The 111,098-nt window shown below is 59.2% G+C and carries 111 protein-coding genes, 2 tRNA genes, 4 pseudogenes and 1 riboswitch (2 of these 118 only partly in view); of the genes and pseudogenes, 87 read left to right on the top strand and 30 right to left on the bottom strand.

Annotated features, from left to right (window positions below; all coding sequences use genetic code 11):
• The 4 genes from nrdD to ACTG2U_RS07315 all read left to right on the top strand — a co-directional run.
• Nucleotides 1-430, top strand: partial view of an anaerobic ribonucleoside-triphosphate reductase gene (nrdD, locus tag ACTG2U_RS07330; protein ID WP_439974292.1) — the 3' end only. 1,688 nt of this gene lie to the left of the window's left edge; 430 of the gene's 2,118 nt are visible here — the last part of the coding sequence; the start codon falls outside the window, past its left edge; its stop codon occupies nt 428-430.
• A gap of 113 nt (nt 431-543) precedes the next feature.
• Nucleotides 544-1,053 carry an anaerobic ribonucleoside-triphosphate reductase-activating protein gene (gene nrdG / locus ACTG2U_RS07325; protein ID WP_425858562.1) on the top strand — a complete coding sequence of 170 codons (510 nt, stop codon included), beginning with the start codon at nt 544-546 and terminating at the stop codon, nt 1,051-1,053.
• A gap of 57 nt (nt 1,054-1,110) precedes the next feature.
• The gene (locus ACTG2U_RS07320) at nt 1,111-1,281 is read left to right on the top strand and encodes a YqaE/Pmp3 family membrane protein (protein WP_005343870.1); all 171 of its coding nucleotides are present in this window, start codon (nt 1,111-1,113) and stop codon (nt 1,279-1,281) included.
• 176 nt (nt 1,282-1,457) lie between these two features.
• Complete coding sequence (locus ACTG2U_RS07315) at nt 1,458-1,850, top strand: TonB family protein (protein WP_005349872.1); 393 nt, start codon at nt 1,458-1,460, stop codon at nt 1,848-1,850.
• 56 nt (nt 1,851-1,906) lie between these two features.
• Here the strand turns inward: ACTG2U_RS07315 and ACTG2U_RS07310 are convergent, their stop codons facing one another.
• The 5 genes from ACTG2U_RS07310 to ACTG2U_RS07290 all read right to left on the bottom strand — a co-directional run bounded on the left by ACTG2U_RS07310 (nt 1,907) and on the right by ACTG2U_RS07290 (nt 6,001).
• The gene (locus ACTG2U_RS07310) at nt 1,907-2,263 is read right to left on the bottom strand and encodes an MliC family protein (protein ID WP_005338437.1); all 357 of its coding nucleotides are present in this window, start codon (nt 2,261-2,263) and stop codon (nt 1,907-1,909) included.
• A 142-nt stretch (nt 2,264-2,405) separates the two neighbouring features.
• Nucleotides 2,406-3,170 (bottom strand): substrate-binding periplasmic protein, encoded by a 765-nt coding sequence (locus tag ACTG2U_RS07305; protein WP_416033847.1) that lies wholly within the window; start codon nt 3,168-3,170, stop codon nt 2,406-2,408.
• A gap of 174 nt (nt 3,171-3,344) precedes the next feature.
• Nucleotides 3,345-4,442, bottom strand: coding sequence for a DUF2955 domain-containing protein (locus ACTG2U_RS07300; protein WP_439974291.1), 1,098 nt, complete (start codon nt 4,440-4,442; stop codon nt 3,345-3,347).
• Complete coding sequence (locus tag ACTG2U_RS07295; RefSeq protein ID WP_439974290.1) at nt 4,432-5,487, bottom strand: HlyD family secretion protein; 1,056 nt, start codon at nt 5,485-5,487, stop codon at nt 4,432-4,434. The genes ACTG2U_RS07300 and ACTG2U_RS07295 overlap by 11 nt, the downstream gene beginning before the upstream one ends.
• A gap of 1 nt (nt 5,488) precedes the next feature.
• A complete protein-coding gene (locus ACTG2U_RS07290) occupies nt 5,489-6,001 on the bottom strand; it encodes a MarR family transcriptional regulator (protein WP_005349886.1) in 513 nt (170 codons plus the stop codon).
• Between the two features lie 298 nt (nt 6,002-6,299).
• Between ACTG2U_RS07290 and ACTG2U_RS07285 the strand changes: the two genes are divergently transcribed.
• The 5 genes from ACTG2U_RS07285 (at nt 6,300) to ACTG2U_RS07265 (ending at nt 12,163) form a co-directional block, all read left to right on the top strand.
• A complete protein-coding gene (locus tag ACTG2U_RS07285; protein WP_085942059.1) occupies nt 6,300-6,470 on the top strand; it encodes a hypothetical protein in 171 nt (56 codons plus the stop codon).
• Nucleotides 6,471-6,987: 517 nt separating this feature from the next.
• On the top strand, nt 6,988-8,304 hold the full coding sequence (locus tag ACTG2U_RS07280; protein WP_429012536.1) for a 2-hydroxycarboxylate transporter family protein: 1,317 nt from the start codon (nt 6,988-6,990) through the stop codon (nt 8,302-8,304).
• Between the two features lie 23 nt (nt 8,305-8,327).
• Nucleotides 8,328-9,878, top strand: a complete 1,551-nt coding sequence (locus tag ACTG2U_RS07275) for an NAD-dependent malic enzyme (RefSeq protein WP_429012538.1) — start codon at nt 8,328-8,330, stop codon at nt 9,876-9,878.
• A 17-nt stretch (nt 9,879-9,895) separates the two neighbouring features.
• Nucleotides 9,896-11,464, top strand: coding sequence for an ATP-binding protein (locus tag ACTG2U_RS07270; protein ID WP_005358863.1), 1,569 nt, complete (start codon nt 9,896-9,898; stop codon nt 11,462-11,464).
• A 3-nt stretch (nt 11,465-11,467) separates the two neighbouring features.
• Nucleotides 11,468-12,163, top strand: coding sequence for a response regulator (locus ACTG2U_RS07265; RefSeq protein ID WP_005338420.1), 696 nt, complete (start codon nt 11,468-11,470; stop codon nt 12,161-12,163).
• 81 nt (nt 12,164-12,244) lie between these two features.
• On the opposite strand, the gene ACTG2U_RS07260 is transcribed toward ACTG2U_RS07265, so the two are convergent.
• Nucleotides 12,245-13,144, bottom strand: coding sequence for a DMT family transporter (locus tag ACTG2U_RS07260; protein WP_439974289.1), 900 nt, complete (start codon nt 13,142-13,144; stop codon nt 12,245-12,247).
• Between the two features lie 233 nt (nt 13,145-13,377).
• Here ACTG2U_RS07260 and ACTG2U_RS07255 point away from each other — a divergent pair, with 233 nt between their 5' ends.
• Nucleotides 13,378-14,163, top strand: a complete 786-nt coding sequence (locus tag ACTG2U_RS07255) for an AraC family transcriptional regulator (RefSeq protein ID WP_439974288.1) — start codon at nt 13,378-13,380, stop codon at nt 14,161-14,163.
• 80 nt (nt 14,164-14,243) lie between these two features.
• Here the strand turns inward: ACTG2U_RS07255 and exaC are convergent, their stop codons facing one another.
• Nucleotides 14,244-15,761 carry an acetaldehyde dehydrogenase ExaC gene (exaC, locus tag ACTG2U_RS07250; RefSeq protein WP_439974287.1) on the bottom strand — a complete coding sequence of 506 codons (1,518 nt, stop codon included), beginning with the start codon at nt 15,759-15,761 and terminating at the stop codon, nt 14,244-14,246.
• 236 nt (nt 15,762-15,997) lie between these two features.
• Here exaC and ACTG2U_RS07245 point away from each other — a divergent pair, with 236 nt between their 5' ends.
• The 11 genes from ACTG2U_RS07245 (at nt 15,998) to ACTG2U_RS07195 (ending at nt 25,990) form a co-directional block, all read left to right on the top strand.
• On the top strand, nt 15,998-17,677 hold the full coding sequence (locus ACTG2U_RS07245; RefSeq protein ID WP_439974286.1) for a sigma-54-dependent Fis family transcriptional regulator: 1,680 nt from the start codon (nt 15,998-16,000) through the stop codon (nt 17,675-17,677).
• A 129-nt stretch (nt 17,678-17,806) separates the two neighbouring features.
• Nucleotides 17,807-18,217 (top strand): VOC family protein, encoded by a 411-nt coding sequence (locus ACTG2U_RS07240; RefSeq protein WP_193859575.1) that lies wholly within the window; start codon nt 17,807-17,809, stop codon nt 18,215-18,217.
• A 101-nt stretch (nt 18,218-18,318) separates the two neighbouring features.
• On the top strand, nt 18,319-19,008 hold the full coding sequence (gene phoB, locus ACTG2U_RS07235) for a phosphate regulon transcriptional regulator PhoB (protein WP_005338414.1): 690 nt from the start codon (nt 18,319-18,321) through the stop codon (nt 19,006-19,008).
• Between the two features lie 8 nt (nt 19,009-19,016).
• Nucleotides 19,017-20,312, top strand: a complete 1,296-nt coding sequence (phoR, locus tag ACTG2U_RS07230; protein ID WP_005338413.1) for a phosphate regulon sensor histidine kinase PhoR — start codon at nt 19,017-19,019, stop codon at nt 20,310-20,312.
• Nucleotides 20,313-20,490: 178 nt separating this feature from the next.
• Nucleotides 20,491-21,465 carry a PstS family phosphate ABC transporter substrate-binding protein gene (locus tag ACTG2U_RS07225; RefSeq protein ID WP_005338411.1) on the top strand — a complete coding sequence of 325 codons (975 nt, stop codon included), beginning with the start codon at nt 20,491-20,493 and terminating at the stop codon, nt 21,463-21,465.
• A gap of 181 nt (nt 21,466-21,646) precedes the next feature.
• Nucleotides 21,647-22,453: a M48 family metallopeptidase gene (locus tag ACTG2U_RS07220; protein ID WP_005338409.1), complete on the top strand. Its 807-nt coding sequence runs from the start codon at nt 21,647-21,649 to the stop codon at nt 22,451-22,453.
• Nucleotides 22,441-22,947, top strand: coding sequence for an N-acetyltransferase family protein (locus tag ACTG2U_RS07215; RefSeq protein ID WP_439974285.1), 507 nt, complete (start codon nt 22,441-22,443; stop codon nt 22,945-22,947). The genes ACTG2U_RS07220 and ACTG2U_RS07215 overlap by 13 nt, the downstream gene beginning before the upstream one ends.
• 108 nt (nt 22,948-23,055) lie before the next feature.
• Nucleotides 23,056-23,958, top strand: a complete 903-nt coding sequence (locus ACTG2U_RS07210) for an ROK family protein (RefSeq protein WP_005343908.1) — start codon at nt 23,056-23,058, stop codon at nt 23,956-23,958.
• 41 nt (nt 23,959-23,999) lie between these two features.
• The gene (locus ACTG2U_RS07205) at nt 24,000-24,725 is read left to right on the top strand and encodes a copper homeostasis protein CutC (protein ID WP_111900373.1); all 726 of its coding nucleotides are present in this window, start codon (nt 24,000-24,002) and stop codon (nt 24,723-24,725) included.
• A 150-nt stretch (nt 24,726-24,875) separates the two neighbouring features.
• Nucleotides 24,876-25,487, top strand: a complete 612-nt coding sequence (locus tag ACTG2U_RS07200; protein ID WP_005338405.1) for an FKBP-type peptidyl-prolyl cis-trans isomerase — start codon at nt 24,876-24,878, stop codon at nt 25,485-25,487.
• 188 nt (nt 25,488-25,675) lie between these two features.
• Entirely contained in the window at nt 25,676-25,990 is a 315-nt protein-coding gene (locus tag ACTG2U_RS07195) for a DUF2845 domain-containing protein (protein ID WP_139741800.1), read from the top strand.
• A gap of 52 nt (nt 25,991-26,042) precedes the next feature.
• Here ACTG2U_RS07195 and ACTG2U_RS07190 read toward each other — a convergent pair whose 3' ends face one another.
• On the bottom strand, nt 26,043-26,261 hold the full coding sequence (locus tag ACTG2U_RS07190) for a DUF1107 family protein (protein ID WP_005338403.1): 219 nt from the start codon (nt 26,259-26,261) through the stop codon (nt 26,043-26,045).
• Between the two features lie 203 nt (nt 26,262-26,464).
• Between ACTG2U_RS07190 and yfcD the strand changes: the two genes are divergently transcribed.
• The gene (gene yfcD / locus ACTG2U_RS07185; protein WP_439974284.1) at nt 26,465-26,947 is read left to right on the top strand and encodes an NUDIX hydrolase YfcD; all 483 of its coding nucleotides are present in this window, start codon (nt 26,465-26,467) and stop codon (nt 26,945-26,947) included.
• 83 nt (nt 26,948-27,030) lie between these two features.
• On the opposite strand, the gene ACTG2U_RS07180 is transcribed toward yfcD, so the two are convergent.
• Nucleotides 27,031-27,957, bottom strand: coding sequence for a phenylacetate--CoA ligase family protein (locus tag ACTG2U_RS07180; protein ID WP_058056707.1), 927 nt, complete (start codon nt 27,955-27,957; stop codon nt 27,031-27,033).
• 155 nt (nt 27,958-28,112) lie between these two features.
• Here ACTG2U_RS07180 and ACTG2U_RS07175 point away from each other — a divergent pair, with 155 nt between their 5' ends.
• Nucleotides 28,113-28,586: a peroxiredoxin gene (locus ACTG2U_RS07175; protein ID WP_199415296.1), complete on the top strand. Its 474-nt coding sequence runs from the start codon at nt 28,113-28,115 to the stop codon at nt 28,584-28,586.
• Between the two features lie 126 nt (nt 28,587-28,712).
• The gene (locus ACTG2U_RS07170) at nt 28,713-29,681 is read left to right on the top strand and encodes a calcium/sodium antiporter (RefSeq protein ID WP_005343920.1); all 969 of its coding nucleotides are present in this window, start codon (nt 28,713-28,715) and stop codon (nt 29,679-29,681) included.
• 84 nt (nt 29,682-29,765) lie between these two features.
• Here the strand turns inward: ACTG2U_RS07170 and ACTG2U_RS07165 are convergent, their stop codons facing one another.
• Complete coding sequence (locus ACTG2U_RS07165; RefSeq protein WP_421291738.1) at nt 29,766-30,932, bottom strand: type III PLP-dependent enzyme; 1,167 nt, start codon at nt 30,930-30,932, stop codon at nt 29,766-29,768.
• 507 nt (nt 30,933-31,439) lie between these two features.
• Nucleotides 31,440-31,555: riboswitch (glycine riboswitch) on the top strand.
• 107 nt (nt 31,556-31,662) lie between these two features.
• Between ACTG2U_RS07165 and ACTG2U_RS07160 the strand changes: the two genes are divergently transcribed.
• Nucleotides 31,663-33,039, top strand: coding sequence for an alanine/glycine:cation symporter family protein (locus tag ACTG2U_RS07160; protein ID WP_421322219.1), 1,377 nt, complete (start codon nt 31,663-31,665; stop codon nt 33,037-33,039).
• Between the two features lie 114 nt (nt 33,040-33,153).
• Here the strand turns inward: ACTG2U_RS07160 and ACTG2U_RS07155 are convergent, their stop codons facing one another.
• Both ACTG2U_RS07155 and ACTG2U_RS07150 read right to left on the bottom strand, forming a co-directional pair.
• On the bottom strand, nt 33,154-33,870 hold the full coding sequence (locus ACTG2U_RS07155) for a lipoyl protein ligase domain-containing protein (protein WP_439974283.1): 717 nt from the start codon (nt 33,868-33,870) through the stop codon (nt 33,154-33,156).
• 99 nt (nt 33,871-33,969) lie between these two features.
• Nucleotides 33,970-35,367, bottom strand: coding sequence for a nucleobase:cation symporter-2 family protein (locus tag ACTG2U_RS07150; RefSeq protein ID WP_219296078.1), 1,398 nt, complete (start codon nt 35,365-35,367; stop codon nt 33,970-33,972).
• A gap of 246 nt (nt 35,368-35,613) precedes the next feature.
• On the opposite strand from ACTG2U_RS07150, the gene ACTG2U_RS07145 reads away from it, so the two are divergent.
• Nucleotides 35,614-36,735: a GGDEF domain-containing protein gene (locus ACTG2U_RS07145; protein WP_005338383.1), complete on the top strand. Its 1,122-nt coding sequence runs from the start codon at nt 35,614-35,616 to the stop codon at nt 36,733-36,735.
• Between the two features lie 33 nt (nt 36,736-36,768).
• Here ACTG2U_RS07145 and ACTG2U_RS07140 read toward each other — a convergent pair whose 3' ends face one another.
• Both ACTG2U_RS07140 and ACTG2U_RS07135 read right to left on the bottom strand, forming a co-directional pair.
• Entirely contained in the window at nt 36,769-37,017 is a 249-nt protein-coding gene (locus tag ACTG2U_RS07140; RefSeq protein ID WP_005338382.1) for a YciN family protein, read from the bottom strand.
• 123 nt (nt 37,018-37,140) lie between these two features.
• The gene (locus tag ACTG2U_RS07135) at nt 37,141-38,520 is read right to left on the bottom strand and encodes an MATE family efflux transporter (RefSeq protein ID WP_075115727.1); all 1,380 of its coding nucleotides are present in this window, start codon (nt 38,518-38,520) and stop codon (nt 37,141-37,143) included.
• A gap of 120 nt (nt 38,521-38,640) precedes the next feature.
• On the opposite strand from ACTG2U_RS07135, the gene ACTG2U_RS07130 reads away from it, so the two are divergent.
• Nucleotides 38,641-39,498, top strand: coding sequence for a helix-turn-helix transcriptional regulator (locus ACTG2U_RS07130; protein ID WP_439974282.1), 858 nt, complete (start codon nt 38,641-38,643; stop codon nt 39,496-39,498).
• Between the two features lie 69 nt (nt 39,499-39,567).
• Nucleotides 39,568-41,262: an NAD-dependent malic enzyme gene (locus ACTG2U_RS07125; RefSeq protein ID WP_439974281.1), complete on the top strand. Its 1,695-nt coding sequence runs from the start codon at nt 39,568-39,570 to the stop codon at nt 41,260-41,262.
• Between the two features lie 85 nt (nt 41,263-41,347).
• On the opposite strand, the gene ACTG2U_RS07120 is transcribed toward ACTG2U_RS07125, so the two are convergent.
• Nucleotides 41,348-42,385: an OmpA family protein gene (locus ACTG2U_RS07120; RefSeq protein ID WP_439974280.1), complete on the bottom strand. Its 1,038-nt coding sequence runs from the start codon at nt 42,383-42,385 to the stop codon at nt 41,348-41,350.
• Nucleotides 42,386-42,603: 218 nt separating this feature from the next.
• Nucleotides 42,604-43,930: pseudogene (locus ACTG2U_RS07115) on the bottom strand (IS4 family transposase).
• Between the two features lie 447 nt (nt 43,931-44,377).
• Between ACTG2U_RS07115 and ACTG2U_RS07110 the strand changes: the two are divergent.
• The 5 genes from ACTG2U_RS07110 (at nt 44,378) to ACTG2U_RS07090 (ending at nt 50,182) form a co-directional block, all read left to right on the top strand.
• Complete coding sequence (locus tag ACTG2U_RS07110) at nt 44,378-45,616, top strand: uracil-xanthine permease family protein (protein WP_040065362.1); 1,239 nt, start codon at nt 44,378-44,380, stop codon at nt 45,614-45,616.
• Nucleotides 45,617-46,167: 551 nt separating this feature from the next.
• Complete coding sequence (locus ACTG2U_RS07105) at nt 46,168-46,899, top strand: substrate-binding periplasmic protein (protein WP_005334783.1); 732 nt, start codon at nt 46,168-46,170, stop codon at nt 46,897-46,899.
• A 64-nt stretch (nt 46,900-46,963) separates the two neighbouring features.
• Nucleotides 46,964-48,490: a methyl-accepting chemotaxis protein gene (locus ACTG2U_RS07100; protein WP_110302529.1), complete on the top strand. Its 1,527-nt coding sequence runs from the start codon at nt 46,964-46,966 to the stop codon at nt 48,488-48,490.
• Between the two features lie 449 nt (nt 48,491-48,939).
• Complete coding sequence (locus tag ACTG2U_RS07095) at nt 48,940-49,653, top strand: winged helix-turn-helix domain-containing protein (protein WP_439974279.1); 714 nt, start codon at nt 48,940-48,942, stop codon at nt 49,651-49,653.
• 10 nt (nt 49,654-49,663) lie between these two features.
• Nucleotides 49,664-50,182, top strand: a complete 519-nt coding sequence (locus ACTG2U_RS07090) for a hypothetical protein (RefSeq protein ID WP_439974278.1) — start codon at nt 49,664-49,666, stop codon at nt 50,180-50,182.
• Here the strand turns inward: ACTG2U_RS07090 and ACTG2U_RS07085 are convergent.
• Entirely contained in the window at nt 50,172-50,591 is a 420-nt protein-coding gene (locus ACTG2U_RS07085; RefSeq protein WP_158109532.1) for a GNAT family N-acetyltransferase, read from the bottom strand. The two genes, ACTG2U_RS07090 and ACTG2U_RS07085, sit on opposite strands and share 11 nt — an antisense overlap.
• A 160-nt stretch (nt 50,592-50,751) precedes the next feature.
• Between ACTG2U_RS07085 and ACTG2U_RS07080 the strand changes: the two genes are divergently transcribed.
• Nucleotides 50,752-51,252, top strand: a complete 501-nt coding sequence (locus ACTG2U_RS07080; RefSeq protein WP_005334766.1) for an SRPBCC family protein — start codon at nt 50,752-50,754, stop codon at nt 51,250-51,252.
• Nucleotides 51,253-51,456: 204 nt separating this feature from the next.
• On the opposite strand, the pseudogene glk reads toward ACTG2U_RS07080, so the two are convergent.
• A pseudogene (gene glk, locus ACTG2U_RS07075) lies at nt 51,457-52,428 on the bottom strand (glucokinase); the annotation flags it as partial.
• Between the two features lie 347 nt (nt 52,429-52,775).
• On the opposite strand from glk, the gene ACTG2U_RS07070 reads away from it, so the two are divergent.
• The 42 genes and pseudogenes from ACTG2U_RS07070 to ACTG2U_RS06865 all read left to right on the top strand — a co-directional run bounded on the left by ACTG2U_RS07070 (nt 52,776) and on the right by ACTG2U_RS06865 (nt 92,454).
• Nucleotides 52,776-53,630 (top strand): MurR/RpiR family transcriptional regulator, encoded by an 855-nt coding sequence (locus ACTG2U_RS07070; protein WP_005334759.1) that lies wholly within the window; start codon nt 52,776-52,778, stop codon nt 53,628-53,630.
• 163 nt (nt 53,631-53,793) lie between these two features.
• Nucleotides 53,794-55,233, top strand: a complete 1,440-nt coding sequence (gene pyk, locus ACTG2U_RS07065; protein WP_005353698.1) for a pyruvate kinase — start codon at nt 53,794-53,796, stop codon at nt 55,231-55,233.
• A 213-nt stretch (nt 55,234-55,446) separates the two neighbouring features.
• Nucleotides 55,447-56,223, top strand: a complete 777-nt coding sequence (gene befA, locus ACTG2U_RS07060) for a beta cell expansion factor BefA (protein WP_069555618.1) — start codon at nt 55,447-55,449, stop codon at nt 56,221-56,223.
• Nucleotides 56,224-56,402: 179 nt separating this feature from the next.
• Complete coding sequence (fliE, locus tag ACTG2U_RS07055; RefSeq protein WP_005353687.1) at nt 56,403-56,720, top strand: flagellar hook-basal body complex protein FliE; 318 nt, start codon at nt 56,403-56,405, stop codon at nt 56,718-56,720.
• A gap of 62 nt (nt 56,721-56,782) precedes the next feature.
• Nucleotides 56,783-58,492 carry a flagellar basal-body MS-ring/collar protein FliF gene (gene fliF / locus ACTG2U_RS07050; RefSeq protein ID WP_429013762.1) on the top strand — a complete coding sequence of 570 codons (1,710 nt, stop codon included), beginning with the start codon at nt 56,783-56,785 and terminating at the stop codon, nt 58,490-58,492.
• A complete protein-coding gene (gene fliG / locus ACTG2U_RS07045; protein ID WP_005334749.1) occupies nt 58,485-59,546 on the top strand; it encodes a flagellar motor switch protein FliG in 1,062 nt (353 codons plus the stop codon). The genes fliF and fliG overlap by 8 nt, the downstream gene beginning before the upstream one ends.
• 68 nt (nt 59,547-59,614) lie before the next feature.
• Nucleotides 59,615-60,439 carry a flagellar assembly protein FliH gene (gene fliH, locus ACTG2U_RS07040; protein WP_429013756.1) on the top strand — a complete coding sequence of 275 codons (825 nt, stop codon included), beginning with the start codon at nt 59,615-59,617 and terminating at the stop codon, nt 60,437-60,439.
• Nucleotides 60,440-60,491: 52 nt separating this feature from the next.
• Complete coding sequence (gene fliI, locus ACTG2U_RS07035) at nt 60,492-61,823, top strand: flagellar protein export ATPase FliI (RefSeq protein WP_005334747.1); 1,332 nt, start codon at nt 60,492-60,494, stop codon at nt 61,821-61,823.
• Nucleotides 61,824-61,850: 27 nt separating this feature from the next.
• Nucleotides 61,851-62,291, top strand: a complete 441-nt coding sequence (gene fliJ, locus ACTG2U_RS07030) for a flagellar export protein FliJ (RefSeq protein ID WP_439974277.1) — start codon at nt 61,851-61,853, stop codon at nt 62,289-62,291.
• 67 nt (nt 62,292-62,358) lie between these two features.
• Nucleotides 62,359-64,506, top strand: coding sequence for a flagellar hook-length control protein FliK (locus ACTG2U_RS07025; protein ID WP_439974276.1), 2,148 nt, complete (start codon nt 62,359-62,361; stop codon nt 64,504-64,506).
• A 57-nt stretch (nt 64,507-64,563) separates the two neighbouring features.
• A complete protein-coding gene (gene fliL / locus ACTG2U_RS07020) occupies nt 64,564-65,079 on the top strand; it encodes a flagellar basal body-associated protein FliL (RefSeq protein ID WP_005334744.1) in 516 nt (171 codons plus the stop codon).
• A 7-nt stretch (nt 65,080-65,086) separates the two neighbouring features.
• Entirely contained in the window at nt 65,087-66,157 is a 1,071-nt protein-coding gene (gene fliM, locus ACTG2U_RS07015) for a flagellar motor switch protein FliM (RefSeq protein ID WP_005334736.1), read from the top strand.
• A gap of 49 nt (nt 66,158-66,206) precedes the next feature.
• On the top strand, nt 66,207-66,599 hold the full coding sequence (gene fliN, locus ACTG2U_RS07010; protein WP_005298791.1) for a flagellar motor switch protein FliN: 393 nt from the start codon (nt 66,207-66,209) through the stop codon (nt 66,597-66,599).
• Nucleotides 66,596-66,976: a flagellar biosynthetic protein FliO gene (gene fliO, locus ACTG2U_RS07005; protein WP_005362049.1), complete on the top strand. Its 381-nt coding sequence runs from the start codon at nt 66,596-66,598 to the stop codon at nt 66,974-66,976. Before fliN ends, fliO begins: the two co-directional genes overlap by 4 nt.
• On the top strand, nt 66,963-67,736 hold the full coding sequence (gene fliP / locus ACTG2U_RS07000) for a flagellar type III secretion system pore protein FliP (RefSeq protein ID WP_005334729.1): 774 nt from the start codon (nt 66,963-66,965) through the stop codon (nt 67,734-67,736). The genes fliO and fliP overlap by 14 nt, the downstream gene beginning before the upstream one ends.
• 27 nt (nt 67,737-67,763) lie before the next feature.
• Complete coding sequence (gene fliQ, locus ACTG2U_RS06995; RefSeq protein ID WP_076491417.1) at nt 67,764-68,033, top strand: flagellar biosynthesis protein FliQ; 270 nt, start codon at nt 67,764-67,766, stop codon at nt 68,031-68,033.
• Complete coding sequence (gene fliR, locus ACTG2U_RS06990; protein WP_416004147.1) at nt 68,030-68,827, top strand: flagellar biosynthetic protein FliR; 798 nt, start codon at nt 68,030-68,032, stop codon at nt 68,825-68,827. The genes fliQ and fliR overlap by 4 nt, the downstream gene beginning before the upstream one ends.
• A complete protein-coding gene (gene flhB, locus ACTG2U_RS06985) occupies nt 68,820-69,950 on the top strand; it encodes a flagellar biosynthesis protein FlhB (RefSeq protein WP_021229880.1) in 1,131 nt (376 codons plus the stop codon). The genes fliR and flhB overlap by 8 nt, the downstream gene beginning before the upstream one ends.
• Before the next feature lie 107 nt (nt 69,951-70,057).
• Nucleotides 70,058-72,160 (top strand): flagellar biosynthesis protein FlhA, encoded by a 2,103-nt coding sequence (gene flhA / locus ACTG2U_RS06980; RefSeq protein WP_005353675.1) that lies wholly within the window; start codon nt 70,058-70,060, stop codon nt 72,158-72,160.
• Nucleotides 72,161-72,176: 16 nt separating this feature from the next.
• Nucleotides 72,177-73,601 (top strand): flagellar biosynthesis protein FlhF, encoded by a 1,425-nt coding sequence (gene flhF, locus ACTG2U_RS06975; protein ID WP_255909084.1) that lies wholly within the window; start codon nt 72,177-72,179, stop codon nt 73,599-73,601.
• A gap of 1 nt (nt 73,602) precedes the next feature.
• Nucleotides 73,603-74,478, top strand: coding sequence for a MinD/ParA family protein (locus ACTG2U_RS06970; RefSeq protein ID WP_439975114.1), 876 nt, complete (start codon nt 73,603-73,605; stop codon nt 74,476-74,478).
• The gene (locus ACTG2U_RS06965) at nt 74,471-75,190 is read left to right on the top strand and encodes an RNA polymerase sigma factor FliA (RefSeq protein WP_005353671.1); all 720 of its coding nucleotides are present in this window, start codon (nt 74,471-74,473) and stop codon (nt 75,188-75,190) included. Before ACTG2U_RS06970 ends, ACTG2U_RS06965 begins: the two co-directional genes overlap by 8 nt.
• A 123-nt stretch (nt 75,191-75,313) precedes the next feature.
• A complete protein-coding gene (cheY, locus tag ACTG2U_RS06960; protein WP_005334709.1) occupies nt 75,314-75,685 on the top strand; it encodes a chemotaxis response regulator CheY in 372 nt (123 codons plus the stop codon).
• Between the two features lie 12 nt (nt 75,686-75,697).
• Entirely contained in the window at nt 75,698-76,438 is a 741-nt protein-coding gene (locus tag ACTG2U_RS06955; RefSeq protein ID WP_005353668.1) for a protein phosphatase CheZ, read from the top strand.
• Between the two features lie 11 nt (nt 76,439-76,449).
• Nucleotides 76,450-78,668, top strand: a pseudogene (locus ACTG2U_RS06950) (chemotaxis protein CheA).
• A gap of 32 nt (nt 78,669-78,700) precedes the next feature.
• A complete protein-coding gene (locus tag ACTG2U_RS06945) occupies nt 78,701-79,816 on the top strand; it encodes a protein-glutamate methylesterase/protein-glutamine glutaminase (RefSeq protein ID WP_216949033.1) in 1,116 nt (371 codons plus the stop codon).
• Nucleotides 79,817-79,818: 2 nt separating this feature from the next.
• Nucleotides 79,819-80,556 carry a flagellar motor protein gene (locus tag ACTG2U_RS06940; RefSeq protein ID WP_005334700.1) on the top strand — a complete coding sequence of 246 codons (738 nt, stop codon included), beginning with the start codon at nt 79,819-79,821 and terminating at the stop codon, nt 80,554-80,556.
• A 2-nt stretch (nt 80,557-80,558) separates the two neighbouring features.
• Entirely contained in the window at nt 80,559-81,479 is a 921-nt protein-coding gene (locus ACTG2U_RS06935; protein WP_128814838.1) for a flagellar motor protein MotB, read from the top strand.
• A 4-nt stretch (nt 81,480-81,483) separates the two neighbouring features.
• On the top strand, nt 81,484-82,278 hold the full coding sequence (locus ACTG2U_RS06930) for a ParA family protein (RefSeq protein WP_043820930.1): 795 nt from the start codon (nt 81,484-81,486) through the stop codon (nt 82,276-82,278).
• A complete protein-coding gene (locus tag ACTG2U_RS06925) occupies nt 82,275-83,147 on the top strand; it encodes a chemotaxis protein CheW (protein WP_439974275.1) in 873 nt (290 codons plus the stop codon). The genes ACTG2U_RS06930 and ACTG2U_RS06925 overlap by 4 nt, the downstream gene beginning before the upstream one ends.
• Nucleotides 83,148-83,216: 69 nt before the next feature.
• Entirely contained in the window at nt 83,217-83,705 is a 489-nt protein-coding gene (locus ACTG2U_RS06920) for a chemotaxis protein CheW (protein WP_005298836.1), read from the top strand.
• A 28-nt stretch (nt 83,706-83,733) separates the two neighbouring features.
• Complete coding sequence (locus ACTG2U_RS06915; RefSeq protein ID WP_439975113.1) at nt 83,734-84,111, top strand: DUF2802 domain-containing protein; 378 nt, start codon at nt 83,734-83,736, stop codon at nt 84,109-84,111.
• 198 nt (nt 84,112-84,309) lie between these two features.
• Nucleotides 84,310-84,954: a cytochrome c biogenesis heme-transporting ATPase CcmA gene (gene ccmA / locus ACTG2U_RS06910; RefSeq protein ID WP_005362034.1), complete on the top strand. Its 645-nt coding sequence runs from the start codon at nt 84,310-84,312 to the stop codon at nt 84,952-84,954.
• 4 nt (nt 84,955-84,958) lie between these two features.
• Nucleotides 84,959-85,627: a heme exporter protein CcmB gene (gene ccmB, locus ACTG2U_RS06905; RefSeq protein WP_005353658.1), complete on the top strand. Its 669-nt coding sequence runs from the start codon at nt 84,959-84,961 to the stop codon at nt 85,625-85,627.
• 170 nt (nt 85,628-85,797) lie between these two features.
• Nucleotides 85,798-86,538: a heme ABC transporter permease gene (locus ACTG2U_RS06900; protein WP_005334687.1), complete on the top strand. Its 741-nt coding sequence runs from the start codon at nt 85,798-85,800 to the stop codon at nt 86,536-86,538.
• A 2-nt stretch (nt 86,539-86,540) separates the two neighbouring features.
• Nucleotides 86,541-86,747, top strand: a complete 207-nt coding sequence (ccmD, locus tag ACTG2U_RS06895) for a heme exporter protein CcmD (RefSeq protein WP_139741087.1) — start codon at nt 86,541-86,543, stop codon at nt 86,745-86,747.
• Complete coding sequence (gene ccmE / locus ACTG2U_RS06890; RefSeq protein WP_005334685.1) at nt 86,744-87,235, top strand: cytochrome c maturation protein CcmE; 492 nt, start codon at nt 86,744-86,746, stop codon at nt 87,233-87,235. The genes ccmD and ccmE overlap by 4 nt, the downstream gene beginning before the upstream one ends.
• A gap of 82 nt (nt 87,236-87,317) precedes the next feature.
• Nucleotides 87,318-89,273 (top strand): heme lyase CcmF/NrfE family subunit, encoded by a 1,956-nt coding sequence (locus ACTG2U_RS06885; protein ID WP_021229892.1) that lies wholly within the window; start codon nt 87,318-87,320, stop codon nt 89,271-89,273.
• Nucleotides 89,270-89,800 carry a DsbE family thiol:disulfide interchange protein gene (locus ACTG2U_RS06880; RefSeq protein WP_111900485.1) on the top strand — a complete coding sequence of 177 codons (531 nt, stop codon included), beginning with the start codon at nt 89,270-89,272 and terminating at the stop codon, nt 89,798-89,800. The genes ACTG2U_RS06885 and ACTG2U_RS06880 overlap by 4 nt, the downstream gene beginning before the upstream one ends.
• 11 nt (nt 89,801-89,811) lie before the next feature.
• Entirely contained in the window at nt 89,812-90,291 is a 480-nt protein-coding gene (locus ACTG2U_RS06875; protein WP_439974274.1) for a cytochrome c-type biogenesis protein, read from the top strand.
• On the top strand, nt 90,288-91,556 hold the full coding sequence (ccmI, locus tag ACTG2U_RS06870) for a c-type cytochrome biogenesis protein CcmI (RefSeq protein ID WP_439974273.1): 1,269 nt from the start codon (nt 90,288-90,290) through the stop codon (nt 91,554-91,556). Before ACTG2U_RS06875 ends, ccmI begins: the two co-directional genes overlap by 4 nt.
• 85 nt (nt 91,557-91,641) lie before the next feature.
• On the top strand, nt 91,642-92,454 hold the full coding sequence (locus ACTG2U_RS06865) for an MlaA family lipoprotein (RefSeq protein WP_005334673.1): 813 nt from the start codon (nt 91,642-91,644) through the stop codon (nt 92,452-92,454).
• A 112-nt stretch (nt 92,455-92,566) separates the two neighbouring features.
• Here the strand turns inward: ACTG2U_RS06865 and sodB are convergent, their stop codons facing one another.
• A complete protein-coding gene (gene sodB, locus ACTG2U_RS06860) occupies nt 92,567-93,151 on the bottom strand; it encodes a superoxide dismutase [Fe] (protein WP_115521166.1) in 585 nt (194 codons plus the stop codon).
• 288 nt (nt 93,152-93,439) lie between these two features.
• Between sodB and ACTG2U_RS06855 the strand changes: the two genes are divergently transcribed.
• Nucleotides 93,440-93,781, top strand: coding sequence for a Grx4 family monothiol glutaredoxin (locus ACTG2U_RS06855; protein ID WP_111900855.1), 342 nt, complete (start codon nt 93,440-93,442; stop codon nt 93,779-93,781).
• Nucleotides 93,782-93,942: 161 nt separating this feature from the next.
• Here the strand turns inward: ACTG2U_RS06855 and ACTG2U_RS06850 are convergent, their stop codons facing one another.
• From ACTG2U_RS06850 to ACTG2U_RS06840, 3 genes are all read right to left on the bottom strand, one after another.
• Nucleotides 93,943-95,154 carry an RsmB/NOP family class I SAM-dependent RNA methyltransferase gene (locus ACTG2U_RS06850; RefSeq protein ID WP_439974272.1) on the bottom strand — a complete coding sequence of 404 codons (1,212 nt, stop codon included), beginning with the start codon at nt 95,152-95,154 and terminating at the stop codon, nt 93,943-93,945.
• A 248-nt stretch (nt 95,155-95,402) separates the two neighbouring features.
• The gene (locus tag ACTG2U_RS06845; RefSeq protein ID WP_005338217.1) at nt 95,403-96,788 is read right to left on the bottom strand and encodes an ATP-binding protein; all 1,386 of its coding nucleotides are present in this window, start codon (nt 96,786-96,788) and stop codon (nt 95,403-95,405) included.
• The gene (locus ACTG2U_RS06840) at nt 96,788-97,462 is read right to left on the bottom strand and encodes a response regulator transcription factor (RefSeq protein WP_040066247.1); all 675 of its coding nucleotides are present in this window, start codon (nt 97,460-97,462) and stop codon (nt 96,788-96,790) included. The genes ACTG2U_RS06845 and ACTG2U_RS06840 overlap by 1 nt, the downstream gene beginning before the upstream one ends.
• A gap of 199 nt (nt 97,463-97,661) precedes the next feature.
• Between ACTG2U_RS06840 and ACTG2U_RS06835 the strand changes: the two genes are divergently transcribed.
• On the top strand, nt 97,662-98,342 hold the full coding sequence (locus tag ACTG2U_RS06835) for a bactofilin family protein (protein WP_439974271.1): 681 nt from the start codon (nt 97,662-97,664) through the stop codon (nt 98,340-98,342).
• An 87-nt stretch (nt 98,343-98,429) separates the two neighbouring features.
• Here the strand turns inward: ACTG2U_RS06835 and ACTG2U_RS06830 are convergent, their stop codons facing one another.
• On the bottom strand, nt 98,430-98,978 hold the full coding sequence (locus tag ACTG2U_RS06830) for a cytochrome b (protein ID WP_439974270.1): 549 nt from the start codon (nt 98,976-98,978) through the stop codon (nt 98,430-98,432).
• Nucleotides 98,979-99,266: 288 nt separating this feature from the next.
• A complete protein-coding gene (tsaA, locus tag ACTG2U_RS06825; RefSeq protein ID WP_182970662.1) occupies nt 99,267-99,971 on the bottom strand; it encodes a tRNA (N6-threonylcarbamoyladenosine(37)-N6)-methyltransferase TrmO in 705 nt (234 codons plus the stop codon).
• A gap of 211 nt (nt 99,972-100,182) precedes the next feature.
• Between tsaA and ACTG2U_RS06820 the strand changes: the two genes are divergently transcribed.
• Nucleotides 100,183-101,181: an NAD-dependent epimerase/dehydratase family protein gene (locus ACTG2U_RS06820; RefSeq protein WP_439974269.1), complete on the top strand. Its 999-nt coding sequence runs from the start codon at nt 100,183-100,185 to the stop codon at nt 101,179-101,181.
• Between the two features lie 159 nt (nt 101,182-101,340).
• Here the strand turns inward: ACTG2U_RS06820 and ACTG2U_RS06815 are convergent, their stop codons facing one another.
• From ACTG2U_RS06815 to cydD, 4 genes and pseudogenes are all read right to left on the bottom strand, one after another.
• Nucleotides 101,341-101,727, bottom strand: coding sequence for a DUF488 domain-containing protein (locus ACTG2U_RS06815; RefSeq protein WP_374809144.1), 387 nt, complete (start codon nt 101,725-101,727; stop codon nt 101,341-101,343).
• A gap of 9 nt (nt 101,728-101,736) precedes the next feature.
• A complete protein-coding gene (gene rcsF, locus ACTG2U_RS06810) occupies nt 101,737-102,108 on the bottom strand; it encodes an Rcs stress response system protein RcsF (RefSeq protein ID WP_041235016.1) in 372 nt (123 codons plus the stop codon).
• Nucleotides 102,109-102,271: 163 nt separating this feature from the next.
• Nucleotides 102,272-104,002, bottom strand: coding sequence for a heme ABC transporter ATP-binding protein/permease CydC (cydC, locus tag ACTG2U_RS06805; protein WP_429077320.1), 1,731 nt, complete (start codon nt 104,000-104,002; stop codon nt 102,272-102,274).
• Nucleotides 103,995-105,763 (bottom strand): annotated as a pseudogene (gene cydD / locus ACTG2U_RS06800) (heme ABC transporter permease/ATP-binding protein CydD). Before cydD ends, cydC begins: the two are co-directional and overlap by 8 nt.
• Nucleotides 105,764-105,964: 201 nt before the next feature.
• On the opposite strand from cydD, the gene ACTG2U_RS06795 reads away from it, so the two are divergent.
• Both ACTG2U_RS06795 and ACTG2U_RS06790 read left to right on the top strand, forming a co-directional pair.
• Nucleotides 105,965-106,038, top strand: a tRNA-Gly gene (locus ACTG2U_RS06795).
• 15 nt (nt 106,039-106,053) lie between these two features.
• Nucleotides 106,054-106,128: transfer RNA gene (locus ACTG2U_RS06790), tRNA-Gly, on the top strand.
• Between the two features lie 162 nt (nt 106,129-106,290).
• Here the strand turns inward: ACTG2U_RS06790 and arcA are convergent.
• A complete protein-coding gene (gene arcA, locus ACTG2U_RS06785) occupies nt 106,291-107,010 on the bottom strand; it encodes a two-component system response regulator ArcA (protein WP_005338193.1) in 720 nt (239 codons plus the stop codon).
• Between the two features lie 396 nt (nt 107,011-107,406).
• On the opposite strand from arcA, the gene ACTG2U_RS06780 reads away from it, so the two are divergent.
• Together ACTG2U_RS06780 and ACTG2U_RS06775 are read left to right on the top strand one after the other, a co-directional pair.
• Complete coding sequence (locus tag ACTG2U_RS06780) at nt 107,407-107,814, top strand: DUF3293 domain-containing protein (RefSeq protein ID WP_429077317.1); 408 nt, start codon at nt 107,407-107,409, stop codon at nt 107,812-107,814.
• A 42-nt stretch (nt 107,815-107,856) separates the two neighbouring features.
• The gene (locus ACTG2U_RS06775; protein WP_439974268.1) at nt 107,857-108,336 is read left to right on the top strand and encodes a putative 4-hydroxy-4-methyl-2-oxoglutarate aldolase; all 480 of its coding nucleotides are present in this window, start codon (nt 107,857-107,859) and stop codon (nt 108,334-108,336) included.
• Between the two features lies 1 nt (nt 108,337).
• On the opposite strand, the gene ACTG2U_RS06770 is transcribed toward ACTG2U_RS06775, so the two are convergent.
• Complete coding sequence (locus ACTG2U_RS06770) at nt 108,338-108,817, bottom strand: hypothetical protein (protein WP_439974267.1); 480 nt, start codon at nt 108,815-108,817, stop codon at nt 108,338-108,340.
• Nucleotides 108,818-108,974: 157 nt separating this feature from the next.
• Here ACTG2U_RS06770 and ACTG2U_RS06765 point away from each other — a divergent pair, with 157 nt between their 5' ends.
• The 4 genes from ACTG2U_RS06765 to arsA form a co-directional block, all read left to right on the top strand.
• Nucleotides 108,975-109,373 (top strand): META domain-containing protein, encoded by a 399-nt coding sequence (locus ACTG2U_RS06765; RefSeq protein WP_005359119.1) that lies wholly within the window; start codon nt 108,975-108,977, stop codon nt 109,371-109,373.
• Nucleotides 109,374-109,610: 237 nt separating this feature from the next.
• Nucleotides 109,611-109,979, top strand: a complete 369-nt coding sequence (locus ACTG2U_RS06760; RefSeq protein ID WP_005338181.1) for an ArsR/SmtB family transcription factor — start codon at nt 109,611-109,613, stop codon at nt 109,977-109,979.
• A gap of 4 nt (nt 109,980-109,983) precedes the next feature.
• The gene (gene arsD / locus ACTG2U_RS06755) at nt 109,984-110,352 is read left to right on the top strand and encodes an arsenite efflux transporter metallochaperone ArsD (RefSeq protein ID WP_043818753.1); all 369 of its coding nucleotides are present in this window, start codon (nt 109,984-109,986) and stop codon (nt 110,350-110,352) included.
• Between the two features lie 27 nt (nt 110,353-110,379).
• Nucleotides 110,380-111,098, top strand: the start of a protein-coding gene (arsA, locus tag ACTG2U_RS06750; RefSeq protein ID WP_439974266.1) for an arsenical pump-driving ATPase. 1,045 nt of this gene lie beyond the right edge of the window; 719 of the gene's 1,764 nt are visible here — the first part of the coding sequence; it begins with the start codon at nt 110,380-110,382; its stop codon lies beyond the right edge, outside the window.

Raw genomic sequence — 111,098 nt, 5'->3', positions numbered from 1 at the left:
GGCCGGGGTGACCGACAAGGGCTACTACACCAACAGCTTCCACCTGGACGTGGAGAAGCAGGTGAACCCCTACGACAAGCTGGACTTCGAGGCGCCCTATCCGCCCATCGCCAGCGGCGGCTTCATCTGCTACGGCGAGTACCCCAACATCCAGCACAACCTGGAGGCGCTGGAGAATGTCTGGGACTACAGCTATGACAAGGTGCCCTACTACGGCACCAATACCCCCATCGACGAGTGCTACGACTGTGGTTTCACCGGCGAGTTCGAGTGCACCTCCAAGGGCTTCACCTGCCCGCGCTGCGGCAACCACGACCCGGCCAAGGTGTCGGTGACCCGCCGGGTGTGCGGCTATCTCGGCAGCCCGGATGCGCGCCCCTTCAACGCGGGCAAGCAGGAAGAGGTCAAACGCAGGGTCAAGCATATGTAAGCGAGCAGACCCCACCCCAGCCCTCCCCTTGGCAGGGGAGGGGGCAAAGAAGCTCCTCCCCCTTTCGAAGGGGGAGGTTGGGAGGGGGTTGGCCGTTAACCCAGAGAACTCGAATGCACTACCACCAGTACTACCCGGTCGATGTGATCAACGGCCCCGGCACCCGCGCCACCCTGTTCGTGTCGGGTTGCGAGCACCAGTGTCCCGGCTGCTACAACCAGAGCACCTGGCGGCTCGATGGGGGCAAGCCGTTCGATGAGGCGATGAGCGATCGCATCATTCACGATCTCAAAGACACGCGCATCAAGCGGCGCGGACTGTCGCTCTCCGGCGGCGATCCGCTCCACCCCGCCAACGTGCCGCATGTGCTGGCGCTGGTGAAGCGGGTGCGGGCCGAGTGCCCCGGCAAGGACATCTGGTGCTGGACCGGCTATCTGCTGGCCGATCTCAGCCCGGCCCAGCGGGAGCTGGTGGCCTTGCTGGACGTGCTGGTGGATGGCAGGTTCGAGAAGGCCCTGGCGGATCCCGGTCTGCTCTGGCGCGGCAGCAGCAACCAGATGGTTCACGACCTCAACGCCTGGCGGAAAGGAGGAGAGCGGATCCCCTGTCTGGTTTGCAGTTGAGGCCTTGGGTGTTTATGGTTAGGCCAACCCCAAGCGCTGTTTACACGAGGAATCCCGATGAACAATCTGCTCAAGATCCTGCTGGCCATCTTTCTCCCCCCGGTCTGCGCCTTTATCCAGGTAGGCTTCAGCCTCCACTTCCTCATCAACATAGTGCTGACCCTGCTGGGCGGTCTGCCCGGCATGGTTCATGCCCTCTGGCTGGTGGTAAGCGACAAGCGCGGCTGATGCCTTCGGCTGGTTAGTGAGCTTATTGACGATAAAAGGGCCAACCTCTCGGGGTTGGCCTTTTTGTTCATGTTCATACGAATACTTTTTCGTTAGGATGGGTGACTGACCAAGCGGGCCGCGTTGAGCGTCCCGCAGTCCGGCAACAAGCACCGGCAAAGAACAAGGAGCGTTACATGAATTGGAAAGTCGCAGTATGGTCAGGTCTGGCAGTGACACTGTTGCTGGGGTGCTCATCCCGTCAGGAGGTGGCGCACGAACGCGCTCCGATCGCTATCCCTCTCGAGCAGTTGTCCAGCTACTGGGTTCAGGAGAAGCAGTGGTCATGGCTTGGCAATGACGAGCCCGCCCTGCCAGCCAAACCGGTCAAGGGGTATGTGGAAGTGCGCTATCAAATCGACGCCAGCGGCACGCCGGTCAAGCCGGAAGTGGTGGCGGCCGAGCCCCCCGGCGAGCTGGAGCAGAGCGCGCTGGCGACCCTCTCGCGGATCCGCTACAGCCCGGCAGAGGGCAACCCGGATGCCATTCCGGTCGAGGTAACCAACCGCTTCGAGATCGAGATCAACTGATCCCCCACCACTCTGATGGCAGAGAAAGAGAGACCCCGGCCAGGCCGGGGTCACGTTTATTGCTGTTTGCAGTCGTTGTAGGCGGTCTGCCACTCGCCATCCTGATCCCGAAGCTCGACAAAGCCCTCATCCCCCTTGTTCCACCAAACGGCCTCATGTTCGTCCGTATAGCGGGCGCCGGAGGCCGAAATGGCCTGGGGCAGGGTGTAATCCTTGCCGTCCGGCAGTGACAGCTTGATAAAGTTGAGGCTCTCGTCGGAGAGAGAGAAGTAGCGCACCTGCACCTTCTTGCCCTGCTCGCACTGGTAACTGACCGGTTCGCCACCGGTGACTGAGAGGGTATTGCCCTGATTGCAGCCAGCGAGCAGGCCGAGGGCCAGCGCACCAGCGGCCATCATATGTACCTTATTCATGATTACAGCTCCATTGGTGTCATACGGGCGTGAGCCTAACAGGTTGCCGTTATTGTGCAATCCGCACGGCCATTCGGTGCGTCGCTGGCTGTCCGTCATACCGCGTGAGTATGAGGGGGCGCTATCAGGAAGGCATCGTCAATCAGTAGAGGCCAAGTCTGGTTTCAAACTGGCGGATCAGCGTCTCATAGATGCCGTTGTTTTTGATCTTCTGCAGCCCCTGCTCGAACTGTTTGGCCAGCGCTTCCCCTTGCGGGTGGTGGCGGGAGAAGGCGAGCCAGAAGCCATCAGTGGAGAGCTTGCCAACCTTGACCACCTTGCCGGTCAGCTGTTTTTGCTGGATCTTGAGGTAGCCTGGCATGCCGTTCATCAGGATGTAGTCGACCCGGCCGCGCACCAGCATCTCGAGGATCTGGGCATCGGATTTGGCCTGAAAGCGGGTGATCCTGGGGTTCTCCATAAAATCGGTGGGGTAGGTGTAGCCGAGGGTGATGCCCACCCGCTTGCCCTCCAGCGAGGTGAGCTTGAGATCCCGTTGCGGGTCGCTGGCAAGGGCGAAGATGGCAAGATCCTCTTCGAACATGGGGGTATCGTGCCAATGGTACTGGTAGCGGTTCTCTTCGGTGATGGTGGCGTTGAAGCACCCCGCAAGTTTGCCGCTTTTCGCATCGTGCATGCAGCGGGCGAAGGGGAGGGTGCGAAAGACAATCTCGATCCCTTCGGCGGCGAACACCGCCTTGACCAGCTCAGGCGCCAGTCCGTGGGGCTGGTCATCCTCATTGTCTTTGTCGCGCTCGCAGTAGGGGGCCCAGTCATCTTCGGCACCAATGACAAGCGAGGTGGCCCCGAGCGGGCTGGTAGCCAACAGCATCAGACAAACCAGCCATTTTTTTAACAACGGAACCATAAGTGTGCACCTCATCGACAGCAGCCTTACAAGCATAGCCACACTTCTGCGCTGACTTGTAGTGGCAGGAGTATTGGTGAGGGAAGTCAACGAGCGAGAGAAAAAACGCCCCGGCAGGCGACGGGGCGAAAGAGAGCTCATCCATGGGCTGACAACAGTGCTTACAACAGGAAATCAATAACCGAAGCGGGTCGCCTCGAAGCGGTTGAGCAACCGGTGGACGAGGTAGCAGGCCAGCAGGGTGACCACGATGGCAAACAGTATGCTGCTCACCCGGTAGAGGGCGCTGAACACCAGATCGTTGCCCGGAGTGAGGTACTGGCCAAACAGGATGCCGAGGGTAGTGAGGGCGCCAAAGCCGACCCCGGAGCCGCCTGCCTCCTTGACGTGGGCATGGCTGAACAGCATGGCGCCGAGCCACAGTAACGGGGCGACAAGCAGCAGTTGCCCTGACCAGTCATAGAGCAGCAGCTGGCCGAGCAGGCCGAAGGTGACCCCCAGCAAGGTGCCCATCGCCCGTTTGCGGGCATAACTGAGGGCGCCGTTCCAGTGCATGGGGAACAGCACCAGCAGGGTCGTGGCCTGGGCAGACATGGAGTCGCGCAGGTCAAACACCTGAAATACCAGAAACGACAGGGTGGCCACTGTGGCCCCCAGCAGGGCTTCATGGCGCATCCGGTGCGGCGCCTTGGGGGCCGAGGCTGGCTTGGGTCTGGTCTCCACATCCGGGATCAGCATGGTCATCAGGTAAGCGATCAGCACCGACAGCACGCTCGCCCAGATATTGTTGAGGATCAGGTCGTTGAGGTCGGTCTGCGGATAGCTGGCAAAGTGCAGCATGATGCTGAGGCTCAGCACCCCGTTGGCCCCGAACAGAAACAGGCTGCCCCGCGACATGGCGGCGAAACGGTAGAGAAACAGCAGAAAGGCGATAGGGGTCATCAGCGCCGGATGGCTGCCAAACAGCCCCCCCAGCAGCCCGACCTCCACACCACAGACCACCGCCGCCGCGATCAGCTGGCGTGCGGCATGGCCATTCATCACCGGCACCATCCCCAGCAGCAGCACCGGTGTGACCGTATAGAAGACCCCGTAATTCCAGCCAAACAGCTTGCAGAGCAAAAAGCCCGTGGTGCAGCCAAAGGCGATGCGCAGGCACTGGCGCAGCTCGTTGCCGGTGAGGGGCCGATACCAGAGGTGGGTGGCAGCAACACTGGCGGGGTGTGCTGCGGCGGTATTGGCCGACGGGTGAGTGGCGTGGTTAGTAGACATAATGGAGCAGGCTGAGCAGATGGATCTGGCCCCGTGCCAGCATGGCGGTCAGGGCATTGTCCGGCAGCAGTTGTACCGTGGCCCGAGCCCCGGCTGGCAGATGATCGGGGAGCTGCTCCAGCTCGAGGTGCAGCCGCATCCGCTGGGCATCCCGCACCCAACGATCCGATTCGACCGGCGCTGCCAGCCGACCGTTGGCATCAAACTGACCGGCACTCACCCCGGCATCCAGACTGCTCACCCGGGCAGAATAGATCTGACCCGGCTCGCCATCGAAGGCGACCAGTGCGCGGGTTTGCTCGCCGACATGGCGCAGGCTCTTCTCCCGAAAATCGGCAATGACGTCCACCTGTTCCGACACCAGCGCCAGCAGCGGGCTGCCCGCGCTGGCGATACTGCCCGGCTTGAGCTGCAGGTTGGTGATGGTGCCATCCTGATCCGCGTGGACCCGGCTGTAAGAGAGGGCCAGCTGCGCTTGCGCCAGCTTGTTGCGGGCCTGGCGCAGCAACAGATTGTCCTCACCGGTCACGCCACGACTGGCCTTGATCTGGGCCAGTTTGGCCTGACTGGCGCGCAGGTTGGCCTGGGCGCTGCGCAGGGCGCTGTCAGCCTCATCTTTTTGTTGCAGCGAAACCATGTGACGTTGGTAGAGCGCATCGATCCGCTCAGCCTCGCGCCACTTCTGGCTGGCCAGGGTCTCCTTGGCGTTGATCTCGGCAACGGCGGCGGTCAGGGCTGCATCCAGTTCACTGTTCTGCTGCTCTGCCTGCGCCAGCGCAAGGCGGGCCTGCTCCACTGCCAGTTCAAAAGGGGCTGGATCCAGCCTGAACAGCAGCTCTCCTTTCTTGACCTGCTGGTTGTTGTGAACGGCGACCTCGACCACCTTGCCGCTCACTTGCGGGGCCAGCTTGGTGACCACCCGGGTCGCCATCGCCTGAGGGGTGAGGGGCATCAGCAGGTCGGCTATCAGAAAATAGGCAAACAAGGTGGCAAAGCCCGCCATGGACCATTTGATCCAGCGGGTAAATTGTTGATCCGGGGTCATCTTATTCTCTCTCTGTGTCGGTCTCGGGAGGGCTTGTATCGCCTCCGGCTTGTCGGTCGTGGTGTTGTTCAATTTTGCTGAGGGCGTTGGCCGAGATCCGCTGCACCGTGGCTTCAAACAGTTGCAGGGTCTGCTCGTCGATGCCCCCCAGCAGCTCCCGGCGGATATTCATGATGCGGTCGGCGATCTGATCGAGTAGGGTCTGGCCAGCCGGGGTCACGCAGACGATGCGGGCCCGCTTGTCCTGACTGCAGCAGTGGCGCTCAATCAGTCCCTGCTCTTCCAGCTGGCCCAAGGTGCGCATCAGGGATGGGAGCTCTATCTCGAGGGCTTCGGCCAGGGTCTTCTGGCTGACATGGTTCCCCATGCGGGAGAGTTTCCACAGCGCGGTCCAGCGGGGATGGGTGAGGCCAAGGGGAGCCAGCTCCAGATCGGCGGCAGTACGCCATAGCCGGTGCATCCGCGCTATCTGCTCGGCGAGCGACAGCTCGCGCAACCTTTCCAGATCCGTCATCTTCTCATCCTCAATGTACTTAGCATGCTAACTATCATACTTGTTTAGCAGGCTAAGTAAATAGTGTGATGCTGATCATGTTTCTGGTCGGATCTTTCGTTGGTGAGGGCGAGCAGCATTCGAGCCCCTGATATTATTCTCGGGGCTGATCCACTCGAGGCTCTCTTGCCGATTCGGATATTGCGCCGTGAATAGAGGATATCCGGCGATTATTTTCATGAAATTTTCAGCTTCAGTGAGCAGCTCTTTTTTTATCCGCTAATATTGATGGGGTTATAAAACAAGGGGGAAACGGGTTGTGGATGGATATGACAGTGGATGTGTGTATCTGGCAATTGAAGTGCTGTTGAGTGATGGGGAATATGGTGCAGAGTCACACCATGGCGTGAATCGGGAAGGCGCAATCAGAAGTACCGATATCAGTCATGATTTTGACCCCGCCAATATTCCATTGCTGTTGGCAGAATAGACCTGACCGTGTGTGATCCTTGTGAGTTCAAGCCAGTGCTCTGGTATTCGCTGGCTTGACTCATCACTATTTCAACCTCCCCTTTTTGCATCTTTCTCCTCACCCTTTTTCATCGTGGGTGCTTCCTGCACGCCGACTCAAACCCTGATGTGGCATGCCGTGGCACTCGCGTCATGGTGATGACATTGCCCGCTGATTATCACTCACAGAAGCTGTGACGATAAATGGTCGCAGAGCTTGTCATCTGGCTCTGTTATTTTCACGAAGAGGGGAGATCATCGCATCGTTATTACTGCTGATCATCCAAATATCCGCCATTATGGTCGCTCGTTTTATCACCCTATTTCCTGACTTGGTCGGGGATCGGATGTCTGGTGTTCTATTGTGCTGCGCACGTTGGCGGCACCATGATGTTTAAGTTTTTAATGTTTTTATATGGCTTTGCAGTCTGGCTAACCGACAGGGGAGAGGGGGATCAATAAAGTAGCGGCCACAATCACACGCAGAGTACATAACAATGAAAAACCTCTCCCCCCTACAAACCACACAAGAAAAGGCCGCCTTTATGGGCGGCCAACAAATTGCCGGTATGCCGCTCTTTATATTTCTGGGGTTGGCGACCTGTGTTCTCTTTTCTGGCTGGAATGGCTCGCTGCCGCTGGGCATGGTCGGTGCGCTGGCGCTGATGTTTGTGCTGGGCACCCTGCTGACCGAACTGGGCGAGCGGATCATGCCGATCCGCGAATACCTGGGGGGCGGCACCATCCTCGCCATCTTCGGCGGCGCCGCCCTGTTCGAATATCAGCTGCTGCCGGTGCAGGCGGGGCAGGTCATCACCAACTTCATGAAGGAGGGGGGCTTTCTCAACTTCTTTATCGCCAGTCTGGTGACCGGTTCGGTGTTCGGTATGAGCGGCGCTTTGCTGAAAAATGCCGCCATGCGCTACCTGCCGGTCATTCTTGGCGGCGTCGCACTAGCACTGCTGAGCGTGGGGCTGGTCGGCTCCCTGATGGGGTATGGCTTTAAGAATGCGGTGCTGCTGATCGGCCTGCCCATCATGGGCGGCGGCATGGGGGCTGGCGCGGTGCCGTTGGTAGAGATCCTCTCCGGCCCGATGCAGATGTCCAGTGCGGATCTCTTGTCGCGCATGGTACCGGCGGTGGTGATCGCCAACACCCTGGCGATTCTGGTGGGCTCCCTGCTGGCGCGGCTCGGTCGCCGTTATCCCTCCCTGACCGGCAACGGCAAGCTGATGGTCAAAGAGAATAGCCAGAGCATTACTGACGAGCAGGCCGAAGCGCCGACCCTGCAGAGTCTGGGTATGGGGCTTTTTATCAGCTCCAGCATGTTTGTGCTGGGCTCCCTGCTTGGCAACTTTATCCCCATGCACCCCTTCGCCCTGATGATTTTGGCGGTCGCCTTTATCAAGGTGAGCGGCCTGCTGCCGCGCCGTTATGAGCAGGCGGCGGCCGACTGGTATCAGTTTGTGGTGAGCAACCTCACTCCCTCCCTGCTGGTGGGGATCGGTGTCGCCTACACCAGTATTCCGGAGCTCATCAGTGCCTTCTCCATCAGCTACTTCGTGCTGGTCATGGTCACCGTGATCGGTGGAGCCCTTGGCGCGGCACTGGTGGGGCGGATGATCGGCTTCTATCCCATCGAGGCGGCCATCACCGGCGGGCTCTGCATGGCCAACATGGGCGGCACCGGCGACGTAGCCGTGCTCTCGGCGGCCCAGCGGATGAAGCTGATGCCCTTTGCCCAGATATCCTCCCGTCTTGGCGGCGCCGTGATGCTGATCCTGGCTACTGCTCTTATCTCCCTGCTCGCCTGATACCGGATTGAGGAACAAACAAAATGAACGACATCATGATGGGCACCAGCCTGCCCTATGCAGAACGCAAGCGTCAGGGCGTGCGGGGGCGTATGCCCCACAAGGAGGAGTCCCTCTCCCAGCAGCGGCGCCGGATCTACCGATTGGTCAGCGCCATGCAGAGTCCGTTTGACCAGCATCTGCTGCTGCGCCAGTTGCAGGAGGACAACCCGGTGCTCTTCTACGATCTGGTACGCCACCACCTGCCGGAGCTGCTGCCGATCATCTACACCCCGGTGGTGGGAGAGGCGTGCCAGCGCCACAGCGATCTCTATCTGCGCAGCCACGGTCTCTATCTCTCCTGGCACGACCGGGATGATCTTGACGACATCCTCGAGTCGGTAGAGCAGGAGGTGGACGTGATCGTCATCTCCGACGGTGAGCGGGTGCTGGGGCTTGGCGATCTCGGTATCGGCGGCATGGGGATCTGTATCGGCAAGCTGGCGCTCTACTCCGCCGCTGGCGGCATTAACCCGGCGCGCACCCTGCCGCTCTGTGTCGATGTGGGCACCAACAACCCCGAGCTGCTGGAGGATGACTCCTACCTCGGCTGGCAATCCCCGCGCATCGACGGCGAGAGCTACTACCACTTCATGGACAAGGTGGTGGCCGCCATTCGCAAGCGCTGGCCGCAGGTGGTACTGCAGTTTGAAGATTTTGCCGGCAAGCACGCCGCCAACCTGCTGGCCCGCTATCGGGACGAGCTCTGCATGTTCAACGACGACATTCAGGGCACGGCGGCAGTCGCCTCTGCCTGCGTGCTGGCCGGGTTGCAACAAGCGGGTACCACCCTCAATGATGCCCCGATGTTGATCGTCGGGGCGGGCTCTGCCGGTTGCGGCATCGCCGCCATGCTGGCCCAGCTGGCGGGGAGTCACGACGGCGTCTGGCTGTTTGATCAGGACGGGGTGGTCTGCGCCGATCGTCCCAACTTGACTCGCGCCCAACAGCCGTTTGCCCGCGCCGTTGAGGAGGGGAGTTGTTCGCTGCTGGAGACCATCCGTCAGGTGCGCCCGGCGGTGCTGATCGGGGTGAGCGGTCAGGGCGGCCTCTTTACTGGCGAGGTGTTGCAGGCGATGGGGGATGTGTGTGCGCAGCCGGTGATCCTGCCACTCTCCAACCCGACCCGCAGCGCCGAGGCTACCCCCGAGCAGGTGTGGGCTGCCACAGATGGCCGAGCTTTGCTGGCCACCGGCAGCCCCTTTGCGCCGGTGACGTTGGCGGGGGAGCGGCGGGTGGTTTCCCAGTGCAACAACGTCTATGTCTTTCCGGGGATTGGTCTCGGGGCCTGCGCCGTCAAGGCGCGCCGCATCAGCGATGGCATGTTGCTGGCCGCGGTGCGGGCGGTCGGTGCCTATCCGCTGGTGGCGGGTCGTCTGCTGCCCCCGATTGAACAGGTGGGAGAGGTGGCCCGCGCAGTCGCCAGAGCGGTGGCGCTCTGTGCCCGCGAGGAAGGATTGGCCGATTTTGTCGGCGATCCGGCTCCTTTGATTGACCAGACCTGGTGGCATCCGCACTATTGGGCTGCGTCCTGACGTTTTAAGGTATGTGCATGAAACTTCGCCACCAGTTGGTCACCCTCTCTCTTGGGCTCTCCCTGCTGCTGATCCTCATTCTGGGCAGCCTGCTGGCCCTCTTTATCCGTCATCTGCTGGAGAGCAACCTGCAGGATAAGGGGAGTGATCTGGCACGGGTGATGGCGGCGGACACCCGGGTGGTCGAGGCCCTGCGTCAGGGCAGTGATCCGACTCTGCGCGACTATGTGGAGGCGGTCTGCAACCGCACCGATGCCACCTATATGGTGGTGACCGACGAGCATGGTCGCCGCCTCAGTCACCCCAACCCCGATCTGGTGGGGCAGAAGTTTCGCGGCGAGGATATCTGGCCCGCGCTGCAGGAGCGACGCAGCTACTGCTCCAAGGATCGGGGCACCATGGGGCCGGCGATCCGCTGCTTCTCCCCGGTGGTGGGCGGGGATGGGCGCGTCATGGGGGCCGTGGTGGTGGGCTACCTGATGCAGCAGGTGGAGGGCATCTATATGGAGCGGGTGGCCCTGCTCATCAGCGCCATTGTGGCTGTGCTGGGGTGCGGCCTGCTGCTGGCACTCTGGGTGCAATATTTGCTGCGCAAGACCCTGCTCGATCTGGAGCCGGAGGCGATCGTGCGCCGCTTCACCCTGCAGGATCTGGTGCTTGAGCACATCACCGAAGGGGTCATCGCCCTTGATGGCCGCGGCAACATCAACATGATCAACAGCACCGCCAGCTATCAGCTGCGGCTGCCGGTTACCGGGCGCCATGCCCTGCAGGGGCAGTCGCTGGCGGAGCTGGTGCCGCCCCTTGCCCCCTGTCTGGAGCAGGAGGGTGGGGAAGTGAGCTTCACCATTCAGGGGGAGTCCTTTGTCGGTCGCTGGCAGGCGGTGCAGGGCAAGGCGCCGGGGCGGTTGCTGATCTTCAGCCGCCCAGAGGTGGCTGCCAGTCTGGGGGTGCAGGTGACCCACCTGCGCCAGTATGCCGAGATGCTGCGGATGCAGAGCCACGAGTTTGCCAACAAGCTGAGCAGCCTCTCCGGCTTGTTGCAGCTGGGCCATGTGGATCAGGCGGTGGAGCTGATCCAGCAGGAGAATGAAGCGTGCCAGACCATGCTGCAGGAGCTGCTGCGGCTGATCGACAACAAGCCGGTGGCGGGGCTTATTCTCGGCAAGTTCAGCCGGGCTCGCGAGCTCGGGGTGACCCTGGAGCTCGATCCCGACTCGGCGCTGGCGGAGTATCCGGCTTCGGTCTCGGCCGATCTCATCACCCTCATTGGCAACCTGCTGGACAACGGCCTGCAGGCGGCCTGGCGCAACCGCCAGCAGCGGCCGCCGCGGGTGCTGCTGTCCCTGTGCGATGTGGGGCGGCGACTGGTGATCGAGGTGGAGGATAGCGGCGAGGGGGTCGACGAGGAGCTGGCCGATCACCTGTTCGATTACGGGGTGAGTCGCCAGAGCGGCGATCACGGAGTGGGTCTGTTCCTGGTCAAGGAGACCGTGGGTCGGCACGAGGGTGTGATAGAATGGCGGCGAACCGCCGAGCAGACCACCCTGTTTGGTATCTACTTGAATAAAAACCAATTAATGTGAGCCATGGACCCAATAATCACGCTTGTTATTGAAGATGACGATCGGATCGGTGCCATCTTGTCAGAACTGGTGGCGGCGACCCCCGGTTTCTCCCTGCTGGGGCGGGCCGGCACCCTGGCCCAGGCCGATGCCATGATGGCCGGTGTGGTGCCCCAACTGCTGCTGGTGGATGTTTCCCTGCCCGATGGCTCCGGCCTTGAGTGGGTGAGCCGCCTGCGCAGCCACAACCGCGAAGCCTACGTCATCATGGTGACTGCCTCGCGGGATGTGGAGACCATCCAGCAGGCCCTCAATCTGGGGGTTCATGACTACGTCATCAAACCATTGCGGCTGTTTCGCATCCAGCAGAGTCTGGACGAGATCCTGCAACTGCACAGCCGCCTCTGCGAGCGGGGTCGGCTGGAGCAGGAAGATCTCGATAAGTTGCTGGGCAAGGGGGGGCGCTCCCAGATCAAGGAGATGCGCGTCACCCCCAAGGGGATCGACAGCATCACCCTGCGTCAGGTACTGGATCTGCTGGCGGGTGAGCCGGAGAACGTCTTCTCCACCGACACGGTGGCGCTGCGACTCTCCCTCAGCCGCACCACGGCGCGCCGCTATCTGGAGTATCTGGAGTCGGAAGACCGGGTCGATGTAGATCTCAACTACGGTCAGCGGGGGCGACCGGAGCGGCGCTACCGCTGGCGCCGGGCGGGGTGAAGTCGGTTCACCGTCGTTAGAGCACGATAGAAATGAACAAGGGAGCCAGCGGCTCCCTTGTTGTTTTTTGCATGTTGCCCGTCAGGCCGCATTGCGTTCCGGCAGTGGGACACGCTTTTTCAGCTGGGAGATCATCACGCCTCCCAGGATCAGTCCGCCACCCAGCAGGTGGTAGCCGTGGATCGGCTCGCCCAGGCCGACGACGGCGATCAGCGCCGTACAGAGCGGCATCAGGTTCATAAAGACCGAGGTACGCTCTGCCCCCATGCAGGCGAGGCCGCGCATCCAGCAGTAGGCTGCCAGCAGGGAGGAGGCGAGCCCGGCGAAGAGCACCAGCCCCCACCCTTCGGCCGGCACTGCCATCGAGTCGGCGCTGAGGGCGAGCGGCACCAGCAGCAGTACGGCCAGCAGGATCTGCATATAGAGGTTGAGCCAGGGGCCAAACGGCAGGTGCCAGCGGCGGATCAAGAGGCCGTAAAGGGCGTAGCTGGCGGAGCCCAGCAGCATCATGCCATCCCCCGGGTTGATGCCGTTGTGGAGCAGGGCGAGCGGTTCGCTCTTGCCAAGCAGCCAGAGCACTCCGAACAGGGAGAGACTCATGCCGAGCAGTGCCTGTTTGCCGGGACGCTGGCCGAAGAAGAGCGCCCCTTGCAGCAGGGTGAGCAATGGAATGAGGGAGCCGATCACCCCCATATTGGTGGCCGAAGTGCTGTGAGCAGCGTAGTAAGCGAGGCACTGGTAGAGCACCATACCGAGGGCCGCCAGCACCAGCAGCTTGCCGAGCCAGGGGCGAACCTCACTGCGTCGCCGCCAGAGGGTTGGCAGACAGAAGGGGGTCAGCGCTAGGGCGGCAATCACCCAGCGATAGAAGGAGATAGCCGCGGGGTCGAGCACGCTGGCGGCCGCCTTGGACACCACGGTATTGGTAGCCCAGATCAGCACAGCCATCAGCGGAAAGAGAAGAGGGGAAAAGATTCGCATCAGAGGCTCCTTATTAACAGGGGGCCAAGTCTACCCTTGTCTTTATATTATCAAGTAGCGTAAAACAGACAGATGACCCAGCAGAAAAGACAACTCTTTCTGATGTACCTTATTCCGGCCCACACGGGCAGCGTCTGCCCGCAACTGATGGCTGCTTTTGGCCTGTGCCGGAGACCGAGCCAACAGGGCGTTGCATCACGCCTGCTCCTCTCTCTCGCTGACAAGGGGCGCTGATGGCCACTCACCAGTTTCAGCCGGTAGATGTCGTTCTGCCCGCTCCGAATCCGCTCTATTTCAGTTACCAGCAGATGCTGGCCGACAGCGCGACCGTGCTGCACTCCCACCCCTGGGGCCAGCTCAACATGATCAGTCTGGGGATCATGGAGATAGAGCTGGGGGATCAGCGACTGGTGGCCCCTGCCGACTACCTTATCTGGGTACCGGCGGATCTCGACCACACCTCCTACAACGAGCAGACCCTCGACTACACCTCCATCTACGTCAGCCACGAGCTGGCGGCCAAGCTGCCGCCAGAGCCCAGATTGCTGCTGCTCACCCCGCTGATCCGCGCCCTGCTGAGCGATTTTTGCGAACGGCGGGTAGGCCATATGGTGGATGAGTGGGATCAGCGCCAGGCCGAGTTGCTGGTGGAGCGGCTGGCGCGCACCCGTTGTCAGGAGAGCTACCTGCCGATGAGTCAGGACAAGCTGCTGGCTCCCATGCTGGCGGCGTTGCACAGCGATCCTGCCGATCCCCGTACTCTGGCCCAGTGGGCCGGACAACTGCACACCACAGAGCGCACCCTGGCGCGGCGCTACCTGCGGGAGCTGGGGATGAGCTTCGGTCAGTGGCGGGCGCGGCTGCGGTTGCTCAAGGCGCTGGCCTGGCTCAAGGGGGACATGTCCATTCAGGAGATTAGCTGGCGGCTCGGTTACGGCTCCACCTCGGCCTTTATCGCCATGTTCAACCGGGAGCTGGGCTGCTCCCCCCAGCGTTATCGCCTACAGTCAGCCCGATAACAAATCGCCGGACATGTCATCTGATGAAGCAAAACAAGGAGGGCGCCCGCAGGCGCCCTTTCTGATGACATCTGCTTGCGCTAGAAGAAGCCGAGCGAGTTGATGTCGTGACTCACCAGCAGGTTCTTGGTGTTCTGGTAGTGGTCCAGCATCATCTTGTGGGTCTCACGGCCGATCCCCGACTTTTTGTAACCGCCAAAGGCGGCGTGTGCCGGGTAGGCGTGGTAGCAGTTGACCCAGACCCGGCCAGCCTGAATGCCACGCCCCATGCGCCAGGCCAGATTGCTGTCGCGGGTCCACAGGCCTGCCCCCAACCCGTACTGGGTGTCGTTGGCAATCGCCAGAGCATCCGCCTCGTCCTTGAAGGTGGTGACCCCGAGTGCCGGCCCGAAGATCTCCTCCTGGAACACCCGCATCTTGTTCTGACCGGAGAAGATGGTGGGCTGGATGTAGAATCCCCCCTCCAGTCCGTTCACCTTGGCCGGGCCGCCGCCGATCAGCATCTTGACCCCTTCGCCGCGGCCGATCTCCATGTAGCCCAGGATCTTGTCGAACTGCTCGCGGGACGCCTGCGCTCCCACCTGAGTGGCGGTATCGAGGGGGTTGCCCTGCACTATGGTGCGGGCACGGGCCAGCACTCGGTCCATGAAGTCGTCATAGATGCTGGCCTGCACCAGCGCGCGGGAGGGGCAGGTACACACTTCCCCCTGGTTGAAGAAGGTCATCAGCATCCCTTCTACCGCCTTGTCGATGTAGCTGCTCTCGTGCTGCATCACGTCGGCGAAGTAGATATTGGGGGACTTGCCGCCCAGCTCCACGGTGGAGGGGATCAGCTTGTCGGCGGCGCAGCGCAGGATATGGGCGCCCACTTCGGTCGAACCGGTGAAGGCGAGTTTCTGGATCCGGTTGCTGGTGGCCAGCGCCTGACCTGCCTCGGCGCCGAAGCCGTTGACCACGTTGACTACGCCGGGGGGCAGGATGTCCTTGATGAGATCCATCATCAGCATGATGGTGACCGGGGTCTGCTCGGCGGGCTTGAGCACGCTGCAGCAACCCGCCGCTAGCACAGGGGCAAGCTTCCAGGCGGCCATCAGCAGCGGGAAGTTCCACGGGATGATCTGGCCGACCACGCCGATGGGCTCCTTGAAGTGGTAGCTGACGGTGTTCTGATCCAGCTCGGCGGCCGAGCCCTCCTGAGCACGAATGCAGCCAGCGAAGTAGCGGAAGTGATCCACCACCAGCGGCAGGTCGGCGGCCAGGGTTTCACGCACCGCCTTGCCGTTCTCCCAGGTTTCGGCGATGGCGAGCCGTTCGATGTTCTGCTCGATGCGATCGGCGATACGCAGCAGCAGGTTGCTGCGCTCGGTGACGCTGGTCTTGCTCCAGCTGGTGAACGCCTTGTGGGCGGCATCAAGCGCCAGCTCGATATCGGCGGCGTCGGAGCGGGCGACCTCGCAGAATACTTTGCCATCCACCGGCGAGATATTTTCAAAGTAGCGGCCGGCGCGCGGTGCCACCCACTCACCACCGATGAAGTTGTCGTAACGGGACTTGAAGCTGACCAGGGCACCTGCCTGACCGGGAGCGGTATAAATCATCTCATCATCCTTTATGTGTGTGATCCTGACCGGACTGGCTGACAGACCGGTTGCCAGCTGATATCGCAAGGGGCGTGCCAAAGGGTCTGACCAGCAGACAAAAGGTTACAAAAACGTTATCAAATGGGGTGTGGCAGCGTATCTTGGTTAACCAATGTCCACGGCTATTGCGATAAAACTGTACCGTTTCTGGACAGTGACCGAGACAGTTGTGCTGTTTGTGAACAGGAGGCGTGATGAGTGAGTCACTTCAACCCGGTCCCGGTCCGATCCAGCGTTCCTGGCAGCGCTGCCTGCATCAGGGGCTGAGCCGCCAGCAGAGCGCTGATCTGGACTTGCTGCCCCAAGGGGAGCTGTCGGCCCGTCAGGAGCAGCACAGGGCGCTGATTGCTTGCTTCCAGCGCTTCGTGCTGCCGCTGTTTGCCCAGTTGCTGGCGGGTCGCCCCTGTCGCCTGTTGTTGTGTGACGGTGAGGGGGCCATTCTGGCCGCCAGTGGTGATGAGGGGTTCGCCCGCCATGCCGAGCGTATCTTTTTGCGCAGTGGCGCCCGCTGGGGGGAGGCGAGCAAGGGTACCAACGCCATCGGTACCGCGCTGGCCGAGCAGAGCGAAGTGCAGGTGCTCGGCAATCAGCACTTCTTCGCCCAGCACAGCTTCCTTAGTTGCAGCGCTTGCCCGTTGCTCGGGCCAGATGGGCAATTGCTCGGGGTGCTCGATATCTCCACCGATGCGGCCCATCACGATGGCGACATGCTGGGCACGGTGCGGCTGCTGGCCATGACCCTCGAAAACGCACTATTGGCGCGTCAGCCGGGCTGGCTGGTGGATCTCGAGCCCCAGAGTCTCTGGTCCGCCCGTCTGCTGCTGGGGGAGGAGGGGGAGCTGCTCGGCGCCAACCGGGCAGGCCGGCTCTGGCTCGGCCAGCACCCTTTCGATGGCAGGCAACTGCTGCGCGAGGGGCGTGGCTTGCGGCTGTTGCCAGAAGCGGACGCGACACCTTCCCGCGCCGTGCTGCCGGGTCACTCAAGCTCGGTGCTACCTCCGCAGCAGGTGCCGCTCAAGATGCTGGAGCGCGGCATTTCGTTGCTTATCGAGGGGGAGACCGGCAGCGGCAAGGAGCATCTGGTGCGGGCCCTGCACCGAGCGTCGAGTCGGCGGGAGCAGCCACTGGTGTGCGTCAACTGCGGCGCGTTACCAGCAGATCTGGTGGAAGCAGAGCTGTTTGGCTATGTGGGCGGGGCTTTCAGCGGTGCCCGCAGCCAGGGCAGTCAGGGTTATCTGCGTGCAGCCCACGGCGGCATGCTGATGCTCGATGAAATTGGCGAACTGCCGCTGCAGGCTCAAACTCGACTGCTGAGGGTATTGCAGGAGCGCTGCGTGACGCCGGTTGGCAGTCACAAGCCGGAGGCGGTGGATTTCTGGCTGGTCAGTGCCAGCCACCGGGATCTGGCGGCCATGGTGCAGAGTGGCGCATTTCGCGAAGACCTCTATTACCGGATCTGCGGCTGGCGTCAGCAGCTGATGCCGCTGCGCCGTTGGCCTGCCACTGAGCGTCTGGAGCTGATCCAGCGACTGTTGGCGGAGATGGACCCGACCCTGCGTCTGACCCGCGATGCGGAGCAACAACTGCTGGCCCATCCGCTGCCCGGCAACGTGCGCCAGCTCAAGCAGGCACTGGAAGTAGCCTGTGTGCTGGCAGAGGGGTTGGGTTGGATAGAACCCGCCCACCTACATCTGCCCAGTGTGGCCACAGAGCCCGGCGTCTTGCCGATGGGGGAGGCGACCAGCTTGCGTGAACAAACCCGGCGGCAGGTACAGCAAACGCTGGCGGCGTGCGGGGGCAACGTGAGCGAGGCGGCGCGCCAGCTCGGCATCAGTCGCACCACCCTCTACCGGGCGCTGCGCGAAGCCCCTTGAGTGCTCGCTCCCCTCATCGGTCGTTTTCAAGACGCACATGACGGCTGGAGCCCTGCCCATCCAGCCGCTATGATGCGCCCTTGCCGGGGGCATTGCGCCCGTTGACTCATCCGTTGAGGTTTTTCTGCCATGTCACAACACATAGGGGCGCTGACCCTGCTGGTCGCCGATTACGATCAGGCCATTCGCTTTTTTACCGAGGGACTTGGCTTTGTGCTCCTGGAAGACACCCGGCTCGACGAGCCGGGCAAACCGGGCAAGCGCTGGGTGCGGGTTGCCCCCAAAGGCGCCCCCGGTTCCGCGTTGCTGCTGGCACAAGCGGCCAATGCGCAGCAGCAGACCGCCATCGGTCAGCAGGGCGGTGGTCGGGTATTTCTGTTCCTCGAGACCACTGATTTCTGGGGGGATTACCAGCGCATGCAGGCGTACGGTGTTCATTTTTGTGAACAGCCTCGCGATGAACCATATGGCACCGTGGTGGTGTTTGAGGATATCAGTGGCAACCGGTGGGACTTGTTGCAACGTACTGCTGCCAACTGAATCTGAAAACGTTTATCATCCCGCCTGTCATAAAGTCATAAAAGTGTCACAGAAAATTCTAATAATTGGCGCACCCATCTTCACAGAGGAGAGAGAAGGGAATGGCTAAGCGAATTCTGGTGGTCGAGGACGAAGCACCGATCCGCGAAATGCTCTGCTTCGTGTTGGAGCAGAAGGGATATGAGACGATTGAAGCGGAAGATTACGCCGATGGACTGGCGAAGGTGCGCGAACCCTACCCCGAACTCATCGTGCTCGACTGGATGATGCCGGGCGGCAGTGGCATCCAGTTTATCAAGCAGCTCAAGCAGGATGAGGTGACGCGCCAGATCCCGGTGGTGATGCTCACCGCTCGCGGTGAAGAGGAGGACAAGGTGCGTGGTCTGGAGGCCGGTGCCGACGACTACATTACCAAGCCGTTCTCGCCCAAGGAGTTGACCGCTCGCCTCCATGCGGTGATGCGCCGCGTGTCGCCCACCTCGGTGGATGAGGTGATCGAGGTGCAGGGGCTGAAACTCGATCCTGTCTCCCACCGGGTCAGTGCCGAAGAGAAGGCGCTCGACATGGGGCCGACCGAATTCAAGCTGCTTCACTTCTTCATGACTCACCCCGAGCGGGTCTACAGCCGTGAACAGCTGCTCAATAATGTCTGGGGTACCAATGTGTACGTCGAGGACAGAACCGTGGATGTGCATATTCGTCGCCTGCGCAAGGCGATTGAAGAGACAGGGCACGACAGATTGATCCAGACGGTGCGTGGAGCCGGATACCGCTTCTCAACCCGTCTCTAGAGGCAGTTATGTTGCAACCTTACGCCTGGCGGCGACAGTTGTGGCGAATGGCGTTTTTTTACGCCCCCTTCGCATTGGTTGGCTGGTTGATTGATCATCTTGCCCTCTGCCTGTTAGTGGCGGCCGTGTTGCATCTGGGCTGGCACTATCGCTTCCAGAAGCGGCTCTCTGACTGGCTGTGGCACGACCGCAGCTTGGTGCCCCCCAGCGGCAATGGCAGCTGGGAGTACATCTTCAACGGTATCTACAAGCTGCAGCAGCGTCACCGTGCCCGTCGCCGCGAGCTGGCGGGGCTTATTCGCCGTTTTCGGGAGGGTGCCGAGGCGCTGCCCGATGCCGCCGTGGTGTTTCGCACCGATGGCAGCATCCTCTGGTGCAACCGGCTGGCGGAGCAACTGCTCGGTTTTCGTTGGCCGGAGGATGCCGGCCAGCATATCGGCAACCTCATTCGCAATCCGGCCTTTAACGCTTATCTGGGCAAGGGGGCGTATGACGAGCCCCTCGAGATGCACTCCCCGGTCAACGAGGAGAAGTTTCTCGAGTTTCGCATCATGCCCTACGCCTCCGATCAGGCGATGCTGGTGGTGCGGGATGTCACCCGTTTGCGCAGTCTCGAGAAGACCCGCAAGCACTTCGTCTCCAACGTCTCTCACGAGCTGCGCACCCCGCTGACCGTGCTCAAGGGCTATCTGGAGATGACCGAGGAGCCGCCCCCGCCCGCCATGTGGGCCAAGGCGCATCGGGTGATGATGGAGCAGACCATCCGGATGGATAATCTGGTCAATCAGCTACTCACCCTCTCCCGTATCGAGGCGGCCCCGACCGTGGATCTCTCCCATCTGGTGGACATGCCTGCCATGCTGGGGCTGCTGGAGCAGGAGGCGCGAGCGCTCTCGGGCGAACGGGCCCACCAGCTCGAATTTGTGGTGCAGCCCAATCTTCTGGTGCGCGGGGATCAGGAGCAGCTGCGCAGTGCTGTCTCCAACCTGGTCTATAACGCCATCCACTACACCCCGGCGGGGCGAAAAATTACCGTGGAGTGGCGCAAGCAGGGGGCGATGGCGCTGTTTGCCGTGAGCGATGAAGGGGAGGGGATTGCCCCAGAGCATCTGGCGCGGCTGACCGAGCGGTTCTATCGGGTCGACAAGGCACGCTCGCGCCATACCGGCGGCTCAGGCTTGGGCCTTGCCATCGTCAAGCATGCCCTCAGTCATCATGACTGCCAGCTCGATATCGAGAGCCGGGTCGGCCTTGGCAGCCGCTTCAGCTTTCTCATTCCGAGTCGCATGGTGGTGATTAAATAGTCTTTTATGGCAATGGGTTAGCTGCAAAAAGAGGGCCTTTGAACGGGCCCTCTTTTCATTTGTTCAAATCTGTCGCCATGTCATTAAAGTGTCACATTAAATCCATAAATTTGTCACTGCCAGGTCAGATACTGGCGCCGTCTTAAGAACGGACCTTCTGTAACTTTGGAGAGATTGGATGAAACTCAACAAACTGGCTGGTGTAATCGGATTCACCGCAGCAACCCTGTTTTCTGTCAGCGCCCTGGCTGCCGGTGTGGATAAAGACCTGCCGGATTACACACCGACCAGCGGCATTTCGGGCAACCTGTCCTCTGTCGGCTCGGACACCCTGGCCAACATGATGACCCTGTGGGCCGAAGAATTTAAGCGCTTGTACCCCAACGTCAACGTGCAGATCCAGGCCGCCGGTTCTTCTACCGCACCGACTGCCCTGACCGAAGGTGTTGCCCAGTTCGGTCCGATGAGCCGTGCCATGAAGGCCGGTGAAGAGGAAGCATTCGAGAAGCGTTACGGCTACAAGCCGACTGCCATCCGCGTTGCAGTCGATGCCCTGGCGGTGTTCGTCAACAAGGACAACCCCATCAAGGGGCTGACCATGCCGCAGATCGACGCCATCTTCTCCAGCACCCTCAAGTGCGGCGAAGCCAAGGCTGCCACCAAGTGGTCTGATCTGGGTCTGGATGGCAACTGGTCCAGCAAGGATCTGCAACTGTTCGGTCGCAACTCCGTATCCGGTACCTACGGTTACTTCAAGGAGCACGCCCTGTGTAACGGCGACTTCAAGAGCGGCGTGAACGAGCAGCCGGGCTCTGCCTCCGTGGTTCAGTCTGTTTCTGCCTCCCTGAACGGCATCGGCTACTCCGGTATCGGTTATGTCACCTCCGGCGTGCGTGCAGTACCGCTCTCCAAAGATGGCAAGACCTTCATCGAAGCGACCTCCGATAACGCCATCACCGGCAAGTATCCGTTGTCACGCTTCCTGTACGTTTACGTGAACAAGCATCCGAACAAGCCGCTCTCCCCGATGGAGCAAGAGTTCGTCAAGATGATGCTCTCCAAAGCAGGCCAGAACATCGTTGCCAAAGATGGCTACGTGCCGGTGCCGGCCAAGGTGGTACAGGCTGACCTGAAAAAGCTGGGTATCATGTAACTGCCCGCAGTCAGCATGCCCTGATAAAACGAGCCCCAAGCGGGCTCGTTTTGTTTTTGGCGGCTGTCAGTTTTGTTAATAGCGCAGGATGGATATTTTTCCGCCAGCCGGGGGCTGGCTCCCTTGCGCAGCAGGGCGGCATTTCCGAGAATAGGGCAACGTTATGGCAAAGGATCCCTTCATGATTGCGTCCCTCACCAAGTTTGGCATGGTAGCCCTCTGTAGTTCCCTGCTGGTCGCCTGCGCCCAGTCGCCGACCGGCCGCAGCCAGATGCTGCTCTACTCTCCCCAGCAGATGAACCAGCTGGGCGCCGACTCCTTCGAGCAGATGAAGAAGCAGGAGAAGGTGAGCAAGGATGCCAAACTCAACGCCTATGTCTCCTGTGTCGCCAAGGCGGTGACCGCCCAGGTGCCGGCCAGCTATGGCATCACCAACTGGGAAGTGGTGGTGTTTGACTCCAAACAGGTCAACGCCTTCGCCCTGCCCGGCGGCAAGATCGGGGTCTACAGCGGCCTGCTCAAGGTGGCCAAGAATCAGGATCAGCTGGCGACCGTCATCGGGCACGAGCTGACTCACGTGCTGGCCCAGCACTCCAACGAGCGACTCTCGCGCAGCCAGCTGGCGGGGATCGGTCTGGCGGCCGCCGACATTGCCATGGGCACCAGCGAGTATCGCGGCGCCACCATGGCCGCCCTTGGCCTCGGGGTCGAGGTGGGGGTGATGTTGCCCTATGGCCGAACTCAGGAGAGCGAAGCGGATCGGCTCGGACTTGAGCTGATGGCGCGCGCCGGGTTCAATCCGGCCGAGGCAATCCCCCTGTGGCAAAACATGAGTGCCGCCGCCGGTGGCAACACGCCGCCGCAACTACTCTCTACCCACCCGAGCAACGAGAACCGGATCGCCGAGTTGCAGGCGCAACAGGCGCAAGTGTTGCCGCTCTATGAGCAGGCCCGCGCCAACGGTCTGGTGCCCCAATGCAAGGCATAAGCCTGCGCATGGCGCGCAGCGATGATGCCGCCGCCATGACGGTGATGCAGCGAGCCAGCTGGCTCGCTGCCTATGGCCAGGTGCTCGGTGCCGACCTGCTGGAACAGCTCGATGTCACCGCTCATCTGCAGATTTGGCAGAGCCGTCTGGCCGAGCCGGGCCCAAAGCCCATGCTGCTTTGTCTCGATGAGGTGGTGATAGGTCTGCTCTACTGGCAACCACAGCAGGAAGCGGGGCAGAGCCATGCCCTGATCCGCGCTTTTTACCTCCATCCCGACCATTGGCGACAAGGTTATGGCAAACGGCTGTGGCAGGCGGTGGCGATGCAGATGCGCCGCGCCGGTTGTCATAGCGTCAAATTGTGGCTGCTCGATGGCAACCACATCGGCGAGGGGTTCTACCTGCGCCGCGGCTTCGTCTTTGATGGTGAAGAGCGCACCCTGATAAGCCTCGGGCAGCCCTGCCTGCAGCGACAAATGAGCCGTTTGCTCTGATCACTCTCCCGTTTTTCGCCTTCGGTCACTTTATTTTTTTTGCGAATTAATACAATGTCCCTCTTGAAACAGAGTTGGATAAACACGGGCTGACAAGGGAGTGCTGGCATGTATTACGGCTTTGATATCGGTGGCACCAAGATCGCCTTCGCGGTCTATGACGGTGCATTGAACCTCTGCCACGAGGAGCGCATGAGCACCCCTGGCAATGATTATGAGGGGCTGCAGCAGCTGATCCGCTCCCGGGTCGAGCAGGCGGATGCCCGCTTCGGCGCACGGGGCTCGGTCGGCATTGGTTTCCCCGGTGTCATCAACAGCCAGGATCACAGCATAGTGGCGGCCAATCTGCCCTCCATCAATGGTCGCCATCTGGGCGCCGATCTGGCCGAGCTGCTGGAGCGGCCGGTCAAGGTGGATAACGACGCCAACTGCTTCCTCTGGTCCGAAGTGCATCAAGGGGCAGCCGACGGCGCAGGCAGTGCGCTCGGCGTCACCATCGGCACCGGTATCGGCGGCGCCGTCTATCTGGCGGGCAAGCTTATTCAGGGGCGCAACTGGCTGGCTGGCGAGATTGGTCACTACCCCCTGCCTGCGACCATGCTGATGAAGTACCCCGAGTTGCCCCGTCCCCGTTGCGGCTGCGGCCGTCTGGTCTGTTTTGAAACCTATGCCTCCGGCACCGGTCTGGAGCGTCTCTATCACCATTTCCATGGCCAGCGCGCCACGGGTCACCAGATTGTGGGACGCTTCGAGGCCCATGAACCCCATGCGGTCGAGACGGTCGACTGCTGGCTGGAGATCATGGCTGCCGGGCTTGCCACCGCCATTTCGGTGATTGATCCCGAGGTGGTGGTGTTGGGGGGCGGCCTGAGCGGCCTGCCCGCCCTCTATGAACAGCTGCCGCTGCGTCTGCCCGGTCACTTGCTGCCCGGGGTCGCCCTGCCCGAGATCCGCCAGGCTCGCTTCGGCGGTGCCGGTGGTGTGCGCGGCGCAGCCTTGCTCAATCTATGAGATCAGATGTGGGGTCTGATCTCCCCGAAAAAGGAGTCCTCATGACCCGTCTTGAAATCTGTATCGACAACCTAGAATCCCTGTTTACTGCCCAGCAATCCGGGGCGGATCGCATCGAGCTCTGCTCTGCGCTGGGTCTGGGCGGCCTGACCCCCTCCTACGGTTTTATGCAGCAGGCAGCCCGCCACGCCACCGTGCCGGTTTATGCCATGATCCGCCCGCGTGCCGGGGATTTTTGCTTCAACGACGGCGAGTTCGAGATGATGCTGCAAGATATCGCGGCCGCACGTGCTGCGGGGCTGCAAGGGGTGGTGGTCGGTTTGCTGGATGAGGAGGGGCGGGTGCCTGCCGCCAAGCTCAAACAGCTGGTGGATGCAGCAGGCCCGTTGGGAGTCACCTTCCATCGCGCCATTGACCTCTCCTCCGATTGGCGCCTCGATCTGGAGACCATAGTTGCTGCCGGTTGCGAGCGCATTTTAAGCTCGGGCCATGCGCCGACCGCGTTGGCGGGGTTGGAAACCCTGCAGGAGATGCAGCAGGCGCTGGCGGGGCGTGCCAGCCTGATGCCGGGGGCCGGGGTCAATGCCGACAACGTGCGTACCATCATCGAGTTCACCGGGGTGAGCGAAGTGCATATGTCCGGCATGGGCTGGCGCGGTGGCATGGTGCCGCACGGAGTGAATATGGGCACTTCGGATGATGGTCGGGTCAATATCACCGATGGCGCCAAGGTGGCTGCGGTCAGAGTCTTGCTGGATCGCGGTTAAGCAGATCGCCGCCGTTGGGCGGCGTTCATCCGCATCTTGTGTGAAGTTCCTCCCACTGACGGGGAAATCAGGGGCTCCCCCGGCAGCACCCCGGCCAAAAGTCTGATATTATCCCGCCTCTTTACTACATGGATCTGGAGCAACATCTCAATGTCCCAATACGACTCTATCGAACAGAAGGCCAGCTATGGCATCGGCCGCAACATGGGTGATCAGCTGGCGCAGCAAGCCTTCGCCGGTCTGGATATCCCGGCCCTGCAACAAGGTCTGGCAGATGCCCTGAATGGTCTGGAGTTCGCGGTCAGCCGTGACGATATCAATGATGCCTTCCAGGTGATCACTGCGCGTATGCAAGAAGAGCAGGAAGCCGCCGCCAAGGCCGCCGCTGCTGACGGCGAAGCCTTCCTGGCTGACAACGCCAAGCGCGCTGAAGTGAAGGTGACCGACTCCGGTCTGCAGTACGAAGTGCTGGTAGAAGGCAACGGTGCCGTTCCGGTAGCCGGTCAGTCCGTGCGTGTGCACTACCACGGTACCTTCACCCACGGTGGCGTATTCGACAGCTCCGTCGCTCGCGGCCAGCCGGCTGAATTCCCGGTGACCGGCGTGATCGCTGGCTGGGTTGAAGCGCTGCAGCTGATGCCGGTTGGTTCCAAGTGGAAGCTCTACATCCCCCACGATCTGGCTTACGGTGCCCGTGGCGCGGGCTCCATCCCGCCTTACTCTGCACTGGTATTTGAAGTCGAGCTGCTGGACATCCTGTGATCCTGCTGGCTTGATGCAAACGGCGACCCTCGGGTCGCCGTTTGTTTTTGGGTTATGTGATAGACAGTATTTGTCGCGGTCAGTAGGTTGGATAGCAGAAAAGGGCGGCTTTTTTGCGCTTTTTACTGGTTTTTTCAGAAACGGGAACAGGCATACTGCGACTCATTAGAGAGGATAAGGAGAACCCGATGAGCAATAAGATGAAGAATGTAGCGGGGCTTGCTCTGTTGCTGCTGAGCATTCCGGCCAGTGCCGATGCCATGCGTTGCAAGAATGCCCTGATCAGCGAGGGTGACAGTACCGCCGAGATGCTGCTCAAGTGCGGCGAGCCGATGTTGCGGGAAGATATTACCCGTAACGAGGAGAATCTGCACGGCACTGTGGTTGAGGTCAAATATGGCGAACGCTGGACCTACAACTTCGGCAAGAACGAGTTCATGCGCTTCGTGACGGTACGCAATGGAAAGGTGACTGACATCGAAAACGGCCCGCGCGGCCAGTAGCCGGCGGGCAAAGCATGGATGCACAACAGACAGTAGGGCAAGACCCTTTGACTCACATGTCCGGCAAGGGGTCGCGGTGACCAAGTTGTCTGACAGCCAGATTGATCTGGCGAGCCAGTCTTAGCCGCTGGCGGCAGGTCAGGCCATGGAGGCTGATCCTGCCCGCGTTGAATTCAAATGTCCCCAGCGACTCGATGGCAAAATAGCCTCGATGAAAGCTCTTGATGTAGCGAGCGATCTGCCGTGGGGATAACTGCTTGAATACCTTCATCACACGGTTCCCTGATTGCCTGGACAGGGCACACTATGGTGTCGGTCGATGACACTGATATGACGGTTTATAAAGATTTGCATGAATCCTTATTTTGCCAGTGAGCTCGGCAAATTGACGTCATCATCGAAAAAGTTGTGCCATGGCAAACCACTGCACCGATATACTGCGGGCTTGAATGGAACAAACGAAAGGGCCTGTGCGTGGAATGGGTTGATGTGGTGGACGGGAACAACCGGGTGATTGGTGTGGCCGAGCGAGCCGAGGTGCGGCGGGAGAATCTCTGCCATCGTGCCAGCTATATTCTGGTGCTCGACGACGCGGATCGGATCCTGGTGCAGCGACGCACCCTCAGCAAGGATTTCTGCCCCGGTATGCTGGATGCCTGCGCCGGTGGCGTGGTCACCACCGGTGAGGAGATGGAGCGCTCCGCTCGCCGCGAGTTGGCCGAAGAGCTGGGGATTATGGATGTTCCTCTGCAGGGCTTTGGCTGCTTTTATGCGGAAGGGGAGGGCTATCGGGTCTGGGGTGGCCTCTTCAGTTGCCGCTATCAGGGGCCGCTGCAGTTGCAGGCCGAAGAGGTGAGCTCGGTGCACTGGATGAGCCTGGCCGAGATCGCCGAGCGCGCCAGTGAATTTACCCCCGACTCCCTGCTCGCCATCGCCACCTGGCAGGCGAGACGCTGACCAACTTCATATATCCTCTTCTCCAGAGACAAGACGGGCAGCCTGATGGCTGCCCGTTTGCATGTGTGCATTTACTTGGTCTGCTACACCAGCTTGAGGCGTCGGTTGGTGCGCCCGCAAGCGCTCGGTTTGGCGAGCCAGTGACCTTGCCAGTCGGTGGCCAGACGCAGCAGCGGATACTCCAGATCGAGCCGGGTCACCACCAGCTGGCCGGTCTCGTCGCCACTCACGGGATTGCCGCTGGCGGGATCGATGATTTCGACGATGCAGCTCTCGTTGACGATAAAGCCCTGACCGGGCTGACTCTCGTAGGCCACCACCCCCACATCCTGCCATACCAGACAGTTGAGGGCCGCAATGCCGTGAATGGCGCGCAGCGGCGCGGTTTCGGGATGGGTGGCTTCGCACAATAGGGCGCGGCGCAGCGAGTCGCTCGGGATCTCCGCCGCCTCGGCCGCTTCCAGCAGGTCGAGCAGGGTCACCAGCGGGCCGACATAGCCGGTGGGTTGATAGCGCAGTAGTGCCTCCAGCTGGCGCTGGGTATCGTGGGGCCCGCAAGGCACCACGGGAGCCCCCAGCTGGCGGGCGCCGTTATCGAAAATAAAGGCGGTGGGGCCAGCGTGATAGTCGTGGCCGTTGAGCATCACTTCCCCCGCCTTGAAACCGGCGGCAAACAGCGCCCGGGCGGCGCCCCACCAGTCTGCCCCGGCATATTCGGGGATGGCCAGCTGGCCCGGACAGGAGAATACCCGCAGCGCCTGACTGGCCGGACGGCCGGTGAGACCGGCAAAGGGGGGATGAGCCTGCTGGGCGGCAAAGAGCTCTTTGCTGTCGAGCAGTGGCAGGGTGGCCAGCTCTGCCAGATCCTCGAGGCGACACTGGCGATAGGCGCTGGAGTAACCGGCGCAATATTGACTGACATGGGTAAGCTGATGATTGAGCTGGTCCAGTTGCTGCTGTTCGCGCATGGCGGGGGGACGAATTTCCAGACCATCGTAATAGTGTTGCATGGGGCCTCCTGGCGCCGTGAAACCAGCTCAAGAGTAGTCTGCCCAAGGGGAAAATGCCTGCCGCTATCCATGGTCAGGCTCAGAGCCGCTGTTAGGAGGCATCGTCACTCTGGGATAAACTGGCGACTTCCCATCACGACTCAGGACGAGAAATCATGATTGCTGTAGGACAACCCCTGCCTGCGGGCGAATTTACCTTTATCACCGCCGAGGGTAAGCAGCTGCGGGATAGCCAGACGCTGTTCGCCGGTAAAAAAGTAGTGCTGTTTGCGGTACCCGGCGCCTTTACTCCCACCTGCTCCAATGCCCATCTGCCCGGCTATGTGGTGCTGGCCGATCAGTTTATGGCCAAAGGGGTGGATGCCATCTGTTGTCTGTCGGTCAACGACGCTTTCGTGATGCGGGCCTGGCAGACGGCCCAGAATGCCGAGGCGATCACCATGCTGGCGGATGGCGATGGCAGCTGGACCCGGGCGCTGGGCCTGGCCAAGGATACCGGCGCCTTTGGCGGCATCCGCGCCCAGCGCTTTGCGTTGATCGCCAACGATGGTGTGGTCGAGCAGCTGTTTTTGGAGGAGCCGGGCAAGTTTGAGGTCTCCGATGCCGCGAGCCTGCTGGCTACACTGTGAAATGTTAATCACGGTTTGATTTCCCCTTGAAATGGGAGGTGGCACAGCTACACTGGCGCCACTTTCCCATGGTGCCTGCCCGTCTGGGCTGGCGCTTCGTTGCAGATAACAAGAGATGAAGATCCTATGACCCTGGCTTTTGTTGCCCTGATTGCCGGACTGGCGCTGCTGGTCTGGAGTGCAGACAAGTTTGTCGACGGTGCCGCCGCCACTGCCCGTTATGCGGGGATGCCGCCGCTGCTGATCGGCATGGTGATCATCGGTTTTGGTACCTCGGCCCCGGAGATGGTGGTCTCGGCGCTGGCGGCGTCCCAGGGCAATCCCGGATTGGCGCTCGGTAATGCTTATGGCTCCAACATCACCAATATCGCGCTGATCCTGGGTCTGACGGCACTGATCAGTCCTATCGCGGTGGCCTCTCAGGTAGTACGCAAGGAGATCCCCATTCTGCTCGGTATTACCCTGCTCTCCGGCGCCCTGCTGATTGATGGTCATCTGGGCCGGATGGATGCGGTCATTCTGGGGGCCGTCTTCGTTGCCCTGATGGGCTGGTCTATCTGGGCTGGCATGAATGGCAAGGGAGATGCGCTGGATACCGAGACCGCCGAGGATATCGAGAGCGAGGGGATGTCCCTCAAGAGTGCCATCTTCTGGCTGGTGGTCGGGCTGGTGCTGCTGATCGGTGCTTCCCGTCTGCTGGTCTGGGGGGCGGTGACCATCGCTCAGGCGCTAGGTATCAGCGATCTGGTGATTGGTCTCACCATAGTCGCGGTAGGGACCTCTTTGCCGGAGCTGGCCTCGTCGCTGATCGCCATTCGCAAGAACGAGCATGATCTGGCCCTTGGCAACGTGCTCGGCTCCAACCTGTTCAACACCCTGGCGGTGGTGGGGATTGCGGCGGGCATCCACCCGCTCGATGTGGCGCCGGAGGTGCTCACCCGTGACTGGAGCATCATGATGGGGCTGACCCTGCTGCTGCTGGTGATGTGTCTGGGCCGCAAGGGGCAGGGCCGCATCAACCGGTTGGAGGGGGGCGTGCTGCTCACCTGCTTCGTCGCCTACACCGGCTGGCTGCTGACCAGTCAGTTTATCTGATAGGGGTTGGTGAAATGAGAGAGGGGGAAGCGCAAGCTTCCCCCTCTTGTTTTTGCCCAGTGAATCTGTTGGCGAGCGGTGTGCTCAGGCTACTGCCACCAGCTTCTGCCCCTTCTGGCTGCTGTCCAGAATGAGGATGCTGGCCTTGGGGAAGAAGTTGAAGGTGGAGGCGGAGGCCCAGGTGTAGGCCCCCATCACCTTGCCAACCACCAACTCGCCGATAGCCAGATCCGGCAGCATGATGCCATCGCGGATCACATCCACGCTGTCGCAGGTGGGGCCGGAGAGCACCGAGTTGTGCTGCTCGCCACTGGCATAAGGCGTGCTCACCGGATAGGTGACGTGGTCATAGAGCTGGCCGTTGTAGCTGCCGTAGAGGCCGTCATCCAGGTAGTACCAGATCTTGTCGCCACGGTGGGCCTTGCCCATCACGCTGGATACCGAAGTCATGGCCGGTGCGCTGATAAAGCGGCCCGGTTCGGCAATCTTCTGCACGGTAGCGGGCAACTTGGCCAGCGCTTCGCGGATCGGCGCGCAGAAACCGTCGATATCGAACTCGCCCCCTTCATAATCCACCGGGAAACCGCCGCCGATATCCAGCACCCAAGGCTTGAGCCCGAGCGCCCAGGCCTGCTCCATGATCTCGCGGCAGGCGTCGATGGCCTGCACATGGCGACGGGCATGGGGCACTTGCGAGCCGACGTGAAACGACAGCCCCATCACCTTGAGCCCCTTGGCGTGGGCCAGTTGCAGCAGCGGCAGCGCCTGCTCCGGGGTGCAGCCAAACTTCTTGGAGAGATCGACCTTGGTCTCGGGGTTGGGGAAGCTGACCCGCAGCAGCAGTTTCACTTCGTCCTTGTAGGGAATGAACTTTTCCAGCTCCAGCGGGTTGTCGTAGACAAACACAGTGCAGCCGAACTCCAGCGCGTAACGGATATCGCTGTCGCGCTTGATGGGATGGGTATGAATGCAACGTCCCGGGCGAACCCCCTGACTGCGCACCAGATCCACTTCGCCATTGGTGGCCAGATCGAAACAGGCCCCCTCTTCCTTCAAGACAGAGACCACCGCCTCATGGGGCAGGGGTTTGAGTGCATAGTGCAATCGTACATCGGGCAGGGCGGCGGCCAGGGCCCGATACTGTTTGCGGACGGCTGCCTTGTCGAGCAGCAGCAGGGGGGAGCCGAATTGTTCAACCAGCTGACGGTAATCTTGTGCGACCACATCTTTTGCAACCAGGGTCTCGTTCATTCTCTTTTGGTCATCCTTAGGGGGCGTGATATGCCCAAGCCATATGCGATTGAACCGGCGACGGCCGGGTCAGGCGAGCGGTCCGGTGGGACCAACCGAACACAGTGCATAAATTGATGACAAAGTGCTTGGTTATGCAGCGGATTATCGGCTTATTGATTCTGTGTGCAAGCATTTTGATTGGATATGTCGGCAAGATTTTCTTGGCGAAACGAGAGGGATCACTGTTCTCTATCCGCCATTTTTCCCGTTTGGGCCACATTTGATCCGTGAGAGCCTAACTTGTTGATAGTTAACTAACATTTAACATTCTTGCTGCGATTCTGATGGTCACTAAAAAAATATAAATGGGGGCGGCCAAGTGCGAGACAGCTCACATTTTTTGGATTAACATGCCGACTTCCTAATCCAAACTAGTTCGGATGAAGGTAGCAGGAGAGCGATGGGCAACCATCCACCGAAGAAGTGAATCTTTCAGGTACCGGGCAACCGGTGTGGACTGCTACTGGACGATACTCTGGAGAGACCCGTTAAATCGGGCGCCGAAGGAGCAAGGCACCATGACTACCCGCAAGGGCAGGCTGGCGCCGGAAACTCTCAGGCAAAAGGACAGAGGGGATGGGATGGTTGTACCTGGGCTTGGCCCGCATCCGATCGCCTCTGGCCGATCGCGACACCTATGGGAAGATCATCCTTCTCCTCCTTAATTTCTGTTTCTTAAGGAGGATGCATGTCATCAATTCAATCGGCGTTAACCGCCATCGATAGCTTTATCTGGGGGCCGCCCCTGCTGATCCTGCTGGTCGGGACCGGTATCTATCTCACCCTGCGTCTGGGTCTGCTTCAGGTGGTGCGCTTGCCGCTCGCTTTGCGGCTGGTCTTTGGCCGCGATCAGGGGCAGGGCAAGCAGGGGGATGTCTCCAGCTTCGGCGCCCTCTGTACCGCTCTCTCTGCCACCATCGGTACTGGCAACATCGTCGGGGTGGCTACCGCCATCAAGCTCGGCGGCCCCGGTGCCCTGTTCTGGATGTGGATGGCGGCGCTGTTCGGCATGGCCACCAAGTACGCCGAGTGTCTGCTGGCGGTCAAATATCGCGAGCAGGATGCCAACGGCCAGATGGCTGGCGGCCCCATGTACTATCTGGAGAAGGGGCTCGGTTCCAAGCCGCTGGCCAAGCTGTTTGCCTTGTTTGGCATCGGCGTAGCTTTCTTCGGTATCGGTACCTTCCCGCAGGTCAATGCCATCTCCGACGCCATGAGCCTCTCCTTCTCGGTGCCCCGTGAAGCGACCGCCGTGGTGCTGACCCTGATCGTGGCGCTGGTGACCCTGGGGGGGATCAAATCCATCTCCAGCGTGTCGAGCAAGGTGGTGCCCTTCATGGCCATCTTCTACATCGTCGCCTGTCTGGGTGTGCTGGTGAACAACGCCAGCGCCCTGCCCGATGCCGTCATGCTGGTGGTCGAGAGTGCCTTCACCGGCCATGCGGCGACCGGCGGCTTCGTCGGCGCCAGCATCATGCTGGCAATCCAGTCCGGGGTGGCGCGCGGGGTCTTCTCCAACGAGTCGGGACTGGGCTCTGCGCCCATCGCGGCGGCGGCGGCCAAGACCGATTCCTGCGTGGAGCAGGGGCTGGTCTCCATGACAGGTACCTTCATCGACACCATCATCATCTGCACCATGACCGGCCTGACCCTGGTGGTGACCGGCGTGTGGAGCGGTGATGCAAGCGGCGCGGCCATGACCAGTCTGGCCTTTGCCCAGGGGCTCGATGCCCATGTTGGTCAGTATCTGGTGAGCATTGGCCTGCTGTTCTTCGCCTTTACCACCATCCTTGGCTGGAACTACTACGGCGAGCGCTGCACCGAGTACCTGTTCGGGGTAAAGGCGATCAAGCCCTATCGTCTGGTCTATCTGGCGCTGGTAGCGAGCGGTGCTTTCCTCCATCTGGACATGATTTGGCTGCTTGCCGATATCGTTAACGGCCTGATGGCGGTGCCCAACCTCATCGGCCTGATTGGTCTGCGCCATGTGGTGATCGCCGAGACCCGCGCCTACTTTAGCCGGGATCTGGATAGCGAAGCCGAGCCGGAGCCGCAGACGGCCTGAACGCCTCGGCCCGTTTCACGTTCCCATTGAAAAGAACAAGCCACGACTCCGGTCGTGGCTTTTTTGTGCGCTATGTCTATGGACGGGGACTTTCCCTCTCCCTTCGGGATAAGGTCAGGATGAGGGGGATAGCCCCTCGCTCAGCAGGCTATCCAGACGTGCTCGCACTTTCTCTACCAGTGCCTGATCGCTACCGCGCCAATCGATGCAGCTTGCCAGCGTGGTGGAGGTTCCCGCCATAAAACGCAGCTCGCCGCCCGCCAGCTCGTAGAAGCGGCTCGCCATTCTGGTTCCCTCATCCACATCACCCGCCACCAGCAGCATGGCTTGTGCCAGCACGGCGCCCTGGTGATCCTGCCCCGGCGCCAGCCAGCGCTGGGCAGTGCCGGTGATCTTGCGTCCCCCGATCACCAGATTGTACTGACCATCGCAAAAGGATCCGGGCACGAAGTCATAGCTTCCCTCAAGGCCGTACTCCGCCAGCAGGGTCAGCAGTGGCGCCCCCAGCAGCCGGTAGTAGTGGGCGAGGTCTGTGGTGGTGCGGGGCAGCAGCAGGGATAGGTTGAGGATCCCCGCCCCGTGGGGCACGGCGGTGCCGCCGCTGTCGCGCACATGTACCGGCCAGCCTTCAGCTGCAAGTTGCTGGCAGGCGGCTTCGTAATGGGGGAGGCGGGTATCCTTGCGGGTGACAATCAGACATTGGGGCGCCTGCCAGAGGTGAGCGCGGGGCTGGCCGTCATGGGCACAGTCGCGCAGCCAGCGCTGCTCTTGCGCCAGTATCTGTGCGGGTAAAGCGGTATCGGGAAGGGGGGAGAGCAGGCGATAGGGCATGGCGGCATCCTCAAAAAAGGCTGCCCAGCACACTACCCGTGGCGACTGGCAAGGTAAAGCCCCGCAGTGCGGGGCTGTTTGCTATCGGTAGGCTGTGTCTCAGGAGTGGCGCGCTTCGCGCTTGGGTAGCAGCAGGTTGAGCACGATGGCGGTAATGCCACCGGTGGCGACGCCGTAGGAGAGCACGCTCTTGGCCAGCTCCGGCAGGTGTTGCAGCACTTCCGGCACCTGCGCGACTCCCAGCCCCATGGCCAGCGACACCGCCAGGATCATCAGGGCGCGTCTGTCCAGCTCCTCGCGGGCAATGATGCGCACCCCGGCGGCGGCGATGGTGCCAAACATGACGATGGTCGCTCCGCCCAGCACGGGCTCGGGGATCTGTTGCACCAGACTCGCGACCGCCGGGAACAGGCCGAGCAGGGCCAGCATGGCGGCGATAAAGAGCCCGACATGGCGGCTGGCGACGCCGGTCAGCTGAATGACGCCGTTATTCTGGGCGAAGGTGGACATGGGGAAGGTGGAGAAAACTGCCGCCAGCATGGAGTTGGCACCATCGGCCAGCACGCCGCCTTTGATCCGCTCCATATAGACAGGCCCTTCCAGTGGCTCGCCGGAGATATCCGAGGTGGCGGTCATGTCGCCGATCGCTTCGAGCGCCGTCACCACGAAGATGATGGCGAGCGGCACGAACAGCTGCCAGTCAAAGCCGAGACCGTAGTGGAGCGGAATGGGCACCATCACCAGCGGGCCGTCGAAGGTGGGGGCGCTCACTTTGCCCAACAGCAGGGCCACGGCATAGCCCGCCAGCATGGCGATCATGATGGCGGAGAGACGCAGCCAGGGATTGCGACTGCGCTGCAGCAACACGATAAGGCCGAGCACCAGCAGGGAGAGGAAGAGGTTGGTGTGACTGGCGAAGCTGCCATCAGAGAGGGCTGCATAGCCGCCGCCCATGCTGATCAGGCCCACTTTGATCAGGGTCAGACCGATCAGCAGCACCACTATGCCGGTGACCAGCGGGGTGATGATCCGTTTCACCAGATGGAGGAAGCGGCTCATCACCACGATAGTGAGTGCGGCAACCAGCATGGTGCCGAACAATGTGCCCAACAGATCCTCGGTGGGCATGGCGGCCTGTTTGAGGGCGAGACCGGAGGCGATGATGGGGCCGAGGAAGTTGAAGCTGGTACCTTGCACCGAGAGTAGGCCGGAACCGATGGGGCCGAAGCGGCGGGTTTGAATGAAGGAGGCGATGCCGGACATGACCAGCGACATGGAGACGATATAACGGGTGTCGGCGGCAGGGAGGCCGAGGGCATTGGCGATAATCAGGGGTGGGGTAATGATGGCGACAAACATGGCGAGCATATGCTGCAGGGCGGCGAACAGCGTCTGGGGCAGAGGCGGGACATCCTCTATGCCATAGACCAGTTCGCTATGGGCTCGCCTGGGTGGATGTGCCTCTCGATTGGCGCGTGTGACAGCAGCCTGTTCCATAAGTACCTCGAATTGTGTGGGGAGGGGGAGAAAATTGGGCGCTATTGTAGTGATTGAAATGAGGCTGACCAGCGCTAATTATGCAAAAAAAGGTTTATTTTTTGATGGGTTGAAACGTTTGCGCGCTGCGATTATCATCTGTCGGTTTGTGTGACCGACCTCTCCTTTTTATTCTCCCCGCTAATGACAATTTTACCACTTTGTAGGTGTAGAATGAGCCCTCAGTATTCATCGTGGAGACTCTGGATGCTCAAGTTGTCAGAGTTCTGGAGTGCGAGGGTTCACTCCGAAGACTTTACTCGTACTCGCATGGGCTTTATGACGGTGCGTTTGCGCCTGCTGACCTGCTTGCTGATGCTCGGATTGCCCGCCTGGGCCGTGGTGGATTGGCTGACCTTGCCCGCCGTTCATTTCGAGCAGCTATTCCAGGCCAGGATCTTCTGCACCCTGGCGCTCTCGCCACTTATTCCGCTCTCGTACCTCATCCACTTCAAGCGGGAGCGGATGAAGCTGGCCCTTGGCTACCTGATGGCCGTGATGATGCTCTTCTCCCTCTTCTGCCTGAACAGCTTTGGCGCGGGACAGGAGTTACAGGCGGGCTATGCGGCCTTTCCCTATCTGCTGATCACCCTGTTTGCCATCTTCCCCATCCCCCTCTCCCTCGGCTTGCAACTGGCAGGCGTGGTACTGGTGACCATGCTGCTGGGCCACTGGCTGCTGGTGGGCCAGAGTATCTGGAGTCAGGCCACCCTGAATCAGGTGTGGGTGCTCGGCATGTTTACCATGGCCAGTTGCTGGGTGCAGTGCGGCCAGCTCAACATGCTGCTGCGGCTATATCGGGAATCGACCACCGATGAGCTGACCGGCATGATGAACCGCCGCTTGCTGATGAAGCAGCTGGAGCAGGCCAGAATCCGGCTGCAACTCAAGAAGAAGCCCTTTGCGGTGATGCTGCTGGATCTCGATCGCTTCAAGCGGATCAACGATATCTACGGCCATCTGGCGGGGGATGCGGTGCTCAAGGAGGTGGCTACCACCCTGGGGGAGCAGCTGGAGCCTGACATGGTGCTGGGGCGTTATGGCGGCGAAGAGTTTGCCATCCTGATGCACAACTGCGCCGATCCGGCACTGGCGAGCAAAATGGCCGAGCGGCTGCGCATTGCCGTCGAGGCGCGGCTGGTGAAGAGCCCCACCTCGGACGAATTGCTGGAGGTGACGGTGAGTATCGGGATTGCCATGGCTCGTGCCGATGACACCATCGATATTCTGATCAACCGTGCCGACGAGTGTCTCTATCAGGCCAAGATGGCGGGACGCAACTGCGTGGTGGTCGAGGGGCAGAACCGCGCAAAAACAGATGCCGCCTGAGGGCGGCATCCTGTTGGCAATGAGCTGGTGCGATCAGGCCAGCTTGTACTTGCCGGAGAGCTGCTGGGCCAGCAGCTTGAACATGTTGAAGACCGCCATGGTCTTGCCGGTCGGGGTGCCATCTTCGGCTAGGAAATACTCCCCCTTGAACACCAGAATATCCCCCTTCTGCTCCACCGAATCGGCGCGCATACCGTGGATGAAGTCTTCATGCTCTTTGATGATCTTGTTGGCCATCTCAAGCAGGGCCGTCTCGGTGATCAGCTCTTTCTGTGGTTGCATGCTCGTCTCCTTAAACGACTACTGGACAGGGAAACCGTGGATCCCTGCCTCTGATTGAAGAGGCGCCCAGCATACTGCAAACAGGGTTTTTCTGTCATTGATATGACCCCGATTTGTGGCTGTTTATCCGATCACCAGATTCTTCAACCAGCAGCGCTGGCGAATACGGCGCTGCACCAGCAGCACCTTGCTAAGCTCCTCAAGCAAGACCACCGCCACCACCCAAGAGAGGGGCCAGCCGAGCAAAGTGACCGCCACCCAGGCGAGCGGGATGCCGATGCACCACATCCCGACAATATCGATGAAGATGCTGTAGTTCACATCGCCGCCAGAGCGCAGCACCCCGATGATCCCTACCATGTTGAACACCTTGAGCAGCATCCCGAGACACATGATGCCGAGCACCTGACCCGCTTCCGTCATCAGCTCGGGGGGCAGGTTGCCGACCCACTGCAGCAGGTTGGCTTGCAGCAGCCAGACGATGATCCCCACCAGCAGAGCGCCAATCGGTGCCAGCAGCAGGAACAGCTGGGAGTGCTGCCAGGCAATCTCGTACTCCTCGGCCCCGAGCCGGTGGCCGAGCAGGGTGGAGCAGGCCACCGCCAGTCCGAAGAAGAGGGAGATAAGGATGCTCTCCAGGGTGCCGAGGGTGGTCATGATGGCCAGCGAATCGGTGCCAAGATGGGCGTAGAGAAAGCCGTAAATCAGCATGCCAAAGGCCCAGAGGCCGTCATGGAACAGCAGCGGCAGGGCGATCAGGGTAAAGCGCACCACCTCCTTGCGCTTGAAGGCGGCCAGCCAGTCTGGTGCGCGCGGGATCAGGCGCGCTTCATAACGCCTTACGTAGAGCAGCAGCAGGGCTGTCTGCAGCAGCCGGGAAATGGTGGTGCCCCAGGCCGAACCGGCGACCCCCATCGCCTCGAAGCCGAAGTGACCGAAGATGAGGGCGTAGTTGAGGATGACGTTGGCGATGATGGCGATAATGCCGATGCGGGTCGGCGCGGCGGCATTGCCGACCGAGCGCAGGGCTGATTCCAGCGGCACCACGATGGCGGTACAGAGGATGGTGGCGCCGGTGATCATCAGGAATTGATCTGCCAGTGCCCGCAGCGCCGGATCCTGACTGGCAAAACCCAGCACGCTGCCCGGTGATAACACATAGATGAAGGCAAAGGGCAGGGTGACCAGCAAGGCGCCCACTATTGCCAGCGCCAGGGAGCGGCGTACCCCGGCCATCTCCCCGCGCCCGAAGTATTGTGCTGCCAATACCGAGACCCCGCCCGCGAGGCCCGCTATCACCAGCAGATTGAAGAAGAAGACCCGGTTACCCAAGCCGACCGCCGCCACAGCCGTGGTGCCAAGCTGGCTCACCATCATGATATCGATGAGGCCGAGCAGGGAGAACATCATGGATTGCAGCGAGACAGGCAGGGCCAGCCGCCACAATCGGGTCATGAACTCGCGATCGGTGGTTTGTTTTAAAATCGCTTGCCAATAATTCATAGTTGTTAACCGGGTATGAGAAAAGCAAGGTTTGTCAGGGGTATGATAGGGGCTGACGAGGCTCTTCTCACTGTGAGTAGCTCTCGGTTTTCTTGTGTAAAACTATCCTGTTGAGGTGTTATGCCATTTGCCAGCGAGTGTCTGGAGATAGCGCCAGCCTGTGAAGAGCAGATGCTGGGACGTGAAGGGCTGCCCCTGCTCGGCGAGGTAGGGATCTTTCTGACCGGCCTCTCCCGGGTGCGGGATCACTACCTCATCCGTCGCAATCGCCCCGAGTTTCACATCCTGATGGTGAGTCACGATGAGGGTGGCGCGCTGCTCACCGACGAGGGGGAGCAAGCCATTCCAGCCGGGTCGCTGATTTTCCTGCCTGCCGCCGTGCCCGGTGGTCTCAAACTGATTGGCGAAAGCTGGCAGATCAGCTGGATTTTGCTCGATGACGTGCCGCGCTGGCAGCACCTGCATCGCCTTGGTCACCGTATCTGGCAAGGGGATGGCGGCGATCAGCTCTACCATCTGCTCAGCCTGATGCAGGGGGAAGGGGTTCGCTCCCCGCTGCAACCCCAACTGCTCAACCTGTTGCTGGCGCTGCTGGAGCGCACCCTGCAAGGGGAGGTGCGCGGTACCCCTGAACTCAGGTTGCAGGCACTGTTTCGACGGGTGGAGGCGCGCCTGGACGAACCCTGGAGTGTCGCCCTGCTGGCCCGACAGATGGCCTGCTCCGTTCCCCATCTGCATCGTCTCTGTCAGCAAGCGTTCGGTATGGGGCCGATGGCGAGGGTGACCGAGCTCAGAATGAACAAGGCGCGCCAGCTGCTGCTCTATACCAACTGGCCACTTGGCGAGCTGGCGGCCCGGGTCGGTTACAGCGATGGGGCCAACTTTGCCAACCGCTTTCGTCGTCTGACTGGTCAGACCCCCGGCGCCTTTCGTCGACTGGGTCGCAAACCTTTTGCAACGGATGTGCAAACTCTTTGAAATTAATGAGACAAGCCCATAGGATCGGCGGGTCCCTGCGTCTAGCTAACCGTTTAGGTACCAAGATCCATGTTTGAAGATAATAACCAGAAACGTCCTCTCTACATTCCCTACGCCGGTCCCGCCCTGCTGGAGACCCCTTTGCTCAACAAGGGCAGCGCCTTCACCAGCGAAGAGCGCAGCAACTTCAACCTCGAAGGTCTGTTGCCCCAAAATATCGAGACCATCGAAGAGCAGGCCGAGCGCGCCTATCGCCAGTTCATGGCGTTTGGCAACGACATGGACAAGCACATCTATCTGCGCAACATCCAGGATACCAACGAGACGCTCTTCTACCGTCTGCTGCACAACCACCTGACCGAGATGCTGCCCATCATCTACACCCCGACGGTGGGCAAGGCGTGCGAGGAGTTCTCCAACATCTATCGCCGCGCCCGTGGCCTGTTTATCTCCTATCCGGACAAGGACAGGATCGATGACATGCTGCAAAACGCCACCAAGCAGAACGTCAAAGTGATCGTGGTGACCGATGGCGAGCGGATCCTGGGTCTGGGTGATCAGGGGATCGGCGGCATGGGCATTCCCATCGGCAAGCTCTCCCTCTACACCGCCTGTGGCGGCATTTCGCCCGCCTACTGCCTGCCGGTGGTGCTGGATGTCGGCACCAACAACCAGCAACTGCTGAATGACCCCTTCTATATGGGGTGGCGCAATCCGCGTATCTCGGGAGATGAGTACGCCGAGTTTGTCGATGCTTTCATTCAGGCGGTCAAGCGCCGCTGGCCCGATATCCTGCTGCAGTTCGAGGACTTCGCCCAGAACAACGCCATGCCGCTGCTCAACCGCTACAAGAACGAGCTCTGCTGCTTCAACGACGATATTCAGGGCACTGCAGCGGTGACCCTGGGCAGCCTGATCGCCGCCTGCAAGGCTTCCGGCGCCAAGCTCTCCGAGAAGCGGGTTGCCTTCCTCGGTGCGGGCAGCGCCGGTTGCGGTATCGCCGAGCAGATCGTGGCACAGATGAAGGCCGAAGGGCTGACCGATGCCCAGGCCCGCAGCCGTGTCTTTATGGTGGACCGCTTTGGTCTTATCACCGGCAAGATCCCCAACCAGCTCGACTTCCAGCGCCGTCTCTCCCAACCGGTGGAGCGCATCGCCGACTGGCCGGTGGGTGACAACATCTCCCTGCTGGAGGTGATGGAGCATGGTCGCCCGGATATCCTGATCGGGGTCTCCGGTCAGCCGGGGCTGTTTACCGAAGAGGTGGTCAAGACCATGCACAAGCACTGTGCCCGTCCCATCATCTTCCCGCTCTCCAACCCCACCTCCCGGGTCGAGGCGACGCCGGCAGACCTTATCCGCTGGACCGACGGTCAGGCGCTGGTGGCCACTGGCAGTCCGTTTGCACCGGTGGAGTACAAGGGAAAACGCTACGTCATCGCTCAGTGCAACAACTCCTTCATCTTCCCGGGGATCGGCCTTGGCGTCATCGCCTCCGGCGCCACCCGGGTGACCGACGCCATGTTGATGTCGGCCAGTCGCGCGCTGGCGGAGTGTTCGCCGCTGGTGAAAGGGGAGGAGGGCTCCCTGCTGCCAGATCTGGCGGATATCCATCAGGTCTCCCGCTACATCGCCAAGATGGTGGCCAAGACAGCCATGCTGCAGGGCAAGGCGGTGCAGACCCCGGACGAGGTGATCGATCAGGCCATCGACGCCAACTTCTGGCATCCGGAATATCGCCGCTACCGCCGCACCTCGTTCTGATTTCTGCGAAAAGACGCAAAGCAAAAGGGATGCCTCGGCATCCCTTTTTACTGCACGTCTGACATGGTTATCGCCTCAAGATGAACTACTCGCTGCCGCCCTGTACGCCGGTGACGCGCACCTCTACCCGGCGATCCGGCCCAAGGCAGTCGATGAGCGCCGCCTTCGCCTTGATGGCATCACACTGGTTGCCGGTGACCGGATTACTCGCGCCATTGCCCTGGATGCTCACCTTGTCGGCAGGCAATCCCTTGCTGATCAGAAAGTCGGCAACGGTTTGGGCTCGAGCTTCTGACAACCTATGATTGTTGGCATCCGAGCCGATACGGTCGGTATACCCTATCACGACCGCACTGCCATCCTTGGGCTGCACGTCGACGATCTGCTGGTAGAGATCGTCCAGCGCACTCATCCCCTCCTGTTTGAGGTCCGCTTTGCCAAAGGCGAACAACACATCGGAACTGAGGTTGAAGGTCTGATCCACCACCTCCGGTTCGGCCGGTGGCGGGGGAACCACGACCGGGGCGGGCGTGGGGGCCGCTTCTTTAGGTTGGCTGCGGTTCGGGTGGATCACCAGCTCCAGCGTGGCGGTGCTGATGTCGCTGACCCAGCGCTGGGTACCGCTGTTGGCTTTGCCGTTATCCGGATCATCGCCAACGCGCACTATGTAACGGTAGCGTGCCTGCAGATCGACCCAGTCATGGAGCCGGGCCGTCACTCCCAGACCCGCCAGCGGCGCCAGGTTGTCGTCCCCGCCATTGACCGACTCGACGTGATAGATATAGCCACCGCCCTCGGCAAAGAGCGAGAACATCTCGCTGAGCGGCAGGCGGCCAATGACTGACAGCGTGGCTCCCTTGCTGTTGAAGTCATGGCCGCTGATATCCCAGTCACCGGTGGAGAGATAGCCAATCTCGGCCCCCAGATTTTCCGTGAAGTTGTAGCCGCCAAACAGGGAGAGTGCAGTCGCATCCTTGCCGACATCCTGACTGAAATCATTCAGATTGTGGGCAATGGCCCAGCCAACGCCAACCCCGGCATACCAGTCGTGAACCGGTTCCGCTTGTGCGCCTGTGCTCGCCAATGCCAGTGCAATCCACACAGGTTTTACTCTTATGTTCATCGCGTATCCTCGTCGATGTTTGGTATAGTGGGGTTGCCTGCTGGTCAAACCCCACACTTATGTATAGGTGACGGGCTGTTTTTAACCACCAAAGAGGTATGGGGGGCGACACGCCGTGAACTAGGGCGCGACACGGGAAGAGGAAGAGCAAAAGAGGGTTACAAGGTGGGCGAATAAGCGGCAAGAAAAAGGAGGCCAAGTGGCCTAATGCCAGTCAGTTAAGCCTGACTGGCATTGTTTTCATTGGCTTTTGCACCGCATACTTTTGTGGTCTTGCCTTCACACTGCGGGGATAATTCCGCTCCCTTCGCTCCGGTAATACAAACTGCCCCGCCTGCTTATCCAGCTCCGCCACCCGCTTCGGGATACTCCCCGGTGACAGGTACGGCATGCAGCTCAGTTCATGGATAAGATAGACCGACGCCATGTGAAAACTCAGCTGGCTCGCAGTGTATCCCTTCAGACTCGCCGCCATCTTTACCATCTGGCTGCGCAGCAGGTTATACGCCAGCAGCACGCCCCACAGCTCTTGCCGTATCCCCGCCGCCTTCTTGCTGCGCAGGGTTAGCCGGTGTTGTTGCAGGCTGTGCTTCATCTCCCGATAGCCCAACTCGATTTCCCAGCGGTGGCTGTAGAGCTCGACGATGTCGGCGCCCGGGAAACGCATCGGGTCGACCATTGAGGTCAGCACCTGCCGCTCTTTGCCGTTGATAGTGCGAGTCAGCAAGCGGGCTTCCACTGTATCCGGCAGGTGCGGCCACTTCTTCCTCGTCTGTGGACTGGTTTTGAGACGCACTAGCACATCCTGACGCCCCAGCTTGCGCACCACCTCGTATTGCGTGCCCTTTTTGAGCGGCAGCAGCCAGTGCCGCTCGCTGCCAGTGGTCTGCCAGGCGTGGAGCAAGCCGAGGGAGTAAAACCCCTTGTCGAACAGGGTCAGCGAGTGGTCCGGCGTGCGCGCGACCAGCCGCTCGGCCAGCACCATCTCGTTGACGGCGCAGCTCTCCATGACTGCCTGCACAAGTAGGTGACTGGTCAGCTCCATCTGGCAAAGCATGCGCACCTGCGGATAGGTGGTCTCGCCATGCTGGGTGCCGGGTTTGGCAAACTCGGCGGCATTGTCCGGGGTATCGGGTGTGCGCCACATCACGCCATCAACGGCGAGCAGTTGCAGCCCGGCCCAACCCGGATGATTGGCCTGCTGGTGCCAGCCTGCGGCGGTGTCGTGAAACAGCCGCTCAATGCTCTTGTGGCCAAGCTTTTGGCGAGCTTGCAAAAAGGCGCTGGGGGCGACAAAGGGGCGGTCGCCGGGCAAGAGGATATCAAGCTGATTGACCAGCTGGGTCATGGGGATATGGCGGAAGATGGCCATGCCGATGATAGCCCAGACCAGACGCTCCATGGGCATACGACGGCGACGCAGGGTCACGACATCCTCTTCGGCAAGCGCGTCGTGATGAGCTCGGGAGCAATGAGGTCTGAGAGTGACTCAAACTGAGCTGCATTGCTGGCGTGGAGGAAGTCGAGAGCCTGGGCGATACGCATAAAAAAATCCGAAACCAATCAACAGGTTTCGGATTTTCACACATCAGAAGGATCGGTCAATGGATCCTTAACTGATCGGCATTAGGCCAGGTGGCCTCCTTGTTATGTCGGATGTGTCCTGGTATTGGTTGCCAGATAGTGAGCGTGTCAGCATCGGGGTCAAGTCCCCGCCGTTTTCTTCATTTAGCGTACAAAACATCACCCTGTTGAATGGGGTTTCAATAAACCGGTCAGAAAAACGATTGGCGTTCGTCACAATAATGCGTAAAATCGCATACTCGATGCTTGTAGCAACGAATCCCGCCTAAAAAGCCAGTTTCATGCCCTTCCCAAGCAGTAAAAGGTAACAAGTGACGCATTCGTGTTCATTTCGTGCCTTGAAAAAGTCTTGTGATAACTGAAAAGTGATAAATATCCCCATCAGTTATCAAAAAATTAAGGACATCCATGTTTTCCTTAGTCAAGCAAAGTGTCGCCGGGCTGCAAATCCTGTTTGTCGCCTTCGGCGCCATGGTTCTGGTGCCCCTGCTCACCGGACTGAACCCCTCCATGGCCCTGCTTGGCGCCGGTGTGGGCACCCTGTTGTTCCAGCTCTGTACCCGCCGCCAGGTCCCGATTTTCCTCGGTTCCAGCTTTGCCTTCATCGCCCCCATCATCTACGCCACCCAGACCTGGGGATTGCCATCCACCATGTTTGGCCTGTTTGCCGCCGGTTTCATGTATTTCATTCTGGCTGCGCTGATCCGGGCAAAAGGGATGGGTTTTGTGCACAAATTGCTGCCCCCGGTGGTGATTGGCCCGGTGATCATGGTCATCGGTCTTTCTGTAGCGCAGGTTGCCTGCAACATGGCGATGGGCCGTGCCGGTAGTGAGCAGGTGGTACCTGCGGGGACTGCGCTGACGCTGGCCGGTATCTCGCTGGCGGTCACCCTGATTGCAGCTGTGTTCTGCAAGGGGTGGATCAAGCTGATCCCCATCCTGTGCGGCGTGATTGCCGGTTATGTCTCGGCGGTGTTCATGGGCCAGGTGAGTTTCGATGGCATGGTGAACGCCCCCTGGTTGGCGCTGCCCCACTTCGAAACCCCGGAGATCAACTGGGCTGCTGCGTTGTTCATGTTGCCGGTAGCCATCGCCCCCTGTATCGAGCATATAGGTGGTGTGTTGGCGATCGGTGGCGTGACTGGCAAGGATTACACCAAGGAGCCGGGTTTGCACCGTACGCTGGCCGGTGACGGTATCGGCGTCTGCTTCGCCGGTTTCATCGGGGGCCCACCCGTGACCACCTACGCCGAAGTGACCGGTGCCGTGATGATCACTCGCAACTTCAATCCGGTCACCATGACCTGGGCTGCGGTGTTTGCCATCATTCTGGCCTTCTTCGGCAAGTTCAATGCGCTGCTCACCTCCATCCCGATGCCGGTGATGGGCGGTATCATGTTGCTGCTGTTCGGATCCATCGCTGCCATCGGTCTCAAGACGCTGGTGGAATCCAAGGTGGATCTGGGACTGTCACGCAATATCGCCATCGTCGCCGTGACTCTGACCGTCGGTGTCGGTGCGCTGGAGATGAAGATTGGCGACTTCGCGCTGGCCGGCGTTGGCCTGGCCTCTGTTGCCGCCATCCTGCTCAACCTGATCCTACCTGCGCACTCCGAAGAAGGTGTGATGGACGCGGCCAAGGACTGAGTTCCACCAGACGTTCATTGTTGATTTGGAGAAGGCCACCTCGCGGTGGCCTTCTCATTTTCGGGTATCTCGCGCCACTTTTTGGCTCGACGGAGCTCATCTGGAATCTAATTTGGAAGCAGATGAGGGGGTTAGCATTCTCATTTGACGTATCTCTTTTCGTGACCTTAGCTAAAGGACAGGTTTGGCTCTGAGGTCTCCTCGAGCAGTATGGGAAAATGGATGTTGGCGTTTTCTATCATTTCTCTCCCAGACCCCTGTCATAAAACGATGCGCTTTTTCTTTGCCACGGCGCTGTTGTATGGCAGAGGCTTATCCGCCCCACTCCGCACTCCCCTTATGCTGCCCTGGCATGTATCCACCTCGATTTGTTGTGAGCCTCCCTCGCCGGTTGCGTTTCGTTGCGCACAGGCAAAATCCGGATCTGTTTGCTGCTGCACATGGGTGGGCGGCGAGCCGTGAAAGCCGGCATGACCCCAGCGGGTCAGACGTGCACCGCCATCGATAATGGCGGATGTTCAGGGATGAATGGCAAGCAAAGCGAGGTTGCAATGAACTATCAACTGCTGTGGAAAAGTGCAATTTTTTCAGTCTCTTCCATGATGGCGATAAGCGCTGTTCAGGCTGCGCCACTAAACGTGATGACCGAGGATTACCCGCCATTCAACATGCAGGGAGAGGGGGGCAAGATTGTCGGGCTGTCGACCGAGGTGGTCGAAGAGCTGTTCAAGCGTGCTGGAGTCGAATACAAGCTGACCCTGATGCCCTGGAAACGGGCGTACGAAGATACCCTCGGTACTCCCAATACCGCCCTCTACTCCACGACCCGCACTCCTGAGCGGGAAGCACTGTTCAAGTGGGTAGGGCCGCTGGTCAATAACAACTGGGTGTTTTTCTCCAGCTCGACCGCCAATATCACGGTCAAGTCGCTGGAAGATGCCAAGCAGTATTCGGTGGGTGGCTATAACGGTGATGCGGCCGCCGAGTATCTCAAAGCCCAGGGATTTGCCAAGTTGCAGCTGGCGGCCAACGACACCGCCAACGTGAAGAAACTGGAGGCCGGCCGCATCGATCTTTGGGCAACCGGCCAGTATCTGGCGCCTTATCTGGCCAGCAAGGAGAAAGTAGCTTCACCCAAGCCGGTCTTCGTGTTCAAGGAAACCCAGATGAGCTTGGCGTTTAACAAGGATACGCCCGATGAGCTCATCACCAAGCTTAACGAGATACTCGCTGCCATGAAGGCGGATGGCACCATCGACAAGATCAATGCCAAGTACCAGTAACAGTACCAATAGCAAGTGCCGCTCAATGGCACTGCGCCGGCTGCCGTAAAACCGGGAGGAAACCATGGATTGGAAAAGTCTGACGTTCAGGATTGCCGTGTTGACCTCCCTGTCGGTGAGTCTGCTACTGGTGTTGTTTGGCGCTTACAACTACAACGCGGTCAGGGCGGAGAGCTACAGCAAACAGAGTGCGCTGGTCGAACAGGCCATCGGCCGGCTGCAGCTTTCCCTGCCCGGCCCGCTGTGGAATTATGAATCGGCCTTCATCGAGGCATCGCTCAAGTCCGAGCTGGCGGCCGATATCCTGAGTGCTTTGCTGGTGGTCAACAAGGACAAGCTGGTGGCCGGGTTTGCCCGTGACTCGGCGGGGAGCATTGCCCCTGTGACAGCCATGCCTGCCGATACCGCTGCCTATGGGGGATATGACCTGGTCTATGACGACAGCGGCCAGAAAAACACCGTGGCCCGATTGCTGGTGCAAACCAGTGATGCTGCCATTCAGGCCCAACTGCGCCAGCAGTTGATCACTACCGTCTGGCAGATCCTTGTGCTCGATCTCTGCATCATCGCCCTGTTGATGGTGCTGATTCATCGCAATGTGCTCAGGCCGCTTCACCAGATGAATCAGGCGGTGTTCGATCTGGCCAAAGGAGAGGGGGATCTGACCCGGCGTCTGAAGATCAGCCGCCAGGATGAGATGGGCGCGCTGGCCACCAACATCAACCACTTTATTGCCAAGTTGCAGGAGATGGTGGCGGAGATCAACGAGCTCTCTGCCGGTGTGTTGCAAACCGCCGAACTCTGTGACTCCCTCTCGGCAGATACCCGGGTAGGCAGTGACGCCCAGCAATCCGAGCTGGATCAAGTCGCCACCGCCATCACCGAAATGAGTCAGGCTGTGCAGGAAGTGGCTGGTAACGCGGTGAAAACCTCTGGCGCTACCGATGAGGCCAACCTCTATGTGGAGCAGGGTTACAATCTGGCGGGCCATGCCAATGAGGCCATCCATCAACTGGTGGGGGAGGTGGAGCGAGTCGCCACCCTGATGCGCACCCTTTCGACCGAAAGCAGCAGCATTGGCACCATCATCGAGGTGATCAACGGCATTGCCGAGCAGACCAATTTGCTTGCCCTCAATGCGGCCATCGAGGCGGCGCGGGCGGGTGATCAGGGGCGCGGTTTTGCGGTGGTGGCGGATGAGGTGCGCACCTTGTCGGGCCGTACTCGCCAGTCGACGGAGGAGATCAGCGCCAGTATCAAGCGGTTGCAGCAAGCGACCCAGAATGTCGGGGCCGGCATGCAACAGAGTCAGGAGAAGGCATCCCGCGCCGGCATCGAGGCGGCAGATGTGCAGATATCGGTGGAGAAGATTAAAAATCAGGTCAGCCTGATCCGCGAGATGAACATGTATATCGCCCAGGCATCGGAAGAACAACACTCGGTGGCGGAGGCGGTCAGCCACAGCGTCAACCGGATTGCGACGCTCAACAGCGAGAGTGCAGCCAGAGTGGCACAGGTTGCCGAAGCCAGCAGCGATCTGCGGCAGTTGTCGGCCCAACTCGACACCCTGCTCAAGCAGTTTCGGGTCTAGTCAGTTAACTTCGCCCCGTTGGATCATCCTGCGGGGCAGGCCGGTTCCCATTAAGGCGTGGCGAGATGTCGTGAGGGGCAAGGGGCCTTGTCCAGCAGAGCTTTTCGTCATACCCATGTCACTGTTCCGCTGAGATTGGCGTGACCGTGATAGGCGAAACTCGCAGCATCATGCTCTGCCCGATATGCTGTCCGACAGCGCTGGACGCATATTTTCATTTTCCCCGCTCATGCCTGCCGGCATCTATTGTGCCGCAGATCCCGACCCTTTAGAATTTCGTTTAATTACAGCAAGTCCTGAGCCGCCATCTGGCTTTATCAGGTGTGGAATCCCATCTTCTTCATGATGAATGCAAATAACAGGTGGTTGGTATGACGGGGGTTGCGCCAGGCAATAACATATCAGCCTATCACTTCGGTGATTATGTCTTTGATGTCAAAAGACGAGAGTTGATCTTCTGTGCCGACAAGGACAACTTGCAAAGCGCCCGGGTGGTGCGCTTGTCATCGGCAGAGAGCCTCATTTTCAGCTATCTGCTCGATCACCATGACGAGGTGTGCGACAAGGATCTGTTGCTCGAAATCGGCTGGTTGGGTCGCCCCATCAGCCCCAACTCCCTGAACGTGGCCATCGCCAATATTCGTCGCCACTTCATCTCATCCCCCCAGACGCTGGATATCAGAAGTACCCCGAAAAAAGGGTACTCCCTGCATCTTAACTGCAAGATGAAGAGCTATTACGGCAAGGCACTGCCAACAGAGAGTGAGCCCTTGCCCGAGCCGATGAGCGAGCCCACGCCTGCAGCGGCTGCGCAGCCACCGTCGACATCACCAAGCTCCGACCACGAGGTCATCAAAGAGCCTGCTGCTCCCCGTTCTTTTGGTGAGCGCGCCAAACTTGTCTTTCTCAGCGGTATCGGGCGGCCAATGCTGGCAAGGGGCCTGATATACGTCAATCTGCTACTGGCTGTGCTGGTGGCGTTTTTCGCCAGCTATCTCCATTTCGAGTGGCTCCATGTGCACTGCACCGACTCGCCGACCGGCGTTGTTTGCCAGATGGAGGCACGGAGCGATGTGCCACCAGTCAAACCGGCATCGCTGGTGCTGGTCTCCGGCCACCAGGTTCGCGTGCTCTCCTATAAAGAGCTCGAAAAAACGCTGTAAGGGATCTCTGATGAAACGAACGCTGAAAAATACCTTGCTGCTGTTGCCACTGCTTGTCGTGCTGCTGTTTGTGGTCGGGATGTTTATCAACAGTCTGGGCTGCCATTACGACCTGAAAATGTCGGCCAATGGAGTCAACTATCACGGGGTGTGCCGCTGGGGCAAAATTACCGTGATCGAAGAGGAGGAGGCGACCAGGGAGAAGTGGCGGGTGACCGGTTTTCAACTGACCTTTTTCAACCAGCTTGTTTACCTCATCGACAGTCGTACCCAACTGCACGAATCGGGTAACGATGACTCCTATCTCAATGAGTACAACCTGATCCAGTCGCAATATGCGCTGGTCAACTATGCCTGGGTGCCGCTGACTGAAAACAAGGTGGCGATCTTCCAGCGCGATCCGGTGCACGAGGTCGTGATTGCCCAGCGAGATGGCTGGTTCGATCTCTACCGCTGGTTCTTCCCCCCGGCACCACTGGTGCCTGTTCAGCCGCAAAGCGCAGGTGCCGGGCATCCCGCTAGCTTCTAAGCAACTTGCACCAGGGGCCGGTGACCTCGCAGTGGCCTGTCTCATCACTGTTTTGCCAGCCCAGCCGATGGTAGAAGGCTACTGCCGCCGTGTTGCGGGTCGCAACCTTGAGCGAGCCGTGCGGCGAATCAGCGAGGGCCCGCTCCAGCAGGGCGCGCCCTATCCCCTGACCGTGCCAGTCGCTTGACACATAGAGGTGATGGACGAAGTGATCGGGCTGCCAGATGGCGATAAAGCCGCAGATATTGCCTCCCTGTTCGGCTACCCACACCTGTTCACCTTTGGTCTGTTCCTCGAAATCCTCGAGTTGGAAACGGGCGGGATCGACCCAGTGAAAGGTGTGGCGGCGGCTCTTTAAAAACAGCCGGGCCAGTTGGGGAATGTCGTGTTCTTCCATGAGCCGGATCATGATGCCCTCCCGGATCAAGCCAATGTTCATTGAGGCAGCTGCACAGCGGCAGGTTAATCGATGCAAATGACAAGGGTGTGATTAAGCACTGTCCATTGTATTTGCCATGGGGCTATACTGCCGGAGTCCCTTGTATGGATGGCTTGAGGATCGCTGATTTATGGACAATAAACTGATTGAAGGCAACATTTTTGTTCCGGCGCACATAGACGATGTCTGGCACGCCTGGACTACCGAAAGCGGTCTGCGCAGTTTTCTGGCTCCCGAATGTTTGATGGTGGCCGAACCGAATGGTCCTTTCGAGATCTACTTCAGGCCTGATGCCCCGCTGGGTGAACGTGGCAGTGAAGGGTGCCGGGTCATGGCCGTCATGCCCTATGACTTGCTCAGTTTCAGCTGGAATTTCCCGCCCAGTCTACCCCATATCCGCCAGCAAAAGACCCAGGTTTGCCTGCGCTTTGTGCCGGAAGGGCAGGGTACTCGCCTCTACTTCCTCCAGAGCGGTTGGGCTAATGATCCGGATTGGGATCAGGGTTATGCCTATTTTCGGGAAGAGTGGCTGGAGACCAGCCTGCCACGGTTGCAGTACCGTTTTACCCACGGCCCCATCGACTGGAACAATCCTCCCGACAAGGCGCAGCTGAAGGCGCTGGCCCAGTAATCCCGGATGTCAGACATAAAAAAACCGGCCAAAAGGCCGGTTGAAACAGTTCAGGCTTGTCAGGTGACAAACGTATCCAGCGGATGAGAGTCGCTTTCCACTCCTTGTGAAGCACAACACTCTTGGTTACGTGCGGCTACTTTATGCCATTCACACTGAATCGAGGCTGAACCATGGATGATCCCGCCTCGTTCCCCTCTTAAATCAGATAGTGATCCCCATCGACTGGCGCAAGTAAGCGCCCGCACCGAGCAGCCCCGGCCCTTCATGGGTGATCAGAAACACCGGGATCTCCTTGAGGTAGGACTTGAAGCGCCCCTTGTCTTCAAAGGCGACCCGGAAACCGGAACCGGTAAAGAACTCCTGGAAGCGCGGTACTATGCCACCTGCGATATAGACACCGCCAAAGGTGCCCATATTGAGGGCCAGATTGCCGGCAAAGCGGCCCATCAGCACGCAGAACAGGCTCAGGGTGCGACGGCAATCGAGGCACTCCCCGGCCAGTGCGCGTTCGGTAATGTCTTTGGGGGCAAACGGCTCGGGCTCACGGCCATCGGATTTCACCAGCCCGCGATAGAGATTGACCAGACCCGGGCCGGAGAGGAAACGCTCTGCCGAGACATGGCCCAATTCGCCTCGCATTACTTGCAGCACCGCATCTTCCTCTTCGGTGTTGGCAGCAAAATCCACATGACCACCTTCACCCGGTAAGCTCAGCCACTGCTCACCCGCCTTGACCAGATGGGCGACCCCAAGGCCGGTGCCTGCACCATAGATGGCGATGGGCTTGCCCGCTACCGGCGCGGCGCCGCCAAGCTGGATGCGATCCGATTCAGCCAATACCGGCACAGCCATCGAGACCGCAGTAAAGTCGTTGATCACTTGCAGGCGTGCCAGCCCGAGATTGCTCTGCATCTCGCTGATGGAGAACTCCCAGCTGTGGTTGGTCATGGCAACCCAGTCACCGTTGATGGGGCAGGCGATGGCGATGCAGGCTTCAGCCACCTGAACCTTGTGTTCCTCCAGATAGAGGCGTACCACGGCTTCAAGGCTGGGATGGGCCAGACCTGAGTAGGTCTTTGCCTGAGAGATAGTACCGGTGGCCAGCTCACACAGGGCCAGACGCGCATTGGTGCCGCCGACATCGCCGACCAGCGCATGGGTATGCTGCATAACAACTCCTTCGTTACAGGATGGGGACGACTCTGGTGTCCCGAGATTATTGTTGGATTATGACGGCCCATTCTATCCGAGCTCAGGCTTGCTCACCCGCCGGATCGATACAAACGTGCGCCTGCTCACAGTGTTGTTGCTTTGCAACATTTGTAAGCGCTTTCATGGCTAGGTGACGTTTTGTAACGAAAAGTACGAAATAATTAGAGATGAGTCATACTTTGTATGGCAGGCGTTAGTTGCGATAACCGCTTGTCTTGTATAGTCCTTAGCTTGAATGGAAACTTGCTTAGCCGTAGATTGAGTGCAAAGACACTGAAGCTAAATTACAAAAACGCCTGGTGGTGATGATGAATACCCTTGATAAAATTACGAACAACTTGGAAAGTTTCAGTAAATCAGAACGCAAGGTTGCCGAGGTGATCCTGGCGTCTCCCCAGACCGCCATCCACTCCAGCATCGCCGCTCTGGCCAAGATGGCCGACGTCAGTGAACCGACCGTCAACCGCTTTTGCCGCCGTCTCGATACCAAGGGCTTTCCTGATTTCAAACTCCATCTGGCCCAAAGCCTGGCCAATGGCACCCCTTACGTTAATCGTCATGTGGAAGCGGAAGATGGGCCGGATACCTACACCGCCAAGATTTTCGAATCCACCATGGCCTGTCTGGATGCCGCCAAAAATAGCCTGGACATCTCTGCCATCAACCGCTGCGTCGATATCCTGACCCAGTCCAAGAAGATCAGCTTCTTCGGCCTTGGTGCCTCCTCCGCCGTTGCCCGCGATGCCCAGAACAAATTCTTTCGCTTCAACATTCCGGTAGTGAGCTTTGACGATATCGTCATGATGCGCATGAGCTGCATCAACAGCAGCGAAGGGGATGTAGTGGTGCTGATCTCCCACACCGGTCGCACCAAGGCGCTGGTAGAAATCGCCGCGCTGGCCCGCGAGAACGACGCCACCGTGATCGGCATGACCGCCAAGGACTCCCCGCTGGCCCGCGAGTGCAATCTGGTGCTCTCCATGGATGTGCCGGAAGATACCGATGTCTATATGCCGATGGCATCCCGCATCGCCCAGCTGGCGCTGGTGGATGTGCTGGCGACCGGTTTTACCCTGCGCCGGGGGATGAAATTTCGCGAAAATCTGAAGAAAGTAAAAGAGGGATTGCGCGAATCCCGCTTCGAAACCCCGCACTCTTCCTGAACCGTCGGGGGCTCTGGCCCCCGACTGTCTATGCCACCCGCCTTGGTGTAGTATTGTAATTTAATAACAAAAACCACCCAGATGGTTTGCAAACGGGTGCATCGAGCCATGGGCTTGATGGGGCAGAATCTCAAGTCATATCAACTTCATATTGGAGTCTTTCATGCCTAGACGTACAAAGATTGTAACCACACTCGGTCCGGCTACCGACCGCGAAGGGATCCTCGAAGGGATCATCCGCGCCGGGGCCGACATGGTGCGGATGAACTTCTCTCACGGCACTGCTGAAGACCATATCCTGCGCGCCAATCAGGTGCGTGACATTGCTGCCAAGCTCGGTCGTCACGTCGCCATCATGGGTGATCTGCAAGGCCCGAAAATCCGTGTTTCCACTTTCAAGGATGGCAAAATCTATCTGGCCATCGGTGACAAGTTCATTCTCGACGCGGCGCTCGGCAAGGGTGAAGGTTGTCAGGAGCAGGTCGGTATCGACTACAAGAGCCTGCCAGACGATGTGGTACAGGGCGACATCCTGCTGCTGGACGATGGCCGTGTACAGCTGAAGGTCGAGCAGGTTGAAGGCACCCGCATTCACACCACGGTGACCGTGGCCGGGCCGCTCTCCAACAACAAGGGCATCAACAAGAAAGGGGGGGGGCTCTCCGCTCCGGCCCTGACCGAGAAAGACAAGGAAGATATCAAGACTGCCGCCCGTATGAACGTGGACTATCTGGCAGTCTCCTTCCCCCGTTGTGGCGATGATCTGCGCTACGCCCGCGAGCTGGCCCGCGAAGCCGGTTCCAATGCCAAGATCGTGGCCAAGGTTGAGCGCGCCGAAACCGTCGCCACCGATGAGGCGATGGAAGACATCATCCTCGGCTCCGACGCCGTCATGGTTGCCCGTGGCGATCTGGGTGTCGAGATCGGTGACCCCGAGCTGGTTGGCGTACAGAAGAAGCTGATCCGCCACTCCCGTCGTCTCAACCGTGTGGTGATCACCGCGACCCAGATGATGGAATCGATGATCAATGCGCCGCTGCCGACTCGTGCAGAGGTCATGGACGTGGCCAACGCCGTGCTGGATGGTACCGATGCGGTGATGCTCTCTGCCGAGACTGCTGCCGGTCAGTTCCCCATCGAGACCGTGACCTCCATGGCGAGCGTATGTGTCGGTGCCGAGAAGCACCCGAGCCTGAACGTCTCCAACCACCGCATGAGCTACACCTTCACCTCGGTAGAAGAGGCGGTGGCCATGTCCACCATGTACGCGGCCAACCACCTGGAAGGGGTCAAGGCGATCGTGGCGTTGACCGAGTCCGGCACCACGCCGCTGCTGATGTCCCGTATCAGCTCCGGTCTGCCGATCTTCGCCATGTCTCCCCACAACAAGACCCTGGCCTGGACCAACCTCTACCGTGGCGTCACTCCGGTGATGTTTGATGGTGACGAGACCAAACCGGTCTACGAAGTGTGCCGCGACGCGCTGGCTGTGCTCAAGGATAAGGGGCTGTTGCAGAGCGGTGACATGGTGCTGCTGACTCACGGTGACAAGATGGAAACCGTGGGTAGTACCAACACCTGCAAGGTGATGATGGTCGAATAAGCCCGTCCGGTTTTACTGTGCTTAACAAGGCTGCTCCTCTTTGATGAGCAGCCTTTTTGTTAACCGCTGTCGTGCTGTGGCGGGATAAACAGGACTCAATGATTGCTTAACCGGATTCCCCTTCCGATAATGCGGGAGTGATTTTGACCGGGTAGCCTGTTGTAGGTGATCGCCCCAGGTAACCCAGACACTCGACAATACGGGAGTGAAAAAATGAACAAGCGTAACTGGTTGCTGGCCCTGTCACTGAGTCTGGCCTTCTCACCCTGTTATGCCGACTGGGCCAAGCTCAAGGCCGCAGCGTCCGATCTCGGAGCGGCAGTGAGCGAGACCAGCAAGGAGGTGTGGCAGGATGTCAGCGATTTTTCCAAAAAGAGCTGGGCTTCCATCTCGGCCTGGGGGGAGGATGCCTTCAATACCGCCGGGGTCTGGACCGACAAGAGCATCGCGACCGGCAAGGAGTGGCTGAAGGCGGCCGACAAGGAGCTCAACGAGATGCTCAACCCCAAGACGGCGAAAGAGGCGAGGATCGCGCTCAATACCATGGCCGACACTGCGCTGATCCGGTTGTTCAACGAGCAGCCATCAGCCAAGTTGTTGTTTGACAAGGCTTATGGCTATGCAGTGTTCGATTCGCGCAAGTTCTCCCTGATGCTGCATACCAATCAGGGGGCCGGGGTGGCGGTCAATCGCAAAACCGGCAAGCACACCTATATGAAGATGTTTGGTGCGGGTCTGGCGGCCGGGATTGGCGGCAAGTTCTATCAGCAGGTGATCCTGTTTGAAGACAAGGCCAGATTCGATGCCTTCGTGACCCAGGGGTGGGAAGCCACCTCCGAAGTGGGCGTGGTGGCCGGCAAGGAGAGCGCTGAGCTGACCGCCAAATACAATGGCGGCATGGCGATCTACCAGATTGGCGAGAAGGGCCTGCTGCTCGATGCCAATATTTCCGGCTCCAAGTACTGGATTGACAAGGACTTGACTCAATAAGGTGACCCGCCTCTGCCGGTTACGTACCAAGGTTCCACTACCGGCAGTAGAGCTCGTTTTTTACACATTTTATCCTGCTGATGACCCCGTAATACCCCTTGCCTAGCATGATGTTTATCTGATTGGCACTCTAATTGCTTGTTGCATGACAGCGTCAATGATTTGTCTGGGGATGGAAAATGGAAATTAGTGCAAGCAGCCTGATGCAAGAGATGCAGGCGCTCAAGATCGAAGCAGGCGCAACACCGCTGGCACAACCCGGTCGTCAGGTAACCTCCGACTTTGGTCTGCTGCTGCAACAGGCGCTTGGCAACGTCAACGAGCTGCAAGGGGCCGCCAATGACCTGCGTACCCGTTTCGACATGGGCGACAAGTCGGTGGATCTGGCCGAGGTGATGATTGCGGGCCAAAAATCGTCTATCGCCTTTGAAGCCACGGTACAGGTGCGCAACAAGATGGTCGATGCCTACAAAACCATCATGAACATGCCGGTATAAGCGACGCCAATAAACCATGACGACTGAACATCATGAACATGTCAGCAATAAGGACATAAATCGTGGCTACTGACCAAAACGGCGATCTGCTGATAAACGATGAGGGCACCGCCGCCCTCGATGAAAATGAGCAGAAGAGTTCGGCGCTGGGCTTCCTGTCCAACACCGATGTGCTGCGGCAAATCACCCTGATCCTGGGGCTTGCCATCTGTCTGGCCATTGCGGTGTTTATCCTGCTGTGGGGCAAGGAGCCGGACATGCGTCCCCTCGGCACCTACACCACCCAGGAGCTGGTTAAGACTCTCGATTTCCTCGATCAGCAGAAGATCCCCTACGAGGTGGATGGCAAGAGCGTGCTGGTCAACGCCGAAAGCTACCCCACTATCCAGCTGGCCCTGACCCGTGCCGGTCTTGCCAATGCCACCGATAGCAGCATCGGTGGTGAAGATATCCTGCTCAAAGATTCCAGTTTCGGCGTCAGCCAGCGGATGGAGAGCGAACGTCTGAAGCTGAGCCGCGAGCGCCAGCTGGCGAGCGCCATCGAGCAGTTCCAGAATGTGGCCAAGGCCCAGGTGCTGCTGGCTATCCCGAAAGACAACGTGTTTGCCCGCAACGAACGCAAACCCAGTGCCACCGTGGTACTCAACCTGAAAGGGGCGGCGCTGGGGCAGGGGGAGGTGGACTCTATCGTCGATATGGTTGCCTCTGCGGTACACGGCCTCGAACCGACTCGTGTCACCGTCACCGACCAGAATGGCCGCCTGCTCAACTCCGGCTCGCAAGACCCGATCTCGGCCCAGACTCGCAAAGAGTTTGCCATGCAGCAGAAGCAGGAGATGGAGTACAAACAAAAAATTGACGCCATCCTGATCCCGGTGCTGGGTGCCGACAACTATACGGCGGAAGTGGATCTCTCCCTCGACTTCTCTCAGCAAGAGCAAACCCGCAAGACTTACAACCCGGATCTGCCTGCAGTGCGCTCCGAAATGACCATGGAAGAGAACAGCGCCAGCGGCAGCAATGGTGGTGTTCCCGGCGCGCTCTCCAACCAGCCCCCTGCCGCCTCCAATATTCCCGAGGAGGCGACCGGTGGTGATGGTGCCGGCGCTGCCGCTTCGGGCCGTTCCCGCAAAGAGGCGACTCGCAACTTCGAACTGGATACTACCGTCAGCCATACCCGTCGCCAGATGGGTGGCATTCGCCGCATGACCGTCTCGGTTGCGGTGGATTACAAAGCGGTGCCAGGTGCCGACGGGGCCGTGACCCGTGAGGCGCGCACCCAGGCGGAACTCGATACATTGCGTCGTTTGCTGAGCGGTGGCCTTGGCTTTGATGTGACCCGTGGTGATACCCTTGAGGTGGTCGCGATTCCGTTCAATCGTCCAGAGCTGGATACTGTGGCCGAGGTGCCGCTCTACGATCAGCCCTGGTTCTGGCGTGCGGTGCGCATCGCCGCCTCGGTACTGGTGATCATCGTCTTGATCGTTACCGTGGTTCGCCCCATGCTCAAGCGACTGCTCTATCCGGATGCCAAACCGGAAGGGGAAGTGGATTTCGACAACCACACCGTACTGGGTGGCGATGACGAGTTGAGTCTGCTGTCAGCACAAGTCGAGAACGATCAGGTATTTGGTGTCCGCGATGGCCAGCTTAAACTGCCGGATCTGCACCGTGATGAAGACTTGCTCAAGGCGGTCCGTGCGCTGGTGGCGAACGAGCCGGATCTGGCCGCTCAGGTCATTAAAGAATGGGTAACGAACAAAGATGCCTGAAGAAAAGAAGAGTCAAGTCACCGGCAATGACATCACCGACAGTCAGCGCCAGATCCTCGACCAGATGTCGGGAATGGAGATGGCTGCGGTGTTGATGCTGAGCCTCAATGAAGAGGATGCCGCCCAGATCTTCCGTCATCTCGAGCCCAAGCAGGTGCAGCGGCTCGGTATGTCGATGGCCTCCATGTCCGACTTCAGTCACGATCGGGTGGCGGCGGTGCACCGTCAATTCATCGACGATATCCAGAAGTACACCAACATCGGTATCGGCAGCGAAGACTTTGTGCGCAAGGCGTTGGTGGCGGCCCTTGGCGAGGACAAGGCGAGCAATCTGGTGGACCAGATCATTCTCGGTTCCGGCGCCCGCGGTCTCGATTCGCTCAAGTGGATGGATGCCCGTCAGGTGGCCAGCATCATCCAGAACGAACACCCGCAGATCCAGACTATCGTGCTCTCCTATCTGGAGCCGGAGCAATCCGCCGAGATCCTGAGCCAGTTCCCGGAGCAGGTGCGCCTCGATCTGGTGATGCGTATCGCCAACCTCGAAGAGGTACAACCGGCGGCATTGCAAGAGTTGAACGACATCATGGAGAAACAGTTCGCCGGTGCGGCCGGTGCCCAGGCAGCTAAGATGGGCGGCCTGAAGGCAGCCGCCAACATCATGAACTACCTGGATACCAACATCGAAGGACAGCTGATGGACTCCATCCGCGAGTCGGACGAAGAGATGAGCCAGCAGATCCAGGATTTGATGTTCGTGTTCGAAAACCTCATCGATGTGGACGATCGCGGCATCCAGACCATGCTGCGGGAAGTGCCTGGGGATCTGCTGCAACGCGCCCTCAAGGGCTCCGACGATCAGATGCGCGAGAAGATATTCAAGAACATGTCCAAACGTGCGGCCGAAATGCTGGCGGACGATCTGGAGGCCATGGGGCCGATCCGGGTCTCCGAAGTGGAGGCTGCCCAGAAAGAGATCCTCTCCATCGCCCGTCGTCTGGCGGATGCTGGCGAGATCATGCTGGGCGCCGGTGGCGGCGAGGAGTTCCTCTAAGCCATGGCCCATAAACCGAATTGCGATGCCAACTCCGCATCAGGCAGTGGTGAGGAGCCGCGCAAAGCATGAACAACAAACTGCGTGGGTATGTGCGCCCCGAGGGCGATGATGCCCGGGTTGAGACTTGGGGCTGGCCCGAGATGGAGGTCGAGGTAGAGGCGGGAGCGCCCACCAATGCCCTCGGCCTGGCCCCTGACTGGTATCAGCAGGAAGAGGAGGTGGTGGAGCCGGAGCCCGAACAGGAGCCGGCCCCCAGCATCACCGCCGAAGAGCTTGAAGCGATCCGTCAGGCCGCCTGGGAAGAGGGGATGGCCGAGGGGCGCGAGTCCGGTTATGCCAAGGGAATGGAAGAGGGCAAGCTGGAAGGATTGCAACAGGGCCACTCTGCCGGTCTCGAACAGGGGCGCGAGGAGGGGCTGGCTATGGGCCGCGAGCTGGTGGAGCAGGAGATCGCCCACTGGCAGGGGCTCGCCGCCCGCCTTGCTAATCCGCTTAACGAGCTGGATCATGCGGTGGAGCAGCAGTTGGTCTCGTTGGTGATGCAACTGGCCCGCGCGCTTATTCGTCACGAAGCGGAGACCTCTCCTCGCATTTTGCTGGAGGCGCTCAAAGAGGGGCTGGCTTTGCTGCCCGCCGCCGAGCAGGGGGTGACTCTGATGTTGCATCCCGACGATATCGCGCGAATCGAACAGGCATTTGGCGCCGAAGAGTGTGCCAAGCGCCACTGGCGATTGCAGAGCGATCCCACCCTCTCCCCCGGCGATCTGCAACTGGCTACCGAGCTCTCCAGCATCGATTTGACCCTCTCCGCGCGCATCGATCAGTTGCTGCGCAACTTCTTGCGGGACAATGCGTCGCAGAAACCGGCTTCGCCGGACTCACGCCCATAACCGATGCCGGACGTTGCCGTCCGGCTGCACTTTTTAGCTCTCAGGAGGCCAGATGAGTGGCTCGCTACTGAACCGGTTGCAAGGGTACAAGGTACGCGACAGTGCCCCCAAACCGCCGGTCGCCGGCAAATTGACCCGGGTGGTGGGGCTGACCCTCGAAGCCATCGGCTGTCGCGCAGCTATCGGTGCCCTCTGCCGCATCGATACCCTTGATGGGACGCTGGAGGCTGAAGTGGTCGGTTTTTCTGGCGATCGCCTCTATCTGATGCCGAGCGAGCAGCTCAAGGGGGTGATCCCCGGTGCCCGGGTGGTGCCCATCACCGAAGAGCACGGCATTCCGGTTGGTATGAACCTGCTTGGTCGGGTCATCGATGGCATCGGCCAGCCACTCGATGGGCTCGGCCCCATTCTATCCTCCCAGACCGTGCAGTTTGCCCAGCACCGCATCAACCCGCTCTCTCGCCGCCCGATCCATCAGCCGATGGACGTGGGGGTGCGTGCCATCAACGCCGTGCTGACGGTGGGTCAGGGCCAGCGGATGGGGCTGTTTGCCGGTTCCGGTGTCGGCAAATCGGTGCTGCTGGGCATGATGACCCGCGGCTCGGTGGCGGATGTGGTGGTGGTCGGCCTCATCGGTGAACGGGGCCGGGAAGTGAAAGAGTTTATTGAAGACATTCTGGGCGAGGAGGGGCGTGCCCGCTCCGTGGTGGTAGCGGCTCCCGCTGATGCCTCGCCGCTGATGCGGCTAAAGGGGTGTGAAACGGCGCTGGCCATCGCCGAGTATTTCCGCGATCAGGGGCTTAATGTGCTGCTCTTGATGGATTCACTGACCCGTTATGCCCAGGCCCAGCGTGAGATTGCGCTGGCGGTGGGCGAGCCGCCAGCGACCAAGGGTTATCCGCCCTCGGTATTTGCCAAATTACCGGCGCTGGTGGAGCGGGCGGGTAACGGCAGTGACGGCCAGGGCTCCATCACCGCCTTCTTCACCGTCCTGACCGAGGGGGATGACCTGCAAGATCCCATTGCCGATGCGGCGCGGGCGATCCTCGATGGCCACATAGTGTTGTCGCGCGAGCTGGCCGATGCGGGCCACTATCCGGCTATCGACATCGAGAAGTCCATCAGCCGGGTCATGCCCATGGTGACCTCGCCGGAACATATGGATCTGGCGCGCACCCTCAAGCAGTTCTACTCCCTCTATCAGCAGAACCGGGATCTCATCACCATCGGTGCCTACAGTCAGGGTTCCGATCCTCGTATTGACCGCGCCATCATTCAAAAACCCTATCTGGATCAGTTCTTGCAGCAGGGGATGCGCGAGGTCATTCACTACGATGATGGCCTGCAAGCCTTGCAGATGGTGGCTATGCCATTGATGCGCTGATGATGGTCGGTAACAGAGAGGTCGACGATGAGTAAAGGGTTGGTATTGTTGGCCGATCGGCTGGTGGAAGCGGAGCAGCAGTGTGCGCTGGCACTGGTGAAGGCGCAGCAGGATCTCAAGCTGTTCATGGATCAGCAAAATGCCCTCAACCAGTACCGCCAGATCTATCACCAGCAGTGGACCGATCGCGGCCTGCAGGGGATTTCACCCCAGCAAAACACCCAGTATCACGCCTTTATCAACAAGCTCGAACAGGCAGCGACCCAGCAGTACGAAGGGATGTTGCAGGTGCGTCAGGCGCTGGAACAACGCCGTGAAGAATGGCTGGCTGCTCAGCAGCGGCGCAAGGCGGTGGAGCTGTTGCTGGAGAAGCAAGCGAGCCGCGAGCAGCAGAAAGCCCAGCGTCAGGAGCAGAAGATGCTGGATGAGTACGCCATGTTGCGACGCTTTCATCAATCTGGCCTGTAACTTGCTTTGATATGGACATTGTCGGCGGCCATCTCTTTGGGGGCCACCAGAATTCAGGGATCCCATCATGATGCAGACACTGTTGACACAAACGCCTTCGGCTGCGGCCAACGGGTTGGACAAAGCGCCTCTGAGCGGTTCCGTCGAGAGCAAAAGTATCGATGGGGGAACCGGCAGCGACAGCAAGGGGGATTTCGCCACCCTGATTGCCAAGGCCCGGAACAGCGAACAGGGCGCCGCCGAGGCCACTCAGGGCGGTAACCATGTCCGATCAGCCAAATCTTTGGCGACCGAGAGCGCCTCTCCCAAAGAGGAGACCGGCAAGGAGCAGGATCCTGACGCCGACAACAAGGTGGAGGAGGTCCCTGCCACCGACTTTCTGCTGCGCCTGCAAGACTCCCTCAAGCTCGATACCTCGCTAGTGACGCCCCAGCTGGCGGTGGCTGCCCAACAGAGCGCCACTGCGATAGACGGCAATCCGTTGCCGCAAGAGGGTGAGCTGGAGGGGATTGCGCTTGATGAAAGCGAGCAGACTCCTGCCGCTGCCAGGATTGCCCAACAGCTTGCCGGTCAGACCGGGGCGCAGTCGCCGCTGGCGACGACCGCCAACTCGACTCCAGAAACCACCGTATCGTCTTCCGCGGCGCGAGTGGTGGCGAAGGGCGATGCGTCTGCTGCCGTTCTCTCCTCTGAAGGTGAAGATGCCGCCACTACTGCGGATGAGCAGACCGGGGAGAAAGCCTCTGCCAAGGGCGAAACCCTCGGAGCAGATGGCAAGCACACCAAGCCCCTCACGGGGGCAGAGCGGATGGCCCAGCTGGCCAAGGTGCTGCCGGTCGATGAGTCGGCAAGCACCGCCAAATCCGCTGAGTCACTCGCTGCAAAAGAGGCTGGCGACAGCAAATCCGATCTCGCCGCCAGCAATGCTTTGACTAACAAGGGGCAGGCGACGCAAGCTGCGACTCAGGGGGCTGCGCTCAAGGCCTTCAGCGAGGGGCTTTCAGCTACCGTAGAGGGGCATGATGGTCATAAAAGTGCGGGCAATAGCAGGGCTAAGGGGAATCAGATTGACGAATTGCTTACCGTTAAACAGGAAGAGCTATTAACAGAAAAAGAGAGGGGCGACAGCAAATCCGATCTCGCCGCCAGTAATGCTTTGACTAACAAGGGGCAGGCGACGCAAGCCGCGACTCAGGGGGCTGCGCTCAAGGCCTTCAGCGAGGGGCTCAAGCAGTCTGAGGCGGGCGCTGCAACCACTTCAGCAACTGCGGATGGAAGTGGGGTAGCTGGCAAGGGGGCAGAAAAGAGTGCTGCCGAGGGAAGCCTGCAGCCAGCCACCGCCGCTAATCAAGGTTCGGCGCCCGTGGCGACGGCGCAAAGTGCCGCAGAAAGTGCCGCAGCCCAGGGCCGCGTGACGACAAATGCGACGACTCCGACCGATAACGCTGCCGCTCCCGTGATGGTGGCGCCGCAGCAGGTGTTGGCACAGGCTGAATCTCAGGGGCCGCAAGCGCCGCTGTCGACCATTTCAGCCGGCATCAAGCAGATGGAAGTGACCGGCACCGACGAGGTGCGCAAAGCGGTTTCGCTTGAGGTAAAACCGAAGGCCGGTGAGGCGGAGAAGAGCCTGGTTGCGACGACATCTAACAGTGAGAGCAGCCCGAGCCAGACCGTTCAGCATGGCCAGAACAGCCAGACTCAGCCACAGGTAGCCGATAGCCGGGCGCCCGCCGCTGAGACGACGCTGCGCCGTGAGCCGCAGAATTTACCCCATTTGAAGCTGGCCAGTCAGGAAGCACCTGCCGAATTGCACCAGAAGGTCAATGTGATGCTGGCCGAAAAACTGCAACAGGCGGAAATTCAGCTCGACCCACTCGGCCTTGGCAAGATGAAGATCCAGATCCAGATGGGAGCTGACAGCCAGGCCAACGTCCATTTTGTGGTACAACATGGACAGACCCGCGAGATGCTGGAGCAGGCGATGCCTCGGCTGCGTGACATGCTGGCAGGGCAGGGGATCCAGCTTGGTCAGACGCAGGTGCAGCAGCAGTCGCAGCAACAGCAGCAACAGGGCCAGCCCACCTTTAACGGGCAGGGGCAGAGTAGTGGTCAGTCGCGGTCCGGTAACGGGCTGGTTGAAGGGGAACTCACCACTTCCAACCCCAGTTTGCTGGTGGAATCGACAAACGGTTCCGGAATTGATTTCTATGCTTGATGCAATCCCGAGTAAGTTTATGATATCGAACAAGTTTGAGACTAGGGTGGACAAGGGATGGCTGACGATAACGAGTTGACGCTAAAAGACCCGGCTGCGGGCAAGAAAAAGAAGCTGATCATTATCATTGCCCTGGCGGTTATTTTGCTGGGCGGTGGTGGTGCTGGCGCCTTTCTGATGCTCTCCGGCTCCGATAAACCGCCTGCTGAAGCGGCGGAAGGTGCCGAGGCCGCACCCAAGGAGGAAGCGCCTAAACCTTCCCTCTATGTCGGTATGCCGCGCCCCTTTGTCTTCAACGTTGCAGGTGCCCAGCGAGATCGACTGGTGCAGATCAAGATCCAGCTGATGGTGCGCGGTACCGCCGACGAGACGCTGGCCAAACAGAATATCCCCCTGATTGAAGGCACCTTGCTGCGGGTATTCAGCGCAGCCAGTGCCGAACAGCTGATGACCTTTGAAGGCAAGGAGAAGCTGCGCAAGGATTCACTGGAAGAGTGCCGTCGGGTGCTCAAGGACCTGGTCTCTTCCCCCGTTATCGAACAAGTGCTGTTTACCGGCTTTGTAATGCAGTAGGTGAAGCGTGAGCGATCTGTTAAGTCAGGACGAAATTGATGCCCTCTTGCACGGTGTCGATGATGTCGAAGAGGAAGAGATAGGCGGCGCTGGAGACCCCGGCGTAGCCCAGTTTGACTTCTCCTCCCAGGACCGCATCGTCCGTGGTCGCATGCCGACGCTGGAGCTGGTGAATGAGCGTTTCGCCCGCCATATGCGGATCAGTCTGTTCAACATGATGCGTCGTACCGCCGAGGTCTCCATCAACGGGGTGCAGATGCTCAAGTTTGGCGAGTATGTTCATACCCTGTTTGTGCCGACCAGTCTCAACATGGTGCGCTTCCGCCCGCTCAAGGGGACGGCGCTCATCACCATGGAGGCCCGACTGGTCTTCATTCTGGTGGAGAACTTCTTCGGTGGCGATGGCCGTTATCACGCCAAGATTGAGGGGCGCGAGTTCACGCCGACCGAGCGGCGCATTATCCAGATGCTGCTCAAACTGGTGTTTGAGGATTACAAGGATGCCTGGGCGCCGGTGATGGATGTGGGGTTCGAGTATCTCGACTCCGAAGTGAACCCTGCGATGGCCAACATCGTCAGCCCGACCGAGGTGATCGTGGTCAGCTCGTTCCACATCGAGCTCGATGGTGGCGGCGGCGACTTCCACGTGGCGATGCCTTATTCCATGCTGGAACCGATCCGCGAGCTGCTGGACGCCGGTGTGCAGAGTGACAAGGGGGATACCGACGTACGCTGGAGCAAGGCGCTGCGTGACGAGATCATGGACGTCAAGGTGGAGCTGCGCGCCAAGCTGCTGGAGACCGAACTCACCCTGCGTGAGCTGATGGAGCTGCGACCTGGCGATATCATTCCGGTCGATATGCCGGAAAATTTGCTGGTCTTTGTCGAGGACTTACCCACTTTCCACGCCAAGATGGGCCGTACCAAGGATAATGTGGCGCTCAAGATCACCGACAAGCTCAAACGTCCGGAAGGGGTCAAGACGGAGATGCATCTGGTGACCCGGGGCGGGGTACGAATTGATGGCGAGGCCGAGCTGGAAGAGCTCGAGCGCAGTATCGAAGATCAACAGCGATAATTGACGGTTTATTACGGTAAACGGTCACGAAGTAGCATAAGGAAACAAGATGAGCGGAACTGAGGAAGAGGATCTGATGGCTGATGCCTGGGCTGCGGCTCTGGAGGAGCAGGTGACGGCGGAAGCCAAGCCAGCTCCGCTGGAAGAGTTGAAAGATGATGCCCCCATCAGTGCCGAGGAGCGTCGCAAGCTCGACACCATTCTCGATATTCCGGTCACTATCGCCATGGAGGTGGGCCGCAGCCAGATTAGCATCCGCAACCTGTTGCAGCTGAACCAGGGCTCGGTGGTGGAGCTGGATCGTGTTGCAGGCGAGCCGCTGGATGTATTGGTCAACGGTACCCTGATCGCTCACGGCGAGGTGGTTGTGGTGAACGACAAGTTCGGTATCCGCCTGACTGACGTCATCAGCCAGATTGAACGGATCAAGAAGCTTAAATGATGCGCCTCCTGTTGTTATTGCTGCCTGTTCCGGCCTTTGCCGAGACAGCGGCATCTGCCAACGTGCCTAGTCTGAGCTCCTGGTTGCTCTCCAGTCTGATGGTGATTGGTCTCATTCTGGTGCTGGGCTTTCTGCTCAAGAAGAGCAAGCTGGCGACCGCCATGGGGGGCGGCCAGATGCGGGTCATCGCCTCGTTGCCGGTGGGTTACAAAGAGAAGCTGCTGGTGGTCAAGGTGGGCGAACAGCAACTGCTGGTCGGCGTAACACCGCAGCAGGTCAATTTTCTCTACCGGCTGGAGGAGCCGCTGGATGAAAACCAGCCACAGGCGTTTTCCCAGCAGCTTGGCAAATTGATGGGCAAGCATGAAAAAAGCTAACGGCTTATGGCTGAAAACGGGGCTGTTGGTCAGCCTGCTGATACCACTGTTTTGCTCTTGGCCTGCGTTGGCACAGGACGCCATGTCGGCGGTGACCGTCAAGACCATGGGGGATGGCTCTCAGGAGTACAGCCTGACCCTGCAAGTGCTGGCGCTGATGACCGCGCTCTCCTTCTTGCCGGCCATGGTGATCATGATGACCTCGTTTACCCGCATCATTGTGGTGTTGGGTATCTTGCGTCAGGCGATAGGTCTGCAGCAGAGTCCTTCCAACCAGGTGTTGATCGGCATCGCCCTGTTCATGTCGTTCTTCATCATGTCGCCGGTGCTGGATCGCATCAATGATGAGGCGTTGCAGCCCTATCTGGCCGAGACCATTCAGGCAAAGGAGGCGCTGGAGCGGGCCGAGTTGCCCATCCACCAGTTCATGCTGGCCCAGACCCGGATCAAGGATCTCAACACCTTTATGGAGATCGCCAACGTGCAGGTGGAGAAACCTGCCGATGTGCCGCTACGGGTGCTGATCCCGGCGTTTGTCACCAGCGAGCTGAAGACCGCCTTCCAGATTGGTTTTATGCTGTTCCTGCCGTTCCTGGTCATCGATCTGGTGGTCGCCAGTATCCTGATGGCGATGGGGATGATGATGCTCTCGCCGATGATCGTTTCGCTGCCTTTCAAGCTGATGCTGTTCGTGATGGTGGATGGCTGGAACCTCATTCTGGGGTCGTTGGCCAACAGTTTCGGACTGGGTGCCGGTTAGTCGGTCGAGTGCAAGGAGCCCCCGAACATGAGTCCTGAAACCTTTATCGACGTCTTTCGCGAGGCGCTCTGGCTAGTTACCATTATGGTGACAGCCGTGATTCTGCCCAGCCTCGCTATCGGGCTGGTGGTAGCCATTTTTCAGGCGGCCACCTCCATCAACGAACAGACCCTGAGCTTTCTGCCTCGTCTCATCGTGACACTGTTTGCGCTGGGTGCTGGTGCTCACTGGGGTCTGCAGAGTCTGATGGACTTCTTCATACTGATGGTGAATCAAATCCCCGAGGTGGTGGGATGACCTACACAACCGCTCTGATCATGGAGTGGTTGTCTTCCATCCTCTGGCCGCTGGCGCGGGTGAGCAGTCTGCTGATGGTGATGGCGGTGTTCGGCAGCCGCCTTGCTCCTGCGCGGGTACGGATGGGGCTGGTTCTTGCTATCACCTTTCTGATTGCCCCGCTGCTTCCGAAAATGCCCCCTATCGAGCTCTTCTCTGCCGGCAGCTTTCTGGTATTGGGCCAGCAACTGCTGATCGGAATTGCCCTCGGCCTGATGACCCAGTTTCTGATGGAGAGCTTCGTGATGGCCGGTCAGGTCATCGCCATGCAGACCAGCCTCGGTTTTGCCACCCTGGTGGATCCGATGAATGGCCAGTCGGCACCAGTGGTGGGTCAGTTTTATCTGATGCTGGCGACCCTGGTGTTTCTGGCGCTGGATGGTCATCTGGTGATGCTGCGGCTGGTGATCCTCAGTTTTGAGACCTTGCCGGTGTCGGACTCAGGGCTCACTTTACCGGCCATCCGTACCCTGATCGGTTTTCTCGGTGTGATGTATCAGGCTTCACTGGTGATGGCCCTTTCTGCCATCGTTGCCTTGCTGCTAATCAACTTCGCCTTTGGCGTCATGACCCGGGCGGCGCCGCAGCTCAACATTTTCAGTATCGGTTTTTCGGTCAGCATGATGTCAGGTCTGCTGATCCTCTGGCTCACTATCGGCGGGTTCCTCGGCCACTTCGACATCATGTGGGAGCGGGTGCAGGAGGTCAGCTGCGAGCTGATCAACACCCAGTGCTTCGGGGGCGCTCATGGCTGATACCGACCAGGAACGTACCGAACAACCCACGGGCAAACGACTGCAACAGGCCCGTGAAAAAGGGCAGATTGCACGTTCAAAAGAGTTGGGGACCGCCTGTGTTCTGCTCTCGGCGGTATTTGGCCTGTTGATGTTCAAGGGCTCGCTGGCGACCGCCATGGTCAAGGTCGTTACCATGGGCTTTACCCTGGACAGGGAGCAGGCTTTTGATCCCAATGCCATGATCGCCATGGTGCCGGCGCTGCTGGGGGAACTGGTGCTTCCGCTGGGGCTGTTGTTCGCTCTGGTGGCGATTGCCGCCTTTATCGGCAACACCCTGATGGGAGGAATGAACTTCTCCACCGAAGCCATGATGCCCAAGTTCAGTAAACTGAGTCCGCTCAGCGGCATCAAGCGGATGTTCGGGGTGCAGTCGCTGATCGAGCTGGTCAAATCTATCGCCAAGGTGGTGTTCATCACCCTGTTTGCCTGGTGGATGTTATCCAGCCAGTTCAATCACCTGCTCAACCTCTCTATGGAGGGATTTCCCGGCGGTATTATCGATGCGCTGGAGCTGTTTCTCTGGATGTTGATCATCCTCTGCTGTGCCCTGCTCCCCATCGTGGCCATCGATGTGCCGTTCCAGCAGTGGAACCACATGCGTCAGCTCAAGATGACCAAACAGGAGGTCAAGGACGAGTTCAAGGACAGCGAAGGCAAGCCCGAGGTAAAGGGCAAGATCCGTCAGTTGCAGATGCAGATGGCGATGCGCCGGATGATGGGGGATGTACCCAAGGCCGATGTGGTGATCACCAACCCGACCCATTACTCGGTAGCGCTCAAGTATGATGCGGGCAAACCCGGTGCCGCGCCCAAGGTCGTGGCCAAGGGCACCGATGAAATTGCAATGAAGATCAGGGAGATCGCCAGAGAGTACGAGATCCCCATCATGCCGTCACCAGCTTTGACCCGGGCTATTTACCACTCAACCGAGCTGGGCCACGAGATCCCGGAAGGGCTGTTTGCGGCGGTTGCCCAGGTGCTCGCCTATGTCTTCCAGCTCAAGAAATTCCGTCGTGGTCAGGGGCGCCGTCCCCAGCCGCTGGCTAAAGATCTACCCATCCCGACGGAATATCGCAAATGACAAAGTTCTGACGTAGTCAAAATAAATCCATTGAATTTCAAAGCCTTGTATTGTTGGCTTGATGTTTGCTTTAATCTGGCACCAGCAGGTTGAAATTGAGAAGCGCGATGGAATTCAAGGCAGTATTGGGCCAGTTCAAAGAGTACCGGGGAGTTTTGGGCAAAGGCCTTGGAACCCCTCTGCTGGTATTGGCCGCGCTCGGCATGGTGGTGTTGCCCATCCCGCCGTTGATGCTGGATGTGCTCTTCTCCTTCAACATTGCTCTCTCCATCGTGGTGCTGCTGGTATCCGTCTATACTCGCCGCCCCCTCGAATTTGCTGCCTTCCCGACCGTACTGCTGCTCGCTACCTTGCTGCGGTTAGCGTTGAACGTTGCCTCGACCCGGGTGGTGTTGCTGGAAGGTCACAATGGTAGTGCGGCGGCCGGTCATGTGATCGAGGCATTCGGTAACGTGGTGATCGGCGGCAACTATGCGGTCGGCATCATCGTTTTTACCATCCTGATGATCATCAACTTTGTGGTCATTACCAAGGGTGCCGGGCGGATCGCGGAAGTGAGTGCCCGTTTTACCCTTGATGCGATGCCGGGCAAACAGATGGCCATCGATGCCGATTTGAACGCCGGCCTTATCAATCAGGAAGAGGCGAAGAAGCGTCGTCAGGATGTAACCCAGGAAGCTGACTTCTACGGCTCCATGGATGGTGCCTCCAAATTCGTCAAAGGGGATGCCATTGCGGGTATCATGATCCTCTTTATCAACATCATCGGCGGCTTCATCATCGGGATGATGCAGCACCAGCTGACCTTCAGCGAATCGGCCGAGATCTATACCCTGTTGGCCATCGGTGACGGTCTGGTGGCGCAGATCCCCTCCCTGCTGCTCTCAATTGCAGCAGCCATCATAGTGACCCGTCAGAATACCGATCAGGATATGGGAACCGCGGTGCTGGGTCAGCTGTTTGACAATCCCAAGGCGCTGATCATCTCTGCCGGGATTCTACTGATGATGGGACTGGTGCCGGGGATGCCGCATTTTGCCTTCCTGAGTCTGGGGGCTCTTGCCGCCGCTGGCGCCTGGTGGTTGCTGCGCCGCGAGAAACTGGCGGCCGCCAAAGCGGCCAAGGGTGAGTTGCTGCCGGCCACTGCCGAACAACCTCATGAGCAGAAAGAGCTGAGCTGGGACGATGTGATGCCGGTGGACATCATCGGGCTTGAAGTGGGTTATCAACTGATCCCGCTGGTGGATCGCAATCAGGGGGGCGAACTGCTCAACCGGATCAAAGGGGTGCGCAAGAAACTCTCGCAAGAGCTGGGCTTTCTGGTCCCGGCCGTCCACATTCGCGACAACCTGGATCTGGCGCCAAACCAATACCGCATCACCTTGATGGGGGTCAGTACCGGCGAGGCCAATGTCTACCATGATAAGGAGATGGCCATCAATCCGGGGCAGGTGTTCGGCCAGATCCAGGGGATAGCGACCCGGGATCCCGCCTTCGGGCTGGAAGCGGTCTGGGTTGCCAAGGAGATGGTCTCTCAGGCACAGACGCTGGGGTATACGGTAGTGGATACCGCGACCGTGGTGGCTACCCATCTGAGCCAGATCCTGACCAACCATGCGGCTCTGTTGCTGGGTCATGACGAGGTACAACAGCTGCTCGACATGATTGGCAAACATCAGAGCAAGCTGGTCGAAGGGCTGGTGCCGGAAGTGATCAGCATGGGTAACCTTGTGAAGGTATTGCAGAATTTGCTCAATGAAGGCGTGCCAATCCGCGATATGCGCACTATCCTGCAGACCCTGGTTGAATACGCGCCGCGCAGTCCGGATCCGGAAGTGCTAACGGCCGCTTGCCGGATTGCCCTGCGTCGCCTGATTGTGCAGGAGATTGCAGGCCCGGATCCCGAGTTGCCGGTGATTACCTTGGCGCCGGAATTGGAACGTATATTGCATCAATCCTTGCAGGCAGGTGGTGGTGATGGTGCCGGTATTGAACCGGGTCTGGCTGAGCGGATGCAGCGTTCGCTGGTGGAAGCCACTCAACGACAAGAATTGGAAGGCCAACCGGCCGTGCTTCTGACATCGGGGATCTTGCGCAATACCCTGGCGAAATTTGTCAAGAATGCCATTCCTGGATTGCGCGTTCTGTCTTATCAGGAAGTGCCCGACGACAAGCAGATCCGCATCGTCAGTGCGGTAGGGCAGAACTAGTTAGCGGAGACGACGGGTGAAGATTAAGCGGTTTTTTGCCAAGGATATGCGAACGGCTCTGGCCGAGGTCAAGGAGACTCTCGGGCCTGACGCCGTCATCATGTCCAACAAGAAGGTCACCGGAGGGGTAGAGATAGTCGCCGCAGTCGATTATCAATCCCAGGTTCCGGGGCCCAAAGATGCGCCGGTTCGCCGTCAGCTGAACGATGAGAGCGTCAATATTTCGTCTGCTGCACGGCAGATGATCCGCCCCGAGCCGTCGCCGGCGAAGGAGCAGAACGAACATTATGCCGATACCCTGGCCGCCTTGCTGGCGCGCCAGCAGAAGCTCAAGCCGGGCAATGGGGCGCCAATGGGCAATACCCAATCGTCCGGGCTGGCCGCTGCCAATGCAGCGCCCAGAACATTGGCCGAGCAGGGGCAATGGGGCGCCGCCCCGGAACCTGCCAAGCCCAAAGCCCGAGTTGCGTCCGGCCAGCGCGCCCCTCAACCTGCCCAGCGGGATCAGGAGATGGAAGGGATGCGCAAGGAGATGGCCAGCATCCGTAAATTGCTGGAGCACCAGATCTCCGGGCTGATGTGGCAAGAGGTGGAGCGCCGCGAACCGATGCGGGCCCTGTTGATCAAGGAGCTCAAGAAACTGGGCTTTGATGATGCGTTTGCCGATCAACTGGCGGGACTGATCCCCGAAGATATGTCCATCCATCAGGCGATGGCCCAGTTGGCCGAGGTGCTGACGGCCCAGCTCAAGATCAGTGAGGACGAGATCATGCGTCAGGGCGGCGCGGTGGCGCTGCTTGGCCCGACCGGGGTGGGCAAAACCACCACTATTGCCAAGCTGGCGGCCCGTTTCGCCATGAAGTATGGCGCCGAGCAGGTGGCGCTGATCACCACCGACAACTACCGGATTGGTGCCCATGAACAGCTGCAGACCTATGGTCGCATCATGGGGTGTCCGGTGCGGCAGGTGCGTGATGCAGAAGAGCTGGCCAATGCCCTTTATCAGTTCCGCCACCGTCGGCTGGTACTTATCGATACGGCTGGAGTTGGCCAACGGGATATCCGGCTGACCGAGCAGCTCGATACCCTGGTCAAGAATGCCAAGGTGCGGATCCGCAGTTATCTGGTGATGTCGGCAACTTCCCAGCGTCGGGTGATGCAGGAGGCGGTTGACCATTTCCGGCGTATTCCATTAAGCGGCTGCATACTTACCAAATTGGATGAAAGTCTGAATCTGGGCGAAGTGATTAACGTGTGTATCCAGAATTCATTGCCCATCAGCTATATCACTGACGGACAAAGGGTTCCGGAAGATATTCAGGTTGCCAATGCGGCGCAGCTCGTCGGGGCTGCCATGGGCTCGCTGGAGCGAGAAACAGAGGAGCCCTATTTCTGGGGCGCAGGCTTTGGCGAGGCCGAAGATTCGGAGTTTTATGAGTAACATGTATATGGATCAGGCGAGTGGTCTGCGCAAAATGCGTCAAAACAATCGAGTAAAAGTAATCGCCGTTTCCGGTGGTAAAGGGGGCGTGGGCAAGACCAACGTAACCCTGAACGTGGCCGGAGCCATGGCTGCCCAAGGCAAGCGGGTGATGGTGCTGGATGCCGACCTGGGTCTGGCCAACGTCGACGTCATGCTGGGGCTGCGGGTTCATCGCAACCTCTCTCACGTGCTGGCGGGTGAATGCACCATCGACGATATCATCGTCGAAGGTCCATACGGCATGATGATCGTGCCTGCGACCTCGGGCACCCAGTCCATGGTCGAGCTTTCTCCGGTGCAGCATGCCGAGCTTATCCGTGCCTTCAGCGAGATGAAGACCCAGGTCGACATCCTGCTGGTGGATACGGCTGCGGGGATCTCCGACATGGTGCTGAGCTTCACCCGTGCCGCTCAGGACATCATGGTGGTGGTCTGTGATGAGCCGACCTCCATCACCGATGCCTACGCCCTCATCAAGATCCTCTCCAAGGATCACGGCGTGTTTCGTTTCAAGGTGGTGGCCAATATGGTGCGCAGTCTGCGCGAAGGGCAGGAGCTCTTTGCCAAACTGACCCGGGTCACGGATCGTTTCCTCGATACCTCGCTGGAGCTGGTCGCCTGTGTACCTTATGACACCAATCTGCGTGCCGCCGTGCGCAAGCAGAAGCTGATTGTCGAGGCGTTTCCCAAGTCGCCGGCCGCACTGGCGTTCCGGTCCCTTGCCAACAAGGCTGCGAGCTGGCCGGTTCCCAACCAGCCGGGCGGCCAGCTGGAGTTTTTCCTGGAAAATTTGTTGCAGAAACCGGCCACAACACAGGAAGGTTCCCGTGAATAAAGCCCAAGCGTACTTGCGTCATCAGGATTCCTATGTGCTGGTGGAGCGTCATGCTCCCCTGGTCAAGCGAATTGCCCAGCATTTGTTGGCTCGCCTGCCCAGCAGTGTCTTGCTGGATGACCTGATCCAGGCAGGTATGATTGGGCTGCTTGAAGCCTCCCGCAACTTTGACGGTAGCAAGGGAGCAAGCTTCGAGACGTATGCCGGGATCCGCATCCGAGGCGCCATGCTGGATGAGATCCGGCGTGGTGACTGGGTACCCCGCTCTGTGCATCGCAACAGTCGGGCTATTGCAGAAGCGATCGAGAATGTCGAGCAGACCCACGGGCGTGACGCGCGAGATACCGAGGTTGCTGCCGAGATGGGGGTCTCCATCGCTGATTACCATGCGATGCTGCAAGATGTCTCCTGCGGCAAAATTATCGGCATCGAAGATTTGGGGGTCAGCGAGGATGTGATCGGCCACCCCGATGATGCCCCTTCCGGCTCGGGATTCGATGAATTGGCTGCCGAGCGATTTCAGATTCAATTATCAGAGCAAATTGGTCGTCTACCAGAGAGAGAAGCTTTGGTTCTCTCTCTTTACTACGATGAAGAGCTGAATTTGCGTGAAATTGGCGAGGTTTTGAATGTCAGCGAGTCGCGTGTGAGCCAGATCCACAGTCAGGCAATGCACAGATTGCGTGCTCGTTTGAGAGATTGGCATCTATAAGTGTTTGTACTGGCTACACTGAGATGAAACTCTAAGGCATAATCCGCACGACACAACCCGTTTTTAGCATCATGTAAGTGAGCCACTCTGGTGGCTATTTAGGAGGGAATTTTGGACAAGAACATGAAAATCCTCATTGTTGACGATTTTTCAACGATGCGCCGGATTATCAAGAACTTGCTGCGCGACTTGGGATTCAACAATACCCATGAGGCGGATGACGGCAATACAGCGCTGCCGATGCTGAAAAATGGTGATTTTCAGTTTGTAGTTACCGACTGGAACATGCCTGGCATGCAAGGTATTGACCTGCTTAAAGCCATCCGTGTCGATGAGAAGCTCAAGCATCTGCCGGTACTGATGGTAACCGCTGAAGCCAAACGTGAGCAGATCATTGAAGCCGCCCAAGCTGGCGTCAACGGTTACATCGTCAAGCCCTTCACCGCAGCAACGCTCAAAGAAAAACTCGACAAAATTTTCGAACGAATTGGCTAAGGAGCTGCAGGGATGATGGCCAAAACGAGAGCAATGATTTCGCTCGACCAGGCAAGGATGCTTGTTGCTCATCTGGAGCAAGGCGAATTTGAGCTGGCCGATGAACTGCTTGCCGAAGTATGTGCCCCCAACGCAGCCGATCTGTTTGAAAAAGTAGGTCAGCTGACCCGACAACTGCATGATTCACTTCAAGAATTTCGCCTCGACCCCCGTATTCCCGATTTGGCTACCCATGACATTCCCGATGCTCGGGAGCGTTTGAGCTACGTTATCGATATGACCGACAAAGCGGCCAATCGCACAATGGATGCGGTGGAAGCCAGTTTGCCGATAGCGGATCGCCTGAATGACAATATCCAGCTGGTGATGCCGAACTGGAATGCCCTGATGTCTCGTGACATGAGCGTGGGGCAGTTCAAATCCTTATGTCACCAACTTGATGATTTTATTAAGGCTTCAGAGTCTGATGCCGATAAATTACGGCAACTGCTGACAGAAATTCTGATGGCACAAGATTTTCAGGATTTGACAGGGCAGATGATCCGCAAGGTCATCAAGCTTGTTCAGGAAGTTGAAACAAAATTAATAGAAATGCTGACCATGTTTGGTGAGGCTTCTGCTGAGCATTCAACTCGTAGTATTCCTGTCAACGGGATTGAAGCAGAGGGCCCTATCATGAACCCCGAGGCTCGTGCCGATGTGGTCAATGGTCAGGATGATGTGGACGATCTGCTGTCTAGCTTGGGATTCTAATGGAGTGACGCATGGCCTTCGAAGTTGATGAAGACATACTGCAAGACTTTCTGGTCGAAGCATCCGAAATATTGGAACAGTTGTCTGAACAACTGGTCGACTTGGAAAAGCGGCCCGATGACAAGAACCTGTTGAATGCTATCTTTCGCGGTTTCCATACCGTGAAAGGGGGGCAGGTTTTCTGTCGCTCGGTGAACTGGTTGATGTATGCCACGGTGCGGAAAACGTGTTCGATATCTTGCGTAATGGCAAGCGAACCGTTACTGCGGAGCTGATGGATGTGATCCTGCAAGCGCTGGACGCCATCAATGTCATGTTCGCCCAGGTTCAAAATCGCGAAGCACCCAGCCCTGCGTCAGATGATTTGCTTCATGACCTCCACGAGTTGTGCAAGCCGGAAGGGGAAGAGCAACTGCGCACTGCTACCAGTGCGGCTGCGGCTGTAGAATCTGAACCTGCAGTACCGGTAGTTGTTGAAGAAGTTGTTCCAGACGTTGTTGAACCCGCAGCCACCAGCAGCGAGCCTGCTCCTGTCAATGGCGGCGGCTCGATAGATGAAATTTCTGCAGACGAATTTGAACGCCTGCTGGACGAGCTCCACGGCGTGGGTGGGGCACCGACCAAGACGGTTGCAGCAGCGCCTATCGCTGGTGGCTCTGGCGATATCACCGATGATGAGTTTGAGGCCTTGCTGGATCAACTCCATGGTCAGGGACAGCACATGGGGGCGCCAGAGGTGAATCCTCTGAAATCGGTGCAAAAAGAGGTGGACGAGCTTATCGATGATGATGAGTTTGAACGCCTGCTTGATGAATTGCATGGTCGTGGTCAAGGGCCTCAGAGTACTATGGCACCTGCCGCACCTGCCGCACCTGCCGCACCTGCCGTACCTGCCGTACCTGCCGCACCTGCCGCACCTGCTGCGGTGACTCCGCCCAAACCGGCCACTCCTGTTGCCAAACCAGCACCGGCAGCCCCCGCAAAACCCGCTGAAGCAGCCAAGGCACCAGCGCCTGCCGCCAAGGCTGCGCCTGCGCCAGCAGAAAACAGTGCCGTGCAAAGCGATACGACGGTGCGGGTGGATACCAAGACCCTCGATGTCATCATGAACATGGTAGGTGAGTTGGTACTGGTTCGTAACCGGCTGGTGAGCCTGGGTATTGCCAGCAATGATGAAGAGATGTCAAAGGCGGTTGCCAATCTGGATGTGGTAACGGCTGACCTGCAAGGTGCGGTGATGAAAACCCGCATGCAGCCAATCAAGAAGGTATTTGGTCGTTTCCCGCGCGTGGTGCGTGACCTGGCCAGAACCCTCAAGAAAGAGATTGAGCTGGTGATGGTGGGGGAAGAGACCGATCTTGATAAAAACCTGGTAGAGGCGCTCGCTGATCCTCTGGTTCACCTTGTTCGCAACTCCTGCGATCACGGGGTCGAAATGCCGGATGTGCGAGAGAAAGCGGGCAAGCCGCGGCAAGGAACTATTACCCTTAGCGCCTCCCAGCAAGGTGACCATATTCTGCTTTGCATCGAGGATGATGGGGCAGGGATGGATCCTGAGAAACTCAAGTCCATCGCAATCAGTCGCGGTGTTCTGGATGCAGATACTGCCGCTCGCATGAGCGACAACGATGCCTATAACCTGATTTTTGCTCCGGGCTTTTCAACCAAGGCCGAGATCTCCGATATCTCTGGCCGTGGTGTCGGAATGGATGTGGTTAAAACCAGCATTGTCAGCCTCAATGGATCGGTGCACATCGATTCCACCTGGGGGAAAGGTACCCGTCTCGAAATCAAGGTTCCGTTGACGCTAGCCATTCTGCCGACGCTGATGGTGGAAGTGGGTGAGCAGACCTTCGCACTTCCCCTTGGTTGTGTGAACGAGATTTTCCATCTGGATCTGAAAAAGGCCAACATGGTTGATGGCCAGCTCACCATCATTGTGCGCGAGAAGGCGATACCGCTCTTCTATCTGCATAAATGGTTGATTCGTGGCGCCAACAAGCGTTCACGTCAGGATACCGGACATGTGGTGATCGTGCAGATTGGCACTCAGCAAATCGGGTTTGTGGTAGACAGTCTGATTGGTCAGGAAGAGGTGGTGATCAAGCCACTCGATAACCTGCTGCAAGGCACCCCTGGCATGGCCGGGGCGACCATTACCAGTGATGGTGGAATTGCTCTTATTTTGGATGTGCCGAGTCTGCTCAAAGCATATGCGCGTAGACATTAATAGCTCAGGCCCAAGGAGTTAGAAAAACAACAATGGCAGTCAAGGTATTAGTTGTCGACGATTCGAGCTTCTTTCGCCGTCGGGTGAGCGAGATCATCAATCAGGATCCCATGCTGACGGTGATTGATACGGCCCAGAATGGACGTGAGGCGGTGGACAAGGCGATGTCGCTGCGCCCTGATGTGATCACCATGGACATCGAAATGCCCGTGATGGATGGCATCAGTGCGGTGCGCGAGATCATGGCCAAGTGCCCAACCCCCATTCTGATGTTCTCCTCCCTGACCCATGAAGGGGCCAAGGCTACGCTTGATGCGCTGGACGCCGGTGCCCTCGACTTCTTGCCCAAGAAGTTTGAGGACATTGCCAGAGACAAAGATGAAGCGGTCAGACTATTGCAACAGCGGGTAAAGGAGATCTCTCGCAAGCGCTTCCTGATGACATCCGCTGCTCGCCCCAAGGCACCTGAACCGGTTGCTCGTACTCCTCTGGGCAGCACTGCGCCCAGAACTTCAGATCGTCAGCCTGACCTGCAACGTACTGTGCCAAGTGCTTCATTCAAGCGCAGTGGCAAGAGTTATCAGTTGGTGGCAATCGGTACTTCTACCGGCGGACCTGTTGCTTTGCAAAATGTGCTGACCAAGTTGCCGGGGGATTTTCCCCATCCCATCCTGCTTATCCAGCATATGCCAGCCACGTTTACTGCCGCATTTGCTGCCCGTCTCAACGGGTTATGTCAGATTGGCGTCAAGGAAGCGGAAGATGGCGATGTGCTTAAACCAGGGCATGCCTACCTTGCTCCCGGTGGCAAACAGATGCTGCTGGAAGGTCGTGGTGCAGGGGCTCGCATTCGCATCGTGGATGGCAACGACAAGGTAAATTACAAGCCTTGTGTGGACATCACCTTTGCCTCTGCGGCCAAAACCTATGCCGACAAGGTACTGGCGATTGTGCTGACCGGTATGGGCGCAGATGGCCGTGATGGCGCCAGACTGCTGAAAGAGCAGGGATCAACCATCTGGGCTCAGGATGAGGCTTCCTGCGTGGTATATGGTATGCCCCAAGCAGTAGCCAAAGCGGGGATTGCCAGCGAATCACTCCCTCTGGACAAGGTGGCCCAGCGTATTCTGGTTGAGTTGGGGCGCTAATCATGGGCTTGCTCGGTCTGCTCCTGGCATTGGGGGCTATTGCCATTGCCCAACTGTGGCATGGCGGCTCCCTGTTGACGCTGGTGGACGGGCCTGCTTTTCTGATCGTGCTGGGTGGTACCGTTGGTGCTGTCACGTTGCAGACTCCAGCCAAGTACATCCTGCTGGCGTTGCGCCAGCTGTTATGGATTTTTACCCCTCCCCACCAAGATCTTGCGACGCAGGCCGAACGATTGCAGTCATGGGCCGTCTTTGCGCGCCAGCAAGGACTGCTGGCTCTTGAAAATCAGGCCGAGCAGGAGGAGGACAACTTTACCCGTCAAGGGCTTGGCATGATTGTCGATGGGGTCTCCACAGAGGATATCCGTATGCTGCTGGAAGCGGACATCGATATCGAGCAGGAGCGCAATGAACATGCCGCCAGGGTATTTGAAGCCATGGGGGGGTACAGCCCGACCATCGGGATCATCGGTGCCGTGCTGGGCCTGATCCAGGCCATGTTTCATCTCGAAGACCCGTCAGCGCTGGGGGCGGGGATCGCAGTGGCATTTGTGGCAACCATCTATGGAGTGGGGTTTGCCAACCTCATCTACCTGCCTATCGCCAACCGGCTACGCGCATTTCACTATCACTATGCACTCTTCCAGGAGATGACCCTGGAAGGGCTGCTGGCTATCGCCCATGGTGAAAACGGCTTGCAGGTTGAACGCCGGCTCAGGGCCTATTTGAAAGGAGAGTAGCCATGCGCAAGCGCTATCGGTTGCACTTGCAGGGTCGCGAGCATCTTGACCGCTGGCTGGTCTCCTATGCCGATTATATGACGCTGATCTTTGCTTTGTTCGTGGTGCTTTACTCTGTTGCGCTGGTGAACAAGGACAAGTATCGCGCGGTGATTGATGGTATGAGCCAGGCGTTCAGTGTCATGCAGTCTGGCGGCAATGGCTTGCTTGAAGGGCAGGGTAATTCCCTGCTGGATAACGCGGTATCTGCCTCTCCATCGTTGCTGGAAAGCCCAGCATCCCCCTCTCCTTCACTTGCTCCCATTTCTGGAGTGCCAGTACTGCAAGATGGCACGACACTTGCGAAACTTGATATGCAGTTGCAACAGAGCATGGGGTCGCTGGTGGATGCCGGTATCGTCAAAGTGACGCAAGATGAGAACTGGCTGACGGTTGAACTCAGTTCCGGGTTGTTGTTTGGCAGCGGCAGTGCCTTTTTGGGACCAAACGCTGCACCGGTCATTAATACTCTTTCAAGTATTCTCAAACCGGTCGATAACTATGTAAGGGTTCGGGGTTATACCGATAACCAACAGATAAATAATGAAATTTATCGTTCTAACTGGGCGCTTTCTGCTGCTCGGGCCGAGGCGGTACTCAATGGCTTGATTGCAGATGGGATCGCCCCCCAGCGTCTGGCGTTTGAGGCATATGGCGAGTTTTCCCCCTTTGCTGACAACGGCAGCGAGCAGGGCAGACTGCAGAATCGCAAGGTTGTGGTCGCTATCTCCAAGTTTGCCTGGGTGCCGCCAGCACCTGTGGTTGCAACGCCTACGGTAGTTGCTGAACCTGTTCCTGCTGTACAACAGGCGGTGGATGCAGGAGAGATAAAGGTGATCACCTTGCCCGGTGGTGGCATACGCATAACAACAAGGCAGGATTGATACAGTGATTGTTTGGACGGTTGCCAACCAGAAAGGTGGTGTGGGTAAAACCACCACAGTGGTCTCGCTTGCGGGGATCCTGGCCCAGCGTGGCCAGCGGGTGCTGTTGATTGATACCGACCCCCATGCTTCGCTGACTGCATATCTTGATTTTGATTCAGATCGCCTGGATGGAACCCTCTATGAGTTGTTTCAAGCTGTCAAACCGACAGCCGAGCTTGTCAATAAACTGACGCTCAAGACCAAGTTCGAAAATATCAACTTGCTGCCAGCATCTATTACCTTGGCGACCCTTGATCGGGTGATGGGCAATCGTGAGGGGATGGGACTGGTACTGAAGCGGGCACTGCTGCGCATTCAGGATCAATATGATTACGTGCTGATCGATTGCCCGCCAGTACTGGGGGTGATGATGGTCAACGCGCTGGCTGCCTGCGATCGCATTCTGGTGCCTGTCCAGACCGAATTTCTGGCCCTCAAGGGGTTGGAGCGGATGATGAAAACATTCGAGATCATGCAGCGTTCCAAGCGTGACAAGTTTCGCTACACCGTTATCCCGACCATGTTCGACAAGCGCACCCGTGCTTCTTTGATGACCTTGAAATCGATCAAGGATCAATATGGAGATTCAGTGTGGAATGCGGTGATCCCTATTGATACCAAGTTTCGGGATGCCAGCTTGCTGCATATCCCCCCGTCTATCTATTCTCCCGGGAGTCGTGGAACCTATGCATATGAAACGCTGCTCAACCATCTTGATGCCCTTGAGCGGCAACGGGTTCATGAGGTGACGGTATGAGAGATACCATTCAAGTTCGGGCGATGGATGACTATTTCCACTCCCTGCTGCTCGATGAGCCACTGGTGCTGGATGAGGTGGAAGAGGTTCAATCTGCCCCTGTTTTACAGTTGCAACGTCAGCCCCAAAGCGTCCCAGAGGTAGTCGCCGCACCTTACCTTGAAAGCGATCCACGGCTTGCCCAGCTCGGTGAGCTATTGGCTCAGGTGGGACAAGTCCAGTTTGAGAATGACGCCTTCACCCAGGAAGCGACTCTCACTGCACCGCTGGAGATTGTGGCAGAGGAATCACTGCTGCCGGTGGAGCCTGAGTGGCCTGCGGAGGTGCTGCTCCCCGAGGTTGCGGAGCCCCATACTACTATCCTGACCGAGACAGCGCTGGAGGTTGCTCCGGTAGAGGCCAGTGAACCGGTCGCCTGGGAAAATATCGATACCGGCAAAGAGTTTCAGGCCCTTTTCTTTGAAGTCGCGGGTGTGACGTTTGCGGTCCCGTTGACCGAGCTGGGTGGTATTCATCAGCTGGGCGAGATCACCTCCCTGTTTGGCCAACCGGGCTGGTACAAGGGGATCATGACCTCTCGCGAGCAGAAGATGAATGTGGTCGATACTGCCCAGTGGGTCATGCCGAGTCAGCATCTCGAGATGGATGATTACAAGTATCTGATTATGCTTGGTGAATCGCCGTGGGGATTAGCCTGCCACCATCTCAAGGGGACTGAATTGTTACACCGTGACCAGGTGAAATGGCGCCATCAGGAGGGCAAGCGCCCCTGGTTGGCGGGCATGGTCAAAGAAAAAATGTGTGCCCTGTTACACGTCCGCGAACTGCTCCTGTTGCTGGAGCGTGGGGTTAACATAGAAGGTCGCTGATAACTTCTGCAATCGAGCTGTTTTATTGCTAGTTTTAGCAGTAGACGTTTTCATAAAAGGAATAAAAACATGACAGAAAAGCGCAATATTGCACAGAATCTGGCCGAAGATGAAGTGCTGCAATGGGTAACCTTCCAACTGGAAAACGAAACCTACGGCATCAATGTGATGCAGGTTCAGGAGGTGTTGCGCTACACCGAAATTGCACCGGTGCCGGGTGCGCCTGAGTACGTGCTGGGGATCATCAACCTGCGTGGCAATGTGGTGACTGTCATCGATACCCGTTCCCGTTTCGGTCTGCCTTCTGGTGATGTGAGTGAAAACTCCCGGATTGTGATCATTGAGGCCGAGAAGCAGGTGATCGGCATCATGGTCGACAGCGTGGCTGAAGTGGTTTATCTGCGCTCTTCCGAGATCGATGCGGCACCTGCGGTCGGTACTGAAGAGAGCGCCAAGTTTATTCAGGGGGTGAGCAACCGCGATGGGCAACTGCTGATCCTGGTTGACTTGAACAAGCTGCTCTCCGATGAAGAGTGGGAAGATATCGGTTCCCTCTGATAAGTAAGGTGATGTTTTGATAATCGAGATGGTTGCCTTGGTGATGTCCCTGATTGCCTTGGCGTTTGCCTCTTATATCTGGTTCAAGAGCAAGCGCAGCAAGCAGGAGTCCGAGGCCAGTGTGGCAACGCTGCAAGGTCAGTTGGAAAGCTTGCGCAAGCAGATGATGGAGCTCCATACCGGTGCCATTGGCATGGGGCAGCGTCTGCAGTCGGTGGAAGGAGCGATGCAGCAGGTCAATGAGCGCCAGCAAGAACTGACCATGCAGGATCCCGAACGCAGGCTCTACAGCCGAGCGGCAAAGATGGTCGAACTGGGCGCCGATCTTGATGAAGTCATGAGTGAGTGCGAGTTGCCAAAGGCAGAGGCTGAGCTCTTGATATCGTTGCGAAAAGGTCGCTCTTGATGATTCAGGAAGGCAATTGCCTTCCTGAATTTTATGGCGTGCAGCCGCTTTTCCCCCAGCAGCGTTGAGCGAGTAGTTTCTACCGTGTTTTCTTTGTGATCCCGGTCGCCAGTCAGTTCAATTGTTGCATCTTTGAAAAGACGTATTCGAATACTGTGTTAAGATGCAGACCGCTTCATTTTCTCTGAAAAAATCCCCATGCTGCTTCAAGTTAACAATCTGAGCTGCGTGCGCGAAGATCGCACTCTGTTTGAACACCTCTCTTTCTCTGTTGCGCCCGGCGATCTGGTGCAAATTGAAGGGCCCAACGGGGTCGGCAAGACCAGCCTGTTGCGATTGTTGACCGGGCTGTCGCAGCCGTTTGCCGGTGAAGTGTGCTGGAATGGGGAGAATATTCGTCACTGTCGCGATGAGTATCATGCCAATCTGCTCTATCTCGGTCACCAGCCCGGTGTCAAAGCGGCGCTGACCCCTTTTGAAAACCTGAAGTTCTACCAGCAGTTACATCACCCGCAGCAAACAGAGATCGACTTGTGGCAGATATTGGCCCGGGTAGGGCTGGCCGGGTTTGAAGAGAACCCGACCGGGCAACTCTCTGCCGGCCAGCAACGCCGGGTGGCTCTGGCCAGACTCTGGCTGTCACAGAAACCGGCACTCTGGATCCTCGATGAACCCTTTACCGCCATCGACAAGCAAGGGGTCAAGGTGCTCGAGCAGCTCTTTCTGGCCCACGCCGAGCGGGGCGGCATGGTGATCCTCACCACTCATCAGGATCTGACCCTGATGCAGGGACGGCTGAAGACTATCTCGTTGACCCCCTTCGCATCGACATTGCAGGAGTAACGCCATGTTGCGCGCTGTTATGCACCTTATTCACCGTGAACTGCTGATGGCTCTGCGCCAGCGTTCCGATATTCTCAATCCGCTCTGGTTTTTCCTCATCGTCATCACCCTGTTTCCGTTAGGCATTGGCCCGGAGCCCAAACTGCTGGCCCGTATTGCCCCGGGGATCATCTGGGTAGCGGCGCTATTGGCGGCCATGCTGTCGCTGGAGCGACTGTTTCGCGACGACTTTGCCGATGGCGCGCTGGAGCAGATGATGCTGATGCCGCACCCGCTGGGCTTGCTGGCGCTGGCGAAAGTGGTTGCTCACTGGCTGCTGACCGGCTTGCCGCTGCTGCTTATCTCTCCCTTGCTGGCGATTTTGCTGTCGCTGGATATGAACACCTATCTAGCCGTCGTCGCGACGCTGGCACTGGGCACTCCTGTATTGAGCCTGCTCGGCGCGGTCGGGGTCGCGTTGACGGTGGGATTGCGCAAAGGCGGGGTGCTGCTCAGTCTGCTGATCCTGCCGCTCTATATTCCGGTACTGATTTTTGCCACCTCAGCCATCGATGCCGCGGGGATGAGCTTGCCCTATGGCGGGCAGCTTGCCATTCTGGCCGCCATGCTGGTGGGGGCTTTGACACTGACGCCGCTGGCTGTGTCGGCGGCGTTGCGGGTCAGTCTCAACTGATGGCTGTGAGTTGAACCGAATTTGGCTCCGAATGGGGTCTTTCTGCAAAAAATAATGTTGCGATGGATCAAGGAGAGTGCCGCTTATTGCTTTCGGGGTATTTGATGCTGCCCCGTGGTCGGTATGGTAGGCCTCGCCAAACGATTAATAACAAAAAGGTTTTGTGAGCTATGTGGAAATGGTTGCACCCTTATGCCAAACCGGAGCGTGCCTATCAGCTGGCAGGCACGCTGTTGCCCTGGTTTGCGGTGATTAGTCTGCTCTCGTTTGTGATCGGTACTGTCTGGGGCCTCGCGTTTGCGCCAGCGGATTACCAGCAGGGAGATTCGTTCCGGATCATCTATATCCACGTGCCTTCCGCCATTCTCTCCATGGGAGCCTACTCCACCATGGCGGTGGCCGCCTTTATCGGCCTGGTGTGGCAACTGCGGATGGCGGATATGACGGTTGCAGCCATTGCGCCGGTCGGCGCCGTATTTACCTTTATTGCCCTCTTTACCGGTGCCGCCTGGGGCAAACCGATGTGGGGAACCTGGTGGGTGTGGGATGCACGGCTCACCTCTGAACTGATCCTGCTGTTTCTCTACCTCGGCGTGATTGCCCTCTACAATGCCTTCAGCGACAAGGTGGTCGCTGGCCGTGCCGCCGGTATTCTGGCACTGGTGGGGGTGATCAACCTGCCGATCATTCACTACTCGGTGGAGTGGTGGAACACCCTGCATCAGGGGGCTACCATCACCAAATTTGACAAACCCTCCATTTCACCCGAGATGCTCTGGCCGCTGCTGATCATGATCCTGGCGTTTGCCGCATTTCTCGGGGCCCTGACCCTGATGCGTTTTCGCAATGAACTCCTGATGCGGGAGTGGCATCGCCCCTGGGTCAAAGAGATTGCAGAGCAGGAGAAGTAAGCATGCACTTTGCCTCTTTCAGTGATTTTATGGCGATGGGCGGTTACGCCTTCTATGTCTGGCTCTCATTTGGCCTGACGCTGGTGTGTCTGGTCGGCATCATCATTTCTACCCGCATGAAAACCCGCGGCCTGCTCGCCGAGTTGCGCAGCAAACAGGCGCGTGAGGCCCGTCGCAAGGCGGCCCAGCAGATGGAGAACACCCTATGAACCCGAGACGCAAAAAACGCCTCACCATCATTCTTGCCATCACCCTGGGTCTGGCGACCGTCAGCGGGCTGGTGCTCTACGCCCTCAGTCAGAATATCGACCTCTTCTATACCCCGAGCGAGCTGGTGGAGGGGAAGGGGCCGGACAAGATCAAGCCGGAAGAGGGACAGCGCCTGCGCATCGGTGGGTTGGTCGTGCCGGGGTCGGTACAGCGGGATCCCCAGAGCCTCAAAGTTGCCTTCAAGCTGGTGGATAACGGCGGTCATTTGGTGAAGGTCGAGTTTGATGGCATCCTGCCGGATCTGTTCCGTGAAGGGCAGGGGATTGTTGCCCAGGGCACCCTCAAGGATGCCACGACCGTAGAGGCGTTCGAGGTGTTGGCCAAGCACGATGAGAACTACATGCCGCCGGAAGTGGCCGATGCCACCAACGGCATGCACTTCAAGCCGGAGTATACCGAGGCGCAGTTGAAGGGAGCCAAGCAGTGATCCCTCTGGTGTTTGCCTTTTTCGCTTTGCCTGCCGTGCGTGGTGCGGCTGTTGTCACCGTTCAATTGAAAGGAATGCCTTCATGATCCCGGAATTAGGTCAGTTTGCGCTGATCCTGGCCTTTGCCACCGCCCTGCTGCTGGGTAGCTACCCGCTGCTGGGCGCCAGTTGGGGGCGTCTTGGCATGATGTCGGCGGCCCGTCCGCTCGCCTATGCCCAGTTCTTGCTGCTGCTGCTGTCGTTTCTCTGCCTGACCTGGGCTTTTATCGATAACGACTTCACCGTGCAGTATGTGGCCACTAACTCCAACAGCCTGCTGCCGCTCGCCTATCGCATTTCCGCCGTATGGGGTGCCCACGAAGGCTCCCTGCTGCTGTGGGTACTGACCCTGGGTGGCTGGACCGCGGCGGTAGCCATGTTCAGTCGGCGTCTGCCGCTCGATGCTGTCGCGCGGGTACTCGGTGTGCTGGGGCTGATCTCGGTCGGCTTCACTGCTTTCGTGCTGTTCACCTCCGATCCCTTCACCCGCACCTTGCCCTATTTCCCGGTCGATGGTCGTGACCTCAATCCACTGCTGCAGGATCCGGGTCTTATCTTCCATCCGCCAATGCTCTACATGGGTTATGTGGGCTTCTCGGTGGCGTTTGCCTTTGCCATAGCTTCGCTGATGACCGGTCGTCTCGATGCGACCTGGGCCCGTTGGTCTCGCCCCTGGACCATGGCGGCCTGGGTATTCCTGACCCTCGGCATAGTGCTCGGCTCCTGGTGGGCCTACTACGAGCTCGGTTGGGGCGGCTGGTGGTTCTGGGATCCGGTAGAAAACGCCTCCTTCATGCCCTGGCTGGCGGGTACCGCTCTGCTGCACTCGCTGGCGGTGAGCGAGAAGCGCGCCACCTTCAAGGCGTGGACCGTGCTGCTGGCCCTCTCAGCCTTCTCGCTGAGCCTGCTGGGTACCTTCCTGGTACGCTCCGGCGTGCTGGTGTCGGTCCATGCGTTTGCCTCCGACCCGACCCGCGGTCTGTTTATTCTCGGCTTCCTGCTGGCGGTGATCGGCTCCTCTTTGCTGCTGTTTGCCTTCAAAGGCTCGCAGGTGAAGAGCCACGGCAAACACGAGCTGTGGAGCCGCGAGACCCTGCTGCTTTGCAACAACATCATGCTGGTGGCGGGTCTGCTGACCGTGCTGCTCGGTACCTTGCTGCCGCTGGTGCACAAGGAGCTGGGGCTGGGGAGCATCTCTATCGGTACTCCCTTCTTCAACCACATCTACAGCTGGCTGATCATCCCGTTTGCCCTGCTGCTGGGGGTTGGCCCGCTGTTTCGCTGGCGTCGTCAGGAGCTGGGGGAACTCAAAAGCAAGGTGGTCGTGGCACTGGTGCTGAGTCTGGCCGCAGCCTTGCTGTTGCCGCTGCTCTTTGCCGAAACCTTCAAGCCGTGGGCGGCGGTAGGGATTGGTCTGGGGGCCTGGATCATCGTCACCAGCGTGCAGGAGACCTGGGCGCGGGCCACCCACAAGCACAGCTTTGCAGTCGGTGTGCGCAAGCTTGGCAATAGCCACTGGGCCATGATCCTCGGCCATGTGGGGCTGGCAGTCAGCATCATAGGTATCGCCTGCACCCAGAACTACAGCATCGAGAAGGATCTGCGGATGCAGGCGGGTGATCGGGTGCACTTTGCCGATTACGAGTTCGTCTTTGCCGGGATCAAGGAGAAGAACGGCCCCAACTACGATGGCTTCAAGGGCGTGCTGGAAGTGCACCGCAATGGCAAGCAGGTCGCCCTGCTCAAGCCCGAGAAGCGGATGTACAAGGTGACCCGGATGCCGATGACCGAAGCGGCCATCGATGCCGGTATCACCCGCGATCTCTATGCGGCGCTGGGGGAACAGCTCGACAACGGTGCCTGGGCGGTGCGGATCTACTACAAGCCGTTCGTGCGCTGGATCTGGTTCGGCGGCGTTTTTATGGCCATTGGTGGCGTGCTGGCGATGCTGGACAAGCGTTACCGTTTCGGCCGTCGTGAGGAGGAGGCCAAGGCATGAACAAAAAGACCTGGTTGTTTTTAATCCCCTTTATCGTCTTTTTGCTGGGGGCTGTGTTCCTGTTCAAGGGGCTCTACTCCGATCCCACCAAGCTTGAGTCCGTGATGGTGGGTAAAGAGGTGCCGGTGTTCACCCTGCAGGACATTTACGATCTGAAAAAGCAGCACGATCGCAGTATCCTGACTGGTCGCCCCATGCTGCTCAACGTCTGGGCTACCTGGTGTCCCACCTGCTATGGCGAGCACACCTACCTCAAACAGCTGGCAGGGCAGGGCATTCCCATCATCGGCATGAACTACAAGGATGAGCGCGACAAGGCGATCAAATGGCTGGCGGAGCTGGGCAACCCCTATGAGGTCAACCTCTATGATCCGGACGGCATGCTGGGGCTGGATCTCGGGGTATACGGCGCGCCGGAGACCTTCTTTATCGACAGCAAGGGGATCATCCGGTATCGCCACGTGGGGGATATCAACCCCGAGAACTGGGCGTCGACCCTCAAACCCATCTTTGATGCCATGAAGTGAGGGGAGTCTTGATGAGAGTATTTATTGCTTCCCTGCTGCTGTTGCTGGGATGGGTGGTGCAAGCGCCGGCCATGGCCGCTATCGATGTCTACACCTTCGACAACGACAATCAGGAGCAGGTCTTTCGCGAACTGACCAAGGAGCTGCGTTGCCCCAAGTGTCAGAACCAGGATATCGCCGACTCCAATGCGGGGCTGGCCAAGGACTTGCGCGACAAGACCTACCAGATGGTGCGCGAGGGCAAGGATAAAGAGGAGATCGTGGATTACATGGTGGCCCGCTACGGCAACTTTATCCTCTATAACCCGCCCCTGATGGCCTCCACCCTGATCCTCTGGCTCGTCCCGCTGCTGGTGATCCTGATCGGTGGCGCCGTGGTCGTGATGCGCAGCCGCCGGCCCCCTGCGGTGAAAATACAACTGGATAACGCCCTGAGCGAGGAGGAGCAGCGCCGACTGGCCGAGCTGCTCAAAGAGGAAGAGAAACAATGACCGCTTTTTGGATAGTGATTGCGGGCTTGCTGGTGCTGGTGAGTCTGGCGCTCGTCGTGCCGCTGTGGCGTGGTGAAGGCAAACAGAGCATCAGTCGCTCGGCGCTCAACAAACAGCTCTATCGCCAGCGGCTGCTGGAGATTGGCGAAGAGCGCGAGCAGGGTGTCCTGGCTGAGGAGTCCGACTCGCTGGTCGAGCTGCAACGAAGTCTCTTGGATGATATCCCTGATGTGGAGCAGGCTGCCCGCAGTGGCAAGAGTTTGATCTGGATCCCGGGTGTGCTGGTGCTATTGGTGGTGAGTCTGGGGCTCTACTACAAGTTGGGCTCCTGGCAAGAGGTGAGTCGCTGGCAAGATGCCAGCAGCCGTCTTGGCGAGCTGAGCAACCGCATTCTGGTGGAACGCGATGCCCAGGTGACCGAGCAGGATCTGCTGGATTTCACGCTGGCACTGCGTACCCGCCTCAAGGATGAACCGAACGACTACCGCGGCTGGCTGCTGCTGGGACGCTTGGCGCTGGATGGTAATGATCCCGAGATGGCCAGCGAGGCGCTGGAGCGGGCCTACACGCTTGCCCCCCAGAAATCGCTGGTGGCGGTGCCCTATGCGCAGGCGCTGATGATGACGGGGGATGAGGCGCAAGCGGATGCCCTGTTGCAGGCTGCTATCGCGCAGGATCCGGACAATATTGAAGCGCGTTCCGTCTATGCCTTTATGGCGCTGCAAAAAGAGGACTTCCAGACCGCGCTGGCTCGCTGGCAGGCGATGTTGCCACTGATGGAGAAAGGTACCCCCCGTTACGTGATGGTCGAGCGCTCCATGGAGTACGCCCGCGCGCAGCTCAAGCAGCGCGGCATCGAGGTGACGAATTCAGGCGCAGCCAAAGCGGGCGCAGTTGAGGGACAACCGCTGGCGGTGAAGGAGGGGGAATTCCCCATCCACGTCACGTTGGCGGCGGGCATTCAGATGCCGGAAGATGCCCATCTCTTCGTCTTTGCCGTGGTGCCCAACGGGCCGCCCATGCCCATCGCCGTGAAGCGTATTGCAGGGCCAACCCTGCCTGTTACCCTGTCACTCGGGGATGGCGATGCCATGATGGAAGGTAGCAAACTGGCGGCCTATCCGGAGCTGCAGTTCAAGGCACGTCTCTCGCGCGGTGGCAATGTTATGAACAAGGAAGGAGCCTTCGAAGGGGTATCCGTGCCGGTCAAGACGGCCGAGATCCCTGCTGCTCCGATTGACATCCGCATAGATCACGCCCTCTAATATGCCTTTGGATAACCCGGCCCCTGGATAGGAGCCGGGTTATCTATACTTCTGATAAATCAAAATAAAACGTCAGGACAATCATATGTATCTTCGTTCAGGGGCCATACTGGCAGCCCTCTTGCTGGCTGGCTGTGCCGGTGGCCCACCCAAGCCTGGCCCAGAGAGTCTGGATCTCAATCCCGGCATGAATAATCCGGGTGCCACCAGTACGGCGGCCGATCCGCGCGATCCCTTCCAGGGGGCCAACCGGGCCATGTGGGCGGTCAACTATGATGTGCTGGAGCCCTATGTGGCACGTCCTGTGGTACATGCCTATGCCCGCTACATTCCGGTAGGGGTGAAGGATGGCATTGCCAACTTTGTTGCCAACTTTGATGAGCCAAGCAGCATGGTGAACCATCTGATCACCGGTGATTTGAAAGGGGCAGGCACCAACCTGGGGCGCTTTACCCTCAACACCACGGTCGGTCTGCTGGGTATCTTCGATGTGGCCAAACATGCCGGCCTCGAGCGCAACAAGCTGGAGATGGACACAGTGCTGGGCAGGGCCGATATCGGTAATGGTGCTTACATCATGGTGCCTGTCTACGGCCCGACCACCACCCGGGAGCTGGTTGGTGATGCGATTGACAGCTTCTACTTCCCCTATGCCCTGTTGACCTTCCCGATGAAGGTCGCACACTGGGCGCTGGATGGCTTGGGCACACGCGCCAAGCTGATCGATCAGGAGCGGATCATCGACAACTCCCTCGACCCCTATGCGCTGACCAAGGACTTCTACCTGCAATATAACCAGGGCAAGGTGACGGGCAAGCAGACCGAGCTGAAAGCGTCTCAGCAAGAGCAGGCTGACGATGCCAATCTGGATGAATACATGGACGAGCTGGACCAGTAAACGGGCTATCTCGATATGTAAAAGGCGCCTGCGGGCGCCTTATTCATTTTTGCAGCCATATCGAGATAAAAAAACGCCCCGCAGTGCGGGGCGTTTTGGCAAGCGAGGCTGATTAGGCAGCCAGATTCTTGGCCACGAATTCCCAGTTAACCAGAGCCCAGAAGGTTTCCATGTACTTCGGACGCAGGTTGCGGAAGTCGATGTAGTAGGCGTGCTCCCACAGGTCAACGGTCAGCAGCGGGGTGGTACCGGCTTCAGTCAGCGGGCAGCCAGCGTTGGAGGTGTTGACGATAGCCAGAGAGCCGTCAGCTTTCTTCACCAGCCAAGTCCAGCTGGAACCGAAGTTGCCGATGGCAGATTTGGTGAAGGCATCTTTGAACTCGGCGAAGGAGCCGAATGCCTTGTTGATGGCATCAGCCAGGGCGCCAGTCGGCTCGCCACCGCCATTCGGGGAGAGGCTGTGCCAGTAGAAGGTGTGGTTCCAGATCTGGGCGGCGTTGTTGAAGATGCCGCCGTTGGAGGTCTTGATGATCTCTTCCAGAGACTTGCCTTCAAACTCGGTACCCGGCACCAGATTGTTCAGGTTGACCACGTAGGTGTTGTGGTGCTTGCCGTGGTGATATTCCAGAGTTTCCTGGGAGATGTGCGGTTCCAGAGCGTTGATTGCATAGGGCAGAGCGGGAAGTTCGAATGCCATTTTCTACTCTCCATTGGCTGGACCGTGCGAAGGCGACGGTTGCAAGACATTGCGTACTCTTTTCTATATGTGAAAAGAGTTGTTTTTAAAATGATGGGGCTGGGTAGCCCAAAGCCAAGGGATTGTAGCAGTATCAAAGATGGCCTAACAACTCTTGATTGGCGCCATGATCGCGATCAATCCTGTGTGGGTTCTTTGCGCAATTCGAGCCGGGTCACCCCTTTGTCAGTTTGTGCTCGGGCAAGATTGCAGTAGAATGGCCGCCGAAATCGCTCTAGTGAGGCACCTATGGAAACTATTGAAAAGATTAAGCAGCAGCTGGCTGACAACCCCATCATCATCTACATGAAGGGCTCCCCCAAGCTACCCAGCTGTGGCTTCTCTGCCCAGGCCTCCCAGGCTCTGATGTCCTGCGGCGAGCCGTTTGCCTACGTTGATATCCTGCAAAATCCGGATATCCGCGCCGAATTGCCAAAATTCGCCAACTGGCCGACCTTCCCCCAACTGTGGGTTGAAGGTGAGCTGATCGGTGGCTGTGACATCATGATCGAGATGTTCCAGGCTGGCGAGTTGCAGGCTCTGATCAAAGAGACTGCTGCCAAGTACAAGCAGGATGACGCTGCTGAATAAGCGGGTGTTCACTTCGCTGAAAAGGGAGCCATCATGGCTCCCTTTTTATTTGCTGGCGATGCAAGCAGTAGACACTGTCACCCCCATCGGAAGCGTGTCAGCAAGCCAAAACAGAGCGGCAGCCAATGGCAGCCGCTTTTTCTATCTGGTCATCGGGCAGATCAGGCGATCCGTTCGATACGAGCCATGTAGAAGCCGTCGAAGCCGGTCTCGGACGGGCTCACGGTGTGATCGTCACGCAGACGGAAGTTTTCGTTGGCGGCGAGGAACTTGTCCACCTGCAGGCGGTTCTCCTCGGGCAGGATGGAGCAGGTTGCATAAACCAGCAGACCACCCACTTTCACCATCTGGCTGTAACGCTGCAGGATCTCTTCTTGCAGCGCGACCAGCACCGGCAGACGCTCGGCGGTATCACGCCACTTGGCATCCGGATTGCGCTTGAGTACGCCAAGACCGGAGCAGGGCACGTCCAGCAGTACGCGGTCGGCGCTCTCTTTGAGGCGCTTGACGGTCTTGCTGCTGGTGATGACCCGGGTCTCCACGTTGTGGGCACCGGCGCGACGAGCGCGCTGCTTGAGGTTCTCCAGCTTCCACTCTTCCACATCCATTGCCAGCAAACGGCCTTTGCCCTGCATCATGGCGGCGATATGCAGGGTCTTGCCACCGGCACCGGCGCAGGCGTCGATAACGCGCATGCCTGGGGCAACTTCCAAAGCGGCAGCAACCAGCTGGGAGCCTGCGTCCTGCTGTTCGAAGCAACCATCGGCAAAGGCCTTGGTACGGAACAGGGCGGCGTCGGAGGTGACCTGCAGGGCAGTATCCACACCATCAACCGGAATGGTGGTGACCTGCTCTTTGGCCAGAATGGCTTGCAGCTCATCACGGGTGCACTTGAGGGTGTTGACCCGCAGGTAGCGCTTGGGCATCCAGGCCAGGGCGGCACGCTCGGCAGGCCAGGCTTCACCCAGCTGCTCGCTGCCCAGTTTCTCCAGCCAGCTCGGGCAACCATCCATTAGCACCGGATTCTTCTTCGCCTCGGTCAGACGGCGGCGGAATGCCTCTTCATTGAAGCGATCCAGGGTCGGGTGGTTGGGCTGGGCAATTTTGTGGAAGGCATGCCAGCTGTGCAGCAGCGGCCAGACATTCTTTTCGGCCTGACGCACCTGAATACCGGTGAGGAAACAATAGAGGCTGAGACGGCGCAGCAGGTCGCCGGTGACCAGGGCAATCCTTGCCTGTTCTTGCGGTTTGAGTTCGATGCCTGAGAAGTGACGGGCATAGGCGCGGTCGAGGGTAAGACCCTGACCGAGCACATCGTCAACAATGGCAACGACCAGATCCCCGAAACGGGGCAACAGTGGGGATTTGAGCATGAGATTAACCTTGGCCAGATAAAGATGAACCGCACCTTTGTGAAGAGGAGCAGTTTTAAAATTGACAAATCCGCGCAATGATAGGGGTTAGACGGGGTTGGCGCAACACTCCCCATGCTGGAATGATAGATGGGAGATTGTTCTTGCGGGCCCGTAATGTGTTTTTGTTTGCCCTATCACAAGTCCCCCCGAGGTTGGGGGCCTTGTGGTAGGGCCATCACTGGCGAGGCTGAGCAGGGCAATGCCGATCAGGGCAAGTCCAGGGTAAAGCGGGCGCCGCCGAGGGGGGATTCATCGACCCGGATCTGGCCGCCGTAGCTGTGGACGATTTCGGTCACCACCGCCAGACCTATGCCCTGACCGGGTGAACTGTCTGCCCGCACGCCGCGCTGGAAGATCTGCTCCGATTTGGCCGGGTCGATTCCCGGGCCATCATCTTCCACTTCGATGCGCAGCCGCTCGAGATGGCGGCGCACCGTCACCTTCACTTCGCTGATGGCAAACTTGCAGGCGTTGTCGAGCAGGTTGCCCATCAGCTCCATCAGGTCGCCCTGTTCGCCGTGGAAGAGGGCGTCATCATCGAACTTGAAGTGGGTTTGCAGCTTCTTGTGGCGATAGACCTTGGTCAGGCTGGCCAGCAGTTTTTCAATCAGCGGTACCGGCTCGGTGCCCTTGCTGGCAAGGCGCTGGCGGCCGGTCACGGCTCGTCTGAGCTGATACTGGATCATCTGATCCATGGTGAGGATCTGCTCGTTGATGTTGTCGTGGATCTCCCGCCCCAGCTTCACTTCGCGGGTGGTGATCTGGATCAGCGCTAGCCGGGTTTTCAGGCTGTGGGCGAGATCGTTGAGGGCGTGCTGGTAGCGCTGGGTCTGCTGGCGTTCGTTCTCCAGCAACTGGTTGATGGAGTCGGTCAGCGGGGCCAGCTCTCGCTCAAAATCGCTCGAGAGGTCATCGCGCTTGCCGGCCCGGATATCGTCGATCTGACGGGCGATGGTGCGCAGGGAGCTGAGGCTCCAGAAGGTGGTGAGCAGCAGTAGCCCGGCCAGCAGCATATAGGCGAGCAGCGCCTGTTTGGCGGTCTGGTAGAGGTAGGTGCGGGACTCTTCGTGGTAGCGTTTGGCCGAGTCGATCATCACCACGTAGTAGGCGGTGGTGCCGCTGCCGGGATTGCGGATAAACCGCAAGCTGTAGACGAAGTAGCTCTCGCCGTTCTTGATGGTGTGCTTCTTGAAGAAGTAGTCGAGGTCCATCCCCCCCAGATACTTCATCAGATCGCCGCAAATGGTCTGTTTGGCCTTGATCACCTCCGGCATATGGAGGCTCGACCAGACCAGATCGCCATCGGCGCGGCAGATCAGGGTATCGAGGTTGCGATCCCCCGCACCACGGGATATCCGCCCCAGCTCGACGTTCGACCCCTTGTCATCCGGCTCGGTGGAGGAAAACAGCTTGGCCAGGTTCTCCTGCATCCGGGCGCTGGCCTTCTGGGTCTGCTCCTCGACATGGCCAAGATAGAGGGCGTAGACCGCAAACCCCATGATCAGCGCGATGACCAGCAGCGAGCTGAGCAGCAGTTTGATGTGCAGTGAGCTGCGGATCATCTTGATGGGGCGCGGCAGATGAAACTGCATCAGTTACAGGAGAGGTTGAAGATATAACCCTGACGCCGGATGGTGGAGATGGGTTGAATCGTCCCCTCCGGATCCAGCTTCTTGCGCAGGCGGCTCACCATCACCTCAATGGTGTTGGGATCACCTTCGCCGTCGCCGTAGAGCTGGTCGAGCAGTTGCTGTTTGGAGACCACCTGACGGGCATTGCGCATCAAGTACTCCAGAATGAGGTATTCAAAGCTGGTGAGCACCGCCACTTCTCCGGCGATAGTCAGCTCCTTGCGGGAGAGATCCAGCTCGTAATCACCGGCCTTCACCTTGGGCGAGATAAAACCGGCGCTGCGGCGCACCAGCGCATTGAGTCGGGCCAGCAGCTCATCTTTCTGGAACGGTTTGACCAGATAGTCATCAGCACCTGCTTCCAGTCCTTCGACCTTGTCCTGCCAGTTGCCACGGGCGGTCAGCACAATGATGGGGAAGGGGATCTGCCGTTCACGCAGTTGCCGGATCAGTTGCAGGCCGTCCATATCGGGCAGGCCGAGGTCGATGATGGCCACATCAATGGGATAGTCGGCGGCGTAGTGCAGTGCAATCCCGGCCTGGTCGGTGCTGTAGACCTGATTGTCGGCTTCGGTCAGCAGAGAGGAGAGGTGGTGATTGAGCAGCTTGTCGTCTTCGACCAACAGAATTTTCATGATGTGAGCGGTCATAGGGATCCAGGCTGTCAATTAGAAAGTGTATGTCGCTTCGAGTCAATTCGAATCCTAATGCATCCCGGCTGTATCGGGACTGAATCAGCGGGACTTCAGAGTTCGCGCCAACTGGTCGTTTAACCATGGTCCGGGTTGTCGATGGCATGCTGGTCGGCAGCCATGCTGCGAAAGGTTTGATGTGATGAGAGAGATGGCCGGGAGGCTGCTGGCGCGACTGCAACAGCGTGAGCGCAGCGACCTCCTCTATATTGTCTGGCTCTGCTGGGGGGCAGCCTTGCTGCTCTACGTGCTGGGGTCGCCCTGTTTTCTGTGGCCAGTGGCGCCGATGCCGCTGGTTCTGCTTGTGTGGTTGGTGGAGAGAGTACGGATGTTTGGAAGAAACAAAGGTGGTGCGGTTACTGGGTCGGCCGGCGCCACTGTGATTGCAGCCGGTGCCCGCTTCAAGGGCGAGTTGCAGGTGGAGGGGGATCTGGAGGTGCGCGGTCAGGTCAATGGCACCATCCAGCTCATCGGTGGTGTGCTGCGCATCATGCAGGGCGGTAGCGTTGAGGGGGAGGTGAGTGCGCCCCACGTGATCATCAATGGTCTGCTGGAAGGCACCTGTACCTCCGCCGAGGTGGAGATCCTGGAGAGCGGCAAGATGCAGGGGATCTTCAAGGGGGGCAGTCTCTCCATCTGCAAAGGCGGCAACTTTGTTGGCCAGTCCCAGCCCACCGTGGCCGGCAAGACCGATCCCGTGTTGCAAGCCTTGTCTGAACACAGTGCGTCCGGGAGCAAACAGCCGGAGAGCAAGAGCAATGTGAAAAAGCTGCCGCACGAGCCGAAAGGCAAGCCGACCGAGGAGCTGGCCAAGCAGGCGTGATGCCGTTTGCCAGCGGTGCAGATGACGGTTGTTCAGGAAAACAGAGAGGGGGCCACAATGGCCCCCTCAGCATTTCTTTGTTACCCGTTAGCTGCGGCGCGGTGGCAGCATATTGGTGAGGGTGTTGTCTTTGAGAATATGGTGGTGATAGAGGGCCGCCACCGTGTGCAGGCCGATCAGGGCGTAACCGATATTACCCAGCGTCTCGTGCACCTCCTTGATCAGCCCTTTGAGATCCGGACTGGGGGAGAGCAGGGATGGCAGCTCAAGTCCGAAGAAGGGGATGGGCTTGCCCGCGGCGCTCAGCAGCAGCCAGCCAAACAGCGGGGTGAGAATCAGAAAACCGTAGAGGGCGAGGTGGGCCAGTTTTGCCAGCTTGTGCATGAGCGGGGAGAGCTCGGGCACGATACGGGGCGTCGGGCTCATCCAGCGCAGGGCCAGTCTGACAAAGACCAGGGCGAAGATAAGCAGCCCCAGCATAAAGTGCCACTCCTTCATCAGATCCCGGCCAGGGTCCCCTTTGGGGAAAATATCGCGAAACTCGATCAGGGCGTAGACGGCGATCATGGCCCACAGGGTCAGCCAGTGCAGCCCGATATTCAGGGTGCCATAACGTTGTTCACAGTTCATCAGCATAAGTTTATTCCTTCGAAGTGCTGTCACATCCGTGTGGCATCCCCGCACTCAAACGTGTCGGGACGAGGCCTGCTCCTTTGGCGGCAACAGGCTGGCTACCATGTTTGCCATAGAACGATAGCCTGCTGCTGGCATCAGTCAGAGAGGAGATGCCCTCTGTTGTGTGCATGGTATCACTGGCAACCGGGTGGATAGTCTGATCAATGCCACACAATTTACAGGCTCATTAAGCCCCTTGTGACGTGAAGAAGGCGTGAAATAGCATCAGTGATGTCGGCCCGCCCAGGTTCAGGCGGGCTCGATGGCCAGCACCATGCAATCCGGCTCGCTGATGCGAAAACGGACGTTGCAGTCAAACAGCCGCACCCCGTACTCCTTCTCATCGGGCTTGCCTTTCTTGTAGGCGGGGCGCGGATCTTGCGCCAGCACTTCGCTTACCAGCTGGCGCAGCTCGGGATGGGCCTTGAGCCAGGGTTGCAACTGCTGCTCGGCCTCGGCACTGAAGCTCACCGCCAGCGGCGGGGTGGGGGCGTCGGGGGCAAAGCCGCCACGGGCATCCGGCAGGCTGTCGGCATAGGGAATGTAGGGCTTGATATCGACGATGGGGGTGCCATCGAGCAGATCCACCGCTCCCAGCTCCAGCCACAGCTTGCCACGCTCGCGACCGACCCCGTGCAGCTCGACCACCGAGAGCCCAAGCGGATTGGGGCGGAAGGTGGAGCGAGTGGCAAAGACGCCGACCCGTTCGTTGCCGCCAAGTCGTGGCGGGCGCACCGTCGGGTGCCAGCCCTGCGCCATGGTCTGGTGAAAGACGAAGCTGAGCCACAGATGGGAGAACTGCTCGATGCCGCGCAGCACATCTGGCTGATCGTAAGGGGGGAGCAGCTCGAGGCGGGCGCGGGCCGATTTGACCAGACCGGGCTGGCGGGGGATGGCGAACTTCTCCTTGTAGGGAGAGCGGATGATCCCGAGGGTGTCGATTTCGAACTTCATGGCGGATCCTGACTGAAAACCTCGGCAATTTAGCACAGGCGGCCCCAAAACGCAGGCTCGGCCTCGCTACGCCAATTTCTGCGGCGCTGCCGTGATCCCTGTCCCATCCCGGCCAGTCGGGGGCTGTGCCCGCGCGCCAAGTTGCGTAGGGTGGAGGCAACTGGCGTGTCAGGATGAAATGTGCGCACATGCGCCGAAGGGAGGGAGAGGGATGAAACTGCTGATTATCGGTGGCACCGGCTTTTTGGGGCGCCACCTCACCGCGCTGGCACTGGATTGGGGCCATGAAGTGACCCTGTTCAACCGCGGTCTGCACCAGCATCCGGACTGGCGCGATCTGGTGCAGCTCACCGGCGACAGGGACAAGAGCCTGAGCCCCCTGCAAGGGGCAGGGTTGCAGTGGGATCTCGTCATCGACACCTGCTGCTATCGCCCCGAGCAGGCGGCGAGCCTCTCGGCAGCTTTGCTCGGGCGCTGCGCGCGGCTCATCTTTATCTCCACCATCAGCGTCTATCGCGATTTCTCACTGCCCGGAATGGATGAGTCGGCGCCGCTGCATGCTATCCCCGAAGGGGAAATGCCCACTGACTATGGCCCGCTCAAGGTGTTGTGCGAGGCCGAGTATCGCGCTCGCTGGGGCGAGCGGCTTTGCATCCTGCGCCCGGGCGTGCTGTGTGGCCCCCATGATCCCACCGGTCGCATGGCCTGGTGGATTAAGCGGGTGCAGCAGGGCGGGCCCTGGTTGTTGCCGGGCAGTGGCGAGGATCGCTTGCAGTATCTCGATGTGCGCGACTGCGCCGAGTTTGTGTTGCGCGCGGCCGAGCAGCAGTTGTCGGGCATCTTCAACCTGCTCAAACCCGGCATTCCCCTCTGCGACTGGCTGGAGCGGTTGAGCGCCCGGTTGCAGCCCGCCCGCCCCATCCAGCCAGAGTGGCTGCCTTGGCCGACCCTGATGGCGGCCGGTATCGAGCCCTGGCAGAGCTATCCCACCCTGCTGCCCTGCGCGCAGGCGGAGTTTGCCGGTTATGGCTCTATAAGCGCCGAGGCGGCCATCGTCCACGGGTTGAACTTCCGGCCGCTGGAGGAGACCGCCGCCGACCTTGCCAATTGGCTGGCCATCGAGCCTGCCGCCGGGGTGGCGGAACATGCCATAACTCAGGCAGAGGAGACTTCGCTGCGGCAACAGTTGCTGGAGCCCAGTCTGCATTAGGAGGGGGTGCATCGAGCCGCTGCTGCGGAAAATTGCTGCAATAGCGCGAACATAACGAGAGAGGGCATCCCGCGGGATGCCCTCTCTGTCTATCCATGCCTGATGGTTGCCGAATAGAGGCTGACGCGATTCCCCGTCCCATCGCTGTCGATCACCTAGTTAGCGGATGGTGGCCCCCGCGGCTACCAGCAGCTCTTTCAAAATGGTGCGATGGCAGCGGGACTCCTGCTCGCAGTAGCAACCCACCGACAGATTGGTGGTGTGGGAGAGGGCGGCCAGCAGCGCCAGATCGTGCCTGGCGGCAGGTTGCGCCATCTCGGCCTTGTACTGTTTGCCAAACGCCGCCCATTGGGCGGGTGTCTCGGCTGCCTGCCCCAGCTTCATGGTCTCGCTGCTGGGGGCCAGATTGGGGAACCAGACATCGTACCAATGCTGGCTGGCAAATTCGCTCTTGGGGACGCCGCGGGGTGGGCGGCGCACAGTGCCGATCCTCAGCCCCTCATCGGGCAGGCGCGGGCTGCCAAGGCGAACGATAGCGAGGGCCATGACAGTGGGTTACTTCTCTTCGGCCACTTTCAGCGCCTGCCCGTAGCAGATCACTTGTCTCAGGCAGCCCGGGGTGTCGCTGAATTCGGCGCACTTGTCGATGGTGACGCCGTTGCCACCCATGTCGGCGGCACGGCGGCGGGCCAGGGTGCGCGCTTCACCGGCGTTGGGCACCGGCTGGTTGGCATCGGCCTGGCAGGATTCACCCTCGATGGTGCCGAGGTAGAGGTAGTTGAGGTCAGCCAGCTCATCCTGTTCATAGATGCGCACGCTACCGGGTTTGAAGTATTCGTCGAAGTTCTCTTTATCCAGATTGCTGTTGAAGGCGTAGTTGGCACAGCCGGAGGCAATCAGGGGCATCATCAGGATCAGGCGTTTCATCGTCTCGTATCTTGTGTCGGTGATGAGGACAGTAGAAATGCGCAGGCGCTCCATGTCGGCATCTTGTTGAATAATGAGGGGGACATTATAGGGGCCAGCCGCCTGCGGCGACCAGCCCCGTTTTGCGCCCGGTTGTCGGGGTGTGACCCCCATCAGCCTGATATCAAACAGGAGCCAGCCGCTGATAGAGGCTGCGGTAGTAATCATCCCCCAGCAGCTCGTTGTGAGGGGCGCAGAGGCGGATCTGTCCCTCTTCCATCAGGGCAATCCGGTCCATCTGCTCCATCCCCAGCAGGCGGTGGGAGATAAGCAACAAGGTGCGATCAGCCCCGAGCCGGAACAGCAGATCCATGATCTCCCGCTCGGTCTGACTGTCGAGCCCTTCGGTCGGTTCGTCCAGCAGCCAGAGCGGCGCATCGTGCAGCAGGGCGCGGGCGATACCGATACGGCGACGCTCACCACCGGAGAGGGGGCGTCCGCCGTCACCGAGCCAGGCATCGAGGCCCGCCTCATCTTCCAGCAGATTGGCCAGTCCGACCTGGGTCAGTACCGCAATCAGCTGCTCGTCAGTGGCGGTCGGGGCGGCCAGTTTGAGGTTGCCCCGCAAGGTATCGGCAAACAGATGCACCCGCTGGCTCACCACCGAGATGGAGGCGCGCAGCGCCCCTTCGCTGTAGTCGGTGAGCGGCTTGCCACCCAGCAGGATCTTGCCTGCCTGCGGGCTCCACTCCCGGGTCAGCAGCCCCATCAGGGTCGATTTGCCACAGCCGGTCTGGCCCAGCAGCGCCAGCTTCTCACCGGCGTGCAGTTGCAGGGTGCAGCCACGCAGCACCGGCTGGGGGTTGCCGGGGTAGCCAAAATAGAGGTCATTGATCTGTAGCGCACCAACGGTGGCATGGGTCTGTTCGTCGCCCCACACGGGGGCTTTGGCATCTTGCAGGATCTCGTTCAGGCGGCGTGCCGAGGTGAGGCTGGTGGAGAGGTGCTGGAAAGCCCCCGCCAGCGGCATCAGTGCCTCGAAGCTTGCCAGGGTGGCAAAGACCATCAATGCGGTAATGGGGTCGGGCGCAGCGCCCGCTACCCCATGACCGGCCAGCCAGAGCATCAGAGTCAGGGTCCAGCCGCTCAGCAGTTGCACCGAGAAGTTGGCCAGCCCGCTTACCTTGGCCATCCGGGCCTGCGCGACGAGCAGCGCCTGTTCGGCTTGTTGCAGCTCAACCAGCGCCTTGGGGGCGGCAGCAAACATCTGCAGCTCGGCCTGACCATCCAGATAGTCCACCATCCGGGTGCGCAGGGTCGATTTTTCCGCAATCAGCGCCTGACCGGGGCGACGGCCGAGAAAATAGAACACCAGCGGCAGGGCGATCATGCCAAATAGCAGAATGGCTCCCAGGGTAAGGGCGAGGCGACTGTCGAAAAACGACAGGAAGAAGACCAGTCCGGCGGTGCTGAGCAGGGCCGCGCCTATGGGGGTGATCAGCCGCAGATAGACGTGGTCCATCGCATCGATGTCGGCCACCAGCCGGTTGAGCAGATCCGCCTGACGGAAACCGGTCAGGGTACCGGTGGAGAGCGGCGAGAGTTTCTGCCAGAACCAGACCCGCAGTCGGGTCAGTACCCTGAAGGTGGCGTCGTGGCTCACTACCCGCTCACCCCAGCGACCGGCTGTGCGGACGATGGAGAAGAAGCGCACCCCGCCCGCGGGGGTCATGTAGTTAAAGGCATGGGTCGTCGCAACTGTCATTCCCGCCACGGCGGCGGCGGAGAGGAACCAGCCGGAGAGGGAGAGCAGCCCCATGCCGGCGGCCAGGGTCACCAGCGCCAGCAGCAAACCAATGGTGAGGCTGAGCCAGTGTTGGCGATAGAGGCGCAGAAACGGCAACAGATCACTCATCGAGAGAACCTCCGGAACGTTGGGAGAGCTGGCGGGCAAAAGGTCCCTGCCCAGAACTAAGTTGCTGGAAGCTGCCTTGCTCCACCAGCTGGCCGCGGGCCAGCACCATTATCTTGTCCATCTTGGTAAGCTGGTCGAGGCGGTGGGTGATCATCAGCAGGGTCTGGCCAGCCATCGCCTGCTCGAGGGTGGTCATGATGGCGCGTTCGGAGTGGCGATCCAGACTGGCGGTCGGCTCATCGAGCACCATCAGCTGGGTCGATTTGAGCAGGGTGCGCGCCAGGGCGAGACGCTGGGCCTGACCGACCGAGAGGCCGCCGGCCTGATCGCCGACCGGATAGTCGAGCCCCTTCTCCATGGCAAATTCCCACGCCTGCGCCCGTTTCAGGGCATCTTCCAGCTCGGCATCGCTGGCCGTTGGTTTGGCCAGCAGCAGGTTGTCGCGCAATGAGGCGTGGAACAGCTGCGGGTTTTGCGAGAGCCAGCCTAACTGCAGGCGCCACTGGCTCATGTCGAGGGTGGCAAGCTCCTGCCCGTTGACCTTGAGCTCACCGCGATAGGGAGCAAAGCCGAGCAGGGCGTTGACCAGCGAGCTCTTGCCGGCGCCGCTGACGCCGATGAGGGCGGTGCGCGAACCGGCTTCCAGGGTGAAGTCGATGGGGCCGACCAGGACCTTGCCCTCGGCGCTCAGCACTTCAAGTCCTTTGGCTTCTACCTTGACCGGGCTGTCGGCATGGAATGGCGCATTGCCTGCGGCCGGCTCGCTCACCTCGGCTTCGAGGAATTCAAGCAGCTGTTCGGCAGCGCCGATAGCCTGCGCCTTGGCGTGGTAGTGGGCGCCGATTCTCGCAGCGGGGCGTAGAACTCGGGGGCGAGAAACAGCACGAACAGGCCGGTAAAGAGGGTGACCTTTACCCCATAGCTACCAAAGTTCAGATGGTCGATATAAGAGAAGCCAAAGTAGACGGCAACCAGCGCCACTGAAATGGCTGCGAAGAACTCCAGCACGGCGGTGCTCAAAAACGCCAGGCGCAGCACCTCCATGGTGCGCTCACGAAAATCTTCCGAGGCATCGCGAATGGCGTCACCTTCCGCCTGGGTACGCATAAAGAGTTGCAGGGTACGCAGCCCCTTCAGGCGATCGAGGAAGTGGCCGGAAAGACGAGCCAGCGCCTGAAAATTGCGGCGGTTGGCATCGGCGGCGCCCACACCCACCAGGATCATAAAGATGGGGATGAGGGGCGCAGTGCCGAGCAGGATCAGACCTGCCGCCCAGTTGACCGGGAATACAGCCACCAGAATGACCATCGGAATAAAGACGGCGATGGCCATCTGCGGCAGATAGCGGGAGAAGAAATCCTGCATGTTTTCAATCTGTTCCAGCAACAGACTAGCCCAGCTACCGGCCGGACGGCGCTGGATATAGGCAGGGCCGAGACGGCTCAAGCGCGTGAGCACCAGCTGGCGGATGGTTTGGCGCACCGCGCTGCCCGCCTTGAAACTGGCCACTTCCCGGCCGTAGGCCAGCGCCGCTTTGCCAAGCGTCACCAACAGCAGGGTAATAAAGAGCGTGATGGATTGCTCAGGCGTTGAGCCTTCGATGATAAAGCCGTGCAACAGGGTCGCTAGCAGCCAGGCTTGCGCCACCATCAGAATGCCTTGGCCAAGGCCAAAAGCGATGGATATCGTGATCCAGCGGCGACCGTGACTCGATTGCTTGCGCAACCAGCCATAGAGACGTTTTTGCGTTTTTTTATCCATTACCACCATCCTCGCGTCGAGTGGCGCAAGACTATCCTTGCCGTTTGGCCTTGGCAACCTTGTAAATTATCTGTGTTGAAAATGTTTGATTGAAAAAGCAACCGTCTGTTCAATCCTTGTCCGAACAGATTGATTTATTGAAAAAAGTGGCAAAGGCGCCATTGCGCTCGGCGGCAAAATGCATATAGTAGTAGCCCTGACGCGGGTGTAGTTCAATGGTAGAACGGTAGCTTCCCAAGCTGCATACGTGGGTTCGATTCCCATCACCCGCTCCAAATTTCAGATGCCAGGCGGGCATCGTATAATGGCTATTACCTCAGCCTTCCAAGCTGATGATGCGGGTTCGATTCCCGCTGCCTGCTCCAGCTTCAAAACAAAAAGCCCACTCCTGCGAGTGGGCTTTTTGTTTTTCATCTGTCTTGTGCGCCGTTCGACGTCACGCTAACCGTTTTTCAGCTTTTAAGGCAAATTGCAGAGACAGAAAAGGCGCCCGAGGCGCCTTTTCAGATCAACAGCGTAGCGGGAGCTTATTCCTGTTCCAGCTCACCACAGAAACGGTAGCCTTCGCCGTGGATGGTGGCGATGATCTCTGGAGTATCGTTGACGCTTTCGAAATGCTTGCGAATGCGACGGATGGTCACATCGACGGTACGGTCGTGGGGCTTGAGCTCACGGCCGGTCATCTTCTTCAGCAGCTCGGCACGGGTCTGGATCTGGCCCGGGTTTTCGCAGAAGTGCAGCATGGCGCGGAACTCGGAGCGCGGCAGCTTGAACATGTCGCCAGTCGGGCTGACCAGTGCGCGGCTGTTGATATCCAGCGCCCAGCCGTTGAACAGGTAGCGCTCAACCAGCTTCTTCTCTTCGCCACCGGCAGCCACGTTCATGGTGCGGCTCAGCAGGTTGCGGGCACGGATGGTCAGCTCACGGGGGTTGAACGGCTTGGTGATGTAATCATCGGCGCCGATCTCCAGACCCAGGATCTTGTCCACTTCGTTGTCACGACCGGTCAGGAACATCAGGGCGATGTTGTCGTTCTCACGCAGCTCACGGGCCAGCAGCAGGCCATTCTTGCCCGGCAGGTTGATGTCCATGATCACCAGATTGATGGTGTGGGAAGTGAGGGCCTGGTGCATCTCGTCGCCGTTGTTGGCTTCGAGCACGATGTAGCCTTCGGCTTCAAAAATGCTTTTCAGGGTATTGCGTGTGACCAGCTCGTCTTCGACGATCAGAATGTGTGGTGTTTGCATGAGTATTCCCAGATTCTTATCAGTTAATTATCTTAAATTTAACACTCTTTGGCGTTTCAAACCGATTTCCTGACTGATCCTGAAAATTTATTACGTCATCCTGGGTATGAGAGTCAGGTCGGAATATCGCGAATTAGGCATCAGTACCGGCAAGTATCCCTGTGCCACTTATAGGTTCCCGACAAGTCTGGTCGAGCAGAGCCTGGAAAGGTCGTCCATTACGAAAGTGGCCGCATTTTATCAGTTAACAGGAGCATAACAACACTCTTTGCCGTCAGATAGCAACTTTTTAACTCTGATTTGATATAGGTCAAACCCTGGTACAGCTGCATCATACTTGGCCTGAACCGGGTTTTCGCCCCTACAAAATGTAATGGAATGTAACATGTGATTGACATGAATTTGTGGGAAAACTACAAGAAAATCTGCTTTATCGCGCCATTTGAGTCACCAGACTGGTCTGCCTTTTCCATCATCACCGCCTGGAATCCGGCCAGCCAGTGGGTCACAGAACGACGCAATATACGGCGGGAACGGGCGCTGTGGCGCCATCTGACCGTGGATTTGCAGGTGCCAGTGGTGGGGCCGTTTTGGGGATCTGACCCGGACGAACGCTGGCAGGAGTCATCGCTGGCGGTGGCGCTATCTCTGCCACAAGCCCGTCAGCTGGCTGCCCGTTTTGGCCAGAATGCTCTCTACTGGGTGGAGGATGGCCAGCTCTGGCTGGTGCCATTATTGACGGATAGATCAGCAGCTTGTCTGGGCAATATTGAATCCTTCTGGATTGCCAGAAACCTTGCCTGATGAAAGAATGAACACCTTCATGTATCTGAAAGGAATCAAATCATGCTGGATCTCCTGCCCGACCTCTGCGATCAACATGGCGACTTGCTGCAAGTGGCCGACCCGGTGTTTCAGGATTTTGGCGGCAAGGCCATCTTCTATGGTCGCGCCGTAACGCTCTCCTGTTATGAAGACAACAGTCTGGTGCGGGATCTGGTGACCCGCCCCGGTCACGGCAAGGTGATGGTGATCGACGGCGGCGGCTCGCTGCGCCGTGCGCTGCTTGGCGATCAACTGGCGGTCAAGGCGGTGGAGCAGGGGTGGGAGGGTATCCTGATCCACGGCGCGGCGCGGGATGTGGGCACCCTGGCGACACTGGCGCTCGGGGTCAAGGCGCTGGCGGCCTGTCCGGTCAAGACCGAGAAGCGGGGATTGGGAGAGCTGGGGGCCGTGGTCAGCTTTGCCGGTGTGACCATCCACGAAGGGGATTACATCTATGCGGATCGCAACGGCGTGGTGGTGAGCGCCACGCCGCTGATCTGATTCAGAAGTTGAAACCGACGCCCAGACTCAGCGCCTGATCGGCAGTGATGGCGCTGACCCCGTAGTTGGCGGTGAGAGAGAGTCTGGGTGTCAGCAGCAGGCTGGAGTTGAGCTCCAGCAGGGTGCTGGCCTTGTTGAGATCGAGATGCTTGATCTGGCTGCCGATATTGAATGCCGGAGAGAGCTGGTAGCGTACCCCCGAACTCATATTGAAACCGGATGTGCGATTCTGATCCGCCACCGCCGGGCCCGCTTCCATAAAGAGGGTCACATCATCCACCACCGGATATTGATAGCCGCTATTGACCAGCCAGAGATCAAAACTGTCGCTGTGATGGCTATGGCCATTGAGCAGCACACCCGAGTAACTTTTGACATAGAGAGACGGGTTGGAGTGCGGCTGAACCACTGCCCAGTCGGCGGCCTGTACGGCCATGCTGGCGCAGGTTGCAAGCAGTGTGATGATGAGTGATTTGACCATTCGTTTCCCCTCCCTGGGTCCGGAACTGAGCCTAAGCATGGCACATGCCAGCTGGTAGTAAAGTGAAGCGTGATCACAATAAAATCCTTTGGCATGGGCGCCAGCCATGTTAAACAGGCTGCCGTATTGATGGCTCTAATCATTAAGAGGTGAATCCATGAACAAGAAACTGACTCTGCTGGCCGCGCTGGCACTGGGAGGCTGCGCAATGGCAACAGGTTCCAGCATGGCTCAACTGCAAGCATCCAGCTGGCAGCTGCAAGGCGCTACCGGCGATACCTTCACCCTGCAAGTGGTCGACGGCAAGGTGGCGGGCAAGGGCGGCTGCAACCGCTATTTTGGCGGCATCACCAAGCAGGGTGACGGTGTCTTGACGCTGGGCGCCATGGGCTCAACTCGCATGATGTGCATCGGTGACGCCATGAACAAAGAGACCGAGTTCCTGCAAAAGCTGGAGAAGGTGGCAACTTACTCCATCAACGGCAACCAGTTGACCCTGAGCGATGCCAACAAGGCTGCCCTGCTCACCTTTAACGCGGTACCTGCTGCCAAATAAGGCACGCGTTCGTCTGATTGCCCCGACAGCGCTGACTGTCTGATACGCCCTCCCTCTGGAGGGCGTCTGTTTATCTGCGATAAACCCTGTGTGGTCGTCCGCAACGGTTGTTCACTCGTCGCCCCCTTTCTGCCCGGTTTGATGCCAGCACTTCGGATCTTCGTTTCAGTACGCATCTTGATCATTTCAATGATTCTTGTATAGTTGAAATGAAAGATCGCACCAATGGGAGTAAAGATGAACAAAGAGATGGCCACCAAGGTCTTTGAATCGCTGGCATCCGGCATCCGGCTCGATGTATGGCGGCTGCTGGTGAAGGCCGGGCTGGAGGGGCGGGTCGCCGGTGAACTGGCCAGCGAGCTCGATATTGCCCCCAATACCCTCTCGTTTCACCTCAAGGCGATGCTCAACACCGGTCTGCTGTCGGTGGAGCAGGAGGGGCGCTTTCTGCGCTACCGCGCCAATATTCCCCTGATGCTGGATGTGATCGCCTACCTCACCGAGGAGTGCTGCGCCGGTCATCCCGAGGCGTGCGGCGTGATGCGTGCCGAGTCAGCCTGCTCCCCCCATGTTCTGCCTGCGCAGCCCTGCTGCAACAAGGAGTAATGCCATGTCCTCCATTCAGATTTTTGATCCCGCCCTCTGCTGCTCCAGCGGTGTCTGCGGTACCGAGGTTGATCAGGCTCTGGTCACCTTCGCAGCCGACCTCGCCTGGGCCAAGGAGCAGGGAGTTGCCATCGAACGTTTCAATCTGGCCCAGCAGCCGATGCAGTTTGCCGAGACACCTGCCGTCAGCGCTTTTCTGACCCATGCCGGGGAGGAGGGGTTGCCGCTGGTGCTGGTGGAGGGGCAGGTGGTGTTGACCGGCCGTTATCCGAGCCGCAGCGAGCTGGCCCGTTATGCCGGGCTGCCTGCGCCGCAAGCGGCAATCAAGGGGATCGTCAAGAGCGGCTGCTGCTCCGGCAGCGGTTGCTGCTGAGTCGCGACGCACCGTTCGGGAGAGGCTATGTATCATTTTCTGACCAATCCACCGCCGTTTCTCTTTTTCACCGGCAAGGGCGGGGTGGGCAAGACCTCGCTGGCCTGCGCCAGTGCGGTGGCGCTGTGTGATATTGGCAAGCGGGTGTTGCTGGTGAGCACCGACCCTGCCTCCAACGTGGGGCAGGTGTTTGCCACCGAGATCGGCAATCGCGTCACTACCATCGCCGCTGTGCCCGGTTTGTCGGCGCTGGAGATAGATCCCCCCGCGGCGGCCAAAGCCTATCGGGAGCGGATTGTCGGGCCGGTGCGCGGCAAGTTGCCCGAGAGCGTGGTGCGCAGCATCGAGGAGCAGCTCTCCGGCGCCTGCACCACCGAGATCGCCGCCTTTGACGAATTCACCGCCCTGCTGACCGACCAAACGCTGCTGGCCGAGTATGACCACATCGTCTTTGATACGGCCCCAACCGGCCATACCATCCGGCTGCTGCAACTGCCGGGCGCCTGGAGCGAGTTTCTGGAGCAGGGCAAGGGGGATGCCTCCTGCCTCGGCCCGCTGGCGGGGTTGGAGAAACAGCGCAGCCAGTATGGCGAGGCGGTCGCCGCGCTGGCAGATGCCGCTCGCACCCGGTTGGTGCTGGTGGCGCGCGCCCAGCAATCCACTCTGCGGGAAGTGGCTCGCACCCACGAGGAGCTGGCCGCCATCGGCTTGTTGAATCAGCAACTGGTGATCAATGGCCTCTTCCC

The organism is Aeromonas sp. 95A (genome assembly GCF_051919235.1).
Classification (GTDB): domain Bacteria; phylum Pseudomonadota; class Gammaproteobacteria; order Enterobacterales; family Aeromonadaceae; genus Aeromonas; species Aeromonas veronii.
This window is presented reverse-complemented; position numbering and strand designations above follow the sequence as displayed.

Excerpts from the sequence above, each read along its gene's own strand:
- ccmB (WP_005353658.1), top strand. The coding sequence starts at position 84,959 with ATGTTGCGCGCTGTTATGCACCTTATTCACCGTGAACTGCTGATGGCT.
- ACTG2U_RS07155 (WP_439974283.1), bottom strand. The coding sequence starts at position 33,870 with ATGCCCTATCGCCTGCTCTCCCCCCTTCCCGATACCGCTTTACCCGCA.
- ACTG2U_RS06880 (WP_111900485.1), top strand. The coding sequence starts at position 89,270 with ATGAACAAAAAGACCTGGTTGTTTTTAATCCCCTTTATCGTCTTTTTG.
- ACTG2U_RS07310 (WP_005338437.1), bottom strand. The coding sequence starts at position 2,263 with ATGAATAAGGTACATATGATGGCCGCTGGTGCGCTGGCCCTCGGCCTG.
- ACTG2U_RS07140 (WP_005338382.1), bottom strand. The coding sequence starts at position 37,017 with ATGCAACCACAGAAAGAGCTGATCACCGAGACGGCCCTGCTTGAGATG.
- ACTG2U_RS07255 (WP_439974288.1), top strand. The coding sequence starts at position 13,378 with ATGGCCACTCACCAGTTTCAGCCGGTAGATGTCGTTCTGCCCGCTCCG.
- ACTG2U_RS06925 (WP_439974275.1), top strand. The coding sequence starts at position 82,275 with ATGAGAGATACCATTCAAGTTCGGGCGATGGATGACTATTTCCACTCC.
- ACTG2U_RS07225 (WP_005338411.1), top strand. The coding sequence starts at position 20,491 with ATGAAACTCAACAAACTGGCTGGTGTAATCGGATTCACCGCAGCAACC.
- ACTG2U_RS07270 (WP_005358863.1), top strand. The coding sequence starts at position 9,896 with ATGAAACTTCGCCACCAGTTGGTCACCCTCTCTCTTGGGCTCTCCCTG.
- ACTG2U_RS07205 (WP_111900373.1), top strand. The coding sequence starts at position 24,000 with ATGACCCGTCTTGAAATCTGTATCGACAACCTAGAATCCCTGTTTACT.
- exaC (WP_439974287.1), bottom strand. The coding sequence starts at position 15,761 with ATGATTTATACCGCTCCCGGTCAGGCAGGTGCCCTGGTCAGCTTCAAG.
- ACTG2U_RS07145 (WP_005338383.1), top strand. The coding sequence starts at position 35,614 with ATGCTCAAGTTGTCAGAGTTCTGGAGTGCGAGGGTTCACTCCGAAGAC.
- ACTG2U_RS06900 (WP_005334687.1), top strand. The coding sequence starts at position 85,798 with ATGTGGAAATGGTTGCACCCTTATGCCAAACCGGAGCGTGCCTATCAG.
- ACTG2U_RS07130 (WP_439974282.1), top strand. The coding sequence starts at position 38,641 with ATGCCATTTGCCAGCGAGTGTCTGGAGATAGCGCCAGCCTGTGAAGAG.
- ACTG2U_RS07080 (WP_005334766.1), top strand. The coding sequence starts at position 50,752 with ATGGACAATAAACTGATTGAAGGCAACATTTTTGTTCCGGCGCACATA.
- ACTG2U_RS07240 (WP_193859575.1), top strand. The coding sequence starts at position 17,807 with ATGTCACAACACATAGGGGCGCTGACCCTGCTGGTCGCCGATTACGAT.
- pyk (WP_005353698.1), top strand. The coding sequence starts at position 53,794 with ATGCCTAGACGTACAAAGATTGTAACCACACTCGGTCCGGCTACCGAC.
- ACTG2U_RS06765 (WP_005359119.1), top strand. The coding sequence starts at position 108,975 with ATGAACAAGAAACTGACTCTGCTGGCCGCGCTGGCACTGGGAGGCTGC.
- flhA (WP_005353675.1), top strand. The coding sequence starts at position 70,058 with ATGGAATTCAAGGCAGTATTGGGCCAGTTCAAAGAGTACCGGGGAGTT.
- ACTG2U_RS07275 (WP_429012538.1), top strand. The coding sequence starts at position 8,328 with ATGAACGACATCATGATGGGCACCAGCCTGCCCTATGCAGAACGCAAG.
- fliI (WP_005334747.1), top strand. The coding sequence starts at position 60,492 with ATGAGTGGCTCGCTACTGAACCGGTTGCAAGGGTACAAGGTACGCGAC.
- ACTG2U_RS06915 (WP_439975113.1), top strand. The coding sequence starts at position 83,734 with ATGGTTGCCTTGGTGATGTCCCTGATTGCCTTGGCGTTTGCCTCTTAT.
- ACTG2U_RS06780 (WP_429077317.1), top strand. The coding sequence starts at position 107,407 with ATGAATTTGTGGGAAAACTACAAGAAAATCTGCTTTATCGCGCCATTT.
- rcsF (WP_041235016.1), bottom strand. The coding sequence starts at position 102,108 with ATGAAACGCCTGATCCTGATGATGCCCCTGATTGCCTCCGGCTGTGCC.
- ACTG2U_RS06855 (WP_111900855.1), top strand. The coding sequence starts at position 93,440 with ATGGAAACTATTGAAAAGATTAAGCAGCAGCTGGCTGACAACCCCATC.
- befA (WP_069555618.1), top strand. The coding sequence starts at position 55,447 with ATGAACAAGCGTAACTGGTTGCTGGCCCTGTCACTGAGTCTGGCCTTC.
- ACTG2U_RS07165 (WP_421291738.1), bottom strand. The coding sequence starts at position 30,932 with ATGAACGAGACCCTGGTTGCAAAAGATGTGGTCGCACAAGATTACCGT.
- ACTG2U_RS06945 (WP_216949033.1), top strand. The coding sequence starts at position 78,701 with ATGGCAGTCAAGGTATTAGTTGTCGACGATTCGAGCTTCTTTCGCCGT.
- ACTG2U_RS07280 (WP_429012536.1), top strand. The coding sequence starts at position 6,988 with ATGAAAAACCTCTCCCCCCTACAAACCACACAAGAAAAGGCCGCCTTT.
- fliN (WP_005298791.1), top strand. The coding sequence starts at position 66,207 with ATGAGCGGAACTGAGGAAGAGGATCTGATGGCTGATGCCTGGGCTGCG.
- ACTG2U_RS06815 (WP_374809144.1), bottom strand. The coding sequence starts at position 101,727 with ATGGCCCTCGCTATCGTTCGCCTTGGCAGCCCGCGCCTGCCCGATGAG.
- fliO (WP_005362049.1), top strand. The coding sequence starts at position 66,596 with ATGATGCGCCTCCTGTTGTTATTGCTGCCTGTTCCGGCCTTTGCCGAG.
- ACTG2U_RS07260 (WP_439974289.1), bottom strand. The coding sequence starts at position 13,144 with ATGCGAATCTTTTCCCCTCTTCTCTTTCCGCTGATGGCTGTGCTGATC.
- ACTG2U_RS06970 (WP_439975114.1), top strand. The coding sequence starts at position 73,603 with ATGTATATGGATCAGGCGAGTGGTCTGCGCAAAATGCGTCAAAACAAT.
- fliP (WP_005334729.1), top strand. The coding sequence starts at position 66,963 with ATGAAAAAAGCTAACGGCTTATGGCTGAAAACGGGGCTGTTGGTCAGC.
- ACTG2U_RS07315 (WP_005349872.1), top strand. The coding sequence starts at position 1,458 with ATGAATTGGAAAGTCGCAGTATGGTCAGGTCTGGCAGTGACACTGTTG.
- fliG (WP_005334749.1), top strand. The coding sequence starts at position 58,485 with ATGCCTGAAGAAAAGAAGAGTCAAGTCACCGGCAATGACATCACCGAC.
- sodB (WP_115521166.1), bottom strand. The coding sequence starts at position 93,151 with ATGGCATTCGAACTTCCCGCTCTGCCCTATGCAATCAACGCTCTGGAA.
- ACTG2U_RS06850 (WP_439974272.1), bottom strand. The coding sequence starts at position 95,154 with ATGCTCAAATCCCCACTGTTGCCCCGTTTCGGGGATCTGGTCGTTGCC.
- flhB (WP_021229880.1), top strand. The coding sequence starts at position 68,820 with ATGGCTGATACCGACCAGGAACGTACCGAACAACCCACGGGCAAACGA.
- fliL (WP_005334744.1), top strand. The coding sequence starts at position 64,564 with ATGGCTGACGATAACGAGTTGACGCTAAAAGACCCGGCTGCGGGCAAG.
- ACTG2U_RS07200 (WP_005338405.1), top strand. The coding sequence starts at position 24,876 with ATGTCCCAATACGACTCTATCGAACAGAAGGCCAGCTATGGCATCGGC.
- ACTG2U_RS07190 (WP_005338403.1), bottom strand. The coding sequence starts at position 26,261 with ATGAAGGTATTCAAGCAGTTATCCCCACGGCAGATCGCTCGCTACATC.
- ccmD (WP_139741087.1), top strand. The coding sequence starts at position 86,541 with ATGCACTTTGCCTCTTTCAGTGATTTTATGGCGATGGGCGGTTACGCC.
- ACTG2U_RS06760 (WP_005338181.1), top strand. The coding sequence starts at position 109,611 with ATGAACAAAGAGATGGCCACCAAGGTCTTTGAATCGCTGGCATCCGGC.
- ACTG2U_RS06935 (WP_128814838.1), top strand. The coding sequence starts at position 80,559 with ATGCGCAAGCGCTATCGGTTGCACTTGCAGGGTCGCGAGCATCTTGAC.
- ACTG2U_RS07305 (WP_416033847.1), bottom strand. The coding sequence starts at position 3,170 with ATGGTTCCGTTGTTAAAAAAATGGCTGGTTTGTCTGATGCTGTTGGCT.
- ACTG2U_RS06865 (WP_005334673.1), top strand. The coding sequence starts at position 91,642 with ATGTATCTTCGTTCAGGGGCCATACTGGCAGCCCTCTTGCTGGCTGGC.
- fliJ (WP_439974277.1), top strand. The coding sequence starts at position 61,851 with ATGAGTAAAGGGTTGGTATTGTTGGCCGATCGGCTGGTGGAAGCGGAG.
- ccmE (WP_005334685.1), top strand. The coding sequence starts at position 86,744 with ATGAACCCGAGACGCAAAAAACGCCTCACCATCATTCTTGCCATCACC.
- ACTG2U_RS06830 (WP_439974270.1), bottom strand. The coding sequence starts at position 98,978 with ATGCTGATGAACTGTGAACAACGTTATGGCACCCTGAATATCGGGCTG.
- ACTG2U_RS06955 (WP_005353668.1), top strand. The coding sequence starts at position 75,698 with ATGATGGCCAAAACGAGAGCAATGATTTCGCTCGACCAGGCAAGGATG.
- ACTG2U_RS07320 (WP_005343870.1), top strand. The coding sequence starts at position 1,111 with ATGAACAATCTGCTCAAGATCCTGCTGGCCATCTTTCTCCCCCCGGTC.
- ACTG2U_RS07120 (WP_439974280.1), bottom strand. The coding sequence starts at position 42,385 with ATGAACATAAGAGTAAAACCTGTGTGGATTGCACTGGCATTGGCGAGC.
- ACTG2U_RS07295 (WP_439974290.1), bottom strand. The coding sequence starts at position 5,487 with ATGACCCCGGATCAACAATTTACCCGCTGGATCAAATGGTCCATGGCG.
- ACTG2U_RS07195 (WP_139741800.1), top strand. The coding sequence starts at position 25,676 with ATGAGCAATAAGATGAAGAATGTAGCGGGGCTTGCTCTGTTGCTGCTG.
- ACTG2U_RS06775 (WP_439974268.1), top strand. The coding sequence starts at position 107,857 with ATGCTGGATCTCCTGCCCGACCTCTGCGATCAACATGGCGACTTGCTG.
- cydC (WP_429077320.1), bottom strand. The coding sequence starts at position 104,002 with ATGAGTGATCTGTTGCCGTTTCTGCGCCTCTATCGCCAACACTGGCTC.
- ACTG2U_RS07025 (WP_439974276.1), top strand. The coding sequence starts at position 62,359 with ATGATGCAGACACTGTTGACACAAACGCCTTCGGCTGCGGCCAACGGG.
- ACTG2U_RS07290 (WP_005349886.1), bottom strand. The coding sequence starts at position 6,001 with ATGACGGATCTGGAAAGGTTGCGCGAGCTGTCGCTCGCCGAGCAGATA.
- ACTG2U_RS07150 (WP_219296078.1), bottom strand. The coding sequence starts at position 35,367 with ATGGAACAGGCTGCTGTCACACGCGCCAATCGAGAGGCACATCCACCC.
- fliQ (WP_076491417.1), top strand. The coding sequence starts at position 67,764 with ATGAGTCCTGAAACCTTTATCGACGTCTTTCGCGAGGCGCTCTGGCTA.
- ACTG2U_RS07180 (WP_058056707.1), bottom strand. The coding sequence starts at position 27,957 with ATGCAACACTATTACGATGGTCTGGAAATTCGTCCCCCCGCCATGCGC.
- ACTG2U_RS07215 (WP_439974285.1), top strand. The coding sequence starts at position 22,441 with ATGCAAGGCATAAGCCTGCGCATGGCGCGCAGCGATGATGCCGCCGCC.
- fliR (WP_416004147.1), top strand. The coding sequence starts at position 68,030 with ATGACCTACACAACCGCTCTGATCATGGAGTGGTTGTCTTCCATCCTC.
- ACTG2U_RS06885 (WP_021229892.1), top strand. The coding sequence starts at position 87,318 with ATGATCCCGGAATTAGGTCAGTTTGCGCTGATCCTGGCCTTTGCCACC.
- ACTG2U_RS07070 (WP_005334759.1), top strand. The coding sequence starts at position 52,776 with ATGAATACCCTTGATAAAATTACGAACAACTTGGAAAGTTTCAGTAAA.
- ACTG2U_RS07110 (WP_040065362.1), top strand. The coding sequence starts at position 44,378 with ATGTTTTCCTTAGTCAAGCAAAGTGTCGCCGGGCTGCAAATCCTGTTT.
- ACTG2U_RS07300 (WP_439974291.1), bottom strand. The coding sequence starts at position 4,442 with ATGTCTACTAACCACGCCACTCACCCGTCGGCCAATACCGCCGCAGCA.
- ACTG2U_RS07265 (WP_005338420.1), top strand. The coding sequence starts at position 11,468 with ATGGACCCAATAATCACGCTTGTTATTGAAGATGACGATCGGATCGGT.
- ACTG2U_RS07085 (WP_158109532.1), bottom strand. The coding sequence starts at position 50,591 with ATGATCCGGCTCATGGAAGAACACGACATTCCCCAACTGGCCCGGCTG.
- ccmA (WP_005362034.1), top strand. The coding sequence starts at position 84,310 with ATGCTGCTTCAAGTTAACAATCTGAGCTGCGTGCGCGAAGATCGCACT.
- ACTG2U_RS07100 (WP_110302529.1), top strand. The coding sequence starts at position 46,964 with ATGGATTGGAAAAGTCTGACGTTCAGGATTGCCGTGTTGACCTCCCTG.
- ACTG2U_RS06835 (WP_439974271.1), top strand. The coding sequence starts at position 97,662 with ATGAGAGAGATGGCCGGGAGGCTGCTGGCGCGACTGCAACAGCGTGAG.
- ACTG2U_RS07125 (WP_439974281.1), top strand. The coding sequence starts at position 39,568 with ATGTTTGAAGATAATAACCAGAAACGTCCTCTCTACATTCCCTACGCC.
- ACTG2U_RS07170 (WP_005343920.1), top strand. The coding sequence starts at position 28,713 with ATGACCCTGGCTTTTGTTGCCCTGATTGCCGGACTGGCGCTGCTGGTC.
- phoB (WP_005338414.1), top strand. The coding sequence starts at position 18,319 with ATGGCTAAGCGAATTCTGGTGGTCGAGGACGAAGCACCGATCCGCGAA.
- ACTG2U_RS07210 (WP_005343908.1), top strand. The coding sequence starts at position 23,056 with ATGTATTACGGCTTTGATATCGGTGGCACCAAGATCGCCTTCGCGGTC.
- ACTG2U_RS06940 (WP_005334700.1), top strand. The coding sequence starts at position 79,819 with ATGGGCTTGCTCGGTCTGCTCCTGGCATTGGGGGCTATTGCCATTGCC.
- ACTG2U_RS06845 (WP_005338217.1), bottom strand. The coding sequence starts at position 96,788 with ATGCAGTTTCATCTGCCGCGCCCCATCAAGATGATCCGCAGCTCACTG.
- phoR (WP_005338413.1), top strand. The coding sequence starts at position 19,017 with ATGTTGCAACCTTACGCCTGGCGGCGACAGTTGTGGCGAATGGCGTTT.
- ACTG2U_RS07160 (WP_421322219.1), top strand. The coding sequence starts at position 31,663 with ATGTCATCAATTCAATCGGCGTTAACCGCCATCGATAGCTTTATCTGG.
- ACTG2U_RS07220 (WP_005338409.1), top strand. The coding sequence starts at position 21,647 with ATGATTGCGTCCCTCACCAAGTTTGGCATGGTAGCCCTCTGTAGTTCC.
- fliE (WP_005353687.1), top strand. The coding sequence starts at position 56,403 with ATGGAAATTAGTGCAAGCAGCCTGATGCAAGAGATGCAGGCGCTCAAG.
- ACTG2U_RS06820 (WP_439974269.1), top strand. The coding sequence starts at position 100,183 with ATGAAACTGCTGATTATCGGTGGCACCGGCTTTTTGGGGCGCCACCTC.
- ACTG2U_RS06770 (WP_439974267.1), bottom strand. The coding sequence starts at position 108,817 with ATGGTCAAATCACTCATCATCACACTGCTTGCAACCTGCGCCAGCATG.
- cheY (WP_005334709.1), top strand. The coding sequence starts at position 75,314 with ATGAAAATCCTCATTGTTGACGATTTTTCAACGATGCGCCGGATTATC.
- arcA (WP_005338193.1), bottom strand. The coding sequence starts at position 107,010 with ATGCAAACACCACACATTCTGATCGTCGAAGACGAGCTGGTCACACGC.
- ACTG2U_RS07135 (WP_075115727.1), bottom strand. The coding sequence starts at position 38,520 with ATGAATTATTGGCAAGCGATTTTAAAACAAACCACCGATCGCGAGTTC.
- ACTG2U_RS06920 (WP_005298836.1), top strand. The coding sequence starts at position 83,217 with ATGACAGAAAAGCGCAATATTGCACAGAATCTGGCCGAAGATGAAGTG.
- arsD (WP_043818753.1), top strand. The coding sequence starts at position 109,984 with ATGTCCTCCATTCAGATTTTTGATCCCGCCCTCTGCTGCTCCAGCGGT.
- ACTG2U_RS06840 (WP_040066247.1), bottom strand. The coding sequence starts at position 97,462 with ATGAAAATTCTGTTGGTCGAAGACGACAAGCTGCTCAATCACCACCTC.
- ACTG2U_RS07175 (WP_199415296.1), top strand. The coding sequence starts at position 28,113 with ATGATTGCTGTAGGACAACCCCTGCCTGCGGGCGAATTTACCTTTATC.
- ACTG2U_RS07245 (WP_439974286.1), top strand. The coding sequence starts at position 15,998 with ATGAGTGAGTCACTTCAACCCGGTCCCGGTCCGATCCAGCGTTCCTGG.
- fliH (WP_429013756.1), top strand. The coding sequence starts at position 59,615 with ATGAACAACAAACTGCGTGGGTATGTGCGCCCCGAGGGCGATGATGCC.
- ACTG2U_RS07090 (WP_439974278.1), top strand. The coding sequence starts at position 49,664 with ATGAAACGAACGCTGAAAAATACCTTGCTGCTGTTGCCACTGCTTGTC.
- ACTG2U_RS06875 (WP_439974274.1), top strand. The coding sequence starts at position 89,812 with ATGAGAGTATTTATTGCTTCCCTGCTGCTGTTGCTGGGATGGGTGGTG.
- tsaA (WP_182970662.1), bottom strand. The coding sequence starts at position 99,971 with ATGAAGTTCGAAATCGACACCCTCGGGATCATCCGCTCTCCCTACAAG.
- nrdG (WP_425858562.1), top strand. The coding sequence starts at position 544 with ATGCACTACCACCAGTACTACCCGGTCGATGTGATCAACGGCCCCGGC.
- ACTG2U_RS07105 (WP_005334783.1), top strand. The coding sequence starts at position 46,168 with ATGAACTATCAACTGCTGTGGAAAAGTGCAATTTTTTCAGTCTCTTCC.
- ccmI (WP_439974273.1), top strand. The coding sequence starts at position 90,288 with ATGACCGCTTTTTGGATAGTGATTGCGGGCTTGCTGGTGCTGGTGAGT.